The organism is Chryseobacterium sp. GTID13 (genome assembly GCF_056172655.1).
The window spans coordinates 402,589-517,931 of record NZ_JAOCMB010000006.1 but is presented as its reverse complement, the minus strand read 5'-3'; the positions used below and the strand labels follow the sequence as shown (position 1 = coordinate 517,931).

Genomic DNA, 115,343 nt, shown 5'->3' with positions numbered 1-115,343 from the left:
ATACTGTGAGTTTTTTGCTGTTGCTGCTGTTGACATATGTTTTGGTTTTTGACAAATTTAAGCATTATTAATGAGATGCATGAACAAAAACATAATAGGGTACGGGGAAGTATTTAAAGTGTATTTTAGGGGCGGATTGGCACGTTTTAGAAAATATTTCTTTTCCTCATGAGGTAGGATAGGTTTTCTATCTTTCAGGATAGCTTTTGAATAATACATAATAGTTATTGCAGCCAAAAAAAGACAGAACAGTATCCCGCAATCTGGGTACCATTCTGTCTGTTGTTATTTTCCTGATATAGAATTACAATCTTAAGATGAAGGCCATTCTCCTCTGTATGAAGAATTACCAAGATCAATTTGTTCTGCACTCACAACAAAAGTGATGTACATGCTGTTATCATCTACTGCGTCGAAATCTACTTCATGCTGGATTACATATCCGTTTTCCCATTTCAAAGTAGTCAGTGTTCCTTCTTCGTGAGACTTATTGAAGGTAACTTCTCCGGTTGTAGGCTTGTATTTTCCGTTAAGAAGACTTTCCAGAATGTCTGATTTTTCTGTAGCTTCCACTGTAATTTTGATGAGTGCATTGGAAGGATCTGATGCTACTCTTCCTGATACATCTGTAGAACGGGATACACTGTAGTTAAGCTTTAGTAACTTTTGTCCCTCACCGCCGTTGAATTTTAAAATTCCTCTTGAATTTCTTTCTGCCATGATTAGTAAATTTTAATTGTTAATATTTTGTGATTTGTTGTTTATATCACCAAAAATAGAAGTAATTAAATTATCAGGAAAAATTTTTTGGAAAAATTTTAAAAAGTGTAGTAATTCTTCGACTAACAATTGTTAGGCTAACTATTGATTGGTAATCAGTGGCTTATAAAATCTAGTATTAAGAAATGTTTAACTTCCGATGAGCAGGGAGATTCAACGTTTTTATAAAGCTTAGCCTGATTTGGAATAAAAAAACTGCCCCGGATGAGGCAGTTTAAAATGTATCTGTAAATAATCTTAGTGATTATCATATTTTCTGTCCATTACAAAATCCTCCATGAATTTTGTTGTATAGTTCCCTGACAGATAATCTTCATTATCCATCAGCTGTCTATGGAAAGGTATCGTTGTTTTTACACCTTCGATATAGAATTCTTCCAGTGCGCGTCTCATTTTAGCGATAGCTTCCTCACGGGTCTGAGCCGTAGTGATAAGCTTGGCGATCATAGAGTCATAATTGGAAGGAATTGTATATCCTGAATAAACGTGAGTGTCCACTCTGATCCCGTGTCCGCCAGGAATATTTAATCCTGTGATTTTTCCCGGAGACGGTCTGAAATCAGCATAAGGATCTTCAGCATTGATTCTGCACTCGATTGAGTGTAATTTCGGGTAATAGTTGATTCCGGAAATAGGAGTTCCTGCTGCAAGAAGAATCTGTTCTCTGATCAGGTCATAATCGATTACCTGCTCGGTAATAGGGTGCTCTACCTGGATTCTTGTATTCATTTCCATGAAATAGAAATTTCTGTGCTTGTCTACAAGGAATTCAATAGTTCCCACACCTTCGTATCCAATGAATTCAGCAGCTTTCACGGCAGCTTCACCCATTTTCTCACGAAGCTCGTCAGTCATGAAAGGAGAAGGGGTTTCTTCAGTCAGTTTCTGGTTTCTTCTCTGTACAGAGCAGTCTCTTTCAGAAAGGTGACATGCTTTTCCGTACTGGTCACCGGCTACCTGAATTTCAATGTGTCTTGGCTCTTCAATCAGCTTTTCCATATACATTCCTCCATTTCCGAAGGCTGCTACCGCTTCCTGAATGGCAGATTCCCAGTGATCTTTAAGGTCCTCGGCTTTCCATACGGCTCTCATCCCTTTTCCACCACCACCGGCAGTAGCTTTAATCATGACAGGATAGCCTGTTTCTTCAGCTACTTTTACAGCATGCTCGTAAGATTCGATCAGTCCGTCGGAACCTGGTACACATGGTACTCCTGCAGCCTTCATTGTCGCTTTGGCGTTGGCTTTATCACCCATTCTTTCGATCTGCTCAGGAGAAGCACCAATGAACTTGATGTTGTTTTTCTGACAGATTCTGGAGAAGTTGGCATTTTCAGATAAAAATCCGTAACCTGGATGGATAGCATCGGCATTGGTAATTTCTGCTGCTGCTATAATATTGGAGATTTTAAGATAGGAGTCTTTGCTCATTGCAGGCCCTATACAAACTGCCTCATCAGCAAATCTTACGTGGAGACTGTCTTTGTCTGCAGTAGAGTATACGGCAACAGTTTTGATCCCCATTTCTTTGCAGGTACGCAAAATACGCATTGCAATTTCGCCACGGTTGGCTATTAATATTTTTTTGAACATCTTCTTCAATTTGAAAATTAGATAATTTGAAAATTAGATAATGTTATTTTGAATGCAGAATTAAGTCTAACATCTAATGTCTAACATCTAACTTCTAAATTAAGATGGATCTACTAAGAATAAAGGCTGGTCGTATTCTACCGGTGTAGCATCGTCTACTAAAATCTTCACGATTTTTCCGCTGATTTCAGAATCGATCTGGTTGAATAACTTCATTGCTTCGATTACGCAAACTACTTTTCCTACGGAAATTTCGTCACCTACGTTTACGAATACATCTTTATCCGGAGATGGTTTTCTGTAGAAAGTACCGATCATTGGAGATTTGATAGCCACATATTTGCTGTCATCTGATGCTGCCTCCGCTTTTTCAGTGGAAACTGCTGCCGGAGATGCTACTGCAGCTGGAGCTGGAGCTGCTGCAGCCTGAGGAGCTGTGTGGTACACTGCTGGCTGTGCATAAACAGCATCGCTACCTGCTAATGGAGTTTTAATGGTGATTTCGAAATCTTTAGTTTTGTATTTTACTTCTGAAACTTCAGCTTTAGATACAAACTTAATAAGATTTTGTATGTCTTTAATGTCCATAAAATTGATATTTGATTTTGTCCCAAAGATACCAAAAAAACATAAAAAACAACAAAAAACCGCCTAATTTTATCAAAATTGGGCGGTTTTTGTATTAAAATGAGGCTTTTTCAGTGAAAAGCGACTCTTAGTTTTCTTCTGTAGTTGCTACTTCTTTTTCCAATACTACTTTACCTCTGTAGTAAAGTTTTCCTTCATGCCAGTGAGCTCTGTGGTAAAGGTGAAGTTCACCAGTTGTTGCATCTTTCGCTAATTGAGGAACTACTGCTTTATAATGAGTTCTTCTCTTATCTCTTCTTGTGGACGACTGTCTTCTCTTAGGATGTGCCATTTTGAATAACTTTTTTAATTGATGAGCGATGAGATTCATCATCTCATCATATTTAAATTATTTTATTTAATTATTGTCTTTTAATTTTCTCAACGCGTCCCATCGGGGATCACTGTCATGCTCTTCCTCTTCGGATTCTTCAATATCTTTCGGACTGAACCTGTTTAGAATTTCCAGATCTTCATCGCTTACATTCGGTGAAATTTTTTTCATCGGTATAGAAAGCTGTACATTTTCGTAAATCAGCTGAGCTACATTGAATGCATGGTCTGAAGCCGGTATCGTAATGACGTCTTCATTGCTGTCGTCATATTCTTCACCAAAATTCACCAAAATTTTGATCTCGTTTTCAATAGGATAGTCGAATTCATCATTTGTGATATCACAAACAAGGACTACTGTCCCATGTACCTTGATCTCAAATTCTAAAAATGTAGTATGCTTTTCAAGAAAAACATCTGCAGTTATATTAGGATTTGTAAATTCCTGTTCAGTGTCAAATAATTGAAAGAACGTTTTATCTATCTCAAATTTGAACACGTGCTTCCCGTTTTTGAGTCCGGAAAAGCTTACGTCATAGTTTCTTAACTTGTCCATAAAATGAGTGTGCAAAAATATGCAATTTTTTTATAATAACAAATAAAATCCATAACAAATTAATTTAAAATTTGTTTTAACCGATTATCCTTCATTTTCATCCGGCAGATCTTCATCCACTCCGTTGTCAACGGCCATCTTTCTTGGCTGCATACGGTTGGTCATCAGGTCGTTATATTCGCTTCTGTTTCTGAATATTTTAATAGCTGTGAAGATAGCCTCCGTAAAACTCTGCTCATCGGCAATGTTTTTTCCTGCAATATCATAAGCCACTCCATGGTCCGGAGAAGTTCTGATGAAAGGAAGTCCTGCCGTGTAATTCACTCCTTCTTCATAGGCCAGGGTTTTAAACGGTGCAAGCCCCTGATCATGGTACATAGCTAAAACAGCATCGAAGCTTTTATATTTATTAGGCTGGAAAAAACTGTCCGCAGGATAAGGTCCGAAAGCCAGTATTCCGTTGTCGGATAGCTCCTTTATTGCCGGTTCTATAATTTCTATTTCTTCTTTTCCGATTACGCCTCCGTCGCCTGCATGAGGATTTAGTCCCAATACGGCAATTTTCGGTTTCTGTACACAGAAGTCCTCAATTAAAGTTTGATTCAAAGCTCTGATCTGCTTCTTGATTTTCTCCTTGGAAATGTTTTCTGCTACGCTGGCAATCGGGATATGGTGGGTAGAAACAGCTACTTTAAGATCTTCCGTAACCAGGAACATAAGCCCTTTCTTACTGAATTTTTCTTCAAAATATCCTGTATGCCCGGCATGTTTAAAGCCCATTTTTACCATTTCATCCTTATTAATAGGTGCGGTAACAAGAACATCAATGTCACCCTTCATTAGAGCCTCGGTAGCAGCTTCCAGGGAATCAATCGCCATTTTGGTTGATTCCTCCGTAGGAACTCCCAGTTCTACGTTCACATTGTCTTTGGTAAGGTTTACCATATTCAGTTTTCCTGCCTGTGCCTGCGATGCTTCATTGATGTAGTTGAAGTTCAGATTAAGCTTGAAAATATTTTTCTGGAAGGTGAATAACTTTCCCGAGCCAAAAATCACCGGAGTGAAAAAATCCGTAATGGTTTTGTCACTCAGGGACTTCATGATGATCTCCGGACCGATGCCGTTAAAATCACCGATTGAAATTCCTACTCGTACTTTATGGTTTTTTGGGCTCATTTTGATTATCTTTGAAGATTATAATTTACAAATTTAGCAAAAAATAATATGTTCACAGGAATTATTGAAGCAGTTGGCGTTATTGAAAAGATTGAAGAAAAAGGAAGCAACATAGATTTTACATTAACATGCCCTTTTACGAATGAGCTGAAAATAGATCAAAGCCTTGCCCATAACGGATGCTGTCTTACGGTTGTTGAAATCAAGGGAGATCAGTATGTGGTAACGGCAATCAACGAAACTCTGGAAAAAACCAATCTTGGAAAATGGGAAGTAGGTACTGTGGTCAATCTTGAACGATGTATGAAGATGGACGGAAGACTGGACGGGCATATCGTGCAGGGACATGTCGATAAAACAGGTGAAGTGGCAGGCATTGAGAATAAGGACGGAAGCTATTTTATTACAATTAAATATGAAGACGCCGGAAGTTTCGTAACGGTTCCTCAAGGTTCCATTACAGTGAACGGGATAAGCCTTACCGTAGCAAAAAGCGAGGATACGCAGTTTTCTGTAGCTATTATTCCTTATACCTGGGAGTTTACCAATATGCAGCATCTTAAAATCGGAGATAAAGTTAATTTAGAATTTGACATTATTGGTAAGTATATTGCTAGGTTAATTAAAAAGTAGGATGCCAATAAGTAAATATAAAGGGTACAGTTTAAGAAACCGGGTGTTTTTCGGTTTTCTGCTCGTATGTTTTTTAAGTGTTGTCGCTACATCGCTGGTTCCCTATTTCGTTTTAAGGAATAATTCCCTGCAGCAAAGTAATATTGATATGCAGGAGAAAACTAATGCAGTGATGACTTATCTTAACTATGCGGTGAGCCGAACCCTCGTGGAGACCAAAGATCTTCCACAGGTATTGGGTAATAGTATTTTTGAGATAGCAGATATCAACAAGCATGATATTGTAATCTACGACCTGAAGGGAAATTACCTCCTCTCCAATAAGGATGAAAGTCTTATTGACCAGAAAACCATACCGGTCAATATTGTTAATAAAATTCTTGCCACTGATTCCAGGGTAGATATTAAAGGGTATGACAAATCCAAAGATGCGGAACGTACTTCCTCTTACCTTCTTTTGAAAAACAATGAGCTTGCACCTATAGGAATTGTATATATTCCTTTATATCATAATGAATCTGCCTATCTGGATGTTCTTCACCAGTACGTAAAATATATTCTCCTGGTAGATATTTTCCTCATTCTTTTCAGTATCTGGATTAGCTGGGTAACGTCTAACAGTTTAGCGAAAAATATCACCAAATTTTCTGATATGATTACCCGTATTACTTTATTTGAAAATGAAATGCGTCCTATCAGATATTACAAGAATGATGAGCTTAACGCGCTGGCAAGAGCGTACAACAGGATGATCCTCCAGATCCAGGACCAGAAGGAGAGGTTGCGTTTCAAAGCGTCTGAAGAAGCCTGGAGGGAAATGGCAAAGCAGGTAGCTCATGAGGTTAAAAACCCTCTGACTCCGATGAAGCTGACCATCCAGAACTTTGAAAGAAAATTTGATCCTGAAGATCCGAACATAAGGGAACGGGTAAAACTGATGAGCAAAACAATGGTAGACCAGATTGACCTGATTGCCACTGTTGCTTCTGCTTTCTCAGAATTTGCAAAGCTTCCTGAAAAAAATAACGAGGTCATCAATCTGAATACGGAAGTTGAAGATATTCTGCGTGTTTTCAACGATGACAGTATTTTTATGCATTCCAATAAGTCGAATATTATGATCAATATGGACAGGATTTACCTTTCCAGGATCATTACCAACCTTGTGACCAATGCAAAACAGGCACAGAGTGACGAACGTAAACTGATCATCAATGTAGATGTGGAACAGCATCAGAGAAGAGTAATGATTTCCGTGCAGGATAACGGGATCGGAATTCCTGAAAATATGTATGAGAGAATATTCGAGCCTAATTTTACCTCTAAAAACAGCGGAATGGGGCTTGGGCTTTCTATGGTACGGAAAATGATAGAAGATTACAAGGGAGAGATCACTGTAAGATCTGAAGTGGGAAAAGGATCTACATTTACTATCACGCTGCCTACCAATTTATAGTGAAGCCTTTTAGATTTAAACATTTTGAAATTCAGCAGTCAAAAGATGTTTTCCGTGTGGGAACTGACGGGGTACTGCTGGGTGTTCTGGCTGATGCTGAAAATGCTTCGGAAGTTTTGGAAATAGGAACCGGTACCGGCCTTATTTCATTAATGCTTGCCCAAAGAAACCCAAACGCCTTTTTCCTTGGACTCGACATCAATGAAGAAGCAGCTTTACTTACCAAAACAAACTTTGAACATTCTCCTTTTCATTCAAGGCTGAAAAATATTCATCAGGATCTTAAAACCTTTGAAACAGAAAAGAAATTTGATCTTATTGTTTCGAATCCGCCCTATTTTGAAGAATCTTCTTCTGATAAAGATAAATTGGCCCGCCAAACTGTTGAGCTGAATTTTAAGCAGCTTATCGAAGCCTCTGTAAACTTACTATCTGAACAAGGTATTCTATCGGTTATTATTCCTGCGGAAGCTGGAAACGGCTTTGTTGAAACGGCTTTGAAACACCGGTTATTTTTAAAACGAAAAATTAATATTAAAGGGATAGAAGGCTCAAAAACGAAAAGACTAGTTCTTGAGTTTTCCTTTACAGAAGGAATGGTTAATGAGTCTGATTTCGTGATAGAAAAAAGTCCGAGACAATACTCGGACCCCTATCTTGAACTCACTAAAGAGTTTCATGTCTTTAAAAATCAGCATTAAAAGATTCTGAATTTTTTAATCTTTTAATCCTTCAATCTTTTACTCAAATAATTCTGCAGTATCCAACACAGATACTTTTCCATCCTCACATCTGATTGCTTCGCCAGGGAAGTTCTGGATCATATGATAATCATGCGTTGCCATTACCACAGCAGCTCCGTTTTCAAGGGCTACCTGCTTCAGAAGGGTCATGATCTCGTTGGAAGTTTCAGGGTCAAGGTTTCCTGTAGGTTCATCGGCAAGGATAAGATCCGGGTGGTTCAGTAAAGCTCTTGCGATAGCGATACGCTGTTGCTCGCCTCCGGAAAGCTCATGCGGCATCTTGTGCTTTTTGCTTTTCATGTTTACGCTTCCTAAAACCTCATTAATACGGTCTTCCATTTTTACTTTATCGTTCCAGCCGGTTGCCTCAAGAACGAATCTTAGGTTTTTCTCAACCGTTCTGTCGGAAAGAAGCTGGAAGTCCTGGAATACAATGCCTAGTTTTCTTCTCAGGTTAGGAATATCGGAAGGTTTAAGCTTCGCCAGTTCAAAACCTACTACAGATCCGTGTCCTGATGCTAAAGGAATGTGTCCGTAAAGGGTTTTCAGAAGAGAACTTTTTCCGGAACCTGTTTTTCCGATAAGGTAGCAGAACCTGCCTTTTTTAATGTTAAGGTTAACATCAGAAAGTACAGTGAAGTTTTTTTGCGCAATTTTTGCGTGCTGTAAGCTTATAATATTATCTCCGGAGATATTTGTATGCGGCATAATTCAGTTTTATGTTGCTATTTCTAACCTGTTTTTTCAGAGCTTAAAAATAGAAAAAAGAAGCTTAAGAACCTTAAACTTTAGGAAATTTTAACAACAAAAAATGCCTGAAAAACTACTTTTCAAGCATGATTTGTATATGATAATCCGAGATATTATCTCTTAGCGCGGGATGCACTAACAGTTAAACTCTTTCTGCCTTTAGCTCTTCTTGCTGCCAAAACTCTTCTTCCATTTGGCGTAGACATTCTTTCTCTGAAACCGTGTTTGTTTCTTTTCTTTCTTTCTGATGGCTGGAATGTTCTTTTACTCATTACTATATATTTAAATCGTAATTAATCTATTAATTTTCAGGTTGCAAAGATATAGAAATTTTTAAAAGTTACAAACTTTACTTATCTTTTTTTAGAAATTATTTGAAATGTTTTTCATTCCTGTTTTTATAAGCTGTACCTGAAAACGAAATCCGGTGTAAATAAATAATATGTAGCTCATTTATTTAAAAGCTCTATCTTTGAAAACTCAAATTTAAAGAAAAATAAACACACGATGTTTACACCAGCAGAACTTTTAGATATCAATACATTACTTACGCCTGAAAACAAGATCGTTATCCTCACCCATTACAATCCGGACGGGGATGCTATAGGTTCCAGCCTGGGGCTGAAACATTATCTGGCTGCGAAAGGTATTCCTGCGGAAGTAATTGTACCCAACGATTTTCCGAAATTCCTGAAATGGATGCCGGAATCTAAAAAGGTGATCATCGGTGAATATAAAAGAAAATATGCTTTCGACCTGATCAGCGGAGCAGATGTGATCTTCTGTCTTGATTTTAATTCTCCTTCAAGAATAGGATTGTTGGGTGAATGGCTGACAAGATCAAAGGCTAAGAAAATTCTTATCGACCATCATCAGCAGCCTGAAAAATTCGATTTTGTTTATTCTGATACTGTAATTCCTGCCACTTCACAGATGATTTATCATTTCATAGAAGCGATGGAGGACGAAAAGCTGGTCAACCAGAATATTGCAGAATGTCTTTACACTGGGATTATGACGGATACAGGCGGCTTCCGTTTCCGTTCCACAAGCGCAACCACCCACAGGATTATTGCCCACTTAATTGAAAATGGTGCTGATCCTTCCGTGATCACTTCCAATACATGGGATACCAATACGGTTTCCCGTCTTCATCTTCTTGCTCTCGTGCTGGGAAGAATAGAAGTGGTGGATGATGGTAAGGTGGCTATTTTGTCTCTTACAAGAAACGAACTGAAAGAATTTGGTTTCCAGAAAGGGGATACGGAAGGCTTCGTGAACTACGGGCTAAGTATTGGCGGCGTAAAGATGGCAGCTTTCTTTATGGAGGATCTTTATGAAGATTTTATTAAAATTTCCTTCAGGAGCAAAGACGATGTGGATGTGAACCAGTTTTCCAGAAAATATTTTAACGGCGGCGGCCACATCAATGCAGCGGGAGGAAAATCTGATGAATCTCTGGCAGATACTATTGAAACATTTAAGAGAAAACTTGAGCAGGAAGAGCTGTAAGAAGGCGAAAAGGCAAAATTGTAAAAAGGCAAAATGTAATTTGTAGTTTCTGATACACTCAGACTCTAAAACACTTATACACTCAAACCTTTTGTGTAGCCTTTGCTCTCGAGTTCTTCGCACGTATACTCGTAAACCTCCTGGAACATGACATCCAGGTTCTTCTTGCTGAATAAGCTGAACTTCGTCATTTTAGGGGGTCTAAAAAAATATCACAGGATTTAACCTTTGAATAAACCGATTTCGCGATGGCCAAATGGAGAATCCGGTCGAATTCCTTCATAAGGCTCATTTTTTTTAATTCATCATAGCTTATAGAGTTGACGTGGGAAGCGATCAGAAAGTCACATTTATCAATAATAGGTTCTATAGGAAGGTTGTCTAAGACGCCTCCGTCGACATATATTTTTTCTCCCATTCTTACAGGCGGCAGAACGAAGGGAACGCTTGATGAAGCTAAAAGAGGGCTGAAAAGTTCTCCTTCCGAAAAGAAATCTACAATTCCGTGGGTCATTTCCGTAGCAGTTACATAAACAGGAATTTTTAAGATTCTGAAATCATTCTCAGGAAAATGATCATTGAACAGTTTTAAGATAAAATTGGAGCTGAAAATGCCATTCTTGGAAAGCTTAAGATAGGATCTTGAAAAGAAGGTAGTATACTTTACAATATCCATCATCTCATCCGGTGATTTTCCGAAAGAATAAAATGCTCCCACAATAGAGCCGGCGCTGGTCCCTGAAATAATATGCGGTTTCAGATTGTATTCTTCCAGTGCCTTCAGTACTGCGATATGGGCAATCCCACGCATGCCTCCACCGGAAAGGGTGAGGCCGATGACCGGCGGTTTCTTTTTTTGAACGAGAATAAACCCATTGAAATAATTATTCCTTACTAATATACAAGAATTTTTGATACACACTGATTCAGATCAGGAAGCCGGTCTGTTACAGGACTAATTTTTTGGGTAAATTGTGAAGAAGCTCAGTGTTGATGATTTCGGCACAGATGCTTGGTTTTTCCCAATGTCCGTTGTGTCCGCAGTCCAGGATATAAGATTTTATATTGGTTCTGTCCGGCAGATGCTTGATCATGGTGTCTGTTTTTACTGCATTATCGTGTTTTCCGGCCAGGATTAAAATTTTAGCTTCCAGGTTTTCCAAGACATGCTTTTTGTCTGTTCTTTCCACCATACCTTTTACACAGGCAAGTGCTCCCATGTTGTTGGTAGAAAGTGCTGTCTCCAGTGCAGTTTCAATTTTTCCTTCCAGAACATCTCTTTCATTAGGATTAAAAAGATTAGGAACCCCGGCACGGGCGTAGTGGGCGAAAGCATCTTTGATAATCCTGTAGCTTTTGATGCGTTGCTGCTTTTTCTCTTCATCATCAGGGAAATAGGTAGAGAAAAATAAAGTCAGGCTTTTAAGGGTTTCAGGATACTTATCTGCAAAGGCCAGTGAAGTGTATCCTCCCATGGAATGTCCCAAAAGATGCACTTTGCTTAGTTTCTCATGATCCAGAACTTTCTTCACTTCATCAGCCATCAGTTCCATAGTGTGGACTTCGGCCAGGATATCAGATTGTCCGTGACCGGGAAGGTCTATTTTCAGCAGTGAGAAATTGTCAGAAAGATGAGGTTCCATGTCGCTCCAGATAGAAATGTTTTCCATAAAACCATGAAGAAGCACTAAAGTCTCTTTTCCGTTTCCTTTTCTTTCAAAGTTCAGCATAATCTTAGTTGTTTCTTCAAATTTAAATAAAAAAGAGCATTGTAAAAATGCTCTTCGATTCTATTGGGTTAATTCGGTATAAATTTTCTTTTCCCATGGTTTTATATCTGTGATGCCGTATCTTTCTTTTTTAGAGATCGCGATATTGTCCAGAATGTCTACAAAATTTTTATAATTGGCGTCATCAGTAGGTTTTACAATGACGGTGAAATTTTCCGGTGCCGGTGCATTTTGATAAGCTTCAGAAATAATCTTGGAGATTTTTACCCCGCTGAAATCTGTTTCTTTCAGGTTTGCTGTATTCAGGTCCTTCTCATTGCTTTGGTGGTAAAATACCCTGTTATCTTTCCCGAGGATAAAGGTTACCTGATTTTTATCTCCAATATGAGGAATGTTTGTTGGATGTGGATTAGGATCCTTCGCCGGAAGTCCCAGATCCATTACATTGGGTTTTGTAAAATTGGTGGTAAACATAAAGAAGGTGATCAATAGAAATCCTAAATCTACCATTGGAGTCATATCCACCCGGATTAATTTTTTTCTTTGTTTGCTTCCTCCCTGTTTTTCTTGTGCGATTACTTCAGCCATAATTTCATATTTTTAAATGTTAAACGGTTTTGGTGAAAAAGTAAAGTATCGATACTTATTTGAAGGAGTGTATACAAAGTTTATACCTAAAATTAATAAATAACAATGAAATTTAAAATTTATAAAATTATTGGCATAAAATAGCTGTACAAGATTTTATATTCATAAGATTTTGTGAATTTTTAAGAATATTGCAATTTTTAGTTTTACAATATCAAAAAAGCCCTATCAAAATAATGATAAGGCTTTTTATTATGTTTAAATTAAAAATTTACTTCGTCGTTTTATAGTAATTAACTCCGCATTCTAAGAACTTTTTAAAATCCTCTTTCGGCATATATCCGGATACCGGTGTATTGATTACTTTTCCATCCGGAGTGATCAAAACGTAGTGCGGTTGGGAATTGTTGTTGAAATTCACCTGCTGGAATAAGCTCCATCGGTCACCAATTGTTTTTACCTTTTTCACCTGTCCGTCTCCAAGATCGATTTTGGTTTTCTGATCTTCAGGAAGTTCTTCCTTGTCATCTACGTACAGAGAAGCTAATACCACATCATTCTGTAAAATCGGAAGAATGTCCGGCTCACTCCATACGAATTCCTCCATTTTACGGCAGTTTTCACAACCATAACCCGTGAAATCGATCAAAATAGGCTTGCTTTCTTTTTTAGCAAGCTCAACGGCTTTAAAGAAATCGTGTTCAGGATGCATTCCCAGAATTCCGTCTTTTTCATCGTGAAGATAACTTACATTCAATGGAGGAAGGATTCCGCTTAATAACTGTAGTTTTGGACGGTCAGCAGGAATTAATCCCTGGATCAGGTAAATCACAAAACCTATTCCTAAGGCTCCCAATACCTTTCTGGTAACGGAAATTTTCGGTTTTTTGTCATCATGAGGGAATCTTATCAACCCGAATAAATAAAGTGCCAATCCTAATGCAATGATGATCCATATGGCAATGAAAAGCTCTCTTTTTAACAGGAATGTTTTAGAAACCAGATCGGCTTTAGATAAGAATTTCAAAGCTAAAGCTAATTCTACGAAACCAAGCACTACTTTCACGGTATTCATCCATCCTCCTGATTTTGGAAGACTCTGTAAAGCCTGCGGGAATAAAGCCAGCAAACCAAAAACAATAGCCCATGCCAGCCCGAATCCTGCCAGTGCAAAGGTAAGCAGCATAGGAACATTGGTAGATCCTGTTACTGCGCTTCCCAGTAAACTTCCCAGGATAGGTCCAGTACATGAGAAAGAGACAATGACAAGAGTTAAGGCCATGAAGAAAATACCGATAATTCCTCCTGCTTCTTCAGCTTTGGAAGATTTATTGGCAATAGAACTTGGTAACGTAATGTCATAATATCCGAAGAAACTTCCAGCGAAAAAGATGAATATGATAAAGAAGGCAATATTCAGCCATACGCTCGTGGAAATCTCATTGAAGATATTTCCGGCAATTCCATCGATCAAATGGAAAGGAAGACTTAATAGAACAAAGATCAGGAGAATGAAAAATCCATAGATCAATGCATCTCTTTTGCCTTTTGCCTTATTTTTATTTCCTTTGGTAAAGAAAGAAACCGTTAGCGGGATCATAGGGAAAACACATGGAGTCAGCAGTGCAATTAAGCCCCCTACGAATCCTAAAAATAAATAGGTCCAGTAGTTTTCGCCTACTTTTTCCACAGCAGTTCCGCAGTCGGTCAAAGGTTTCTGGAAATCAATGGTTGCTATTTTCAGCTGTTTCGGATCCAGTTTTGAAGTTTCTGCTACGGTTACTTCTCCTTTTACAGGATCTGCAACCACAGTTTCTACCGTTTTTACCGAATCTTTCGGAGCCTCAGTTTTTTCTTCTGTAGCTTCTTCAACGGCTCCTTTCGGGGTTACTTTTTGATTGAATTCTAAAGTGTTCGGAGCTAAACAAACCCTGTCATCACAGGTCTGGTAGGTAATTTCAGAGGTGACATCCGCAGGTTTTGCAGGATCTTTCAGTTTAAATTTCTGCTTGAAACCGGCTGAATTGGAGTAAAAAACAATCGTTCCCCCGAAAGCCTCTGAAAATTCTTCATGCTTTTTACCGACTTCAGTAAATTTCCCGATCAGCTCGATGTTTTTCCCCGAAACTTTATATTCCGTAGGAATTCCCGTATCTTCAGGAAGATCTTTGGAATAAATATGCCAGCCGCTTTCCATGGTAGCATTTAAAACAGCTTCATATTGGTTGTTCCCCAGATCGTTGATGGTGAACTTAAACTTTACAGGATTTTTGATCTGTGCATTAATTCCTGCCGCTAAGAACAGCAGAACCGCTAAAAACCAGTTTCTAAATTTCATTTTTTCTTTTCATTAAAAATTTTGAGAATACTTTTCGTTTTCTCATCCTTTGCATATCGTCTGTCCTGTCTGAGAGGTACAATTCCAAGCACGGAATTCATACTGTCACACAGGATCCAAATTTTTGGCCTCGCTAAAATAGATAATTTTTCGTCCCTAAAAAACTTAGAAACTTTCTTTCTGCCCGAAAAACCGTAAGGATAGAACTCGTCACCATCCTGGTGTTTTCTTAATCGCAGTGGGAACTGAAGTTTTGCGGCATCAAAATCCCATTCAAAACTGTTATTGATTCCTTCAATATTCTCAATTGTATTTTCAAGGCTGAGGCTCATGAGATTTCCCAGGGAATCAAAGCTTTCAATGAGGCGGATTTCATCTTTTGCTTCCTGCTCCTTGTTTTTATCTACGAGAATTAACTCATTCCGGTTGATGATGAGGTGATAATCTTTTGAAAAAAAGAGCTTCCGTTTTCTGCAGTGAAAATTTTAGGAATTTCTTCCTCCTGGTCAAATCCGTATTTCTTTAAAATCTCAAATTGTACGAAAGCGCTTTCCAGGCTCAGCTTTTCCTTTGATAAGATTTTGTACGCGGGGTTAAATAAAGTGATCTTATTTTCAATTTCCTCAATCTGTTTTTCTACAAAATCCCTGGTTTGGTTTAAATATGAGGAGCTTTTTTTGAAATTTTCCAGAAAATGTTCATTCGTTTCTAAAAGTTTGGGAACGATTTCGTTTCTGATCTTGTTTCTTAGATAGTCACTTTTTTTATTTGAAAGATCTTCCCGGAAATCAATCTTATTTTTTTCAGCATACTCATAAATTTCCTCTTTTGAAAAATTTAAAAGTGGGCGGATTGTATTATTCCTGCCTGCCGGAATTCCGCTCAGTCCGCTGATGCCGGAAGCTTTGGAAAGATTAATGATGAATGTTTCCAGCTGGTCGTTCAGGTGATGAGCGGTAACGAGAAATTCAAGGCTTTCCTGCTCCCGGACTTCCCTGAAGAAGCGGTAACGGATTTCCCTGGCCCAAAGCTGGATGGAATTGTCCGGTTTTTTATCTTTTTCCGAAACTTCATACAGATGAAACCGGACATGATTTTTCTCACAAAAATCCTGAACCGTTTTCTGGTCCAGATCCGAATCTTCGCCCCGGAGCTTATAATTGATATGGGCAACCTGGTAGATAAGCCCCAAACCCTGAAAAAAAGAGGCCAAGACCATAGAATCGGCACCGCCGCTTACAGCCAGAAGATAGCTGTGATTTTCCGGATTTCTGACAAGCTTTTCAAGCTGATTTTTAAAACTGAATTTTTCCAAGACTTATGTTGAAGATTTCTTTTATGCAAAGATAATCCATAAAATTCAATTCAATTTTGCTAACTTTGATTCGTCTAAAAATGATTACATATGAAGATTATTAAAATTTTAGGAATTTCTGCAATGGCGTTGGGGCTAACTTCTTGTGTCAGTAAAAAGCAGTATGATGCATTAAGCACAAACTATAAGCAGTGTATTGAAAATATCGGGGAAAGACAAAGAGAGATCCAGGATTTAAAATCTCAGAACTCTGCATTGACAGGGGAGAATAATCTTTTAAAAAGCCAGCATGACGCTTTGAAATCGTCTTTGGATGCATGTCTTTCCAATACAGGCAAAAGTTCGGCTAATATTGATAAACTGGTTGGGGAAATCAATGCTTCCAACTCTTACATCAAACAGCTGATTTCTAATAATGCTAAAAATGACAGTCTGAATCTGGCTTTATCCAACAAGCTTAAAAGATCTCTTGATAATGTAGCAGACGATGATGTACAGGTAAAAGTGCTGAAAGGAGTAGTAATGATCTCGCTTTCTGATAAAATGCTTTACAAAACAGGAGACTACAATGTACTGCCTGCTGCCCAGGAAGTGCTAGGGAAAGTGGCTAAAGTAATTAATGATTATGATAAATATTCAGTGCTTATCGAAGGTAACACAGATAATGCACCTTTAAATTCTCCGAACCTGCCAAGAGACAACTGGGATCTTTCTGCATTGAGAGGAACTTCCATTGCGAAAGTCCTTCAGACACAGTTTGGCGTGGATCCGGCAAGAATGACAGCGGGAGGACGTTCTGAATATAACCCTAAGGCAACGAATATGAGTGTTTCGGGAAGAGCGGAAAACAGAAGAACGGAAATCATCATTATGCCGAAGCTGGATGAATTCATGAAATTAATGGATATTGCTCCTAAGAAATAATTGAACATACATACAAAAAATAAATCCCGAAATCATTCGGGATTTATTTTTTTCATCAAATTAGCTCTTCTTTTTTCAATAATGAAATAATCCGATGAAAAAATGAATTGGATATTTCTGTTTTAGTTTTTTTAGACGAAGAATCCGCCTTGCCTTTCGGCCCTGCGGTCTTCTGATTCTCAGTGTTAATTAGTAGTTTTTCCCCTACATTCATTACTTTTTTCTTAGTGTTCTTACCCTTTGTTCTCTGCAAATGTATCATTAACTTCCGTACGAGAGTATCCGTATTTTTACGGTATTTTAAATGGGGTTTTTACGGAGAAAGCAATGAAAAGTAAAGCTGGTAATTATTTTTTCTTTATATTTAAGTACTTTTGGACAATATAAAAGAATTGCAGTATGAGCTTTTTTGAAGAAAAAATCCCGAAATGGACAGGTACCTGGAGACCCATGCGTCATCAGAGCCTGAAATTCTGAAAAAACTGAGAAGAGAGACGTATCAGAAAACCACACAGCCGCACATGATATCGGGCTATCAGCAGGGAAGACTTTTAACTATTATTTCCCAAATGATGCAGCCTAAAAATGTACTGGAAATAGGAACATTTACAGGATATGCCACACTTTGCCTGACAACAGGACTGGCTAAAGAGGGAAAAATTACGACGCTGGACGTGAATGAAGATCTTGCTTATCTGCCGAAAAAATATTTTGAGGAAAGTGAATATGCGAAACAGATTGATTTTAGGCTTCAGGATGCAAAACAGTTTTTAAGAGAAACGGATGAGGTTTTTGACCTTGTTTTTATAGATGCCGATAAAGAAAATTATGCGGAATATTTCAGACTGATCAAGCCCAGAACAAAACCGGGTTCTGTAGTACTGTTTGATAACGTTCTTTGGTACGGAAAAGTACTGGAGGAAAATCCGAAACAGAAATCTACACAGGTCATCAGGGAACTGAATGATTTGATCGCAAAAGACGATGATTTTGAAAATCTTATTTTACCTTTGCGTGACGGAGTAAACTTCCTTCGCAGGAAGTAATTAAAATATTCAAAGATTAAAGTATTAAAAGATTTTACGGAAGTAATTTTTTAATCTTTAAATTTTTAATCTTTAAATTTAGAATTTAATGAATAAAGGAATTTGTAATGTTACGGTAGCACCGGTTCGTGCAGATAGTTCTGACAGAGCGGAAATTGTTACGGAAATACTGTTTGGGGAAAGCGCAGATATTTTGGAAGTGAATAAAAACTGGACCAGAATAAAAATGCATTATGATGGCTATGAAGGATGGATGGATACCAAGCAATTGAAGCCCGTAACAGACGAGGAGCTGGCCAAAAGAAAAGTAACCATCGTGACTGAAGATTTCTCTTCGGTACTTACGAATGATGGAAAAACCCTTTTATCCATGGGATCTGAGGTGGAATTTCCGGCGGTGGCTTCAAGAAGGAGCCATGATCTTCGTGAGAGTATTGCTTTAGCAGCAAAAGAATTCCTTAATGTACCTTATTTATGGGGTGGTAAAAGCTTTTTTGCAGTAGACTGCTCAGGCTTTACCCAGCTTGTCTATAAAATTCATGATATAAAATTACCGAGAGATACCTATCAGCAGGCAGAAGTGGGTGTGCCTTTAACCTTTGTAGAGGAAAGCCAGCCCGGCGATCTTGCCTTTTTTGAAAATCCTGAAGGAAAAATTATTCATGTCGGAATCATGCTGGACAACCAAAAAATCATCCATGCTTCAGGAAAAGTGAGGATAGATACCCTTGATTCTACGGGAATTTTCAACAAAGAAATGAATAAGCATACCCATAAACTGAGAGTAATCAAAAACGTACTCTAGCTTTAAAAACCATCGGAATGGAGAATATTATTTTTACTCTTTTTGATATTTTTAATTTCGGATTAGTGGTTTTTTTCTGGTGGTTTACCCTGAAACATTATAAAAACCTCCCTAAAAGAATTCCTGTACATTTTGATTTTGATGGAAAAGCAGATAGTTTTGGAAACAAAGCGTTTTCCTTTTTCACCCCACTTCTGGGAACGTTTTTCTATTTCCTGTTTGCCTATACATTAAGGCATCCTGAAACAGCCAATTTTCCTGTAGAAATTACAAACCAGAATAAAGATGTCCAGTTCCTGATTATGGAAACATTTTTGAGGTGGCTGTTCGCGCTGATCATGCTTATTTTTATGAATGGACAGGATTATACGTTCAGATATGCTTTTGATGAAAATGTGAAACCAAAAGTTCCATTGTCCACGGCTATTTTATTAGTAATAGGAAGCTTAATTATTGCTTTAATTTTTGTAGGAATATTCAAATGATACAATCTAAACAGAATTCGGAACATTATACATGGGGAAACGGCTGTGACAGCTGGGTACTGAACGATTCCAAGAATCTCTCCGTAAAACTGGAAAAAATGCCGGCAGGAACTGCTGAAAAACTTCATTTCCATGAAAGGGCAGAGCAGGTCTTTTACATTTTAAAAGGAGAAGCTATGCTGCACATCAATAACGAAAAATTTCAAGTAAAGGCCGGGGAAAGCATTTCCATTCAGGCCGGATCAAAACATTTTATTTCCAATGAGTCTGAAGATGCAATAGAGTTCCTTGTTATTTCCAGCCCATCGACCCATAATGACCGTACTGAAATTGAAAAATAATTAAGATGTCCTTTCTATACAACATATTTGTCAGCCTCCTCATTTTCGGAATGAAAATTTTCTCTTTGTTTAATGATAAAACTAAAAAAGGAGTTGAAGGGAGAAAGCAGTCATTAAGCAAAGTAAAAGCTGCATTTTCACCCTCAGACAAAGTAATCTGGATGCATGCAGCCAGCCTTGGCGAATATGAGCAGGGGCTTCCCGTTTTGGAAAAGCTCAAAGAGAATTTTCCCGATCATAAAATTCTGATTACTTTCTTTTCCCCTTCAGGCTATGAAAATATTGTAAAAAGGAAACATATTGCAGATGTGGTTTGCTATCTTCCCTTTGATAAAAAAAGTACTATAAAAAAGTTCATTTCCCAATTTGATACAAAATTGTTTTTCACGGTTAAATATGACTACTGGTACCACCTTCTGGCGGAGCTTAAAGAGCATGGAGCTAAAATTTATGTGATTTCTGCCTTGTTTTATGAAAGTCAGGCCTTCTTTACATCTTATGGGAAATGGTTTGTAAAGCAGCTCAAAAAAGATGTAGACTGGTTTTTCCACCAGACTACCTTTTCTTTTGCATTAGCCAAAAGTATCGGACTGGTTAATTCTTCGGTAGCAGGAGATACAAGGTTCGACAGGGTAAAACAGCTCCGGGCAAGAGATAATCACGTTGAATTCATTGCGGATTTTATAGGAAAGCATCAATCTGTTGTATTCGGAAGTTCATGGCATGCAGAAGAAAAAATTGCTGCCACAGTTTCCAGGATGAATGCTGATCTGAAGCTGATCATCGCTCCTCATGATCTGAAAAGAGTGGATCATTTAAAGAATCTTTTCCCCGAAGCATTATTATACAGCGAAATACGGAATTCGGTGCTTCCGGTTCCCAAATATCAGGTTTTAATCATCGACAGCATTGGTTTATTGTCAAAACTATACTCTTATGCAGATGTAGCAGTAGTTGGCGGAGGTTTTCATGATGCGGGGCTGCATAATATCCTTGAGGCTGCTACTTTTGGAACTCCTGTGATTTTTGGGGATCATTATAAAAAGAATCCTGAGGCAGACGATCTTATTGCAGCCGGCGGAGGAAAATCTTTTTCAGAAGAATATGCAGCAGCAGATTTTGTGTTGTTTCTTCTTAACAATGAAGAGGAGTTACAGGAAATGTCCGGAAATGCAAGAAAGTTTATAAAAGAAAAGCCTGATGCTACAAATCTTATCCTGCAGAAGATTTTATCTTAAAAATCCCTGGTTTTTAATGTCTTTGATGATCTGTTCAATATTTTCCGGGATATTATCGGATTCAAGCCAGTTGATATCCAGGCCGTTATTGATGCAGAGTTTTTTCAGGTAATGATTTTCAGAAATTTTGTTGCGGGTTTCTCTCAGAAGCTCATCAATCTCCATCCAGTAATCTTCATCGAGCTTTCTTGTTAATACCAGTGCTTTGAAAATTTTATTAATGATATAAATGTATAATTTATAGACATTATCAAACCTTTGTCTGCTCAGATCACTGTTGGAATCCAGAATTCTGTTCACCAGCAAAAGATTCAGAGAAACTTCCCCAAACTTATCCGTTGTTATTTTAACATGTTCGGTAATATCTGCACTGATAGTCCGGATAGTACTCATGAAATATTTGGCATTCCCGATATATTTTGAAGCCAGGAGGATTTTTTCTACAACATTTTCTTCCATGGTATTTCTCTTGTCATCGGTTGTTTCCGGGTCTATCAGCTCAAAATACAGTTTTTTAGACAAAAGTTTATCCTTTTTCAGGAGCCTGAAAATAAGACGGTCTTTTTCTATGCTGGAAAAAGCACTCAATGCAGCTTTAAATTCTTTTGAGTATTCCACTAATTGAAAATCTTAGAATATTTCAGGAACCCGTTTATCGCCCAGTTGGCCGTATAATAAAAGGATTTTACAGTAGAAAAGCCCATAAAGTCTTTATATACCAGATACTGATCCTTGATGATGTTTTTTTCTTCCGCGAAACACTGTTTTCCCGCATCCTGTACTTTGCCAGCGTCTTGTTAATGGGCATTCCTTCAGGAATTACCTTTAAAAGGTTCAGCCACATGACGTGGTCTTCACGTTTGCTTTTTATAGGAAACAGGAATTTTCCGACTCTTTTGGTATCGTACATGGTAGAAACCGGAGCAAGCCTGCAGGTTTTCAGGAGGTTGGAAAAAGTAACAACCTTGTCAGCCAGGAAATCCTTTAAAACGGGCTGCAGCTGCTCATTACATCTCGAGTAATTACAGTAGACCAGTTCCGCGTTATTTTCCTGCATATAATCTGTCATGGTTTCCAGATATTCGGGATACCAGAAATCGTCGGAATCCAGAAAAGCAATATACCTTCCTGCAGCTCTTTCAAGACTGTTGTTCCTTGCATTTCCTGCACCTCCATTTTTCTCAAGAACGTGTAATTTTATTCTCGGATCATTATATTTCCGGATAATTTCGACCGTATTGTCCTTGGAGAGATCATCGGTGATCAGCCATTCCCAGTTTTCATAGGTTTGGTTTAAAACAGACTGTATCGTCTCTTCGATGAATTCTGCGGAATTATAACAGGGAGTGATGATGGAAACCAGGTCTTTCATTTATGCTTTTCTGCGGTAAAATTATAAAAATTTTTTCTCATACAGGTGCCACGATGCAATTCCTATCCCGATCACTACCAGCATGCAGACAAAACCCATGAAAAAAGGATTATAGCTGGCAAACAGTCCAAGCGTAGCAAATACCCTGATAGTAGGGAAATGGAATATGTAAATACCATAGGTGAAATCTCCGTACTTCCCGAAGTTGTTCAGGAATTTCAGGGAATAAGCAATATACAGCACAATTATACTGATCATCATAGGCGAAAACAGCTTGATATGAAGAATCAGATCTATCCAGACCGTAATAATCGCAATAATGAACAGTACGTTTTTATGTTGAATGAATTTGTCAAAATGAAAATAGATCAGCATTCCCCCAATGAAATAGCAAAGTGATCCGGGCAATTGTCTGGATATGGCTGGTCTGCCTGTCATTTCAAAATAATTGAGGAATATCAGGGAAAGGAAGTACAGTACAATTAAACTTACATTCCTGTATTTATTGTTTTTTCCGAATAATAAGAAGGTCAGCGGGACGGCAAAGTAAAAAGCCATTTCAATCTTAAGGGTCCAAAGAGCGCCGTTTACCGCCTCGTTGCCAAATACTCCCGGAAGGGAAGGGGCCATGAAATTCATAAAAATAGAATTCCAGAAGAAATATTTATAGACCTGTATATTACTGAAATAATCAGAAAAAGACAAGGTACTTACGAGGCTCAGAAGGGTAGTACAGAGAAATACAACCAGTAAATAGGCAGGAACAATTCTGTTGAATCTTTTTTTAGCATAGCTTTTAAGGCTGGAAGATCTCTCGTAGCTCCTTGCAATAAGGAATCCACTGACAATGAAAAACGAAAAAACGGCAACTTCTACGGGACTGTGGGTTAAAAATTCAAGCTGTTTAGAGTCACTTAAAGCTCCCAAATGTCCTACAAAGACAATGAAAGCAAGGAGAACACGGATGAAGTCAAAATTATTTTTCGTTATACTCTGCATTTCTGTTTCTTTCTGCAAAAATAGTTTTTTAATGGATAGAGGAGAAACTGAAATTCAATATTTGTTAAATAATGGCTGTTTTAAAGGTTAACCTTCCAAAATTTTCAGAAATATACTTTATTGAAATTATTTTTCACAAAAAATGGTGATATAAATCAAAAAAATTATAATTTTAGCCCTTGAAAATTTTATCTATGAAGAAATTAGCATTACTATTTGCAGGTTTATCATTATTTGTAGCTACAGGGTGTAATGATGATGATAAGGAAATGGAGTATCCTCTTGTAGGGGTTTGGCAGCCATTGAAAGAAGTGGTTACTACTGTAGAAACCGGTGAAGACCCTGTTTCAGACCTTATTACCTATACCGATTGCCAGAAAGAAGGCAGATGGAGATTCAATTCTGAAGCCACAGGAAAAGTAACCACGAATGGAGAGATCGGTACAACCCCGCAATGTACCATCTTATCTGATCAGAATTTTACCTATACATATGATAGAAGTGCGAAAACAATAGTGATCAAATTCCAGGGAATTGTAGAACCGTCCAACGGAAAAATAATTACCCTCGACGATACTACCCTGAACTTATCCCTGAGAGAAGAGACCCAGGATCCGACTGTATATAAAACAAGGACGTATACCATGAGAAGAATTCCTCAGTAAATATACTTTCCATACCTAAATACAGATCTCATCTCCGGATGAGATTTTTTATTGTAAGGGATTTCCGAATTAATTAAAATTAAAATTTCCATTTCTTTTAAAATCATTATTTTTGTGAAAATTAGAATGGGAGCTGAAAAAAATCTAACATCTAATATCTAACATCTAATATCTATAATAAAGTGTTTTACGATCATCAGCAGATAGAAAAAAGTGGCAGAAATACTGGGAGGACAATCAAACCTATAAAACCTCCAACAACACAGATAAACCTAAATTTTATGTTCTCGATATGTTTCCGTATCCATCCGGGGCAGGGCTTCACGTGGGGCACCCGCTGGGATATATTGCATCAGATATTTATGCGAGATATAAAAGGCATCAGGGATTTAATGTTCTTCACCCTGTAGGGTATGACAGCTTCGGACTTCCTGCTGAACAGTATGCGATCCAGACAGGTCAGCATCCTGCTATCACAACTGAGGAAAATATCAACAGATACGAACAGCAGCTGAAAAAGATCGGTTTTTCATTCGACTGGAGCAGAGAAGTGAGAACTTCAGACGCCTCTTATTATAAATGGACACAGTGGATCTTTATTGAGCTGTATCATTCATGGTATAATAAAAATACAGATAAGGCAGAACCTATCCAGACTTTAATCCAGCATTTTGAAGAAAAAGGGACGGAAGGTTTAAATGCGAATCAAAACGACGAATTGACGTTCACGGCAGAAGAATGGAAAAATGCTTCTGACCTTGATAAAGAAGATATCTTATTAAATTACCGTTTAGCTTACAGAGCCGAAACTACCGTAAACTGGTGCCCGGCTTTAGGAACCGTATTGGCCAATGATGAGGTGAAAGACGGGAAATCTGAAAGAGGAGGATTCCCTGTATTCCAAAAGAAAATGATGCAGTGGAGCATGAGAATTTCCGCATACTCAGAAAGATTATTGCAGGGATTAAATACCTTAGACTGGCCACAGCCGCTTAAAGATGCCCAGGAATACTGGATCGGGAAATCCCAGGGAGCGCAGGTGAAGTTTCAGGTAGAAGGTCATGATGAAACCATTGAAGTCTTTACAACAAGACCTGATACTATTTTCGGAGCAACATTTATGGTACTGGCCCCTGAAAATCCTTTAGTGGATGCTATTACTACAGCCGCTCAGAAAATTGAAGTAGATACTTATATAGAAGAAACTTCCAAAAAACGGAAAGAGACAGGATGTCTGATGTGAAGAACGTGAGCGGTGCCTTTACGGGAGCTTATGCCATCAATCCTTTCAGTGGCGAGAAAATGCCTGTTTATATTTCAGATTACGTATTGATGGGCTACGGAACAGGTGCTGTAATGGCTGTTCCTGCACATGACGAGCGCGATCACAGATTTGCAAAGAAATTCAACCTTACGATTAAAAAGGTAGTTGAGACCGATGAAGATGTTCAGGAAAAATCCTTCGACTCTAAAGATTCTGTTTGTGTCAATTCAGATTTCTTAAACGGGTTACATTATAATGATGCCAAATCAAAAATAATTTCTGAAATAGAAAACAAAGGAATTGGCCACGGAACTACAAACTACAGACAGCGTGACGCCATTTTCTCAAGACAGCGTTATTGGGGTGAGCCGGTTCCTGTATATTATAAGGAAGGAATGCCTTACACACTTCCGGTTTCCGCTTTACCGCTGGAACTTCCTGAAGTTGAAAAATATTTACCGACTGAAGACGGTGATCCGCCATTAGGAAATGCGAAAGTATTTGCCTGGGACGAAGCCAATCAAAAAGTGGTTTCCACAGATCTTATTGATGATCAAACCGTATTCCCGCTGGAATTATCCACCATGCCGGGTTGGGCAGGAAGCTCATGGTATTTCCTCAGATATATGGATCCGAATGATCAGGAGGTTTTTGTTAAAAAAGAATTGGCAGATTATTGGGGACAGGTAGATTTATACATTGGAGGAAGCGAGCACGCAACCGGCCACTTATTATATTCCCGTTTCTGGAACATGTTCTTAAAAGACAGAGGCTATATTAATCAGGATGAGCCTTTCCAGAAACTGATCAACCAGGGGATGATCTTAGGGATGAGTGCACTTGTGTACAGGGTTATTTTTAATTTTAGAATTGAATTAGAAATTAAGAATAAATTGGCAAATGTATCTTCAATTGCAGAGGTTACTCCTAGTATTACTCTATTTGTTTCAAAAAATTGTTTCAAAAAAGATTCATTAAAAGAACTTGGTATATATATACTTAATGAGGATGTAAGAAATGAAATTTTGGAAAACTTTAAAAAGAAATTTGATGAAATCGATGGGGAAGAAGTTGAGATCAGAAATTTTGAAGATTCATATCAGACTCAGCAAATTCACGTTGACGTATCCTTATTAAAAGGAACCTCTGATGAATTGGATACTGAAACCTTCAAAGCCTGGAGACCGGATTATGCCGATGCTGAATTTATTTTAGAAGACGGAAAATACATCACAGACCGTGAAGTAGAAAAAATGTCCAAGTCAAAATACAATGTTGTAAACCCTGATGACATCTGTGAAGAATACGGAGCAGACGGCTTAAGACTGTATGAAATGTTCCTGGGACCTTTGGAGCAGTCCAAGCCGTGGAATACACAAGGGTTAAGCGGAGTATACGGTTTCCTTAAAAAATTCTGGAACCTGTATTTCAACGGCGATACTTTTGAAGTTTCCGATGAGGAGCCTACAAAAGCAGAATACAAAGTTTTGCATACCTTAATAAAGAAGGTGGTTTACGATATTGAGAACTTCTCATTCAATACTTCCGTATCTTCATTTATGATCGCTGTGAACGAGCTGCAAAAAATAAAATGTAACAAACGCAATATTTTAGAGCCGTTAGCCGTTATCATCTCTCCGTATGCCCCGCACATTTGTGAAGAGCTTTGGAGCTTATTAGGAAATAAGGAATCTGTGGAATTTGAGAAATTCCCTGTATTAAATGAAGAATACCTTGTAGAAGATGAAATTGAATATCCGGTAAGTGTAAACGGTAAAATGAAGTTCAAAATTTCACTTTCTGCCCAGTTATCGCCTAAGGAAGTAGAAGATTTGGTGATTTCGGATGCCAGAATGCAACCTATTTTAGAAGGTAAAACTCCTAAAAAAATCATCGTAGTGCCTCACCGTATTGTGAATATCGTAATTTAAAAAAAGTTAACATTGGCAAATTAAAAAAAATGAGGGTCTTATTTTTTTAAATTTCTAACTGAAATGTTAAATTTGAGAAAAATAAATAAAATAATTAAAAATAATTATTATATCGAAATCGTATTAAAATTTCTTTATCAGAAAAATGCAAAATGTTTATTTAAGACTCTTGCATTTTAATTAATTTTGCCTTTAATTTACACCCTGTAAAATTTTAAAAACAATATAATTTAGTTAAATATGGAAATGAATGTTTCAAAAAATGATGAGCAAGTAGTTGCTAGAAAAGCAGGAGGTCTAAACCCGGCTGTTATTATTCCTATTTTATTCGTTATAGGAGTTTGTATTTATTTATTTGTTCTTGGGAACCCAGGAAACTTTAAAGACGCAGAAAAGCTAGGTAGCGGATCTGTAGCTTTCTCAAGTGTTGATGGAAAAGACATTCACCCAGAATCGTTTTTAGGTATTATCTACAAAGGAGGGGTTATCGTACCAATCTTGATTACTTTCATGATTACTGTAATCGTTTTCTCTTTTGAAAGATATTTCGTTCTTGGTAAAGCTGCTGGAAAAGGAAACCTAGACAACTTCGTAGTACAAGTAAGAAGCTTATTGAATCAAAACAAAATTGATGAAGCTTTAGAAGAGTGCGACAGACAACAAGGATCTGTAGGTAACGTAGTGAAAGAAGGTCTTACTACTTACAAAGCACTTTCTCACGATACTACTTTAAATAAAGAGCAAAAAATGGTAGCTCTTAACAAAGCGATCGAAGAAGCTACAACTCTTGAAATGCCAATGCTTGAAAAGAACATGATGATTCTTTCTACTTTAGGTACTGTAGCAACGCTAATCGCACTTTTAGGAACTGTAATCGGGATGATCAAAGCATTCTTCGCATTAGGTTCAGGTGGTGGTACTCCGGATGCTGCTGCACTTTCTACAGGTATCTCCGAAGCCTTGATCAACACGGCATTAGGTATTGGTACTTCAGCTATCGCGATTATCCTTTATAACTTCTTTACATCTAAAATTGACGGATTAACTTATAAGATCGACGAGATCGCTATGAGCATCCAGCAGTCTTTCGCTGAATTCAACTAAGAATTAGCAAGGAATTTGCATTCCAATTAAAAAGAAGTTTAATATTAAATAATTCAAAACAATGGCGAGAGTCAAACCAAAAAGACATGGTGTAGTGACGGATATGACGGCAATGTGCGACGTTGCCTTCCTACTACTTACATTCTTTATCTTGACCACTCAGTTTAAAAAACCTGACGTGGAGCAGATTAAACCGCCATCTTCAATATCAGAGAAGTTACTTCCTGATGCAAGTTTGATGACCATCAACGCTACTCCGGACGGAAAATTCTATTTCCAGCCGGTAGACAACGCATCAGAGAGATTACAGCTTTTAGACAAAATGGGGCAAAAGTATAACATGACTTTTACCAACCAGCAAAAAGCGTCATTTCAGAAAGTACAAGCGATTGGGGTTCCTATGAGCCAACTGAAAGGCTATCTCGATATGTCAGATGAGGAACAGAAAAGTTTCAAGAGTCCTACAGGGATTCCTATGGATAGTACAAATAAGCAGTTAGTAGACTGGGTACAGCAGAGTTTGAGCGTAAATCCTGATTACAAATTGGCAATCAAGGGAGACGTTACTACTCAGTATCCAAAAGTTAAAAGCCTATTTGAAGGTTTAAGAGATATTGATTTTCTTAAATTCTGGTTGATTACATCACAAGAAGGTAAACCATAATAATATCATTTAGAAATGGCAGAAGTACAAGTACAGGAAAAAGGCGGCAAGGGCGGCAAGGTCCGTTCCAAGAAGCAGAATACCAGAGTAGATATGACTCCGATGGTGGACTTGGGTTTTCTATTGATTACCTTCTTTATGTTCACAACCACATTCAGTAAGCCGAATGTAATGGATTTGGGTCTTCCGGCAAAACCGAAAGATGAAAAACAAAAACCACCTCCAACAGAAATTAAACTTTCTAACTCAATTTCTGTCTTATTAGGAAAAGACAACAGAGTTTTCTGGCACCAGCAGGATGCTACTTCCTTGAATGACCAGACTCTTATGGAAACTACTCTTGATAGAGAAGGAATTAGAAAAGTAATTCAGCAGGCAAAATCTAGAGCTGCAGATCAAACGAAATTTACCGTGATCATTAAGCCGACTGACGATGCTGTATATAAGAACTTTGTAGATATTCTTGATGAAATGGCCATTACAAAGAGCGAGCAGTACGGGGTAACCGATGTGAAGCCTTGGGAGAAAGCTATCTATAACAAGAAAGTTGGAAATAATGGAGCTGCGGCTGCACCAGCTACAAAGTAATTTAACCATAAAATTGTATATCTATGGCAGATGAAAATGTGTACAATCAGAATCTTACTTTAGATGAGATTGTATTTGAAAATAGAAACAAGGAATATGGTGCCTATGATCTGAGACATCAGTATCCAAGACTTCTGACAAAATCTTTTATTGTTGGAACGGCATTATTCCTGGTTGCGGCTTTGTCTCCTTTTATTTATCTTACCATTAAGAGACTTACTGAACCGCCTAAGCAGGAAGTAAAGGCAGACTTGGTAAACATTATTGAAGATGAGCCAATTATAGAGCAACCAAAAGAAGAAGAACCACCTCCACCACCTCCTCCAAAAGAAGAGGAAAAAATTGAGGTGATTCAGAACGTGGTTCCTGAGCCTGTAAAAGCTCCGAAGATTGAAACGCCACCGCCGCCAATTTCTAAGCAGTTAGAAACGACGACCGGTCTGAACAATCAGGAAGGGGTAAAAGCTCCGGCTTATACACCACCGCCACCGCCACCATCTACAGGTACTAAAGCAAGTACAGTAGAAGTGAAAACAAATAACCCTAATGAGATCTACAAAGATGTAGACCAGTCTGCAGAATATCCTGGAGGTATGGGAGCATTAAGAAAGTTCCTTGGGGAAAACTTTGATACTTCTTTGATGGAAGGAGGCGAAGGTACACTTAAAGCCAAGCTTAAGTTCGTTGTAGAAAAAGACGGAACTGTTTCAGCAGTTACTATTGAAGAGAAATCTCCAAATAACGACTTCAACAACGAAGCAATACGTGTAGTTAAGAAACTTAAAAAATGGACTCCTGCGAAAAGAAACGGGGAGAGCGTTAGATCTTACTATAGCGTACCTTTCACTATGAACTTTGAATAAGACTTATTTATTCAACTTATAAATAAAAAGAGAAGCATATGCTTCTCTTTTTTATTTTTTTGGTATTTTTGTTACATGATGTTCAATTGGTTATCCTTAGTTACAGGATTATTTTATATCGTATTGGGAGTTGTGGTTATCACCTACAAATTTTTCTTTACGGTTTTAGAGCCTGCTATTGCTTATGCAATGGGTGCAGTGCTTATTCTTTATGGAATTTTCAGAATCTATAGAGCAGTGTCAAGACTTAAAGATTCAGGAAATGAGAAATAGTTTAAAAATTGCGTTGCTTTCTATAATGAGCATCGCCGCTGTAAGCTGCAAAAAAGACGACAAATCTCCGTCCTATCATAAAGGAGATCTTACCATACTTACCGATGAATCTTTTAAAAGCGTTACCGAAGCTTTGGCAGACGGATATATGATTAATTATCCGGAAACCCATATTAAGATTGTAACGCAAAAAGAAGATCTGGCTTTCCTTGATCTGTTGAAGGATAAAGCAAGGATAACAGTAATGTCCAGGGATCTTAGCCCGGAAGAGAAAAAAGCATATGAAGAACAGGTAGATCTTAAGTTTCTTCCTGCAAAATTCGCTGCTGATGCGGTTGTATTTGTTGTTCCTAAAGATTCGCCGAAACAGAGTATTTCCATGGATGAAATCAATAAGGGATTACAATCCGATGCGAAGAACTTTATTTTCGACGGAACTAACTCAAGTAACCTGAACTTTGTTGCCCAGAAACTTAAAAAACAACCAAAAGAACTCAAATTTTCCATTATTCCCGGAAACCAGAAAATCATAGAAGAATTAGGAAAATATCCGGATAAAATTGGAGTGATAGGGTTGAACACTTTCAGCCGTCCTTATGATAAAACTTCTGAGAAGCTGAGAGATATGGTGAAAATTCTTCCTGTAGAAAATAACGGAAAACTATACACCGCTGATGCTGCCGGCCTTCGTGAAATGGAATACCCTTTTACCCGTGTTCTCTATTTTTTAACCAATGAAGGAAATTTTAATATTGCAAACGGATTTATCAGATATTCATGTACCCAGCTAGGGCAGATGATTGTACAAAAAGAAGGTTTACAGCCCTATAATATATACAAAAGGGAGGTACAAATGCGTTAAAAAATATTAAAATAATAGTACCCACTTTATAAAATATTATTTTGGTCTGAAAATTGTGGAGCATATAACTCAAAATATAAGAAAAATATAAAATGAAAGATATAATGATTATGAATGTAAAGAAAATTGCTTTTGGAGCTGCCGTAGTATTTTTTCCGGTTTAGCCACTGCACAAACACTGCAGGATGGTATTAACAGCATAGACAGTGATAAATTTGCCCAGGCTAAAACCAATTTCACAGAAATGGTTGCCAAAGCACCAACAGCAGAAAATTACTTCTATTTAGGAAACACATACCTGAAGCAGGGAGAACCTGATTATGCTAAAGCTGTTGAAAGCTTTAACAAAGGTTTAGCTGCTGACAGCAAAAGCTATCTTAACAAAATAGGTCTGGCTACTGTAAAATTAGGTAAAGGAGATAAAAGTGCAATTGCTGAAATTCAGAAAATTGTAGCAGATTCAAAAGAAAAAGATGCTGAAGTATTATTCAGAGCAGCAGAAGCTTTAACATTGTTCGAAAAGAACAGTGCACCTGATGCAGCTATCCAGTATCTGACAAAAGCTATTGAAAAAGCTGAGAAAAAAGGAGTTCCTGCTCATTACTACTACACACTTGGGGATGCTTACAGATTGAAAAGAGTTCCTGGTGATGCTATGTCTGCTTATGACAAGGCGCTTCCTTTAGCTAAAAATAAAGCATCTGTTTACACAAGAATGGCTACCTTATGGATGGCAGCACAACAGTGGCAGCAGGCTAAACAAAGTATTGACAAGGCAATTGCTGTAGATGCAACCTATGCACCTGCATACAAAGCATTAGCTTCTTACGATATCAGATACCAGCAGAATGCAAAAGCAACTCAAGACCTGATCAACTATACAAAATATGCTGATGAGGATCCATATACCCAGTTGGAAATTGCTAAATTGTATTTCACGAACGAGGATTATGCGAACTCTAAAACAGTTCTAGATAAGATCTTTGATAAAATTGATGATCCAATCAAATTTAAATTAAGAGCTTACCAGTCTTATGCAGACGGAAAATATGCTGAAGCAAAGCAAAATATGGATACTTTCGTATCTCAGGCTGAGAAAACAAGAATTCAGCCAGCTGACCAGGGTCTTCAGGGACTTATTGCAGCAGGTTTAGCTAAAACTGAAACTGATGCTGCTAAGAAATCAGCTTTAAATACAGAAGCACAGCAAAAAATTGCTATTGCCAAAGCTGCTAAAGATGAAACAATGAAGTGGGATATAGAGCTGGCTAACATCGCAGGAGGAGGTGCTTCTCAGGCTGAAGCAGAAAAAGGACCTACCACTCCTGAAATTGAAGCATTGAAGAAAAAAGTAGCTGCTAATAAAGAAGATTCAGATTCCCTGTTTAAACTGGCAACAGCTTACCAGGATGCTAAGAACTGGAATGGTGCAGTACTTACATGGCAGAAAATGAGTGCCCTTCTTCCGGATTGGGCTCCAGCTTACTACAGCCAGGGGTATTCTTACCAGCAGGCGGGAAATAATGATGCTGCAAAATTAGCTTATGAAAAATTCATCAGCACAGTAAAACCTGCAGATCAGGAAGCGAACAAGCAGACTTTAGCGTATGCATACTTTGCAGTAGCTTACATGAGCAAAGATTCCGACCCTGCAAAAGCTAAAGATTATGTAGCTAAATCATTACAGCTTGATCCTACTTACCAGGATGCTGTAAAATTAAATGCAGAAATCAACAAGTAATTTAAAGTTTAAATTATAGATATTAAAACTTCCCATTCTCAATGTTTGGGGAGTTTTTATTTTAAGTCTTATCTTTGAAAATATGAAACGCCGGGGTTAAAAATTCGAAAATATGAGAAAGATCATTGGGCGTTCCATCTGACAAATTAAAAAAATAAAGAGAACAGATGAAAACAGATATACTTGCTTTTGGAGCGCATCCCGATGATGTAGAGCTGGGATGTGGTGGTACTATCGCCAAAATGATTTCGGAAGGGAAAACATGCGTTATCGTAGATCTTACAAAAGGAGAACTCGGGACCAGAGGAACAGATGAAACCAGAAAAGTAGAAGCAGGAGAGTCTGCAAAGATCCTTGGAGTTTCTGCCAGGGAAAATCTTGGAATGAAAGACGGGTTTTTGGTTAATTCTGAAGAATACCAGATAGAGATCGTAAAAATGATTCGCAAATACCGGCCGGAAATCGTCTTAGCCAATGCAATTGATGATAGACATCCGGACCATGCAAAAGGAGCGAAATTAGTATCGGATGCGTGCTTTTTATCAGGTTTGAGAAAAATCGTAACGGTTTTGCAAGGCGAAAACCAGGAAGTATGGAGACCAAAGCAGATTTTCCACTATATCCAATGGAAAGATATCAAACCGGAATTTGTTATTGACATATCAGAACATCTGGATAAAAAGATTGCGGCCTGTATGGCTTTCAAAACACAATTTTATGACCCTACGTCCAACGAACCTGTTACTCCGATCGCAACAAAAGATTTTTGGAAAGTCTGACGTACCGTGCTCAGGATTTGGGAAGATTATCGGGAGTGACTTATGCTGAGGGATTTACGTCTGAGAAGTTGATTGCGATGAAAAATTTTGATGGAATTGTTTGGTAATTAAAAAATCTTTCCTATATTTGCACTCACAAAACGGTGATTGTAGCTCAGTTGGTTAGAGCGTCGGATTGTGGTTCCGAAGGTCGTGGGTTCGAGACCCATCATTCACCCAAAAAAGTACACTTTTAAAGTGTACTTTTTTTATTTCTATATACTATAAAAAATACCTATTCAAGAAAACACTTTTTGGTGTGTTAATTTCTGTTAATTGTTTGATAATCCAAGAGAAAAGTATATTTTTGCAGTGTCAACATACATGATCAGCATGATAACTGTTGTCATTAAAAACTAAAACCTAAATTTGAAAAACAATTAAACCATGAAAATACTTCCCTGAATTTATTCTGTTAATTCATCAATACTCATTTCCGGCAATTTAGATTAAAGCAATCCCTTGGGATTCTTTAAAAAAATAAATTGTGTATTCATTTTAATTATTTCAGCAATCCTATTGGAAACTATTGATACTGAAAACGACTGCAGATGCTCTGCCGTTAATGATCCTGTATGCCCAATTAACAAAATACTTTTAAAGTCAGAATTTGATTTTGAAAAGTTTCCATCTTATGGAGTTCAGAAACCATTCAAACGAAGCGGAACCGAAAAGCTAGACGAGTAGGGAAATATTACAAAACTTAAGCATGAAAAGAATTATTTTACTTAAAACCATGAAAAAACTCTACTTTTTACTTTTAATTTTCAGTTCGCTTTCTGCATTGGCACAAACGTATACTTATACAACTTACAATACTTCAAATTCAGAAATAGGAAGCAATTACATTGCAGATATTAAAACCGATGCCAATGGCTTGCTTTGGCTGGCAACTTCCAATGGAATTTCAACTTTTAACGGAACAACCTTCACCAATTATAATACTGCTAATTCCGGTATTGCATCCAACTTAATTCTAAAAATTCAGATTGATGGTTTGGGAAGAAAGTGGCTTGCATCACAGCTTAATGGAATTATTTTGTATAACGGAACCACCTGGACTAACTATACAACTTCCAATTCTGGGTTGCCCACTAATGCAATTAACGATATAGCCGTTGACGGGCAGAATAATCTTTGGATTGCAACAGATTCAGGACTTACAAAATTCAACGGTACTACATGGACTAATTATTCTGCTTTGAACAATCTGAATTCTGTGGCAACTGACAATAATAATGGCGTTTGGGTTACAAATGGAGGTTCATTGTATAAATTCAATGGAACTGATTTTGATTTTATAGCCCAGGGAACTGAAAGAATATTGAGAATTGCCAACAATACAGTATTTGTGAAGGGTTCTGATAGCTTAGTTACATTAACAACAAGCGGAACTAATCTCACATTCACCTATCAAAGCACCTCTTGTCTTGCAGGATACAATCTGAACGCTTTGGATGTTGATGTCAATAATAAGGTGTGGATTGGTTTTAATGGGGCTGGCCTGCAAAACTTTACGAACTGTACGACTTATACCAGAAACAATACAAATTTAGGTTTACCGGATGACTATTTCAGTGCAGTTAAGACACAATCTTCAGGAACTATCTGGCTGGGAACATTGCAGCTTGGTTTGACGAAAATGTCGCCGGGAGCTGTTCAAACGGGTTGTTTTCAAAAATAAACGCGGGTAGTCTGCACAGTGTAGCTATAAAAACAGACGGAACATTATGGACATGGGGGAATAATTATTCAGGACAATTAGGAAATGGAACAACCACTAATTCGTCAACCCCAAAACAAATAGGAACAGGTAATAACTGGAAAGAGATTGCCGGCGGGAGCAGCCACACCATTGCACAAAAAACAGATGGAACATTATGGGGCTGGGGTGCCAATTCAGGTCAATTGGGCAATGGTACAAATACAGAGCAGCACACACCGGTACAAGTAGGAACCGCTACTGATTGGAAAACTTTTGATACAGGAATGTACCATACGGTGGCTATAAAAAATAACGGAACACTATGGGCCTGGGGGCTTAATCCTTACGGACAGTTAGGTACAGGCAGTACTACGACCAGCTTAGTTCCCATTCAAATAGGAACTGCTACTAATTGGCTAGCCGTTCAATGCGGGCAGGATTTTACCATTGCATTGAAAACAGACGGAACATTGTGGGCCTGGGGAAGTAATACTTATGGAACTATTGGAGATGCTACCAATACCAACAGACTGGTGCCTACTCAAGTTGGAACCGCTAGTAACTGGCAAAGTCTTGGCGTAGGAGGGCTACATGTTGCTGCATTAAAAACAGACGGAACTCTGTGGACCTGGGGATATAATGCTAACGGACAATTGGGAGACGGGACAACTGCCAATAAGAATGTTCCAACGCAAATCGGAACAGCTACTAACTGGCAGACCATTGCCTCAGGAGGAAATCATACTACTGCTATAAAATCCAACGGGACGCTTTGGACCTGGGGAAGAAATCAGTATGGGCAGCTAGGAAACGGACTTACTACAAACAGTAACATTCCTTTGCAAATAGGCAGTCTTACAACGTGGAAAACTGTTGCCGGCGGAATATCACATACATTTGCCTTAAAAAGCGATGGAACCGTGAGTACATGGGGATTAAATCTTTATGGTCAATTAGGTGACGGTTCCACGGTTGATAAAAATGTTCCAACGGCTATTGCATGTCCTACTTTAGGTGTTGATGATTTTACAAAGTCGAACAACACGTTAAAGGCTTATCCGAATCCGGTTCATGACAAGCTTATTATTTCACTTGATAAAAAGATTTCTTTAGTATCGGTTTATAATGTATTAGGGCAAGAAGTGTTGAATAAGACAATAAATGCTAATGAAAGCACAATAGATTTTTCCGGCTTTGCATCAGGAGTTTATCTGGTTAAAGTAAATTCAAATGATGAAGTAAAGACATTGAAAGTTATTAAAAAATAAAATGGATAATTAGGTTAATCATCAGACTCATGTAGTCTGGTTTTTAACTATCACTCATCAAAAAAGTACACTTTTAAAGTGTACTTTTTTATTTTATCAATGAGCTTCAGTTAATTTTGGGCATAAAAAAAGCACCTTTTTCAGATGCTTGTGTTTTTAGAATATTCTTTTTTTAAACTTCGTCGTCAGAATCAATTGTGAATGATTTGCTTTTGAAGTCTTTGTCATGTTTTTCTGATATTACATCCTCACCCTTTTCATTAATGATGAAATCTGTGGATTCATTAAACATCTCCTGGAAACTTTTAAAATCTTCTTTGTAAAGATAAATTTTGTGTTTCTCGAATGTAGCTTCCCCATTCTCTCCGAAATTCTTTTTACTTTCAGTAATCGTAAGATAATAATCTCCTGCTTTCGTCTCGCGCACATCAAAGAAATAAGTTCTTCTTCCTGCTTTTAACACCTTCGTGAAAATTTCATTTTCATGGCGTTCCTTGTATTCACTCATTGTTAGATATTTTTTAATCTTGTTAAGAACAAATATAAAAGAATTCTTTTAATCACAAAATTTTTTTTATGATTTATTTAACAATTGAGAACGAAATGGCTAAGCGGTTACAGAATTGGTAATTTCGGTTAAGTTGATGATTTTGTCAGCTCTCTGAGCGCTAGACTCTCTGTGTGTGATAATTATGGACGTAGCGTTGCTGATTTTCCGGTCGATATTTTCAAGGATATTCTGTTCCGTTTCTGTGTCCAGGGCAGACAGGGAATCATCGAAAATAATGATATTGGGGTTCTTAATTAAAGCTCTGGCGATACAAATTCTTTGCTTTTGTCCCCCCGAAAGCATTACTCCACGTTCACCTACGAGTGTTTTATACTGGTCTTTAAATCCGATAATATTTTTATCTACGTCAGCAATCTTAGCATATTCCACCACTTTTTCATGGGAAGGATGGTCGATAGCAAAGCCGATATTATTTTCAATAGAATCGGAGAATAAGTAACTTTCCTGAGGAATATAACCGATGAAATTCCTGTAATTCGTCAGATTATGGTCCTTCAGGTTTTTACCGTCAATTAAAATTTCCCCTTCCGTAGGATCAATCAGTCTGCATAGAAGAAGGGCAATGGTAGATTTTCCGCTTCCTGTTTTACCCATGATCGCAAGAGATTCTCCGGCTTTAATTGTAAAACTCAGGTTATCCAGGGCTCTGATTCCTGTATTTGGGTAAACATAAGAAACATTCCTGAATTCAATATCTCCTTTAATAGGATAGTTCTCGAAATTCGTATTGATGACTTCTGATTTTTTCTCCAGGAATTCATTAATCCTCTGCATCGAAGCCTCAGCTCTCTGGTTTACGGAAGTTACCCATCCCACCATTGAAAACGGCCAGATCAGGATGTTGATATACATGAAGAAATCAGCAATTTTACCAACGCTTAATTGCCCGGCAATATATTTCTGACCGCCGATTAATATGACAGCCACATTCAGCAATCCGATTACAAATAAGATAATGGTAAAGAAATACGCTTCGGTTTTCGCCAGATCCAATGCTTTGTTTTGATAATCGGTAACTTTTATACCGTAATTTTTCTTAATGTAATTTTCTCTGGCAAAAAATTTCACCACCCGAATTCCGGAGAAACTGTCCTGTACAAAAGTAGAAATAGCAGACTGGCTTTTCTGCATAATCTTGGACTTCTGGTTGATAATTGAGCTTACCTTAAATATAATGTAAGATAAAATGGGAAGCGGCAAAAGAGTCCATAAAGTCATGGAAGCATCGGTTTTTACCATATAAATACTCGTAATCAGAAGAAGGATCACGAGATTCACCACATACATTACCCCCGGACCCAAGTACATTCTTACGGCCACAACATCTTCACTTAACCTGTTCATCAGGTCACCGATGGTAGTTTGTTTATAATCTGTAAGAGAAAGCTCCTGGTAGTGTCTGTAAATTTTATTTTTCAGTTCATATTCAATCCTTCTGGATGCCACAATGATCGTCTGGCGCATCATAAACGTAAAAAATCCTGTGAGAAGCGAGCAGCCGACAATGATAGCCACATACACCAAAACCTGTTTGTTAAAACCCAGGTTTCCGCTTTTTGTAAGCTCGTCTACAGACTTTCCTACAAACTGAACCTTATAAATGTTGAAGAAATTACTGGCAATGATAAATAATAACCCCCAAAACAATAATATTTTGTGCTTCCAAAAGTAAGGGTTTAAGGTTTTTAGCGCTTTCATAAAGTTTTACAAATTTACAAAAATGTATACATACTACGAATTTCATCAATTTTAATTTTTGTATCTTTGCACCCATAAAAAGCTCTTTGAATGTTAGGAAGACGACAAATCCGTGAAAAAGTAGTACAGACAGTGTATTCATACTATCAGAATCCTGTAAAGTTTGATGTTTTAGAGAAAAACATGTTCTCTGGAATAGAGAAAATCTATAATCTCTATATCTATCAGCTTAATTTTTTGGTGGCTCTGAAAGAATTGGCAGAGACCCAAATAGAAATCGGTAAGAACAAATATATCAAAACCGATGCTGATATCAACCCTAACCAAAAATTCATCAATAACCAGGTACTGATCAAGCTTGAGGAAAATCCTGAAAGATTATTTTTTACAGGCCAGCACAAGCAGCTGAAATGGGATCTGCATGATGACTTATTGGTGAAAACGTTCCAGAGGATTACTGCAGGAAAGCGTTACCAGGATTTTATGAAAGAAGACGGATACTCTTTTGAAGACGATCAGAAGTTTATCGGAAAACTTTTCCTGAGATATATTGCTGAAAATGATGATTTCCAGGATTATCTTAGTGATAAAGAACTTTCATGGTATGACGATATCCATATCGCCAACTCAATGGTACAGAAAACAATCGGTTTCCTGAAAGAAGATGAAGAAAGCAGAACTTTAATTAAAATGATTAAAGATGAAGAAGACAAAACTTTCGCTGCAAAACTTCTTAGAGACACCCTGAACAACTGGGAAGCTAATGAGAAAAAGCTGAGCGAAAGACTGGAAAACTGGGATCTGGAAAGAGTTTCCCTAATGGATAAAGTAATTCTGGCTACGGCTATTTCAGAGCTGGATAATTTTCCTTTTACCCCTTCAAGAGTTATTATCAATGAATATATTGAAATTGCGAAAGTATTTGCAACGGACCGTTCCAATATCTTCATTAACGGAATTTTGGATAAATATTGTAAAGATCAAAATAGAATTTAACATGAAAAAGACATTATCAATTATCGCTTTGTCTATCATAGGCCTGGGTCTGGTATCTTGTAAAAAGAAAACCAGCAAGCTGCTACAGGAACAGAAGTTGCTAATACTACAGATTCTACAGCAGGTGCAACCAATTTAGCTCCGACTAATTCTGCAACGGCACCGGTTTCTGCTGAAACAGCTGCTGCTACAGCTCCGGTTTCTAACCAGCCATTAACAACTGTGGCCCTGTCTGAAAATAACTTCGATTTTGGAAACATCAAAAAAGGAGATAAAGTAGAGCACGTTTACGAAATCACAAATACTGGAAAAAATCCTTTAGTGATCTCCGAAGTAAAGCCTGGATGCGGATGTACGGCTCCTGATTTTACAAAAGATCCTATCCTTCCGGGTAAAAAAGGAAAAATTACCTTGCATTTTGATTCTTCAAGCTTCGACGGAAACGTTCAGAAGTATGCAGATGTATTTGCCAACGTAGATAAAGCTCCTATTAAATTAACGTTCACAGCGAACATTCAACCGTAATACAATATGTTGACAATCTTTTTACAGGCACAGCCACAAGGATCTTCATCAATGATGCTGATCATGATGGGGGTGATGTTTGTCGGGTTTTATTTTCTGATGATAAGACCGCAGATGAGAAAACAGAAGCAGGAAAAAAACTTCCAGGAAACTTTAAAAGTCGGAACCAGAGTGGTGCTTACTTCAGGTCTTCACGGAAGAATTGCCCAGGTTCAGGATGACGGATTCGTGATCGAAACTTTATCCGGAAAACTGAAATTCGAAAAAGCGGCTGTTTCAAGAGAATTTACTGAAGCGCGTTTCGGAGATAAAGCAAAAGCGGCTGATAAAACAGCTGAGAAAAAAGAAATTGAAACTGAGAAAAAATAATTTCCTGGTTTGAAAATATTGAGCCGGCGCGGTGAACGAAGTTCACCGCGCCGGTCTTTTTATAAGCATAAATGCATTTTTTTATTTAACGCAAAGTTTAATTGTAGTACTACATATTCTAAGCTTGCAAAGAAAAAATCAATCAAAGATTGATTCTATTAAACGTGCGAATAAAACGCATGCTTAAACAGTGACGAAGTCACACCTCTTTGCTTCCTAAAATTACCACAATTAGAATTTAACCTTTGCGTGAAAAAGCTCAGCGACTTCACATTTTATGCACTTTAATTTTAAAAATCCCTCAACTCTCTTTAAAATTCATGTTTCATAAAACCAAATAAAATATCTTTGCGGGATGAATCAAAATACAGGCAAAACCGTTCTCATTTTAGGCGCCAATTCAGATGTAGCCAAACAATGTATCAAACAGTACCTTGAAAAAGGATTTTCTGTGATAGCGGCTTCAAGAGACACGGCTTCGCTTCAGAAATTTATCGGAGATCATCACCTTGATCCGTCAAAAATTACTATCCTTTATTTTGACGCTGTAGATTTTGATTCTCATCAGAAATTTTATGATCAACTTCCTGTAAAACCTCATATCGTAGTGTATGCAGCAGGTTTTTTGGTTGATAATGAAAAGGCTTTAAGAGATTTTAAAGGTACAAAGCAAATGATGCAGGTGAATTATATGGGGGCCGTTTCCATCCTTAATATCATTGCTATGGATACAAACAATAAAAACCTGGAAAGAATTATAGGATTGTCTTCTCTCTCGGGAGTAAGGGGACGAAAGAGTAATTTCGTGTATGGAAGTACGAAAGCGGCTTTTACAACCTATTTGGCCGGTTTAAGACAGGAACTTTCATCCAGAAAAATAACAGTCAATACTTTGGTAATTGGCTATATCAGAACCAAGATCAATGAGGGGCTCCAGCTTAATGAATCGCTGATTATGGAACCGGATTATGTGGCAGAACATATCGTCAACGCAGGCAACTCTTTTACCATTGTCCCGAATATCAAATGGAAGATGATTTATATGATTTTAAAAATACTGCCTGAAAGTTTGGTGGCAAAACTGCCTTAGATCATTCATTTTTAATGACCACTTTTGAAAGACCTAAGCTTTGCATTAAAACGTTATAATTGTTGAGAAAAAGGATATTATTTCCGTATTGTGAAAATCTTAATTGCTCTTTACTGTCTTCAATTAAAAAAGAATTTCCACTATTACCGTATTCTTTATCTATAAATTTCGATTTCATCAGATTGTTAAAGTAATTTATCAGGCTTAATTGTTGTGAATCAGATAGAACAAAATGATGAGTAGTATCTTTATTTTGGATAAGTGAACCTGAACTATCCATCTTATCACAACTGACTTTATATTTTATATAAGTTAATTCAATTTTGCGTTTTGTTTGATAAACTTTAATAATTTCATCATGGCCTCCCCATTCTCCACAATCTGCAAATCTTGATTTTATGAATATGGTATCTTCCTTATCGAAACTAAATATATTTTCAAATGAATATTCGGGTTGCCCTGAATTACCTTTCCCAAAATTTTCTTTTTTAGAACAGCTTATAAAAAATATTAATAGAAATATTAAAGATGTAAACTTCATTGACTTTTGATTATATTCAAAATATCAAAATTATTCAGTACTCTGTAACAATTCCAACGCCTTCATCATATCAATTCCTTTTCCCAAAACCGGCTTAAATAAATCCCCTTTTTCCTTAATTCTTTCCAAAGCATTATCAATGGTAAAATCAGTAGGTTTCAGGCCTGACTTCAGTTCCTCCCATTCCAGCGGCATTGAAACGGACGCGCCTTCTTTCGGTCTTAAACTGTAGGCACTTGCCAAGGTTTGTCCGGTTCTGTTTTGCAAATAATCGAGGTATATTTTCTTGTCATCTCTTTTCTGCAGGCTTCTTTCCAGAGTAGTAAGCTTTGGAAGTTTTTCATTGACCTGTTTCATCAGGATATGGGCAAAATCTTTCACCTGGTCAAAATCATATTTTCCACCCATCGGAATATAAACGTGAATTCCCGTACTTCCCGAAGTTTTACAATACCCTTTAATTTTCACTGACTGTAAAACCTCGTTTACCTGAAGTGCCGTTTCAATCACATGATCAAATGTATTCTTCTTTGAAGGATCGAGGTCCAGTACCAGATAATCAGGATGTTCGAGGTCGGGGAGGGCACTGTTCCAAGGGTTCATATCAATACAGCCCAGATTATTCAGATAGGCTAAAGTAGCCTTATCGTTACAGTAAACATAATCAATATATTTATCATTGGATTCAGAATACACTTTGGTCGTTTTGATCCAGTCCGGCATATTGTCCCCTGCATCTTTCTGATAGAAGCCCTGTTCTTCAATTCCATTGGGAAAACGGTTCAAAGACAGCGGACGGTTTTTGAGATAAGGTAAAATATAAGAAGCGACAGACTGGTAATATTCAATGACCTCACCTTTTGTAATTCCATCTTTAGGAAAATAAATTTTATTTTGATTGGTAAGCTTCACTGTATGTTTGTCCAGGGTCACTTCTTTCTCTTTTTCACTATTTTCTGTTTTTTTGTTGAAGTTTTGGTTTTCATTTCCTTAGGTTTTGGGTTAATTGGACTGATCGTGATTTCTTCCGGTTCCTTATCTTCCCGGATGGCAACAAATACGGGATGCCGGTAAATGCCGTCTTTGGTGATTTCTGAAAATTTAATTTCGCAGACCAGTTCAGGCTTTGTCCAGGTCACAGGCATATTGGTTTTAGGAATATTTTCGAAAGGTGAGGATTTAATGATCAGTTTTTGAAGCCTTTCATAAAGCTGCTGCAAAGATTCATTATTAAAACCTGTCCCTGTATGGCCGCAGTAGATCAACTCGCCATCAATATACTTCCCAAGGATCAATGCACCAAAAGCTTTCCGGGAACCTCTGGGCTCTGTAAATCCACAGATAATTGCCTCATCTGTTTCCGTAAATTTTATTTTAAGCCAGTCGGTTGTTCTGTGGTTTTCCACATATAAGCTGTCTGCTTTTTTAGCGATCATTCCTTCCAGCTTTATCTCTTTCATCTGGTTGAAAAAATCAATTCCTTTTTCAGGAATATGGTCGCAGTACTTGATGATATCTGTTTCTGTCAAAGCTTCCTTTAAAAGCTCTTTGCGCTGCAGAAGAGGCAAATCTTCCGTAGAATGGCCGTTCAGCCAGAGAAGATCAAAAACCTGGTAGGTTAACGCAAGATTGGGATTGTCACCGATCTGTTGTAGCAGCTGGAAATTGGGTTTACCATGCTCGTCGTAGGCAACTATTTCCCCGTCAAGGATCATTTTATGTTTCTGCTGTTCAAAATCTTCCGTAACTCTTTCAAACTTGGATAGAAATGAAATTCCGTTCCGCGAATAAAACAGGGGATTCTTATGGCTGAGATCGGCAATAGCCCTGTAGCCGTCCCATTTTATTTCAAAAATCCAGTCTTCATCATCAAATGCCTTTTCATAAGACTTGGCCAGCATAGGTTTGATAAACGAGGCTAGCTTTTTTTCATTCGTTAAAGAATTGAAACTCTGAAACTTTTTTTCTGAAGTTATGACTTCTTTTTTCCTTTGTTTTTAGGCTTTTTTTTCCTCTAAAAATTTCGTCACCAGAGATTTCGATGAAGTATTTTCCTCAGCATCATACGGACTTTCTGCAAATTCATCTTTATGCTTGATCAGCAGCCATGCATTATCTTCACTGTTTTTCATTTTAACAAGAGCAAATTCGCCTTTAAGTTTCTTGCCGTGTAAAATAAATTTTAATGATCCTGAATGAAGTTCTTTCAAAAGCTCTTTTTCAGCAGAAAGTTTGGTTTCTTCAAGAGGTTCGTAGGTACCGCTATCCCAGACTTCCACTTGCCCGGCACCATAATTGCCTTCCGGAATATTTCCTTCAAAATCTTTATAATCGTACGGGTGGTCTTCTACCATCATGGCAAGCCGTTTATCTTTGGGATCCAGTGAAGGACCTTTGGGAACAGCCCAGCTCTTAAGAACACCGTCCATTTCAAGACGGAAATCATAGTGAAGACGGGATGCCGCATGCCTCTGGATGACGAAAATAAGCTTATCCTTGCTTTTTTTCGTTTTGCCTTCCGGTTCTGTAGTTTCGTTAAACTTTCGTTTTTCGTTATAATCTTTTAGAGCCATTACGATGCAGATTTGGATTTGGAATTTTGTAAACTGGCTTTCAGCTGGGCCATAAGGTCAATTACTTTACCTTCTTTGGCTGGCTCGGCCTTTTTAGCTTTTATATTTTTACCTTTTGCTTTCTGTTTGATGATCTTCATCAGTTCGTCAGAATAAGTGTCTTTATACATAGCAGGATCAAACTCCTGGGAAAGCTGTTTGATAAGACTTACCGCCATTTTAAGTTCGGCAGGTTTGGGAGCTTTCTGGGCCGGGATTTTGAGATCTTTATAATCCCTGATTTCCTGTTCAAATCGCAGCCTGTTGAGGACAAGTATCTCGTCATTATAAGGCCTGATCATTCCGATAGCCTCACTGTCACGAAGGACGAAGGTTCCAATTCCGGCCATTCCGGTTTCCAGTAATGCATTTAATAAAAGCCTGTAGGCGTTTTCACCGTTTTTCTGGGGTTCCAGAAAGTAAGGATTTTCAAAGTATACACTGTCTACTTCAGATTCCTGAACAAACTGGTCAATGGAAAGTATTTTTGTTTTTTCAGGGCTCGCGGCCTCATAATCCTCTTCATCGAGAACAATGTATTTATCATCCATGAGATAACCTTTTACAATGTTTTCCCATTTCACTTCTTTCCCTGTGCTCTCGTTTACTCTTTTAAATTTAATGTTCGAATAATCAGATTTATCGAGCATGTCGAGGTCAAGTTTTGTAGTTTCTGTGGCGGAGTAGATCTTAACAGGAATATTGACTAAACCGAATCCAATGGCGCCGTTCCAAATTGCTTTCATTGTCTTACGTTTTGCGTAAGAAAGTACAATGATTGTGCCGAGTGAAAAATATTTACTAAATGTGGTATTTGTTTTGAATTTATAAACCTTATTAAATAGTATCAGTTATAATTGTTTGAAATTGATAGATTTCTTCAACTTTATTGTTTACTGTAACGAGAATTGAAGTAAAAGAATTGTAGTTTGTGAAATAAAAAAGGTGGAGAAAGTTTCTCCACCTTTTCAGTGCCAATGGATATAAATTTCCTCTATCTGATTATTCTTCGTATTTAAAATAAGAAGTCCTTCATCTTCTAGATTGAGCTGTCCGAGTAAGCTTCCGTTATTATTCCATACAGAAGATTTTCCGGCACATTCATAGCCACCTGATTCTCCGGTGAAATTTGCCATCAAAACATGCATATGATATTTTTTCGCGATATCGGAAAGTTTAATAAGATCATCGTCTATGCCACTTATAGAATTAAGAACACTGGCAGCATATACATTCGATCCGGCCTGATAAGCTTCCTGGGAATGATTTGGATCAGATAGATCATAGCATATCGCTAATGAAACCTTATTCTGTAATATGTTCAGCTGACAGAAGCTTTCACTTGGTGAAAAAATACCTGTCTCCGTTGGAAAAAGATGACGTTTTGAATAAATATTTCTTTCTTTTCCCGGCTGGAATATGATGGAGCTGATAAACAATTTGTCATCTGCTTTCGTAAGCATTCCAACAGTGATGGTAATGTTATTTTCATCTGCCATTTTCTGAAAAATGTCTAAAACAGGATCTTTATAATGAATTGAGAGCTGTTCCGCCAGTTCAGGTTCATAGCCGGTAACTGAAAGCTCAGGAAAGATCACCAGATCAACATTATGATCAGCTGCGGCTTTAACTAATGTTTTGTGATTTTCAATATTTTTATGGATATCTCCCTTTACAGGATTAATTTGAGCTGCTGCAATTTTCATTTTTTTTAATTAGAAGTGGTTATTTATCCATTTTAAATCCAAGCCAACGATTTTTTTACAAACTCTACGATCATGGGATTAGGCTCATTATCTGTAGAAGTAAGCGCCGGTTGAAATAATGTTCCTACAAAAAAAGGATGGGACTGTATTTCAAATGAACGATAATTCCCATCTTCAGAAAGTGAAGTTAAAGACAGTCCTCTGTCTTTTAAAATATCAACGTATTTTTCATTGATGCCATAACTGCAATTATACTTGCCTATGATAGTATCCTCATTAATTGTTCGATAAAGAAAACTGTTTTTATCAATAATTTTCAGATTCTCCTGTTCTCCTCTTAATGAACATGAAAGTTTTTTTATCAATGAATCTTTTGCATCCGGATTTGTTTCCTCATGATCTGCATTTTCAATATGGCATACATTTCTGGCAAATTCAATAATCATATGCTGAAATCCGCCACAATTACCAAAAGTGGGAATATCATTCTCACGGGTAAACTGTATGGCATTCAGTACATTTTCCATATCCCGGTATGGACTTCCCGGAGCGATCCACAATCCTAAATACCTATGTTTTTCAAAAACAGTTTTAGCATCGAAAATATCAGTAGCAATCCAATCAAACTGAATTTCCTGATTTAGTTTTTTCTGAACACTTCTTGTGCTGTCATTGAGTGCATGAAGTGTGAAATGATTGGGATTGAAGTCTCCCAGAATAGCAATTTTCGGTATCATAAGTGTGTATTAATAAAAAAGCGGAGATAAAAATCTCCGCTTTACGTTATGCTTTTAAATTCAATTGTATTTCCAGTTCATCCAGCTGGGCTTCAGCAATGGATGCCGGTGCATCGATCATCACGTCGCGGCCTGAGTTATTCTTAGGGAACGCAATGTAGTCTCTGATGACTTCGTTTCCGTCAAGAATAGCTACCAAACGGTCAAACCCGAAAGCTAATCCACCGTGAGGCGGAGCTCCGTATTTGAAAGCATTCATCAGGAATCCGAACTGGGCTTCTGCCTCTTCTTTGGTAAATCCTAAAAGATCAAACATTTTAGATTGAAGATCTTTGTCAAAAATTCTGATAGAACCTCCTCCGATCTCGTTTCCGTTAAGGACCATATCATAAGCATTGGCTCTTGCTTTGCCCGGATCTGTTTCCAGTAAATGGATATCTTCCGGCTTAGGAGAAGTGAAAGGGTGGTGCATAGCGTGATAACGTCCGCTTTCTTCATCAAATTCCAGTAATGGAAAGTCGATTACCCAAAGCGGGGCAAATACATTTCCTTTTCTTAATCCCAAACGGTTTCCAAGTTCCATTCTCAGGGCAGAAAGCTGTGCTCTTACCTTATTTTCGTTTCCGGACAGGATCAGCATTAAGTCTCCTTCTTTAGCTCCGAATTTTTCAATTATTTTAGAAAGATCTTCTTCATTGTAGAATTTATTGACAGAAGAGGTTTTCACGCCGTCATTCTGGAATTTAGCCCATACCATCCCGGAAGCTCCGATCTGTGGACGTTTTACCCAGTCTACGAGTTCGTCGATCTGCTTTCTTGTGTAATCTGCACAACCTTCTACATTAATTCCGACTACCAATTCAGCGTCATCAAATATTTTGAAATCTTTTCCTTTTACCAGTTCATTAAGTTCCACGAATTCCATTCCGAAACGGATGTCCGGTTTGTCGTTTCCGTATTTTCTCATCGCATCTGCGAAGGTCATTCTCGGGAAGTCTCCGAATTCCTGTCCTGTAACGTCTTTAATCAGCGTTTTTGTCATTCCTTCAAAGACATTCATGATGTCTTCCTGCTCTACAAAAGCCATTTCACAGTCGATTTGGGTAAATTCCGGCTGTCTGTCCGCTCTCAGATCTTCATCACGGAAACATTTTACGATCTGGAAGTATTTATCCATTCCGCCTACCATCAGAAGCTGTTTAAACGTCTGTGGCGACTGCGGAAGGGCATAAAACTGTCCCGGGTTCATTCTGCTTGGAACCACGAAGTCTCTTGCCCCTTCCGGAGTAGATTTAATTAAAACCGGAGTTTCCACTTCAATAAATCCTTCGTCCGAAAGATAGTTTCTTACCTTCTGAGCCATTTTGTGACGGAAGATCAGCTTTTCTTTTACCGGATTTCTTCTGATATCCAGGTAACGGTATTTCATTCTTAATTCTTCTCCTCCGTCTGTTTCATCTTCAATAGTGAAAGGCGGGAGCAGGGATTCATTAAGAACGGTTAATTTTTCAACTAAAATTTCAATTTCTCCTGTCGGAATATTGGGGTTTTTGCTTACCCTTTCAATTACTTTTCCGGTAATCTGGATCACGAATTCGCGGCCCAGTTTTTTAGCTTCTTCCATCAGTTGGGCAGAAGAACGGTCCTGATCAAAAACAAGTTGGGTAATTCCGTAACGATCCCGAAGATCTATCCAAATCATAAATCCTTTGTCACGGATAGTCTGTACCCATCCGGAAAGTGTAACTTCTTCATTAAGATTTTTCAGAGATAATTCTCCGTTCGTGTGTGATCGAAACATAATTATTTGTTTAAGGTTCAATGTTTAAGATATAGGGCTGAGCTTTTGATCATAAAGTTTTTCAGCCGTAAATTCAGGATGCAAAGATAGGATTTTTGAAGGTTTCAGAAACAAAAAAACTTCCTTTCGGAAGTCTTGTATATTATTTGAGGGCTTTTTAATTAATTATTAGTAGCTCCTTGCTGTAACAACAATTGTACAGTTTGCTCTTTTTTCCCCAATTTAGCTAATGCAAGAGGAGTTTTTCCGTTACATTCCTTGTTAACATCTGCCTGGTTGTCCAAAAGAAATTTAACAATATTATTTCTGCCGTAAAGTGAGCTGAAGCCTAATGCGCTGAAAGTCTCATCCTTAAGTGGAAAGCATTTGTTGTAATCTGCTTTTGAAAAATTCTTTTTAAATGAAGCAACATTATCAGATTGAATAGCTTGCATCTGAGTTTTGCTTAGAGTTTGAGTCTGAGCAGAAAGCATGTTGGCAGATGCCGAGATGACAAGTAGAAAAGCAGTAGAGATTATTTTTTTCATAAGATTCATTTTAAGAATATACAAATCTAAATTATTTTTTTGATATGAGTAACTAATTTTTTATAAGAATTGAATTTGTATTTTTGGAAATCAGATAATTATTGATTAGAAAATGACAAAATATATAGAATTCTTGAAAAAAGCTTTTAGCGGTGAAGAAGTAGACTATACAAAAATAACGATCAGAAGCGCTGTTCTTTTGCTGGCTGTTCCTATGATGCTGGAAATGGCTATGGAATCGGTATTTGCCTTAGTTGACCTGTATTTTGTGGGACATTTGAAGGAAAGCGGATATGCTATCCAGAGTGTTGGCTTAGCGGAATCTGTGCTTTCGGTAATGTATTCTATTGCAATAGGGATGAGTATGGCTGCCACGGCTCTGGTAGCGAGGAGAATCGGGGAGAAGAACCCGGAACAGGCTTCCAGAAGCGCCGCACAGGTATTACTGGTTTCATTTGCTGTAACTTTTATTCTTAGTTTGTTCGGAGTCATTTATGCTGAGGAAATTCTGATTCTGATGGGTTCAAAGCCTGAAGCTGCAGCTTATGGGAAAGATTTCACAAGAATAATGATGGGCAGCAGTGTGATTATTATGCTTCTGTTTTTGATCAACGGAATCTTCAGGGGAGCCGGAAATGCGGCTATTGCTATGAAATCGCTTTGGATCGCCAACATTGTCAATATTATTATGTGTCCGGTACTTATCAAAGGCTTTGGTCCTGTTCCTGCGATGGGACTTACAGGAGCGGCTTTAGCGACTACGATAGGAAGGAGTATCGGGGTAATTTACCAGCTGTATCATCTTTTGGTTGCTGATACCCAGATCCGTATTTCACTTTCTTATTTCAGCCCTGATTTTAAGCAGATCAAATCTATTGTGAAAATTGCAACTCCGGGAATCTTCCAGTTTGTTATTGCTTCATGCAGCTGGATCTTTCTTGCCCAGCTGGTGGCAACAACGGGCGGAGAGAACGCTTCTGCCGGATACCAGACAGCTTTAAGGCTGATGATGTTCTTTATGCTTCCTGCCTGGGGCTTAAGTAATGCAGCCTCTACATTAGTAGGGCAGAATATGGGCGCTAATGAAATGCTGAGAGCGGAACAGTCGGTCATGAAAACAGTAAAGTATAACGTGATTTTCATGCTGGCTGTGAGTTTAATATTTTTCTTACTCGGAGATTTCCTTGTCGGATTTTTTACTCAGGAAACGGAAATTAAAAGTTTTGCCAAAAACGCATTGCACATTATGAGTGTGGGATTCATTTTCTATGGAATTGGAATGGTATTAATCAACGCCTTTAACGGAGCTGGCGATACCTGGACGCCAACATGGGTGAATTTCTTTGGGTTCTGGCTGTTTCAGATCCCGTTGGCCTATTTTCTTTCCAAGCATTTTGGAATGGGCCCGAAAGGGGTATTTATCTCGATTCCTGCCGCAGAAACGTTAATTACCATCGTTGCTTTTATTTTGTTTAAAAAAGGGAAATGGAAGACGGTGAAAGTGTAAAGGATGGAAGCAGGGAGAGGGAAGTTTGAAGTTGCTGGAAGAGTGTATGATTACCTGTAGTTGGTTACAGTTTGACTTTATGTGGCTTGGATAAGCTCCTTCTCCGGCTCTGAATTAATCACTTTTATAAAAATTTTAACAGCCTTAATTTTTTGCTGTATACCATATTTCATAATTTAGTATTCAACCAATAAATATTTATCACTATGGGAAAAGGAGACAAAAAATCAAGAAGAGGAAAGATCAATTCAGGAAGCTATGGTAAAAGAAGACCTAGAAAAGCTTCCAAGTCGGTTGGTTCTTCTGAAACTAAAGCAAAAAGCTAAAAATAAAAAGGCTGAAGATGAATCTTCAGCCTTTTTCAATATACAAAATTAAATTATTTTCCTCCTAAAATATTACCAAGGATACTTCCTAATCCGCCTCCTTGCTGCTGCTGGCCACCGCCACCTCCAAGTACGCTTCCTAAGATATCGTTAAGCGGATTACCTCCGGACTGAGACTGGCCACCTCCTAAAACACTTCCTAAAATGTCATTCAAAGGGTTAGACTGCTGTGCCTGAGCCTGGTTGGATGCACTTCCAAGGATTCCTCCCAAAAGATCTCCTAAACCTCCGGCCCCTACATTATTCTGCTGTTTCTCTTTACCGATGTAGCCCATGATTACCGGGGCAAGCATAGCAAGCACTGGTCCTATTTTATCAATAGAGATTCCTGTATTCTGAGAAAGCTGATTTTCAACAGTGCTTTTCTGGCTTCCGAAAACATGATCAAGGATAGATCCGCCTTCTGCCTGTCTGGCTTCAGCCTGTGAAGCATCATCAAGAATACTTCCATCGTGGTCTTTATCTAATGCGTTATTTAAAGCTTCTGCCTCTTTAGCATCCTGAGATTTGTTTCTAAGGTAAGAAATAACCAAAGGAGCAGCTACAGCCAAAAGTGCTATGATCTGGTTTTTGCTGATTCCGAATTTGTTTTCTGCCTGTTCAGCAACCTGATTGCTGGTGTTACCTGTAAGTAGGTCGATTAAACTCATGTTTGTGTTTATTTTAAATATTAAGTAAATCAAAGATATCAAAAAATGTGATTCACAGAATTTTTGTATTCACAATTATTGTTAAAGTTTTTTGATCTCTTCCTCTGTATATCCTTTGCTTTTCAGGAGTTCTATATAATCCTTGGCACCATTGATCATCCAGTGCATCGGGTCAGGAGATTTTTTCTTTTCGATAATGAATTTCAAAATACCGACATTATTATTCATCCATGGAAGCATGTAATAATCAAGGCCGCCTTTATACTCTTTAGCTTCATGAAATTTTCTTCCCGGTTCCGTTAAAAATGGAGCCTTGTAGGCAGCAAAATAACCTAGAGGAATAAGAAGGCACAACCATGAGAATTTTTTCAACGAGGCAAATTTCGGTAATGCAAGCCCATACCCGATAGAAAGGGCAAAGATCATATTGAAGGGAATGAAAAACACATAATTATCTGAAACAGCATAAAAGGTAGAGAATCCATACACACATACCGCAGCTGTAAAGAATACAAAAAACATCTTTTTGTGCGATTTGTATAGCTGTATCATTCCGATGATCCCGAAAATGACAAAAATATTAAAGTTGTAAACCAGATAGGCGACTGACTGTACAAAATCTATCAAGTACTGTTTAGGGGTTTTCTTGAATGTATCCTGTATCCAGTGTCCACCTTGTGCAGTATAGGGAGAGTTTAACGGTAATCCCTGAGAAAGATTTAAAATATTAATAGCCAGGAAAAGAAACAGGAATATAAAGAGTGAAGAATAAACATATTTTTTCTCTTCTTTAAAATAATATAGGAAAACAAACAAAGCCGGAATCATTAGCACATTCTGTATATGCAGCCACAGGCTTATTCCTAAAAATAATCCGCTTAGTACAATGTAAACCTTCTTGTTTTCCGTAAAGCTCTTTACCATTGAAAAAAAGAATAAACTTACCCATAAAGCATTGTAGGTATATACTTCGACAATTTCAGCATTTCTCCAAAAAGAAAAGCTAAACCCGAAAACAAATGCTGCTGTGATGGAAACCCATTCCTTTTTTGTAATGCTTTTTACCGTAAGATAGATCACTGATACCGTAGCGGCAGCGGAACCTACAATTAAAAGCCTGCTTGCAGCAATGGCATCAAGTCCGGTAATATCTTTAATCAGGATACCCGTATTTACATACAGAAAATGGGTAATGGCCGTAGCAACTGTCGCATATTTGCCTAGCTCAACTGTGTGTACAAAGCCTACACAGTCCGCAAACGGGATCCTTGTAAAACTTCCGGCATAATAAATCGCTAAAAAAATAAAAAAATTAAGACTGCGTAGAAATTTTTAAACATACTTTAATTCTTAACAATAGGAACATTAGAGCAGGCTTCCCCGAACATTAATGATTTTACCATTGGCTTGAGTTGTTCAACAAGTTCTATATATGCATTTTCAGGGATTTCTTTATCCGAACATCCTTTTACAAGCACTCTTTTGCCTCTCATATCTTCAAAATCGTAAGTCTGAATAGCATTATGCATAAGAATTACTTCCAGGTCTTCACGGTTCCCGAAAACAATCTTTTTAGCTACATCTGTAAGCTTTGCAGTCAGTACAAAATAAGCCCACAGCGGAACAATAGTATCCACAGAATTGTAAATATATATATAAGTGTCTTTATACTCTTCCGTATCTATTGCCTCTACCTTTTCCCTGAAATCTTTCTCCTTCAGGATCATTTCCTGAAACAGAAAATCTTTAAGGTCAATTCCCTTTCTTACTCCCTTGGGAACCAGAGTGGACAGGTCGAAATTCACAAGGCCGCTTTCGGCAACTTTATTTCGGATTTCAAATTCTTCTGACATTTTTTATCATTATCTTTGGACAAATTTACAAATTAAGATCAAGTAAAGCTTAATTTGTTCTCTATCCTTACTATAGAAATGAAGTATTATATTATTGCAGGAGAAGCTTCCGGTGATCTGCATGGGAGTAACTTAATGAAAGCCCTTATGAAGAAAGACCCGCAGGCAGAAATAAGATTCTGGGGCGGCGACCTTATGAAAGCACAGGGGGAACGCTGGTAAAACATTACCGTGATCTCGCTTTCATGGGATTTTTGGAAGTGGCTATGAATTTAAGAACCATTCTGAACAATATTAAATTCTGCAAAGAAGACATCCGGAATCATAAGCCTGACATTCTCATCCTGATCGATTATCCCGGATTCAACCTGAGAATTGCGAGGTTTGCCAAAGAGCTCGGAATCAAGGTCGTTTATTACATTTCTCCGCAGTTGTGGGCCTGGAAAGAAGGAAGGGTAGAGATTATCAAAAAATATGTGGATGAGATGATGGTCATTCTTCCTTTTGAAGAAGATTTTTATAAAAAACATGGGGTACATTCCCATTTTGTAGGCCATCCGCTTCTTGATGCCATAGGTAGTCTGAACGATATCAGCATTGAAGAATTTAAAGAGGAAAACAATCTTAATGAAAAAGAGATTATCGCACTTCTTCCCGGTTCCAGAAAGCAGGAAGTAGAGAAAATGCTTGAAATTATGCTTTCCGTGAGGCCTTATTTTAAGAATTACCAGTTTGTGATTGCCGGGGCACCGAGCCTTCCGAAAGAATTTTATCAGAAATACGTGGATGATAATGTTCATTTTGTCTCCAACAGGACCTATGACCTTCTGAGATGTTCCAAAGCAGCTTTGGTAACTTCAGGAACGGCAACTCTGGAAACTGCTCTGCTTAATGTTCCGGAAGTTGTATGCTATCGTGGTAGCAAAATTTCTTACGCCATTGCAAAAAGACTTGTTAAAAACATCAAATATATTTCTCTTGTGAATCTGATTATGGACAGGGAAGTAGTGAAAGAACTCATCCAGACCGATCTGAACACCAAAAACCTTGTTGAAGAGCTTAATAAAATGGTAGAAGGTGAAAAAAGAGATCAGGTTTTGGCAGATTACAATCTTTTAAGAGAAAAGCTGGGCGGGAAAGGAGCCAGTGAAAAAGCTGCCGAAGTAATTTTGAGTATTTAATATTTCGCATAAATTTCCTGAAAGCCGGTTTTTATTGAATGATTTTCTGATTTAAATTTAACGACCATGAATTTTAAAAGCTTACTGATATGCATTTTGTTGATGAGCACTTCAATAAAAAGCTTGGCTCAGAATAATAAATTGAATGAAAAAGTTCAGATCTTCTATTACGGCTGGTATGCAAATCCGGCAGTAGATGGAAAATATGAGCATTGGAATCATGATATTTTGCCTCACTGGAATAATCCCAAATGGAACAACCTGGGAAATCATAAAGGAGGTGATGATATTGGTGCTAATTTTTATCCTGCTTTGGGAAATTACAGTTCCAACGATCCGGTGATTATTAAGAAGCATATGAAAATGATCAAGGAATCCGGAGTTGGGGTAGTAGTTTTAAGCTGGCTGGGAAAAGATTCATTTGTTGATAAAAGCATCACAAAATACCTGGATATTGCCGATCAGTTTGGCTTAAAGGTGGCTTTTCACATCGAACCATTCTACAAAAATATTGTTGAACTCAGGGAGCAGCTTGCTTATCTGGTCAAAACTTACTCCCATCATCATGCTTTTTACAAAAAAGATGGCAAACCCTTGTACTATGTGTACGACAGTTACAAGATCCCTTCTTCGGAATGGTCAAAACTGCTTTCCAAAAATGGAGAAAATACGGTAAGGAATACAGATCTGGATGGGCTTTATATTGGGTTATGGGTTGAAAAAGAACACTCTGAATTCTTTGCGACGTCCGGATTTGACGGGTTTTATACCTATTTTGCCAGTGAAGGCTTTGTGTTCGGAAGCACAACATCAAACTGGAGCTATCTTTCCCAGTTTGCAAAAGAACATCATCTTATCTTCATACCTTGTGTAGGCCCGGGATACTCCGATACCAGAATAAGACCCTGGAATGAAGCTAATTTCAAAAGCCGTGAAAACGGAAAATACTATGAAAGAATGTTTCATGCAGCTGCAAAAGTAAATCCGGACTTCATCGGCATTACTTCTTTTAATGAATGGCATGAAGGAACGCAAATAGAACCTGCAATCCCTAAAAAGTCAGGAGATTTCAAATATGAAGATTACGGAAAAGATTCTTGGTTTTATATAAAGGAAACCAAACGTTTGATCCGTCAGTTTTCCGAAAATAAATAACCCATAAATAGATAAAGCTGTCTTTGAAGACGGCTTTTATTTTTTTATTAAAACCGGATTTTATAGTAAATAATCAGGCCTTGTATTATTCATTGTAATGGGACATAATATCTGAATCCTGCAAAATCAGTGTTATTGAATCATAAGTAAATTAATTACTTTTTAACGATAAAATTACACAAAGATGAACAAGCAGCCTCTCCTTATTCTTTCCGTCTGTTTTATTCTGGGAATTCTTTTTCAGGATAATTTTCCGATAGGTAAAACTATAATCTATGCCATTGCAGGGGGCTGCTTCTTGATCTTCCTCTTGTATTTTGTGACATCATATACTCTTCACAAAATCAAATCGATATTGCTGGGGCTTATGTTTTTCGGAGCTGGAATAATTCTCCATTTTTTTAATACTCTCTCATCTGCTCCAGGAACTTTGCCACAAAACAGTCCTGTATTTTTTAAGGTTTCAAAAAAACTGAATTCTACGGAGAAAAATAAAAAATATGAGGGATCTGTTCAATCGGAAAAAGAAAATTTCAAAGCTGTTATTTACATTCCCAAAACAGCCAAAGAGCTGAATTTTAATCATTATTACAAAGCGGATGCTTATATATCGAAACCAAAGCCTCCCCAATATGACTTTCAGTTTGATTACGCAAAGTATCTGAAAAGAAAGAATATTGAATATCAGTGTTATATATCCGGAGATATAATATCAGCAGCGAGAACGGAGTTGACTATCAATGAACAGATTCAGCAACATCGGTTGAACCTATTACAAAAAATTGACAAAGCTGAAATGTCATACAAAACCCGTGAATTTCTGAAAGGAATTATCCTGGCGGACAGAACCGAAATGGATGCAGGTACCGTGCAGGATTTTAACAGATCCGGAATGGTACATTTGCTGGCTATTTCCGGGACACATATTGTGGTGATCTTTGGGATGTTTTATCTTTTACTGACGAGGTTCAGCCCTTTAAGGTTCAGGAAATATGCGATGATCACCAGTATTGTTTTCATCTGGGTTTTTGCTGCGTTTATAGGATTCGGAAGCTCGGTGCTGCGTTCCTGTATTATGCTTTCTGTGTATTTTATCTATGTGCTGCTTCAGAGAAAGCCGGACCTGCTTCATTCCCTCTCCCTGTCTGCAATGATTATTTTGGTCTGCGATACCCAGCAGCTCTTTGATGTAGGTTTTCAGCTTAGCTTTCTTGCAGTATTGGGTATTTTTTTGCTGAACCAGCCACTTTTGAAATATTTCCCGCGGCAGGACGGTTACTTTAAAAAGCTCATTTTCAATACTATTACCATTTCAATTTCCGCACAGCTGGCTACGCTGCCGCTGGTGCTGTATTATTTTCACCAGTTCTCCCTGGTTTCTGTTCCTGCCAATATTTTGATTGTCCCGTTTTCAGAAATTCTGATTGTATTTTCCTTCCTGATGACGGTTCTCATAGGATTAAAGATAGATTTTACCTGGATTGATTTCGTATATGACAGTTCAATCCAGGTTTTGCTAAACCTGATTCACTGGTTTGCAGAAAGAGATGTATTGTTTTTTTCAAACATAGCGATGAATCTTGTTGAGGTTTTATCCTTGTCCGTGATCGTTTATATGCTGAGGCAGTTATTTTTAAATGTCAATTTCAAAAGTTTAGTCAGAGTGGTTGCTGCCGTTCTTGTCTTTTCTGTGCTCAGAACCGGATTTAATATCTTTGAAAATCAGAAAGAAGAGATATTGCTTCATGATTTTAATAAAACGAAAGTACTATCTGTAAAAAACGGGAACCGAGCTTGTTTTTGGGCGTCAGAAAATTCGGATAAAGAGAAAATTTCCAGATTTATAGCTGCTCCTTACTGTTCTTCCAGACGCATAGAAGATGTAAAAATAAAGATCTTTCCCCAGGCAGCAGAAAAGGTGGTTTACAATGGTAAAATTTATGATTTGAAATAATAATCCGGATATTTCATTTTTCCCTTTAAATAATGTGATAGATTCTTATTTAGAAAGATTACAAACTGGCTAATTGTGAGATTTCTCACTTTTCGATATTGTTAAACTTTCTTAATTTTGTGGAAATTCAAATTTAAACTTATATGGCAGGTTTAACGAGTTCTACGATAGGTAGAAAATATGCGATGGCATTATCAGCTCTATTTTTGCTGATCTTTCTTATACTGCATTTAACGACAAACTTATTATCTGTATTGCCGAACCGTAATATCTTTAATACGGCTTCTAATTTTATGGGTTATAATCCGCTTGTTCAGTTCCTGATGCAGCCTATTCTTGGTTTTGCAGTTATTTTCCATTTTATCATGGGATTCGTACTGGAGATTAAGAACAATAAAGCACGTCCGATAAAGTATGCATCCAACAACCCTTCTGTGAACTCTTCATGGATGTCCAGAAATATGATCATTTCCGGAGCTGTTGTTTTAGCTTTCTTGGTACTTCACTTTTATGATTTCTGGCTTCATGAAATCAATTATAAGTATGTGGAAGTGCTTGCTCCTGATTCAGAGCGTTTCTGGCCGGAGCTTCACGAGAAGTTTGCCGATATCTGGAGAGTGGTACTGTATGTAATCGCTTTCGTTTTATTGGGACTGCACCTTGCTCACGGTTTCCAGTCTTCGTTCCAGTCTATTGGGGCAAGACATCCGAAATATACTCCGGTAATTAAAGCTTTTGGAAAATGGTATTCAATCCTTATTCCTGCAGGTTTCATTTTTATCGCAATTTTTCACTTTGTAACTCAATAATATCAATATACCAATATGAGTAAATTAGATTCAAAAATTCCGGCTGGTCCGTTAAAGGATAAATGGAAGCATCATAAAGACCATATGAACCTTGTTGCACCAAACAACAGAGACAAGATTGATATTATTGTTGTAGGGACAGGTTTGGCAGGAGGTTCTGCTGCAGCTACTCTGGCTGAGCAAGGATATAACGTAAAAGCATTCTGTTATCAGGATTCTCCAAGAAGAGCACACTCAATTGCTGCACAGGGAGGTATCAATGCTGCTAAAAACTATCAGGGTGACGGTGACTCTACTTACAGATTGTTCTATGACACTATCAAAGGAGGTGACTACAGAGCAAGGGAGGCAAACGTTTACAGATTAGCGGAAGTTTCAGCAAATATTATCGACCAGTGTGTTTCTCAGGAGTTCCTTTCGGTAGAGATTACGGCGGTCAGTTAGATAACCGTTCATTTGGTGGGGTTCAGGTAAAAAGAACTTTCTATGCAAAAGGACAGACAGGACAGCAGTTGTTATTAGGAGCTTATTCTGCAATGAGCCGTCAGATCGGTAAAGGTAGAATCAAGATGTACAACCGTCACGAGATGCTTGATCTTGTCATTGTTGACGGAAAAGCAAGAGGGATTATCGCAAGAAACCTTGTAACAGGTGAAATTGAAAGACATTCTGCCCACGCAGTTGTAATTGCTTCAGGAGGATACGGAAACGTGTATTTCCTTTCTACCAATGCAATGGGATCCAACGTTTCTGCAGCATGGAAGATTCATAAGAAAGGAGCGTACTTCGCCAACCCTTGCTATGTACAGATTCACCCGACTTGTATTCCTGTTCACGGAACTCAGCAGTCTAAACTGACTCTGATGTCTGAATCATTAAGAAACTCCGGAAGAATCTGGGTTCCTAAAAAGATTGAAGATTCAGTAGCGATCAGAGAAGGTAAATTAAGACCGGAAAATATTAAAGAAGAAGATAGAGATTATTATCTGGAAAGAAGATATCCTGCATTCGGAAACTTAGTGCCTAGAGACGTTGCGTCCAGAGCTGCTAAAGAAAGATGTGATGCCGGTTTCGGAATCGAAAATAATGATACAAAAGAAGGTGTTTACCTTGATTTCTCTACAGAGATCATGAAAAAAGGTAGAGAAGCCGCTATCGAAAAGCATATTCACAATCCTACAGATCAGCAGATTTATGACTTAGGTAAAAGTTGGGTTGAGGAGAAATACGGTAACCTATTCGTAATGTACGAAAAAATTACTGCCGATGATCCTTACAAAACTCCAATGAAGATTTATCCTGCAGTACACTACACCATGGGTGGTGTTTGGGTAGACTATAACCTTCAGTCTACAATTCCCGGATGTTTCGTAATCGGTGAGGCTAACTTCTCTGACCACGGAGCCAACAGATTGGGAGCTTCTGCTTTGATGCAAGGTTTGGCAGACGGATACTTCGTTCTTCCTTACACGATTGCAGATTACCTTTCTGCAGACATCAGAACCGGAACTATTCCTACAGGAACAGCACCATTTGATGAAGCTGAAAAAGGAATTAAAGATAAAATAGATTTCTTCTTAAATAATAAAGGAACTCATTCAGTTGACCATTTCCACAAAAAACTAGGACACATTATGTGGAATAAAGTAGGAATGGGAAGAACTCCTGAAGGATTAAGAGAAGCGATCAGAGAAATCGAAGAAGTAAGAAACGATTTCTGGAAAAATGTAAAAGTACCTGGTGACAAAGACGGAATGAACACTGAGCTTGAAAAAGCATTCAGAGTGGCAGATTTCCTTGAGCTGGGGCAGTTAATGGCTATCGATGCACTGCATAGAAACGAATCTTGTGGTGGGCACTTCCGTGAAGACCATTCCACTCCGGATGGAGAAGCGGAAAGAGACGACGTAAACTACAAATACGTTGGAGCTTGGGAATATCAGGGAGCAGATATCAACAATGAAATTCTGCACAAAGAAGACCTGATATATGAAAACATCGAGGTTAAAACTAGAAGTTATAAATAATCTCCAACCTATAAATATAACATTATGAGTGCAAAAAAAGGCCTTCATCTTACACTGAAAATTTGGAGACAGAAAAATAGCAAAACTAAAGGTCAGTTTGAGACCTACAAAATATCAGATGTTTCTACAGACTCTTCATTTTTAGAGATGTTAGATATTCTGAACGAAAATTTAATTAACGAAGGAAAAGAACCTATCGCTTTCGACCACGACTGTCGTGAAGGAATCTGCGGGATGTGTTCTCTTTACATCAACGGTAGAGCTCACGGGCCGGATACAGGAATTACTACATGCCAGCTTCACATGAGAATGTTCAAAGATGGAGAGACTATCGTTATTGAACCTTGGAGAAGTGCAGCTTTTCCTGTTATCAAAGATTTAATGGTAGACAGAAGCGCATTCGACAGAGTAATGGCTGCCGGAGGTTTCATTTCTGTAAACACTTCTGGTAATACACTGGATGCCAACGCAATTCCGGTTCCTAAAGAAGATGCAGACAAAGCAATGGATGCTGCAGCTTGTATCGGGTGCGGAGCTTGTGTAGCTACATGTAAAAACGGTTCGGCAATGCTGTTCGTGGGAGCAAAAGTTTCTCAGTATGCATTACTTCCACAAGGTAGAGTAGAAGCTAAGAGAAGAGTTCTTAACATGGTGAAAGCTATGGACGAAGAAGGATTCGGAAACTGTTCAAATACAGGAGCATGTGAAGTGGAATGTCCGAAAGGAATTTCTCTTGAAAACATTGCCAGAATGAACAGAGAATATATGGCTGCTATGGTAGATCAGGGATAAAATCTTAATTCAGATACATTAAAAATCGCCTTCATTTTGGAGGCGATTTTTTTATACATACCATAGGGCTGTTAAAATTTGTTAAGTTGTTGCTTAAATAAGACATTCCTTGTTTAATAAGTCTATATTTGGTGAGCACATAGGCATATGAAAACGGACGTGGCTTTTCCGAATCTATTTTTCACAGTGGAATTTTAAAGAATGGAAAAAGCCTTGGAAATCCCTTGTTGAGGGTATTTCATAAAATTTTCAAAAAAAATAAATAGTGTTAATCAACAAGCCGCAAAAAACGTATTTTTGCGTAATATTAAAATTGAAATGAAAAAATATCTTTTATTGTTTATCATCACAGCTTTTGTGATGTCTTGTTCAAAAAAAGTTGAAGTTAAAGGAAAAATTACCGGAAGTTCACCACTCGAAAGAATTGAATTCGTTGAAGCTTCTGGCGTGGCAACCCTTCCGCTTGTTAATATTGGTTTAGATAAAAGTGGAAACTTTACAGGAAGCTTTGAAGCTCCTAAAGACGGGATGTATGTCATTAACTATGCAGGAAGACAAAACCTTATTTATGTTGAAGGCGGACAGAAACTGAATATCTCAGGAAATGCAATGACTTTCCCTAACGAATTCGTAGTAACAGGAGACGCTAAGAAAAATAATGATTTCCTTCAGGCCAGCCAGAAATTCCTGGGTGAGTACGGAAGTAAAATCAATATTCAGCAGCTGATGTCCGGCGATGAGAAAACATTCCTGAAAGGAGCTCAGAAGATCGAAGCCGATATCAATAAAAATGTAGATGAGCTTGCTCAGAAAAATAATCCAAGCAAAGGAATCCTGGAGTGGAAAAAGAATGATGTAAAAGTAACGATCCTTAACCTTCTGGCGAACTATGAGATGTCACAGCGTCAGATGTCAGGGAACCCTTCATTTAAAGTTTCCCAGGCTTTCAAGGATTATGAAACCAAGCTGGAAGGAGATAAAGATGTAATGGTAAAAACGATTCCGTTATACAGACAATATCTTCTTGTGAAAATGAGTCCTGACTTTCAGAAGTATGCCGAGGCAAAAGCTAAAGGAAAAACAGATGTTACTACTTCCGAAATTTTTGCACAGTTCCTGAAAGACAGAAAAGAAGTTTCACAGACTGCCAAAGACTATTTGTTGGCATTTGTAGTGGCTCAGGATATTCATCCGGGTGCTCCTGCAAAGAATATAGATAAAGTTAAGAAAATCATCGATACGGATATTACAGATGCAGGCATCAAGGCAGACCTTGTTAAAATGCAGTTAGCCGTGAACGGTCTTAAAGTAGGAGAACCTGCTCCTGAAGCAGCATTAATAAAAGCAGACGGTAAATCTTACCAGCTTTCAGAGAACAAAGGAAAACCATACATGCTGTTCTTCTATGCATCATGGAATCCTTACATCAGTGAAGCTACAGTTCCTGTACTGAAAGAAGTGGTGAATTTCTATAAATCTAAAATGAACTTTGTTTTTGTAAACGTAGACGATACAAAAGACCAGTTCGTAAAAACTAACAGTGCATTGCTGAAAGGAATTCCTGGAACCAATGTGTACGGAGAAAAAGGTCTTGATTCAGATATTGCTAAAAAATACGGAGTTTACGGATTTAAACTGCCTTGCTTTGTAATCGTTGACAAAGACGGTAAAATTGCCAGCAGATCTTTTGTAAATCTTGGCGAACAGGAAGTAGTGACCATATTGGATAAGCTTACAGGTCTTTCTGCACCGAAAGTACAGCCTAATGTTCAGATGATGCCGGGAATGCCGGCTGACCCTTCTGCACAGCCTGCCAATCCTCAGCCAGCTCCAACAAAATAATAAACTTTAACATAGATGGAAACCTTATCTTCGGATAAGGTTTTTTTATTGTATTTTTGCGGAATCAAACCGGGAGAATTCTTTCGGTTGTATTAGAAAAAATAAAAATAGAGTTTACGGTGAAACCCGACGGTGTCATCTGAACGTTAAAAGAAATTGAGTTTAGGGATGAGAAAGAAGAAAGATATAATTCTTGAAAATATTAAGCTGTTTGGGGCAGGGGCAAAAGGTGTTGCCATAGGAAAAACCGCAGAAGGAAAAACCGTCTTGATTTCCGGGGCAGTTCCCGGTGATGTGGTAAATGCCAGAGTAAAAAAATCCAAATCCAAATACTATGAAGCCGAAACGGTAGAAATTTTGGAGAAGTCTCCATTCAGAGTAGATCCTAAATGTATTCACTTTGGAACGTGCGGAGGATGCAAGTGGCAGAATATGAGCTACGAAAAACAGCTTGATTTTAAACAGGAAGAAGTATACAATAACATTAAAAGAATCGGAGGAATTGATGATTTCGAAACCCTTCCGATTTTAGGGGCTGAAGAACAGTATTTCTACAGAAATAAAATGGAGTTCTCCTTTTCCAATGCGAGATGGCTGACCCAATATGAAATAAGTTCCGAGGAAAATTTTGGCAGTAAGGATGCTCTGGGCTTCCATATTCCCGGAATGTGGAGCAAGATCCTGGATCTTAAAGAGTGTTTCCTGCAGGAAGATCCGTCCAACGCGATCCGTCTGGCTGTTAAAAAGTTTGGAGTAGACAACGGACTGGACTTCTTTGACGTAAGAAATCAGGAAGGATTTTTGAGAACCCTGATGATGAGACAGAACTCCAAAGGCGAATGGATGGTATTGTTCCAGCTTTACAGGGAAGAAAAAGAAAACAGGGAAAAACTCTTCCAGTTCTTGCTTGAGCAGTTTCCACAGATCAAAACACTTGTGTATGCCATCAATCCTAAGCAGAATGATTCCATATACGATCTTGATATCAATGTGTACTTTGGTGAAGGCTACCTGATGGAGGAAATGGACGGGCTGAAATTTAAAATAGGTCCTAAATCATTCTTCCAGACCAATTATAAGCAGGCGCTGGAGCTTTACAGAAAAACATTGGAATTTGCAGATTTAAAAGGTGATGAAGTCGTTTATGACCTTTATACGGGAACAGGAACAATTGCCCAGTACGTAGCAAGGAATGCGAAGCAGGTAATCGGGATAGAATCTGTACAGGAAGCCATTGATGCTGCTATTGAGCATGCTGAATTAAACGGTCTTACCAATACAACATTCTATTGTGGAGATATGAAAAATGTCTTTAATGATGAATTCATGGAAAATCATCCGAAAGCAGATGTTTTGATTACCGATCCGCCAAGAGACGGAATGCATCAGAAAGTGGTAGAGCAGATACTGAAACTTGCCCCTGAAAAAGTAGTATATGTAAGTTGTAATTCAGCAACACAGGCAAGAGATCTGGCTTTAATGAAAGAACATTATACTCTGGTAAAAATCCTACCGGTAGATATGTTCCCGCAGACCCACCACGTCGAAAACATCGCCTTGCTTGTTAAAAAATAAAATTATTTAAATTTGACTTTCAAATCTTAATATGAAGTATTTTAAATTTCTCATCATGATCTGCTTTGTAGGAATGCTTTTTTCCTGCGGCGGAGATGACGATATCTGCGAAAGTGGAGAGGGAACGCCAAGAATGAAAGTGGCATTCAAGGATGCAGTGTCTGGAAAGGCCAAAACTTTAGATTCGTTGTATGTCGCTGTAGATTACGGTTCCGGTAAAGTGCAGCTTGGAAAAACCGAGAAAACAGATTCCAGGCTTATCCCTTTAAGAGTTGACGATTCACCTTATACGGATGTTTATTTCAGAATTGCAGATAAAGGATCAGAATCTCACGTACGGATTAATTATACAACAAAGGCTACCTATGTTTCTCCCGGATGCGGAATCAAGAAAACGTATGAGAATTTAAACTCACAATTAATACAACCCAATCCTGTACAGAAAATCGAAGCAGGACAAAACCAAATAGAGAATGAAGACAAGACTAATCTTTTCCTTATTTTTTAGCATCATATCTATAGCCGGGTTCGCCCAGGAAAAAAGGAAACCGGCGAAGCTAAAAAAGTGCAGGAAAAATACAAGCCGAACTTTATGGTAGGTTTTGATATCCTGAATGCAGGAGTTTCTTTTTTCAGACAGGATCCTTTATCAGGGTTTTATTTCCTCCAAGGTGAAAGGAAACATTCATGCGGTTGCAGAAGCCGGTTTTGAGAAAAATGTATATCAGAAGAATGGCTATGACGCAAAGGCAAGCGGTCCTTTTGTAAAGCTGGGTGCATTCTACATGCTGGCAAAAGACCTCGAAAATGAATTCAACGGTTTTTATGCCGGTGGTAAGATAGGAGGGGCATTTTACAATCAGGAATATATGGCAGTTCCGGTTCGTGGCTTTGGTGGCAGTGCTTCATCTGTGGCATTTCCCTCTTCATCACAGACCTCCGCCTGGGTAGAAGGAACTTTGGGGGGAGAGTGCAGCTCTTTGAATCCAATTTTTATATTGATGTCAATCTCCAGCCAAGATATTTAGTGTATACGTCCAAACAGGATGATATTACCCCAATGATTGTTCCCGGATTTGGAAGAAGCTCATCCAAATTCAACATGGGATTTGCCTGGAATATCGCTTATAAGTTTTAAAGCAGATAATCTTATGCAGAATAATTTTTATTAACTGTATAAAATAAGCTGTAACTATAACTAATCCTCAGATTTTTCTGAGGATTTATTTTTTATAATAATGCTTTAAACAGGGGATATGGTGCTGATTGTTTATTATTGTTTGCATTTAAATGATTTTATCTTAACAGAAATGTTATATTTGTAAAATTAATCTAATATTTAAATGATTATGAAGAAAATTTTTACTTCAGTATTTTCTCTCTGTATGTTTGCTGCTGCTACTGCGCAGTGGACTCCGTCTTCGGGACGATCGGGAGAAGTCATACAGCGGTCAGATGTTAAAGAATATTATGCTCTCGATATTTCCTCATTAAGATCACAGCTTGCCGGCGCTCAGGAGATGGGACAGAATGCAAAGCCTATTGCTATTTCGCTTCCTACTTTAGACGGTAAAATTGAAAGATTCAATGTTTACAGCTTTCCTGTTATTGCTAAAGACCTTGCCGATCAGTATCAGTTGGGATCCTATGTAGGTGTGGGAATTGATGATCCTTCCAAGTATTTAAGATTTTCACTGGCTCCCAATGATTTTCAGTCCATGATTATTAAAGATGGAGTATATCAGTTCATTGAACCTCAGAATGCTTCCAAAACCATATATGGTGTGCATGGAAAAACAAAACCTTCGGGCCCACAAGGTTTCCTGTGCTCTATGGATGAAGATGTCCTTTCTAAGCAGGAGATTGCCAAACTTTACAATACCAATAAATCCTTTGCTAATAATAGTACGGATTTTTCTAAATCTTCAGATAAAAAGTACAGAACTCTAAGGCTTGCTCTTTCCGTTACCGGGGAATACACTGCTTACTTCGGAGGTACCCAGGCAGGGGCACTTACCGCTATGAATGCTACACTTTCAAGGGTAAACGGAGTTTTCGAAAAAGATATGGGGATACACCTTAACATGGTCAATTATCCTACACTGGTCTACATGGATGCTGCTACAGATCCATATTCCCCTGCTTCCCAGATGGGTAATTGGAACGTTCAGCTTCAGCAGACCCTTACCAGTGTTGTAGGGAATGAAAATTATGACATAGGACACCTTTTCGGAAGAAGCGGTGGGGGAGGAAACGCAGGATGTATAGGATGTATCTGTGTAAACCCTGCAACACCAACGGCCAAAGCCAAAGGTTCAGGATATACTTCACCGGCCAATGCCATTCCGCAGGGAGATACATTTGATATCGACTATGTAGCACACGAAATGGGGCACCAGCTTGGAGCCAACCATACCTTCTCTCATAATCTTGAAGGTGCAGGAGTGAATATGGAGCCGGGATCAGGATCCACTATTATGGGATATGCCGGTATTACGAGTGCAAACGTTCAGATGAACTCGGATCCTTATTTCCATGTTGTAAGCATCCTTCAGGTTCAGAATAACCTTGTTGCTAAAACCTGTGATGTTGAAACTCCGGTTACCAATAACCCTCCAGTAATTGCTGCATTAAATGATTACGCTATTCCAAAAGGGACAGCATTTGCCCTTACGGGAAATGCTATTGATCCGGAAGGAAATCCTATGACCTTTACGTGGGAGCAGTTTGATAATGCCGGCGTTCCGGTTACTTCTGTTAATGGCAACACAGGCGTAGGTCCATTGTTTAGATCTATACTTCCATCTACTTCGCCTACAAGATATTTTCCTAAACTGAATACGGTTCTGGCAGGAAATCTTTCTTCCACAGCAGACTGGGAAACCGTATCCAACAGAGCAAGGTCTTCAAGCTTTGTATTTACAGCAAGAGATAACAGCCCGATTGTAAATGAACAGCAAACCAATTCAGCGCTTCAGAATATTAATGTAGGAAATGAAGGACCTTTTAAAGTAACTTCAACTACTGTTTATAATAATACTGCAGGTGCAGTTACTTGGGATGTTGTGAATACCAACAGCGGTATATACAATGCTCCCAATGTAAAAATAGACTATACGGCAGATAACGGACTGACATGGGTAGTACTTTCGCCATCCACACCGAATGACGGGGCAGAAGCATTTACATTTTCTTCCCTTCCTGCCGGAACGAATATAAAGATCAGGGTAAGTGCCGTAGGTAATGTTTTCTATGCAATAGGAAATGCTACAGTGGCTGCTTCCACAGCAACTTGTTCTTCCGCAACCGCTACAGGAGTTGCTGCTTCAGGATTAACAATTTCTTCAGGAAATATTACCTGGACACCGGTTCAGGGAGCTACTTATACTCTGAGATACAGAAAAACAGGAACTACAAACTGGACTACGGTAAATGTTCCAACCAACTCTTATTATATTTCAGGACTTGACGATACTACTCAGTACGAAGTACAGGTTGCCAATATCTGCGGAAGCACTGTAGGGACTTATTCTGCGAGTACCAACTTCAGTACATTGCCTTATGCATACTGTACCAATGTTACAGGAAGCTCCGATGATGAATATATTTCAAACGTATCTGTAACTCCGGTTGGAATGTCAGCGGTTTCCAATACCAGTGCAGCTTCCACCTATACAGATTATACATCAGATCTTTCAAAATTAATTACCCTTAGACAGGGAAGTTCAGGTAATGCAATCAGTGTTACGAAGGCATGGACTGCCAGCCAGTATAATGAAGGAGTAACTGCCTGGATAGATTTCAACAGGGATGGTAACTTTACAGATTCTGAAATCATTTTCACCAGCCCGTCCAACATGGTAACTCCTGTTTCAGGAACCTTCTCTGTACCGGCTAATGCATACACAGACAAAAAAGTGATCATGAGAGTGGTAATGGCTTACGAAGATCAGCCTGCGAACGGATGTAACGGTTTTGCTTATGGTGAAATTGAAGATTACCCTGTTCAGATTCAGCTTGCATTGGGTACAAGTGATGTCAGCAATCCAAATAACGATATCCAGATTTATCCTAATCCGGTAGTTGATATTCTGAATGTGACCAAAGTATCAGATAAAGCAGTCTATAAAATTTACAATACTGCCGGTCAGCTGGTAGGAAACGGAAATATTAATGACGGAAAGATCAATGTTTCCTCTCTTGTAAAAGGTGGATATGTGATCACCATAGATGAAAAAGATAAAGATCAGTTCAGGTCCAAATTCATCAAAAAATAATCCTAATTAAAACAAGATAAAGTCCTCAGGCCCTCCTGAGGATTTTGTATTTTTATACACAGAATGTATTATTATTGTGAAATTTTTACAAAAAAATATTTGAATGAATATATTAATAGTGAAAAAATTATTAGATTTGTGTAATTATTAAAATATTAGCGTATGAATTAAAAAACTACTTTTTTCAATACAGATAATCTGTAAAATAGATGCTCTAAACGTACTTGAGCATTATCAAATAAGAAATACTATACCTTATTACTATTGTTATTATAACTAAATTTTTAAAATATGAGTGGATTTTTACTCTGTAAAATGAGCCGGCCCTTTAGGGTGCTCATAACATTGCTTTGTATGGTCTTCGGGCTGTTTTCACAGGCACAAACAGTTACCATTGGTACAGGTACAAGTACTCAAAGATATCCTTTGAGTGTGTACTATGGGTATCAAAGAGATGCATCACTTTATACTGCAGCTGAAATTAATTTGCCTGCTGGAGGAAGTGTACTGTCAGTAGCGTGGAATGCCACAACAGCTACAAGTGCTGCTACTCCGGTAAAGGTTTATTTAAAAACTGTTCCGGCTGCAACCAACACCATTACATCACAAGACTGGCCTACAACTAAGGCCGGCGCTAGTTTAGTGTATACCGGAACGATCAATAATATAACGACAGGATGGAACACACTCACCCTGCAAACGCCTTATTATTACAACGGGACAGAAAACCTGATGGTACTGGTAGAAACAGACTATGGAGGTACCGGAACCGGAAGTACTTCAGGAAGTGGTTTTACATACTCTAGTGCTACTTCACGACATATGTATATTGAAGTTGATAGTACACCTCCTACTAACAATACAGGAACGGTTAACTCCAACAGACCTAATGTTCAATTCACCTTTGGAGCGGCTCCTTCGTGTATACCTCCTTCAGGACTAACTTTAGGAACTGTAACAACAACAAGTGCAGCAATCAGCTGGACAGCCCCTTCTTCCGTACCGGCAGGAGGATATGATGTTTACTACAGCACATCCGCTACAGCTCCTACATCTGCAACTACGCCTTCACAAACCATTACAACAGGGACAAGTACAACACTTTCTCCGTTGACAGCCAATACGGCTTATTATGTATGGGTAAGATCAAGATGCAGCGGAACAGATCAGAGTACATGGATCGGTCCTTTGAATATATTTACAGGATATTGTACACCTACAGGAGGTTCAAGCTCAACTTCATATTACCTGAAAACGGTTAATACGACAGGAGGGATCACGAATATAAACTATACGGCTAATTCCTATACTGCTTATGTTAACAGTGCTTCTCCGGTTATTACCGCGCTGCCTAGTAACACGGTAACAATGAACCTGAATACCGGAACAAGTACTTACTATTATTATGTTTGGGTTGACTGGAATAATAATATGAGCTTTAATGACCCGGGTGAAACAATTCTGGCAACTCCCAACTATGTTACAAACGGAACGGCATCAATTGTCATTCCTGCGTCACAGGCACCGGGTAATTACAGGGTAAGAACGGCAACATCGTTCATCGGAACAGTAAATTCGTGCGGATCGGCACCTTATGGTAACTATGTAGACTTTACATTAACAGTTATGGCATTACAGCCATGTACTACCGCACCTCCAAGTAATATTACGGTTTCCAACGTTACCCCAACTACAGCTCTTGTAAGCTGGCTGCCTTCTACAGGGGCTACTTATGTATTAAGATATAAAGCTGTAAGTGCTGCAACATGGACTTCAGTAAATATTACGACTCCTCTTGCGAGCAATTATACAATAAACAACCTTACAGAACAGACCCAATATGAAGTGCAGATTGCTACCATCTGTGGTGGAACCCAGGGACCATTCTCTCCAAGTACCACCTTTACAACACCTGCTATTTCTTATTGTACTTCTGGTTCTACAAGCAGCACTATTGATGGTTATATCAGTAAAGTTGTTGTAACTCCGAATGCTGCAATCCCAATGACCAGCGTTTCAGATTTCAGTAATTATACAGACTACACTACAGATCCTGCAAGACTTGTTACCCTGGTAAGAGGTTTAGGAGCGAATACTATTACTGTCGAAAAAACCTGGCCGGGAACTCAATGGTCTTTCGGAACAGGGGTATGGATTGACTTTAACAGAAATGGGGTTTTTGAAGCATCCGAACAGGTATTGAACTCTCCAAGTAATACAACTACTCCTGTAACTGCTACTTTCACTGTACCGAACGTTGCCGGAGGAGTTTACACAGGAAACCTTACCACCCGTATGCGTGTAGCGTTGAGGGAAAGTGCTACGGCTGCTCCTTGCGGAACTTTCACATGGGGTGAAGTAGAAGACTATGCTGTGAAACTTATTGACCAGCCTGCCTGTACTACAGCGCCACCTACAAACATTACGGTAACCAACCTTACTGCTTCTACAGCGACGGTTTATTGGATGGCTGCAGCAAATGCTACTTACACCATTAGATGGAAGCTGGCCAGTGCAGCAACTTTCACAATTCCACCTGTGACTTTGGCACCGGGAGTAAACAATTATACAATTCCTGGACTTGCTGAGCAAACTAAATATGATGTACAGGTTTCTACTACATGTGGAACTTCTACAGGACCATATTCTACAACAGTACAGTTTACAACACCACCACTTACTTATTGTCCGATGACAGGTACAGGAACTAACGACCACATTTCAAATGTAACTGTTACTTCTTCCAACCCTGGAGTGCCGGTGATGAGCAATACCACTGTACAGAATAACTATACAAGCTATACAACGCCTCAGACATTAATCACTCTTGATGCAGGTTCTGCCAATAATAAGATCTCTGTAGCAAAAGGATGGACAGGTGCGACAAGTAATGATGCAGTGTCAGTCTGGATTGATTATAACAGAAATGGTGTTTTTGAAACATCAGAACAGATTATCAATTCTCCGGCAAACACAACAACTCCTATAACTGCAACCTTCTCCGTTCCAGGAGCTGCTTATACAGGTCCGCTTACTACTACAATGAGAGTTGTTCTTAAGCGTACAAGTGCTCCGGTATTGTGTCAGAATGCGGTAAACGGTGAAGTTGAGGACTATGCGGTAAGAATCAGACCTTGTAGCAATGCAACACCAAACCAGCCTACGATCACAGCTACCCATAACACAGCTACCCTTACATTAACAGGTTCGGCAACTAACGTGACTTATCTTGTAAGATACAGAGTTCAGGCAACTCCTCCGGGAGCGTGGACAGAAGTATATGCTTCGGCATTATTAAACAACCTTCCACTTGTATTGACCGGTTTAACTCCGGCTACCATCTACGAAGTTCAGGTAGCTACAGTTTGTGGAGATGTTGCTGGTGCATTTACTGCGATCAAGACATTTGTAACAAGATGTGATCCTACACCTCCAAATGTTACGGTAAGTAATATTACTACAAATTCCGCACTGATTACTTGGGCACCGCTTTCGGCAAGCTCAACATACACACTGGAATGGAGAAAAGTAGGGGCAGCTACATGGACACAGGTTCCTAATATTGCACCTCCTACCAATACCTATTTATTAACAAATTTGGATCCATATACAAAATATGAAGTAAGAGTGGCTAATAAATGTGTTGGAGAAACTACTCTTAATCCATATTCTAACCCGAAAGTATTTACTACGGAAAGAACATGTGAACTTCCTCCTCCGGGATTAACGATACTTCAGATCAATCCTACATGGGCTGAAGTTACATGGGAAGGTTTCCCTGGAGCTACATATATCCTTAGATACAGAAAAGTAGGTATTCCAAGCTGGACGAATGTTCCATTAACAACGAATACGTACACTATAACAGGATTATTGGAAGAAACGAAATATGAAATGCAGGTGGTGAATGTTTGTAATGGTACACCGGGGACTTATACACCTCCGTACTATTTCACAACACCTACAGTAGTTTATTGCCAGATGGCTTCTCAAAATGCTGTTAATGAGCATATCTCCAAAGTTACGGTAGTTCCAAGCGGAAGACCTAAGATGGAGAATGAGTCAGGACCTTCCAGCTATACAAACTATACAGGAGTACCTGATACATTTATTGAAATGGTTCAGGGATCTACAGGAAACCAGATTACGATTGAGAAAAAATGGAACGGAACCAACCATGATGAAGGTATCGCGGTATGGATCGATTTCAACAGAAACGGATATTTTGATCTTGATGAAAGAGTATTCACATCACCTCCAAATACTACAAGTCCTGTTACAGGAACATTCAATGTACCTGTGGACGCTTACGTAAGCATGACGAGCCACAAGTATGTAGTAATGAGAGTAGCAATGATGAGAGATGGAATTCCTGTAAACTGTACGAATTTTGCCAACGGGGAAGTAGAAGATTACTCTGTAAGAATCTCTAAACCGGGAGTGCCAAATTCTCTTAATCAGACTGATATCATGATTTACCCTAACCCGGTAAGTACAGTATTGCATGTGAAAAATATTAGCAAGAAAGCTAAATATAAGATCTATAATTCTGCAGGACAGGTTATTGGTGACGGTATTCTGCTTAACAATCAGGTGAATGTCAGCAAATTGATCAGCGGTATTTACGTAATAGATATCGAAGACAATGGAGTAACAGTTCAGAAGAAATTTATTAAAGAATAATATTAAATTTCAAATATAAGGAAGCCCTCAGTGATGAGGGCTTTTTTTATGTCTGGGTTTGCTGTTGTTGATTTAGTGTATTGTCTTGAAATTTAAGTATGCAGTAAAAAAGACACTACAAAACATCTGTTTACCAAAGCGGATAAAGAATCAATGATATAAATAAAAACCTCGTTAGAATTTCTCTAACGAGGTTTATTTTATTCAATATCGAAAATGACCTGTTCGGTTTGTTCCTTAAGATCTTCGAGGTTGGTATTGTTATAGATAATACAGTCAGCCAGTTTTATCTTGTCCTTTTCGGGCATTTGCTTTTCCATGACGGCTTCTACTTCACGGTAGGTCTTTCCGTCCCTGTCCATTACCCTTTTCGCTCTGATGTTATCCTCGGCTGTCACCAGGAGTGACTTATAACACTGTCTGTTTAGTTTTAATTCAAACAAAAGGGCTGTTTCTTTAAATACTAAATATTTAGTCTGTTTTTTCAGCCATTCTTCAAAATCGATCCGTACGGCAGGATGAATGATTTCATTTAATGCCTGTAGCTGCTCCTTACTATTGAAAACCTTTTCCGCTACAAATTTCCGGTCATAAAGACCATTGGAATCATAAGCTTCATCACCCAGTAATTCTTTAATCTTTATCTTTAAATCTTCACTTTCGTTGACAATTGCTTTAGCCCTGTCATCGGAATAATAAACCGGAAATCCGAACTCCTCAATAAACCGGGCTACCGTAGTTTTTCCCGAGCCTATACCGCCGGTAAGTCCAATAACCTTGGGTGCTGGTTCCGGCTCTGCTTTCTGTGTTTCTGAATGTAACTCTTCCATAATCAAAAATTAATATCCAAAAACATCATTAAAACTGTGAATTTCATCCAATCTCACCCCTTTTCAGTCATTTTAAGACTTGCCAGTTCGTTATGGGCATCGTGTTCAAAAAATAGCAGGTATTCATTATCTACACACTGTTTCAGGAACTTTGCTTTCTCCTCCATCGTGAGAAGAGGTCTTGTATCATACCCCATTACATAAACCGGGTTGATGTGTCCTGCAGTAGGAATAAGATCCGCTGCAAAAACAATAGTCTTTTCCTGGTATTGGATTACCGGAAGCATTTGTTTTTCAGTGTGTCCGTCTACAAAGATCACATCCATTTTCAGATCAGGGGCAAAACCATAATTTCCTGTAGTAGGAAGTGGTAAAAAGTTGAGCTGCCCACTTTCCTGCATCGGAAGGATATTCTCTTTCAGAAAGCTGGCTTTTTCTCTGGCATTAGGTTCTGTAGCCCACTGCCAGTGATTTTCATTCGTCCAGAACTGTGCATTTTTAAAAGCAGGTCTGTATCCCGTCCTGTCATCATTCCATTCAATAGCGCCTCCACAATGGTCGAAATGAAGGTGGGTAAGGAAAACATCTGTAATGTCCTCTCTCACGAAACCGAACTTCTTTAAATTTTTATCAAGACTGTCATCTCCCCAAAGCGAATAATGTCCGAAGAATTTATCATCTTGTTTATTGCCGAGACCACAGTCCACAAGGATCAGTTTCTTGCCGTCTTCTATAAGCAGGGAACGTGTTCCCAGTTCAATCAGGTTTTTTCGTCTGCAGGATTGGTTTTTTCCCACAGACTCTTTGGGACGACTCCAAACATGGCTCCGCCGTCCAGTTTAAATTTTCCACATTGTATTGGATATAACTTCATATATATATTTTGATTATTATTTCTTTATTAATTTCATTTTCTCAGCAATTTTTCTTCCATTTTCATCCGAATGTTCAAGTTCTGAGATAATATTCTGGTAGTCATGATCTTTTCTGTTCTGGGAAAGCTTCTGCTTGATAAATATTTCTGTTGGAATTATTTTCAGCCCGAAAGCTCCTTTCATTTCCTTTTCTACAAACTCCCTTCCCATATCTTTTACCATAACAGGACACTTCTGGAATTGTTCATACTTGGAAGTTAACTTCTCCAGATGCTGGTAAAGTTCATTGTGATTCATAAGCTGGACCTTTCCGTAAATCTGAACTGCTTCATAGTTCCATGTTGAAACATTTACATGATCGTACCAGCTGCTTGAAATATAAGTGTGGGCTCCCAGAAAGTCGCACAGCACTTCATCACCATCCTTCAGGGTTTTTGCCTGAAGATTTGCTCTTGAAATATGGGTTTCAACATATCTGTTTTCAGGATCATCCTCATTAAGCATCATCATGGAGTGAGTCGCTCTTATTTTTTCATTGGAAGAAATAAGTAAGGCAAAAGCATTCTCTCTGATGATTTCTCTCATCAGATCATAATCTTCACTTCTGTATAGTTTTGGAACAAACATAGATTCTTAAAATAACTCTCCCGGGTTTTTCGGACGGGATATTTTTAAATGCTGATAAGCTTTGTCGGTCACTTCTCTTCCCCTTGGCGTTCTGATGATAAATCCTTCCTGAATCAGGAACGGTTCGTAAACCTCTTCCAGTGTTTCAGGATTCTCAGCAATTGAAGTGGCAAGAGCAGAAATTCCGACAGGTTTTCCTTTAAAATTTTCAATCATGACACGCATGATCTTATTATCCATTTCATCCAGTCCAAATTCATCCACATTAAGGGAATCCAAAGCATATTTTGTAATGTTGATCTCAATTTCTCCGTTTCCTTTGATCTCAGCAAAATCACGAACTCTTCTTAACAAAGCATTGGCAATTCTCGGAGTTCCACGGCTTCTTCTGGCGATTTCTATCGCGGCGTCCTCATAAATTTTACTTCCAAGAACCCTTGAACTCCTCTGGATAATCATCGATAAAAGTTCAACCGAATAATACTCAAGTCTGCTTTGAATACCGAACCTGGCCAGCATCGGCTTCGTCAGCATTCCGCTTCTTGTAGTGGCACCTACCAGGGTAAAAGGATTCAGGCCGATCTGTACACTTCTGGCATTCGGACCGGTTTCCAGCATGATATCTATCTTATAATCCTCCATGGCAGAATACAGATATTCTTCCACGACAGGTGATAAACGGTGGATCTCATCAATAAAAAGAACATCATTTTCTTCCAGATTCGTAAGTAAGCCGGCTAAGCTTCCCGGTTTATCCAGAACAGGACCGGAAGTAATCTTACAGTTTACCCCAAGCTCATTGGCGATAATGTTGGCTAAAGTGGTTTTACCCAGACCCGGCGGACCATGCAGAAGAATATGATCAAGAGCACCACCACGTCTTTTGGCAGCGCTGACAAAAACTTCAAGGTTTTCCAAAGTTTTTCTCTGCCCTGCAAAGTCTTTAAAACTCTGGGGCCGGATCTGCTCCTCCTGCATAAGCTCTTCATGCGAGTAGTTTTCCTTATCTGGATGTAAAAAATCTGGCATTAATTCATTTCATTTACCTCAAAGATAGCAAATTTAGACTAAGGGTAAAACTTGGAATGATAAAATTCAGAGATTGCAAAAATAAGGGCTGCAAAGTAAAGGTACAGGCTAAGGCAAAGGTAATGGTGGAGGTTTAAACTATTTTTTGGTTAGCAGATTAGGATATTTTTAAGTATTTTTGAGAGGAAAAATTAATTATTAACAAGCTTTAGCTTTAATCTTAGATAAATGAAATTGATAGGCCCTTTCAAGCAGATCGTAACGTTGGCGAACCTTCCGTTAAGAGGAAAAATATCCGATGACCAGATTGACATCATATTCGATGGTGGAATTTTAATAGATCATCATGGCCTGATTAATAAAGTTGGAGACTTTAAGACATTGAAGAATGAAAATCCGGATGCTGAAACTGTGACTGTAGAAGGAGAGCAGGTCGTCCTTCCCGGATTTGTAGATTCCCATACCCATATCTGTTTTGGAGGAAACAGGGCTAATGATTTTGCAATGCGGAATGCAGGGAAAACCTATCTTGAAATTGCAGAAAGCGGAGGAGGAATCTGGAGTTCAGTGCAGCATACGAGAAATGCTTCGGAAGAAGAGTTGTTAAGGACTTTATTGGAGAGAATCCAATTCCTGATTTCTTTGGGGATTACAACCATTGAAATAAAAAGCGGTTACGGACTGGATGTGGAAAACGAGCTTAAAATGCTTAGAATAATCAAGAAAGTACAGGCTCAGACACCGGCTAAGCTTGTCCCTACATGCCTTTCTGCCCACCTGAAGCCAAGAGATTTTGAAGGAAGCAATCAGGAATACCTGGAATATATTCTTACCGAAATTTTACCTAAAGTAAAAGAAGAAAACCTGGCTGAACGTGTAGATATATTTATTGAGAAATCTGCATTCCAGCCGGAAGAAAGTAAAGAGTTCCTTCTTAAAACTAAAGATTTAGGTTTTGATATTACCGTTCATGCGGATCAGTTTACACCGGGAAGTTCAAGAATTGCAGTAGAAGTGGGCGCAAAATCTGCAGACCATCTGGAAGCAACTATTGATGAAGATATTGAGTTTCTCGCAAAATCAGATACAGTAGCCACCGCTCTTCCGGGTGCGAGCCTAGGACTTGGCGAGAAATTTACTCCGGCCAGAAAACTACTCGATGCCGGAGCTATTGTAGCCATTGCCAGTGACTGGAATCCCGGGTCTGCACCGATGGGAAATTTAATTACACAGGCGTCTATTCTGGCTACTTTTGAAAAACTGACTACCGCTGAGGTACTAGCCGGAATGACCTTCCGTGCTGCTTACGCCTTAAATCTTGAAAATATAGGAAAACTGGAACCCGGAAAAAAGGCAGATTTTGTAACCTTTAAAACTGATAATTTTCAGAATGTTCTTTACAATCAGGGAAGTCTGAGTGCAGAGAACGTATATATTGATGGAAACCAGGTTCGTTAAATGATGCTCTGATAAAACCTTAAGAAAAGCATGGAGGAAAAGGATACATACAAAGCCTTTTGGGACTGGTTTTTAACAAGAGAAAAAATATTTTTTGAAGTCGTTAAAAGCAGGGTAAATATAGAACAACAGTTTTTTGATGTCCTTGCCCCTGAACTCGCGAAAATAAATAGTGGTTACTATTTCCTGTCCGGGATGTGTGATGAAAATACGGCAGAACTTATCGTTACGGTAGAAGGGGATATCAGGAAAATAGCCTTTGCAGAGGAACTTATTGCTGCCGCTCCGGAGATGGATCACTGGAAATTTACTGCTCTTAAGCCTGAAACAGATGTAGAAAGCGTAAGAGTCAGGTTGAACGGTTTGGAATTCACGAAAGATAATATCTGTTTTTACTCCAATGAAATAGAAGGCTACCCGGATGAAATTGACCTTGTATTTGTTTACGATGATTTCACTGAGGAAAATAAAAATTCCGTCACAACGGGAGTCTGCATTTTCCTGGATAATTTCCTGGGAGAGCTGAATTTTGCCACTCAGATTGATACCTTCAGAATCATCGGTAAAAATGAAGCAAAGAAAGAGCTGGTGCCCATAAAAAAATTGAAAGAATTTCTCCTTTGGCGCGAAAGAGAATTCACAGAAAAATATAAAGATGTTGAGATTTCAGCAGCTGATGATCAGTTTTCTCTTTTTGAAGGAACCCTGGACAACGGAATGCCGCTTATGGGAGTAGTTAATGTGTTCCTGTTAAAGTACAGTGCAAAAGCATCATATCCATGGATTTCGCTCCTGAAAATTCATTACGAAGCAGACGATGAAGGGCTTCCGCGGGAGAAAGATTACAATGCAATGAATCTTATTGAAGATAAGGCTGTAGAGCTTCTTAGCCCGGAAGATGGTCATTTGTACATCGGAAGGGAAACAGCAGACAGTTCAAAGAGCATTTATTTTGCAAGCAAGGATTTCAGGCAGGTTTCCAGAGTTATGGACCGGCTTATCAAAGAAAATAAAGACTATAAGATTTCACTCGAAATTTATAAAGATAAATACTGGCAGAGTTTTGAACGCTATAATGTAAATTAAAAAACCGGATTTATGATTTGGCAAGGCAGATTAGACGGAGAAGAGCTCCTTTTCCACAGAATATTTCAAAGAGTTAAAGAAGAACGTAATTACGACCTTATTAAGGCTGATGATTTTGTGCTGCATGGTTTTGCTGTAGACGAAGGGGTAAGGCGGAATAAAGGTCGCCAGGGAGCTAAGGATGCTCCTGATGTGATTCGGAAAAATATGTCTAATTTCCCGGTGATCCGCCCGGATTTTTCCCTTCTGGATTTCGGAAATATTACCTGTGAAGACGGTGATCTGGAAAGTACCCAGAGCAGCCTTGCAAAAAATGTTTCAAAAGTCTTGTTGAAAGGAGGGAAATCAATTGTTTTAGGCGGAGGCCATGAAGTGACCTATGCCCATTATTTAGGGGTAAGAACTGCTTTTCCCGAGCAAAAAATAGGAATCATCAATATAGATGCCCATTTTGATAACAGGCAGCCTGAACAAGGAGTGGGGGCCAGCTCAGGAACAGGTTTCTGGCAGATTGCACAGGAAGGACAGATCAATTCGCTGCATATCGGAATCCAGAGAAACTCCAACACCCTGAAATTATTCGATACCGCACATCAGTACGGGATGAAATATATCCTGGCAGACGAACTGTTTTTTGAAAACCTGCCTTCGATTTATCAGCGGATTGATGAGTTGGTGGAAAATGTAGACTTTCTCTATCTTACCATTTGTATGGATGTTTTCAATGCTTCTATTGCCCCGGGAGTTTCAGCTTCAGCCTATAACGGGATTTTTGCAGATACCCCTTTTATGCACTTTTACAGGCATATTTTGAAAAGTAAAAAGCTGGCAGCTTTTGATGTTGCAGAAGTCAATCCTTCCCTTGATATTCAGGACAGAACAGCAAGGCTCGCCGCATGTCTTGTGAATGAATGGTTTATGATTTAAGAAGAAATTATATTATTTCAATAGAGAAAAATCATTGCTTTAATTAGCCTTAAGGAATAAAATTTGTTACTTTCACCGTGCTTTTAGAGTAGAAGCATTCATAAATTCATTTTGTGAATTTAAAACAGAAATTATATTATGGAACAGTTAATTGAAAATAAGCTTATTCAAGCAGATAAGACATTTTCAGAGTGGAGAAAAGTGCCGTTTGAAGAAAGACAGAAGCTGATTGCAAAAGCGGCAGAAATTTTAAAGAACAATTCGGAAAAGTTTGGCAGGATCATTACTACGGAAATGAATAAACCTATTTCGGAGTCGATTGCTGAGGTAGAGAAATGTGCTTTAATGATGAATTATTATGCAGATGCTGAAAATATTTTAAAACCTGAAAAGGTTGAATCTGAATTTTCTTATTCTGAAGTTCATTACGTTCCTAAAGGAGTGATTTTAGGCGTTATGCCATGGAATTTTCCTTTCTGGCAGGTATTGAGATTTGCTGTTCCCGCGATTTTGGCTGGAAATACAGTAGTGTTGAAACATGCTTCCATTTGTTTCGGAAGTGGAAATGCCATTGAAAATGTTCTTTTGGAAGCTGGTTTTCCCGAAGGTGTTTTCCAGAATCTGGAAGTTGGGCATACAGTGGTAAAGGAAATCCTTGAGCATGACGCTGTAAAAGGCGTGAGTCTTACCGGTAGTGGAAAAGCCGGTGGGGAAGTGGCTTCAATCGCAGGTTTAAATATCAAGAAATCTTTATTGGAATTAGGAGGGAGTGATGCTTTCATTATTTTCGATGATGCGGATCTGGATGAAGCAGCAAAAGCAGGAGTGAAATCCAGGCTTCAGAATTGCGGACAAACCTGTACTGCAGCCAAAAGATTTATTATCGATGAAAAAATTGAAGATGAATTTTTACCGAAATTCATTGAAGAATATAAGACCTATGAAATTGGAGATCCTTTAAACAAGGAAACCAAATTAGCAGGAATGGCAAGACCTGATCTTGCTGATGAGCTGGAAGCTCAGTTCAACAGGGCGCTGGAAAATGGTGCTGAGATCATCATTCCTCTGGAAAGAATTTCTGAGAATGAATTTAAGCCCGGTTTAATCCGCGTTCAGGAAGGAAATCCTATCTTAAAAGAAGAACTTTTCGGACCTCTTGGAATGATCATGACTGCTAAAAGTGATGAAGAAGCTTTACAAATGGCTAATGATATTCCTTTCGGACTTTCCAATTCCGTTTGGACGAAAAAAACAGATCGTCAGTTATTCTTTATCGAAAACCTGGAATCGGGAACGGTAAATATCAACAGAATGACGAGTTCTGATCCACGTTTCCCATTCGGTGGAAGCAAGGCTTCAGGATATGGAACGGAACTGTCTTTATTGGCTTTAAAAGAGTTTGTGACAGCAAGAACAATCGTAGGAAATTAATTGTACAATGTAAAAAGTACAATCTATTCATAAAATACAGTCCCTAAAAAATAAAAAGCTCCCGGAAAAATCTATTTCCGGGAGTTTTTGTATGGTTGGCAAAAAGTAATTTTGCTTATTGCTTATTGCTTATTGCTTATTGCTTATTGTTAAACCGTCGTCAGTCTCAGCGTATTCGTTTTCCCTCCTTCATAAGACGGAGTCGCATTAATGTTGATGACAAAATCACCGCTTTCGATATACCCGTGGTTGTGAGTCAGCATATTTACCTGGATAATAGTTTCGTCGGTAGATTTTTTCATGTCATAATAGTAGGCATGAACTCCCCAAAGAAGGTTCAGCATCGTGATCACTCTTCTGTTTCCACTGTATACGATGATATGGGAATTCGGTCTGTGAGCAGCAAGCTGGAACGCAGTATATCCTGAATGAGTTAAAGTAACGATTGCAGAAACATTAGTGGTTTTGGCAATTCTTACGGCTGCAAGGCATACCCTGTTCGTAATGAATCTTTCATCGATGCAGTTATAATCTTTTTCGATAGGCTCATTTTTATGCTGATAGAAATGAGTCTTTTCGATATTCTGTACGATTTTAGCCATGTTTTCAACCACCTGAACCGGATATCTTCCCACGGAAGTTTCTCCGGAAAGCATTACGGCATCCGCACCGTCCAGTACAGAGTTGGCAACGTCATTTACTTCTGCTCTGGTTGGCGTAAGGCTGTTGATCATTGTTTCCATCATCTGGGTGGCAATAATAACCGGCTTGGAATAGAACCTTGCTTTTTCTACCAGGTTTTTCTGGATCGCAGGAACTTCCTCCATCGGAACTTCCACACCAAGGTCACCACGGGCAACCATCAATCCGTCACATTCTAATAGAATTTCGTCGATATTTTTAACACCTTCAGGTTTTTCGATCTTGGCAATGATCGGAGTTTTGAATTTACCGTTCGGATGGCTTTCAATCAGTTTTTTCAGGTCAATGATATCCTGTGCATGGCGTACGAAAGAAAGCGCGATCCAGTCTACCTCCATATCAAGCATGAAATTGGCATCCTGAATATCTTTTTCCGTAAGGGCAGGAAGTGATACATTGGTATTAGGAAGGTTTACCCCTTTTTTAGAGCTTAGAGGCCCCCTTGAATAGTTTTTGCTTTTACAGTATCCACTTCATTGGTTTCGGTAACTTCCAATACAAGTTTACCGTCATCGATAAGGATTCTTTCTCCAACTTTTACGTCCTGAGGAAACTGCTGGTACGTCATGTAAACCTTGGTAGAATCTCCTTCTATTTTCTCATTGGTGAATGTAAGGATATCACCCGGATTCAGGTAAGAACCTTCCTTTACGACACCTACTCTCAGTTTCGGGCCCTGAAGGTCTCCAAGGATACCTACAGAAAAACCGTATTCCTGATTAAGCTCTCTGATAATTTGTATATTACTTCGAACTAATTCGTAATCTGCATGTGAAAAATTTATTCTGAAAATATCAACACCTGCTTTCATGAGTCCTAACATTACCTCCTTCGACGATGAAGCCGGCCCTAGTGTTGCAATAATTTTTGTCTTCTTTAAATACTTATTCATAATACTGGATAATTTGATAAAGTTCTTCTTCAGAACCTAATGTATAGTCTTGTATCGGAAACACAAGATTTTCAGGGAGCAAAATTACGGAAAAATCAGGAATTTGTTCCGAAGTATGAAGAATATATTCTACATCTACCTGATTATTTAATAAAAATTTAATGTTTTCTTCTTCTGTGAAGAGCTCAGTCTGCAGTTTTTTTTGCTTACTTTCCGAAGACCGGTTTGAAATGAATGTAAAACATGTCTTTGTAAACCTGTCATAAGCCTCAAATCTCGGAAAAAAATAATCATAATAAGCCCCATGAATAATCATATCTTTCTTTCTTGAAAAGGTAAGGCCGTTGATTTGATTTATTTTGTAGAAAAACTCATGAGCAGGTATATCTTTTGCTAATCTTACCAATCCTATGGTAATATCTTCAAATTCTATATCATCAAGATCATAAAGTTTTTGAATTTCCAAGTATGTTTTCTTTTTTGTTTAAAATATAAAATGCTCTTTGTGCTGCTTTTTCTTCTGCTTTCTTCTTGGAAGTTTCCGTCGCATTGGCGATCTTTTCTTCTCCCAGCCAGACATGGCACCTGAATACGACTGCTTTATTGGGCTGAACCTCTTCACAGGTCTCGTATTTTATATTTACTTTTTCTTCTGGCTCCATTCGAGCAGAAGACCTTTGTAGCTTACAATTTTATTCTCAAGCTTGTTAATTTCTGTAGGCGTCAGTAATCTTTCCAGAATAATCCTTTTACAGGCATCATAATGGAAGTCCAGATAAACGGCACCAATAAGTGCCTCAAATAAATTTCCGGAAATATTTTCACCCAATGCCGCAGATCCCTGCTTCTGCAAAAGATCGATAAGCCTCAGGTCTTCACCCAATTTATTAAGATTCTTCCTATTAACAATTTTAGATTTCATCTGGGTCAGATATCCTTCATTAGCCTGAGGATAGGTCTGGAACAGATGACAGGAAATAATTGTACCCAAAACAGAATCTCCCAAAAATTCAAGTCTTTCGTAATTGCTGTCTTGATTTTTAGAAGAACTTTTTAAAGAGAAAGCTTCACGGTAAAGAGCAATATTCTGAATCTCCGCACCTAACATTTTTTTCAGTTCGGTACTGAGGAAATAGTCTCTCTCCGTTAATTTTCTTTTTCTTTGTCTGAGAAGGAATTTAGAAAAGTATTTCTGTAACTCCATTCATTGAATTTAGATTTTCTTAAATAGAACGCAGGCATTGTGCCCGCCAAATCCAAAAGTATTGCTCATGGCTACTTTTACATCTTTCTTAACAGCGGTGTTGAATGTGAAATTCAGTCTGCTGTCAATATTTTCATCATCAGTAAAATGGTTGATGGTAGGCGGAACCACACCATGAATAATAGTTCCCAATGCAGCGATAGCTTCAATAACTCCGGCAGCTCCCAGAAGGTGACCGGTCATTGATTTTGTAGAATTAATCTGAATATCATAAGCATGCTCGCCCAATAACTTTGAAATTGCGTTGGATTCTGCAATATCTCCTAATGGAGTAGACGTACCATGCATGTTGATATGGTCTACTTCATCAGCAGTTAGGCCTGCATCTTCCAGACAGTTTTTCATTACCAGATAAGCTCCTAATCCTTCAGGATGCGGGGCAGTCATGTGATGTGCGTCTGCACTCATACCACCACCTTGCAATTCTGCATAAATTGTTGCACCACGTTTTACGGCGTGCTCATATTCTTCAAGGATGATGCATCCTGCTCCTTCACCCAGTACAAAGCCATCTCTGTCTTTGTCAAATGGTCTTGAAGCTGTTTTAGGATCATCATTTCTTGTAGAAAGTGCCATCATCGCATTGAATCCACCGACACCACTTGCTGTTACGGCTGCTTCAGAGCCTCCGCATACAATAACGTCTGCTTTTCCAAGCTGGATGATCATCTTGGAGTCAATCAAAGCATTGGCTGAAGATGCACAGGCAGATACCGTAGTATAATTCGGCCCGTGAAAGCCATACTCAATTGAAATGTGTCCAGGAGTGATATCCGCGATCATTTTAGGAATAAAGAATGGGTTGAATCTTGGAATTTCCGTGTTGGCCCATCCTAAAACCTCAGTTTCGAAAGTTTCCAGACCTCCGATTCCTGAACCCCAGATTACTCCGACTCTGTTTTTATCAACATTGTCTTCAATAATTCTGGAATGTGCTACCGCTTCTCTTGCGGCTACCAGCCCAAGCTGGGTATTCCGGTCCATTTTTTTTGCTTCTTTCTTATCGAAATGCTGCAACGGATCGAAATTTTTCACCTCACAAGCGAATTTAGTTTTAAAGTTTGTGGCATCAAAAAGAGTAATCGGAGCAGCACCGCTCTCACCTTTAACAAGATTTTCCCAGTATTCTTTTGCATTATTTCCAATCGGTGTTATTGCGCCAAAACCGGTTACAACTACTCTTTTTAATTCCATAAATTTTTAAAATTTTCTTTTTTGTTGAAGAATATTATTTATTTACTACTTCTTCGATGTAAGCGATAGCGTGTCCTACAGTAGTAATTTTTTCAGCCTGATCATCAGGGATTTGAATGTTGAATTCTTTTTCAAATTCCATGATTAACTCAACTGTATCCAATGAGTCAGCTCCTAAATCGTTAGTGAAGCTAGCTTCAGGAGTTACTTCTGTTTCTTCAACGTCAAGCTTATCAGCGATGATAGCTTTTACTCTTGATGCAATGTCTGACATAGTAAATTATTTTTTTAATTGTTAGATGGTGCAAATATATAAAATTCTTTACGATAAAACATTTTTTTAGTCTTTTTTGTGGGTAGACTATACTTATTTTATAGCATGGAGTTTTAGTGTTTTCGTTTTCAGGTGTTTATGTTTGGGGTGTAAATCATTCAAAAAGATCATTCCGAAAAAGTCATTTATGCCTGACATATATATGATGAAAGATTGATTTAGATATTTAATCAATAATCTATAGAAACAAATTTATAAATGCCTGAGCCTTCTAACAAAGTTTAATTGAGCCATACAACAAAACAATTCCTGTGAAATTGTGGGAACTTTGTCACATTAAAACAAACAATATGAGACGCATAGATAAAGCCTACATTAATGGAGAGTTTGCTGAATTACACGGCACAGAAGTATTCAATCTTATTAGTCCTGTTAATCATGAGAAAATTGGAGAAGTGGTTCTGGGTGACGAAAGTGACACCATAAAGGCTATTGTTGCTGCCAAGACTGCTTTTAAAACATTTTCTAAAACGAGTATACAGCAGCGCATTGAAATCCTTGAAAAATTAAAGAAATCTGTAAAAAATAAAGAAAAGGAACTTATTGAAACCATGATCCTGGAATATGGCGGAACCCGAGAGTTCTGTACAATGAGTTTTCAGAATATGGTTGGCTCTTTTGAGCATATGATAGAAACATTGCATCATTTCGAATTTGAAAGAAAAGCAGGAAATACCCATGTTCAGATGGTTCCTGTAGGGGTTGTGGGCATTATTACACCATGGAATTCCAGTAACAGTTTTATTTGCAATAAATTTGCGACAGCGGTTGCTGCAGGCTGTACGGTAGTAGTAAAACCAAGCGAAATGAGTGCGCTTCAGACACAACTTATTATAGAGTGCTTCCATGAGGCAGGACTTGCGGATGGGATCTTCAATGTGGTAAACGGGCTTGGAAGCGTAGTAGGAAGTGAAATTGTAAATCATCCGGATATTGCTAAGATATCTTTCACAGGATCTACCCAAACGGGAAAGATGATTGCGAAAGGTGCCGTGGACAGTATGAAAAGAGTGACATTGGAACTTGGTGGAAAATCACCAAATATTATTCTTGATGATGCTGATTTTACACAAGCCATTCGCCAGGCTGTTTTTGGTGCTTATATGAACAGCGGACAAGCCTGTATTGCCCCAACACGTTTGTTGGTGCCTCAATCGAGACTGGCAGAGACTAATCAGTTGGCAAAAGAGGCCGCTCTTCAGGTTGTTGTAGGTGATCCTGTCAATGAAAATACGAATGTGGGTCCTATGGTTTCTGAAAAACAATATGAGCGGGTGCAGCATTATATTCAGTTAGGATTGGATGAGGGTGCAGAATTATTAGTGGGTGGAAAGGGAAAGCCTGAAGGATTTGAAGATGGTAATTTTGTTAAGGCCACTATTTTTACCAATGTCCGAAACAATATGCGGATTGCACAGGAAGAGATTTTCGGGCCCGTACTGTCCATTATTTCTTATCAAGATGAAGAAGATGCCATTGCTATTGCCAATGACACTCAATATGGATTGGCTGCTTATATAACTTCTTCGGATGAGCATAGGGCTTTGAAAGTAGCTTCCAGAATTGAAGCGGGAAGAGTTTGTATTAATGGGTTCAAACACGATCCGCTGGCGCCGTTTGGTGGATTCAAGCAATCCGGTATTGGAAGGGAGTTTGGAACATATGGTTTGGAAGAATATTTGGAGCCAAAATCAATTTTGATTTAAGAAAGCATAAAAAATATTATATTGAACAGTCAAGTTAAAAGCTTTTAGCTTGACTTTAACTTTAATCAAAATGTCCGAAAGTATAAATTACATCAATTACTCTTGTTATTTTACAGTGTTTCGTGAAGGTGAGCAGTTTTCTTCCTACAATTCATTATGTATGGTGATTTCAGGAGAAATGGAACTTAATGACGGAACTCACCGGCAATTGTTTCGCAGCGGTGATATTTATCTTGTGAGGAAAAATCAGTTATTGAAATTTCTGAAAAATCCTGGTCAAGAATCTGAGTTTAAATCTTTATCCATAAGATTTGATGATAAAATGCTGGAACAATTGAGTGAAAAAGAGCATTTTATTCTTCAGGATAGAGTGAAAGCACCTGCCTTTATTGAATTAACTACAGTTCAGCACCTGAAGTATTTCATGGAATCTTTGCTGCAATATCAGGATCTGCTGGAAAATAGATCGCCTGAACTGGCCTTGTTAAAACAAAAAGAGGCTTTAATTCTTCTATTTAAGCACGATCTATCATTGAAAAATATTCTCTATGATATTTCCGATCCTTACAAAATTGATCTTGAAAAATTTATGCTCAGGAATTATCATTTTAATGTAAAGCTGGACCGTTTTGCTTATCTCACGGGGAGAAGCCTGGCCACTTTTAAGCGTGATTTTGAGAGAATATTCGGAACGGCTCCCAGAAAATGGCTGCTTGAAAAAAGACTTCAGGAAGCCCGCTATCTTTTAGAAAAAGGAAATAAAGCTTCTGATATTTATCTTGACCTTGGCTTTGAAGACCTGTCTCATTTTTCATTTGCCTTTAAAAAATATTATGGTTTGCCGCCAAGCCGGTTATAAAAAAATAAACCGTCACGATTTATGGGACGGTTTATTTAAGTGGAGTTGGAGGGATTCGAACCCTCGTCCAAACAAGCAATACATAAGCTTTCTACATGCTTATTCTACCATTGGTTTTCGACTGAAAGCAGAGAGCAGACGGGCATCTTCTGATTTTCGGGAACAATTTTGGGAACAATTTTGAAATTACGAAATGGCATCAGTAAGTTTTTTTATTCGCGGAAAAGTAGTAGACAAAGAGTGTACAATTTGGGTAAGATTTAGAGATAAGGGCATTGATATAAAATCTCCAGTACCTTATCTGAAATGTAAACCGAAAGATTGGAAAGATGGTAAGTGTAAACTTACCTCAAAGAAAGTAACAGAGAATGATTCCGATACAATTAATATCCGTTTAATTAAATTGGAAACAGAGATTATCTTTAAGTATAATGCGGAGAGTCCAGATATTGACCTGAAGAATTGGCTAGAATATGTAATTCTGCCAACTAAATCAAAGCCAGATAAAAAGGAATACTCTGACAACTTACTTTTGTTCATAGACGATTACATTTCACTAAAGGAAAGGAATGTTGCTAAATCAACTATAAAGAAGGCAAATGTTGTAAAACAACTTTTGAATAGATATGTCGAAGATAGGAAGATAAGAAAGAAAAACTTTAAAAATCTGCGATTTAAAGATTTGGATAACAGTTTTAAAGCCGATTTTGAGGAATATTGTCAAAAGGAAAACTATAAAATATCAACTACTTATCGGAATCTTAAATTCATTAAAATGATTTGTAAAGTAGCTGAGTCTTTTGATATTGAAGTTCATAAACATACTGTAATGTGGAAATTTGATATTGAGAAGGCTACAAAAGCGATACCTAAATCTATATATTTGACGTTTGATGAACTTCAAAGAATCGAAGAAAAAGAAATGCCCTTTGATTATCTGGATAATGCAAAAGACTGGTTATTGGTAGCCTGTTACACTGCACAAAGGGTTAGCGATTATTTGAAATTTACTTCATCAATGATTGTAGAGGATAGCGAAGGACAGAAATACTTAGAATTTACTCAGCAAAAAACAAACGTAAGAATGAAAATTCCATTGTTGAAGAAAGTTCAGGATATTTTATTTAAGAGGGGAGGAGAATTTCCCCGAAAAATTTCCGATGTAAATCTAAATCTTTATATCAAACAAGTTTGTGAAATTTCTGGTATCAATGAAATAGTATATAATGGAAAGGTTATGGTAGTTGAAAGAGAAGACAAAAGTAAGATAACACGAAAGGTTTTTGGTTATTATCCTAAGTATGAGCTTGTAACCTCTCATATTGGTAGGAAGAGTTTTGCTTCAAATTTTTATGAAAAAGTACCTACTGCTTATTTGTTGAACTTTACAGGGCATACAACAGAAAAACAGCTATTGACATACATTAATAAGACTGATGTTGAAAAGGCTAAATCTACAGCCCAAATTTTTAACAAATTAGGTTTTTAGATTTTGTTTGTCTTAATTTTTGATAAAATTTCGATAGCTTATAAATATATTATATCACTTTTTTATGATTAAAATTTATAGTTAAGAGTAGATGCTATTTTATATTAATTTTAGTAATTATTACAAGGTCTTGATTAATTAAATGCAATGTTTAATTTTGTAAAATACTAATAATCAATACTTTGTATTACAATAATAGTTACACCAAAACCGTAAATAGAATTTAATCCTTAAGTTGTATAAACTTTTTTGAAGGATTATGTTTATATAGTTTTTGAAGGTTGCGGGAAGTCCTCCGAACTAAAATAAAAGGTACAGTTTCTTTTTCAAAGGAGAAATTATATTTAATCAAAATATAGCTTTTAATATCAATTAACAAACATACAAGACTCAATCTAATGATTGGGTCTTATTTTTTACGGCTAAACATCAATAGGAAATCTCTTAAGGGGTTTCCTTTTTTATACCTGTACGTCAGGTGATTGAACAGATAACAATAAAAAATATAAATTATGAATAGTAAAAACAACAATAGTAATAACACATTACTGGTCCAAATGACAAAAGATGAACTAATGCAGGATTTTGAGCAGGTAGTTCGTAAAGTAGTGAATCAAATGCAGGTTGAACAACAAGCATCAAAGAATGAGAAACTGACTTATACCCGTGACGAAACGGCTGAGCTTTTAAATGTAAGCCTAACAACACTTCATAACTGGAATAAAAAAGGATTTTAAAACCAACAACAAAAATTGGTTTACTATTCTAAAAGTGATATTCAAGCTCGTCTAAATCCTTAAATTCCTCATTTTTACAGTATAGTAATTCAAATCCGTTGTTAATCTATTTAAGCTACTTAACTTGTCTTAAGAGCTTATTATAGGTAATGATTCTGGATAAAAACATCTTTTAACTATTATACTGCACAATCTGTATTTACTTGCCGTAATAGCCTTGTAAACACCTTAAAAATCAACTAAAACAATTCTCATAACAATCCCAAATACATTGCAAAAAAAGCCGTGTACAGCCATTGTTATGCCTCTTTTTAAAACAACATTATTATGATTAACAAAATAGATTATTGCACTAACCGTACTATTACAGACTCATTCCAAAATATCGGAGAAGTTGTTGAATTTATCAAATCCCCACCAACAGAACATCTGAAGCTGATACAGCATGCCCGAACTTTAGAACGGGGCTCTGATGAGTACAAAGCAATCAAGATAAGCAAACTTCCTGCAATATCCATTAACTTTAACTTTTTAGATGGATATATAATAGGGAAAAATGTAGCAGAATCTACCGGATACCTTTATATTGATGTGGATGGTAGGACTGAGCAGGATTTAGAAATCAATACAGCCTATGTATGTGCCTATTGGAGAAGTTTATCCAATACTGGACTGACTTTAATAGTAAAAGTTGATGGACTAACACCTGATAACTTTAAGAATGCCACTCAGGAGATTGCTAACCTTTTGGATATACCTTTTGACAGTAAGGCGGTGTCTATTGACAGACTTACAGTATTATCATATGACCCGAATGCATACTATAATGATAATGTAAAGGTTTTCCCTGTTACGGAAATGATACCTACGCAGTCTGTGGAACCTATGCAGGATAGTTCAGCAGAAAAAAGTACCCAATATAATACTATTAAAAAGACTACTATAATAGGGTATGATTATACTGGGTACAAATTGAGATTTAACAATTTAGATGAGTTACTGCAACACTATAATATTGTTTTTGATGAAAATGGTTTATATGATTTTGGTAGGGATAACAAACTTGAATATTCGTTGATATATGTACCATTCAGAAAAATTATTGAAGGTGAAAGAGAAAATATACTAAAAAGTATAGCTTATCAGTTAATTGCTTTGAATAAAGAAGCAGATAAGGATTTGGTACTAAAATATCTGTACGCAATTAATTACAGCAAAATGAGTCCGCCTCTTGAAAACAGTGAAATTGAAACAACAGTAGCAAAGATTTATCAAAATCTAAATGATGTTGAACCCATCCCGAATGCTGAAAGGAGGTTTATTTATGATAATTCTAAGAACCTAACGCCCACGGACAAGAGAAGATTAAATATAAAGCAGATTCATCAGGACAGAACAAATAAAACTCGGTCAGAGCTTTTGGAAGTAATGAGAAATTGGGATTATGATTTATATGGGAAAATGACGATAAAGAGGCTGGCAAAAGTAGCAGTCAAAGACCCAAAGACTGTTCAGAAATATTATACTAAATTAAAAACAGAGATTGTACAAGACCTTAACGAAGAACATGTACAAATAGCAATAACTAAAAAAGATTATTTCAAAAGTTTATTGAAATAAATCCTATATTAAAAGATTTGGACAGTTTAATGAGGCGTGATTTGTTATAATTTATCCATATGAAATACAAAATTCTGTTATGGTTTCATAGATGTTATTCATATAATTGAAATATTTCTTATATTTATGACTAACTATGACTAACTCAAAGTATTGTGCATTTGATTTCAATAATAATTAATTGCACTTACAATATGAAATTATTTACATGAGCGCTGAAAAATTTACTTCGAAATTTGCTGTTAATTATGGAGCAAATGTTATTCCGATTAAGCGAATTGAAATTTTCTCTCCTGAGGAGTGGGAGGAATTTACATCTGAATGGCTTGAATTAAAAAAGAGGGTATATTGTGAAATAGAAAGATTAGGTGGTGCAAATGATAAAGGAAGAGATGTTGTTGCCTATATTACAGATAAGAATAATCCTAAACATTCTTGGGATTGTTATCAATGTAAGCATTATGATAAGCCTCTTTATCCTACAGATGTTTATGTAGAAATTGCTAAAATAGTATATTATACTTCTGTTGGGGAATATCCAATTCCTGAAAATTATTATTTTGTTGCTCCGAAAGGATGCGGGACTAGCTTATCGAAGTTTTTGCAGAATCCAAATGAATTAAAGAAAAATCTAATTGCAAATTGGGATAATCATTGTAAAGATAAAGTTTCAAAAAATGTTTCAATAGAGCTAAAAGATAATTTTCTACAATACCTAAATTCATTTGACTTCTCAATATTTCAGAAAATAAATATTAAGAATGTAATAGAGGAACATAAATTACATCCTAATCATATCATCCGTTTTGGTGGTGGTTTACCTGAACGCCCAAAATTTGATAAAGCAAGTATTCCAACCGTAGTTAACAAATATGAGATTGTTTACACTAAACAACTTCTCTTATCTTATGGTTCAGAGGCAAATAAAAAGTTTATTACAGCTGGTGATATTAATAGTATTGAACAATATTCAAATCATTTTAACAGAAGCAGAATTAACTTTCACTATGCAGAACAACTGAGAAACTTTTATAGGGATAGTTTACCTACAAACACATTTGAAGATTTTCAAGAAGAAATTTATGATGGTATTATAGATATTGTTGAAGATTATCATGATAATGCTTTTCAAAAAATAAAAGAAGTTGAAAAACAAGCATCAAACCTTCAAATTACATCAAATCCAATAACAGCAGTAAGTATTATAAATGATAGAAAAGGTATATGCCATCAACTTGTCAATAATAATAAAATTAAATGGATAGATGAATAATACAACACCTTTTAATAATCCAATTGAAATTGGATTACGTTCATTATGTATTTTAAATGAGATTTATCCTATTCAATTAGATGTTCAAAGTCTTATATATATTGATTATATAATTATACACTCTGGAGATTTTGATGCTTCCATGAAAAGTTTACATGTACCAGTGCCTCATAGAAAAAGCGAAATTTATGTTAGAAGAAAATTTATCCAAGATAGTCTAAACTTTTTTATAAAAAAATCATTGATTGAAATTAGCTATTCTACTAGTGGAGTTAAGTATGTTGCATCTGAAAATTCATCACCTTTTATTGAGAATCTATCAGAAAATTACACAGGTGATTTACTAATAAGAGTGCATTGGTTTATGAAAAAGTATAATTGTTTTGAAGGGAGTGAATTAAAAAAACTGTTTGAAGATAAGGTAGATTTCATACATTCAGAATTTAACTTAGGTATATTAAAATGAAAAAAGGATTTATTTTTACTGAACTTCGTTTATGCGGTGAGAATGTTCAGGATGCTATAATAAAATTTACGAAAGGGCTAAATGTTATTTCGGGACCTTCTAATACTGGTAAGACTTTAATATTCGAATGTTTAGATTATATGTTAGGCTCATCTGATAAACCTAAAAGCCCAGAAAAAATTAGACCATATTCAAAAATATATTTAGAATTAAAATCTGAGGAAGAATATTATACGCTTGAAAGTGGCTTTACATCAACTTTTTTCAATCTTTATAAATGTAAAATAAGTGAAATACACAAATTTCCGTATCCTGAAGTTTTAAAAAAGAAACATGATTCAAAATCATCTGATAATATTTCAAAGTTCTTATTAAAATTGAATAATATTTCAGATAAAAAAATCAGGAAAAATAAAAAAGGAAATGCTAATAGCTTGTCTTATCGTAACTTAATAAAATTTTCTTTAATTGATGAGGTAAGAATAATTACCAAAAACTCTCCAATTTACACACATTATATGCATATGACAGAAGAGTCTAATGTATTTAAATATATAATAACAGGAAAAGATGATAGTAGTGTTTCAGTAAAATTAAGTTCTGATGAGATTGCTAGAAGAAAAGGTAAAATAGAAATCCTAAAAAATATAATTGTTGAATCAGATTATTTAAACTTAGAAGGATATGAGCTTGGAGAAATCAATGAACAATTATCGAAAATTGAAAAGTCTTTAAAAGAAAATCAACAAAAGTTTGATAATATTAGAAAATCATATCTTGATATTGAAGATAAGTATAAAACCAAAAGTGTTGAATTAATAGAAACACAAGGTGCATTTCAGGAAATTCTTGAATTATTTAAGAGGTCAAGTATTTTGGAAAAACAATATTTTAGTGATATTGACAGGTTGAAATCAACGATAGAAGCCAGCTCTTTTTTATCCAGCTCAACTAATCATTCATGCCCTGTGTGTCATAGTGAAATTGATGAAGAAATTGATGAACTATCATTAAATGAAATTGAAATAGCCTGTAAAAATGAAATTAATAAAATTCATTCCTTATTAAATGAACTTAGCTCTTCGAGAGCTATCATAATAAGCGAAAAGAATAAACTTCAAAATTCAAAGGATTTGTTAAATGAGGAAACGAACTCATTAAAACAAGAATTGAATGTTGGTATAGGAACAGAATTAAATGAAATTATTGAAGTTATATCAAAACTTAGTAATAAAAAAGTCAATTATTAGGCATTAAGAATAACTTGGAAAAAGCAGTTGGTTATGAAAATACAATTTCAACTTTAGAAGAGTCTTTACCCAATGATATTACAAAAGATAATATAGACACAATAACAACAAGCAATATTACTCCGTTATGCAAAAAAATGACTGAAATATTAAAAGGAATTAAAATCAGGAAGGATGTTTCTTTTAATATTAAAGCTCTCGAATTTGAACTTGCTGGTGAACTAAGAAATGAATTTGGAAAGGGCTACAGAGCAATATACTATGCTGTTTTCATTACAGCTCTACAAGAATTATTGCTAAGTAAAGAGTATGCTATCGGAGTTCCTGTTTTGGATTCACCTTTAGTTACTTATAGAAAACCAGATAGCGAAGGAGAGGGAATTGATGAAGATTTAGCAATGAATTTTTACCGATATATTGCTAAAAGTAATATTGAACAATTTATAATAATTGAAAATGAAGAACCTCCATCAGATATAAAAGATATAATAAATCATATTAGGTTTTCTGGAGTAAAAGGAAGAGGAAGGTTTGGTTTCATTCCTTAAAATATTACATTTAAAAGTATGAGAATAAAGAAAATAATCAGAAAATTATAAATTTATGGATGAATTAATCGAACAAATAAATGATTTTAAAAAAGTTTTAAAGTCGGGAATAGATTTAAATGTATTTCTAAAACTAATATCACACTCAACTGATGGAGAAGTAGTTAGAATGATGGGTCAATATGCCAATGTTTTGCCTTTAGAAGATTGGGTGTTATTGTATAAAAAAGCGGGAATAGAAATTAATGAAGAGCAACTTTCAGTTTTTTTCGAATATGTAAATAAATATTTTCGCAAGTATTTTGAAAAAGTCCAGGGGAATAAGTATGCTGTTAAAAGAGGGGTGGATTTCAGACAAAATGAAGATTTTAAATTTGAAAAAATTGTATATTACTCTCATTAATCTAATCAATACAATCTAAAAAAATATGAGAGAAAATTATAAATACATTATTTTTTTAAAACTAAAAGATTGACTTTGTTAGATGGTAATAAAGTCAATCTTTTACTATATATGAAATGAATAGAAGTAAAGTTTTTTCTCCTAACTGTTATACATATAAAATGGTTTTAAAAAATCCATAATTATTATCTATTAAAATTCTTCTATCAAGATAACAGTTAAACATTTCACATGAAGTTTCTGGAAGTAAGGTACAACTAAAGCATGCAGAAAGGTTAAGGTTTGCAACACCTTGCCCATGTGTGTGATAGCAAATTGGGTCGGTTGCACAATCAGTTGCACGAATCATTGCCGATTCTATCAATTTACCAATCCTATCATCATCACATATTGAAGTAATTCCACCATAACTTCCTTCCGAACCTGCTATTGTATAAATTAGAACCCCATTCATTTCTAAATCATTGTCTAAATACAAACGTTCCTGAATTGATGTTGAAGCATAACCACATAGATATTCTAATTCTTTTATTATCAAATGTGAAAATGTGTGGATTAGAATATATTTAGGATTAATTACCAAGTCTTCATCAAAATTTGAATCTAAATAACTGTGATTACCAATAATAATATCTATTCTCTCTTGTATTTTTGGATTACTTGAAATCCACCTATCTAAAAGATTATTATCGAACTCAAAAAATATTCCCTCTCCAAAACTTTCAATAGCAGGTAAATATTTTGTATTAACTCCATAACTGGATGTAAATTTTTTAGTTATACTTTCGGTTGTTATTTTTTCTGTGTCTTCATCTTCTAAAAATGAATTGGTAGAAATGGGTTCTTGTCTTGTGTATGAAGTTTGAACAGAAGTTATTTTTATTTTGTCCATTTTATAAATGGATTTAATTAAATCATTTTGAAAAAAGCATTACTAATTTTGTTGAATATTAATTTATCTTCAACTCTTTCGCAACAATTCTCAATTATAAATTTATACTCATCATGACGATATTGATTTTCTGTTTTTGCAATTTCAGCATCTCTTTCACTAAAATTATTGTCAATTAATTTTTGTACAATGTTAGCATCAATATCAATATTTTTATATCGTCTTAGATTTTTAGAAATTTGATTTGCATTACTACCATCTTCAAACTCTTCTTTGATTAAATTGATTGTAAACTCATTCAATTCATCATTAGCAGGAATATAGATACTTGATAAAATATTAGGATAATAGACACTATTACTTGAACGAATAACAGGTTTAAACAAAATATCAGTTTCTTTTGTATTGGGTAATAAGTCTTGTATTTTCACTCTTAAATTAAACAGACCTGATAAAGTAGCGAAGCTTATTTGTTCCCCATTTTTTCGCCTTGCCATTATCCAAATTCCTTTCAAGTCATCTAATTTATCAGAAGTCTTATATTCAAATATTACATCGTCAGGAACTTGAATATTTGAAAGTGTGATAATTTCTTCTTCAGTGCTTGCATTTTCAACTTCCTTTTTCTTCCCTTTTTTCTTTACGTCTAAAAACAAAGCCCATTTATCCCAAGGAATATCCGCGATTTCTCCATTTGGTGCCGTTAGAATAAATCGTACTTGCTCCAAATCAAAAAATCTACGTTTCTTATCTCTATTGTTTACATAACAACAATAACATTTTGGTGGATAGAAATAACTTCGTTCCATATTAGTAGTTTTGTGCTGACTTTCTACATTGTTATCCCAATTGCGTTTCCAGTTATCAATTCTGTCAAAACGATGACAATTATTACAATAAAACCATTCGGGGAAATATTTAGCAGATAAAAAAGCAAACTTATTTTCAGGGTCATATCCTTTTCTTAATTCATTTACAGGAATTTTAACCAAATTTTCTAATTGTTGAAAATATTTACTCAAACGGTTTTTAAACCTTTTATCATTTATAAAATTATGCTCCTCAAACTCATTTTCTACACGCTGGTAAAAAGGCCACTTATCAAAACTTTCGATTAATATTGAGCCATCTCTTGTTTCTATAATAGAACCAACGCCACCGTAAGAGCTTATAGCTTTTCTTGTTTGTATTTGTTCAAATTGCCCCATTATTTGTTAATTATTTTTACAATACTATTCGTATCTATTTCTCTCATTGACATCATTAAGCTCCAATCATCTAAATCAGACATTTTCTTAATCAAGATTTTATAAGTCAAATCGCCTTCTTTTGAAGTCCACTTATCAACTAAATCTTTTAATTTGTCCAAAGCGTATTGTAATTGTTTTTCATTCTTAATTCTTTCAGAAATAAATGTTTTTAATTCTTCATAATTTCCAACAAAATCTTTTGCTCTTTTGTCTGGATATAAACCTTGCTTATGTCTAACAAAACAAACTAATAAACTAGCTAAAACTTTATCTAAAGCTATTTCTGTAAAAGGTGTTACACTCAAAGGTTCTACAAATTTGTAATAAGCATTATTAAAAGGTACATAGTTTTCAAAATATGATTTGTCTCTTGAGCGATTGGCATCTAATAAATTGATTACTATTCCTTTGTCTTTTCTTCCTACACGACTTGATGCTTGGATATATTCTGCAACATTTTTAGGTTGCCCATTCATCAACATTACATTCAATCTTTCTATGTCTATTCCAACAGAAAACATATTAGAAGCTAATACTAAGTCAACCGTATTTTGTACAAAACCCCAACCTTCTTTTGATACTAACTGAAAGGGTTCTTCCAATTCAGTAAGCAATTTCTTAATAGAATTACTCTCAACTCTACTTGTCAATTCTTTTGTTCTTCCTGATAATCCAAAATAATTGAACCCATAAAGTTGTTTATTTAGGTGATAACGATTATGTAGTAATTTTAAAAAATCTGAAATTTCGGCAGGTACCTTATTGTATATCTTACCAACATCACGCAAACTGTTGTAAAATGAAACTATCGTCCAAAAATTATCTTCTTTAATAATTGCCTCTTCTCGTGATAATTGTTTTTTTCTCTAAAATATTTGAACAATTCAATACGAGCTAATAATAAATTCCCTAATATTCGTATCTGTGAGTTGAGGGCAGTTTTTCCTGTTGGCATAAATCCAATATGTTTTCTTTTGCTTTCATTGGAAACATAAGAAAAGAAATTATCATCAAAGGTTACCCCCATAGGTGGAAATATATTCAAAGACCTGTTTCCATAAAGCATAGCTACTTGTTGTTCTGTGTTCCTTGTTGTTGCAGTTGAAGTAATGATTTTAGGTTTTCTGTTTCCTTTGGTTGAAAGCATTTCTACAATAGATTCATACAAACCTGTAATAGAACCTAATGGACCACTCAATAAGTGTAACTCGTCTTGAATAATTAAGTCAGGGGAAGTTTATTTTCTTCTTGGGAATTAAATAATTTGTGTCCTTCTTCTCTATGAGAAAGCATTGCGAATTTATCAACGGTTGCAAAAAGTAATGTTGGTGGATTTTGATAAATTTTATCATCTACAAAATAGATTGGCAGTTCGTCACTAAATGCACAATCAGGATTTAAACAGTTTGTTGAAAATGATTTATCTGTTGCAGAATAGCCTAAATCGTATTTTTCATTTTGATTTTTTGTTACCAAATTACAACCACACCAAGAGCAACTTGTAATTGGGAAAGTATTTAATTTATGATAATTACCTTCCTTTTTAATGTTTAACTTAACAATTTCATCATTTACATTTTTCCAAATTTTTTGAGCATCTTTATATGAATTTGGAGTAGTGGAAGCTCCGACCCACATTCCGATTGATACTTTTTCGTTTCCAAAAAAATATTCATTCTCTGATTGAAAGTTTCTTCGTAAAAAGTCCAATGACAAAATAAGCTTTGTTGCTCTTTCAAACTGTTGAGCAGTAAGCAACCTCAATGTATAACGCATTATTACAGAAACTCCATTAGCATTTTCACCATATAAAATTCTTCTACTTATAATTGTAAATGCAGTAATTGCTAAATACGCTTCTGTTTTTCCACCACCTGTTGGAAACCAAAGTAAATCGACAATATTATTTCTATCGTCAGAATCTTCATCAATTATTGATTTAAGATTCAAAAGGAAAAATGCTAGTTGAAATGGTCTGTAATTAGGACTGAATGAATGATTTTTGAAAAAATATAAATCATTGTAATTGAATTTTTTATTGATTTCGTTTAATTCAATTCCTTTTTTTCCAAACAAGTCTTTATTAGAAATAAGCATTTGAATATACATTGCTGTATTTGCTATTTTAAAAGATTTAAAGGCAACATCATTAGAATCAAGAAAATTTATATTCTCAATTAATCTTTTATAAGTAGCATTTTGTTTTTCTAAAATAGTATTTAAAGACTTTTTATAATTGTTTTCTGCAATTGTGGTTTCCTGCTCGTTTGTTATCCAATCTTTATATTCTTTTGCAAATAGTTTTAATTTTTTAATAATTGTTGATTTATCTAAATCCGTCCAAATTGAAAGATTTTTTAATGCTGTTATTTCTTTCAATTCTTGTGGAAAGGTCTCTTTGAATGCGTTACTATAATTTTTAATATCAACATCAGGTAAAAACGTTGTTTTTAATTCAGTTGGCTTCTTATCATTATTCCAAGTAACAGCACAACCATGACCAATTCCAAAAGAATATTCTTCTCTATATTGAAAGTTTATTAAGTTAAGCTCTTCATCAAACGGATTTATTTCTGCAAGTTGTTTGTACGGTAAAAACTCCTTACCAGATATAAGTATTTCCCCTTGAAATATTGCGCTTCTATTTAATTGTTCATTACTATAAGAAAATTTATTTTTCGGGTGATTTAATCTATTTGCCAACAAAATTTTTATGAATTTACCATAATCTGTTTCATAAACTTTTTTATAATAGCACGTAATAATTGACCTATTGTCTTGATTTTCATCTATTGGATATGCCTTTGATTCATCAACATCGATTTCTTGTAAATCAAGTGTTACTGTAAAAGGTTCTCTTTTTATGCGTTTCCAAAGACGACCTAATAATAATTCCGCTTTTTTGTATGGAATGCTGTCGAGTAATTCTGCTTGCCTTTCATCTTCTTTGAATCTTTGCCTAAAATTTCGAATATCTAAATCTCCTTTTTCAAAAACTTCTTTATTTAAGGACATTCGTCCTTTTTCATATTTGAAGTAGCTGCTAATGTAATTATATTGATGTTCAACAAACCAACGATAATCTTTTTCCTCAATTTCTATTACTGCATTTACTGAGTCAATCTGATTATACTTTGCAAAATTAAAAGTCACATCAATACTTTTCATTTGTTTTGGAACGCAAAACGTCAGTCCAAAATTGGTTGGAAAATATTGGTTTGCTTCCGAATATTCCTTTTCAGGTTCTACATTATTGATTTTAATAATTTCATCATCATTTGTCTCATCAGTCTCAGCTGATGAAGTAAGATTTTCTTCTAAATCGTCATCTTCAACTTCAGCATTGGTATCAATTGTTTCTTTTTCTCCAATTGATGTTGCTATATCTCTTTCGGGAAATAAAATACCTGAATAATATCTACTTAAAGGGTAATCAGAAATTATTTCATTTTCAGCATCAGAAACAAAAATATCGGAACCTGGACCAATCAGATTATTTTGAATGGTGTCCCTGAATATTAATCTTGGCTCTTCGGTGTACTTATTCATTTAATAAGGTTTTTCTAATTATAGTTTTTTCTTGAATTGTTTTGGTCAGTTTCTCCAAAATTTCTTTAGGCAATTTATTTAAGGAATCACTAATTTCTGTTTTATTACAAGCAACATAATCTAACAAATCATTTCCTAAAATTTTTCCTACTTGCTGTCTTATGGAATGGTCTTTTTTTGAATAAGCTTCGAATTTTTCAAAATTATTAACTATCAAATCATTTTTATAACCATTTTTTACACAAAATTCTCGAATTGCCTCTAATGTTTTCATTCTTGGAAATCTTGTTGTTGTGTTTTCAGAAAAATAAAATTTAAACGTAATGTAATTTATTTTATAAGTGTCAAAAATTAACCGATAAAGTTTTTCAATTCCACCATAATCTAATGATAGCTTTTTCAATGTCTGCTTCCAACTTTCAGAATATTCATCAAAAGAGTCCAATAAGTTTTCTGTATCGAAAATTTTCAAAATGCGCTTAAACTCATTTGCACTATTGTTTTGATAAAATCTAATAGTAGCATTATCATATACCTCGCCAATTGTGGTTTTTATCTGTTCTCCGTTTTCAATTAGAAAAACTCCTTTCGATGAATCAAATTTTTCTATTGTTCCGTCATCAAATAAAATCTCATAAACTGCCTTTTCTTTTGGTAAATCAATGGTTTCGTAAGGACTATTTTTGAAATTCTCATTATATATATCAAAAGTAAAAATCTCTTCTAAATCTCTCTTTTTAGCGCTTGTTATATGTGAAAAATTTGTTTTTATAAATTTAAATCTATCAATGTGTGTCAATTTTATGTTTTCTTGACTTTGATAAATTTGTTCTATATTATCAAATGAAATTTCATCTAAGTTTTCGTAACAAAGAATTTCATAATTTCCTTTTGTGCCTTTAACTTTTGTAAACAGCTCCAAATTATTTAGATATGGAATTATTACCAATTTGTTTTGTGAGTTTTTTCATCACTCAACCATTTGTCAAAGTAAAGTTTTGAATTGTCGATTCGTTTGTCGCTTATTAAGCAAATATTGTTTATTCTTTCATTTATTATTTGATTATTTACCGCATCATAATTCTTCTTTTCTACAACTAAATAAATGAATTTTCCTTGATTAGATTTCGCTTTTTCCTTTATGTAGTTCCATTTTATATTTTCATTTTCCAGAGACGCTGAAATTTTAGAAAATTTATCAAAAACCCTATTTGTATAATTTTTAATAGTATCGGGATTATAAATATCCTTTCCGAAAAAAAGATTATTCACTTCTTCAGCAAATGTTTCACTTTGGAAATAGTAATTTAATCTGTCTAAGTATTCTTGGAAAATTCCTTTTGATAAATTGGTGTTAACCAAAATCATTCTTAAAAAGAAATTAGAGTATTTCAACATAAAAGCGAGATTTACTTGACTTTCTTCTTTTATGTTTTCAATTTCTGACTTTAAATCTACAAACAAAGAATATAGTTTATCATTGTTTAATACTACTTTTGTTAAATTGCTTAACACTTCATTATTGGCAATTTTGATTTCATCATTAGACCAACACCATTCCAAAAACTGATTTTCGGTATTTGGTTTTTCTGAACCAATAAGAATAATGTTTTTGTATTTATCTCTATATTTTTCGTGAAGAATAAAGTCAAAATTATCTCGATATTTAGAATCTCCAATAATAATTATCTCATCAAAACTTTGATTATTATTCAATAAAAATTCTTTTGCAGAGTTAAAGTCATTACAACATTCAACTAAATAACTGAAAAAGGGTAAATCATTACTTATTTTTCCATTTTTGTTTGTATATCGAATTGGTAGAAATTTACTTTCATTGAAAAATTGTTTTTCTGCAATCACTAATGTCCTATTTTTAAAATCAGTTATAAACGGAAAATCAACATTGAAATTAGAAGACAAAAATTCACGATAAGAATCTACATTTTTTACTGAATTTTTTGTATTTACTAAATTGGGATTTAGTTTAGTAAAGAATTGCTTATTGAGTGAAAAATCACTAATCCCAAATTCATTTTTTTAGGAAATTTGAAATTTATTTTTATTTGTTCTGTAAAAATACTTCTAACAATAAAAACTCTATTTTCTTGGTTGTATTTTCCATAAATTAAATCTCCTTTATTTAAAGTCGGTATTACGTTATCGTGACTAAAATAGTTTTGATAAAGTTTAACTAAAACTATTGAATGAAAAATTGAAGCAAAAAAGTTTGGTCTATATTCACTTTCTGGAATACTAATGAAAAAATCTTTTTTATTTTCATCTAAAATATATTGATTAATCAGATGAAAATTAATCAAATCAAAAGTGCAAAACTTTGCAAAATGATTCTTTTGCATGTCAAATTGTTTTGAGATGCTACTCGAAACATCTAAATGAACTTGCTCTAAATAATTTTGAATTCGGTATATCATCTACGAGTAATAATTTCATTATAGTCTATTTCTCACTATATATGGATGTTAAGGTTCTAATTTAAGCATTTTTTATTTCTTAATTATGTGGAAAACCGTAATTCATTTTATTCCTTTTAATTAATCTTTTATATAACGAAACCTGTTTATGTAAACAGGTTTTGAGTAATGATTTTTTTATTTCCTTTTCACTATGATTCTTATGATTGTTGCTGAATGTTAATAGAATTAAAATAAATGGTATATTATTGTATTTGGAATCATTTATCATTCTTAAACTACAATATCACTTTGAGTTATCAAAAGGATTATTTCCCTCACGCATAAAAACTGTTCCCATCTTTTGATACTTAATAGGCTTTCCTTTTACACAAGCCGTATAGATTCCACTACCTAGACCGTTTTGCGCTCTGATAATGATTATTTCTTTTTCTTCAACTCCATTATCAATGGCTACGAACTTTTTTAGGCGTTTATTCTTGATTGGCTCTTTGAAATCAGCAGGAAGCTCACATTCTTTTGCTATTTGTGATTCTTTAGGTTTTTCTTCCTGTGCAAAAAATAATACTGGTGCTGATGCTAATAAAAGCGTAAAAAATAATTTTTTCATGATAATTGATTTTAGTTATAATTGTTGTTTCTTTTCTGTTCGTTTTCCCAGATTTCATATTCAGTCTGCAATCTCTTTGCTTCTTCCCATTCTTCGGGGGTAATACTTTTTAGTTCTTTAATAGCTTGTTCCTGGTCTTCTTTAGTCATAGTTTTTGGAGTTTGGCTATTAGTAGTATTTCGGATTTTAGAGATTCTTTCTTTTTCCTGACTTGCTTCTGCGTAGCTGTCAAATCTCATTATGTATCTTTCAAGAATGTTCTTGTCAAACAAATAGGCATTGCATTTAGCCTGTGTATCATCTAAAATTATGTATTCATCATCCGTGCTAATAATGTAAGGTGTATTAAATATTCCTGTTACTATTACAGATTCTTTCCCGAAGTATCTATCTTTTACCTTGAAGACTACAAACGAATGTTTTACGGCTGTTTTGGGTGTATTTTGAGGTATTGTTGTATTTGTGTTGTTTGAGCTGATTTTTGTCGTGTCTATGGGTCTTATACAGCTTCCTATTGGCTCTTGTTTGGTCTTATCACAACTGATACCTAAAGTTGGTAATATCAGAATCATAACCTTTAATCTGTACCTTTTGAAAAACAACGTGATTAACGTATAGACTAACCAAAAAAGCAAAAGATATTTGTAATCATTGAATACAGATTTTGCAAATAACAAGCCTTTGTTAGAGTAGCTTTTAAAGTCTGAACCCTCAATCAGAAGTTCACTACACATCATGCCGTTTGTGGGTAGGTTTATTCTTGTTCCAAAAGGTGTAGTCTGATACAATGTAGCTACACGTGTTGTAGTTGGGTCGTATGTTCCACTCAAAATAATCTTTCCGTTACTATCTGTACTAGGGATATTCAAATTGGGGATATATGAGAATATACTAAAATGCTCTACTGCAAAAACAGTCAAAAAAGCTAATACAAAACCTATCAATATTGATTTAGGTATATTACGGTCAATCTGAATAGTTGTTTTTTCTTTCATGACAGATTAATTAGCTGTAACATTTCTAATTATTGTATTTACAGAATCATATAGCCACTGTATAACACGGCTAGTTTCATTTGCTGATGCATAATTAATTCTTGTTCTATTTATCTCATTAATGCAACTTTTCTGAAAAGTATCAGAGATAAGCCTTCTTTGTTCATTGGTTACATCTAGACTATTGATTTGATTAGATATACTATTTATTGTATTTTGAACTTGCTGAACATTATTGTTATATCTATTTTGTAAAATAGTTGTGGCATTTCCCAAACTTGAAATATTCAATTCTTGTGGGTTACGGTATTGTGTAGGTTTGCGAGCTGTATTTGAAACTGCTGAACCATCAACATTATACATTTCCCATTGTTTAGTGAAGCTGTTATACTTTTCATAGCTAATCATGCTACCGCTTGGCTCGTAGTATTCATATCTATCATAGTATGAATTGTATTTTCTGGTAATAGATTGAGAAAAACAAAGGGTTCCGAGTAAAAGGCATGCGGAAATGGTAATTTTTTTCATAAGTGATTTATTGTATCACTTAGCCCCTAAAGTGAAGGTTAATAATGAAGAAAGCGTGGGACTAAGCCTTATTGGTCTCAGGCATCGCCAAACGCCCCACCCCAAATAAGTTCAGCCCACGCCATAGCGTAGGCATTAACCTATTATTTTCTGAGGTGTTACTTTAAAATTGGCGATTTTGAGACACTCAAATAATAGCTAACGCTTTATATTTTCGATAAAATTCTAAGCACAAATATATAAAAAAATGAATTCTTAATTCTGAAGATAGTTATAGCTCTTTTAAGCCATTGAATATTTCTTTAATTATTACATCTTCGTTTAAGTTATCTGTGAAATAATCATCAGTTTTCATGTCACTTGTAATTTCTATTTCATGATTGATGTAGTTGTTGAATTGAGCTGATAGTATCTCAATTTCGTTTATGTGATTTTCTAAACCTAAATTATATTTTGCATTAACTGTTTCTAACGTAGCTTTGTAATAAATAGTTTCTTCATCCTTGATATTTTCTTCCAGTATTAATCTACGTGCTAATTCAAAAAAACGAGGTGAATTAATATATTTTTGATATTTTTCTGGAAAAATAGAAAAAAGCTTTCAAATAATTCTAAATGATAAATTGAATAACTATAAATGAGAAAGGAATCTAAAATTAGATATTTATCAATCTTAAATTTTGACAATTCAAGTGTTCCTAATAGGTCTAAATAGTCTGAATGATAACTGTAGCCTGTAAAAATTAATCGTTGATTAAAATTATTATAAATAAATTCTTTTATTTTTCTATTATATATAGAATAATGAGTATTTAGATAGTTAATAAATCCATATATGTAATCATTATTTTTAGTAAATTGTAAACCATTAACTTCAATTTTGTAAATTCTACAAGTTTTGTGGTTATCTTCTAGCTCTATTAATTTATCTGCTAGACTATCTATTAATTCTTGCTTTAATCTTATCTTACCAAATAATTCTTGTCCAGAAAATATTGTTTGAAATTGGTCCACAAAAATAAAAGAGCTTATTAAATCATCTATTATTTTATTCTTATCCTTTAAATAATTTACCAAAAAATCATAGATAGAAGGATTTTGATACTCAATAACAATGTTCCCTTTTTTGTCTAGAATTGTTTTTATAAAAGTATTTTCTAATTCTCTTATTGATTTGGAAAAAGTCAACGAATCAAAATTAATTCCTAATTTAGAATTTTTCAATAGAAAACTTTCTACAGCTATTTCTAAATCTGTCAATAATACTGGATTTCCAAGTGTTGATAGAACTAAAAGTGTATATTGGGAAAACTTATCTAAAGAGTTTTCAAAACTGTACTGCCAGACACTTTGAGGATTGTCGAAATACCCTTTAATAGTGTTAAAAAAAGTACTGGCTTACAATTATTCCAAATCTTTTGCTTAATAAAAGTTTCGATTATTCTAGGATTATAATTGGTGTGATTAATTAGTTTCTTATAATTATCAAATTCAAGTAAATTGTTTAGATATTCTTCAGGTATTTGTCCATGAAATAAATGGTTATATAAAATTTTCGCTTTAATTATTTTTGTATATGTTGATAAATCAATTATACATTTTGCAATCTCTATATCATGTATTTTAAATGCCTCATAAACTTCTTTAGCTTGATTTAATATATATTCTCTTGTAGCTAATATTAATATTTTATCAGAAGAATCTTTAATTTTGTTAATGAATTTTACTATTTTATCATCATTCTTTTGGAGACTTTTTGCCTCAAAAAATTTTTGCCAAGGAAATCGTCAAATAAAAACACTTGTTTTTTATCCTCTTTAAAGTAAGTATAACCATCATCAATCTTATCACTTAAATAAATAAATTCATCATATCCATTTGAAAGAAGATATTGTGTTAAAATTCTGGATAATGTTGTTTTTCCAATCCCAGGTATTCCCGAAATTATAATATAACGATATTTATCTAAAATTTTTAATGCTTCATGAAAACTTTCGTTTTGAACAAATAATTTTGTTTGGTTTTTAATTTCTTGTAGTTCAAATTGTGACTGGTTATAGATTTTGTTATGGACTACTTTTTCTAGTATTGTGGTGCTAGCAATCCATAACTTATAATATTTTTCTTCAATTTTTTTATTTTGGGCTAGAATATTTAATAAATCATCTTTTCCATATATATATTCTGTTGATTTTATATATGGTTCAAAAAGTTTTTTAATTTCCTCTTTATTATAGGGAGATAGTCCAATACTAGTTGTAATTATATAAGATGAGGGATTCAGTTTTTTAACTTTTGGAACTTCTTTTTTAGATTGTTTTTTAAAGATGTTATGTCCTTATATCTTTTAGATTGAATAATAACATTTTTATTTTCAGGAGTTGAAAATCTTAAATCTATACCGCCGTCCCTTCCTGTTTTAAATGATTCTATAAATATATTTAGTTTGACTTGTAATATATCTCTGCAGAATTCTTCAAATTCACTTGGAGAAAAGATGTTTAAATCGTATTGTGTCATTTTAAGATTAAAAATAATATTAAGATACAACTTTAAAGTTACTAGTGAATATGCTTTTGTTGTTATTTGGACTTTTAATTATTTCTTATTAATATTAGTCGTTTTTTTATATAATATTTATAGTCTTATTTACCCAAATCTATATATAAAATCTTCTGTAGTCAAATCTGAAAATTTTTATAAAGATTTGGAGTGTGTACCTACTATATCCTTTTCCCACCCCTTGCCAGAAATTTTTTTGATATACCCCTTCCAAAAGCTTTTTATTTTTTAGATAACAGTTCTTGTTTTTCTGCGCTTCGAGTGGTTAAAAAGTTTTTAACAGACGTTAATATTTTAGTTAAAAAGTGTTGTAAACTCTTATGTTTATGGGCTTTTATTGTATATTTATACTGCTTTTGTAAGCTACTTTCTATTAAAAGAATATCTCAATATATACATAAAAAAAATGCCTAGAAGTATTGGCGTACTGCTAGGCGAATCAATAAATTTTAAATCGTACTTAAAACTTATCAACATGACAAATTTACAAAATTGTCTTGATACTGCTAGTATCTATTGTGGCACGTATGCCAAGTATAACAACGGAAGCCTTTATGGTAAATGGTTAAATCTCTCTGATTATTCCGATTATGACGAACTACTTACTGCAATGTATGAACTTCATTCTGATGAAGCCGACCCTGAGTTTATGTTTCAGGATTATGAATGTCCGATTCTGGAAAAGCTGGGATTATTGAGCGAGTGCCATATATCAAAAGATATATATGATGTTCTTGAACAAATCAATGATTCGGGGCACAATGTAAAGATTTACGAAGCGTGTTTGGATTGTTTAGGTAAAATGGAGTTTCAAAGCCTTTATGAGTATGTAAACAATTTTTATTACGGCGAGTTTGGAAGTGATGAAGATTTTGTACAATGGCTTTATGAAGATGATGCGTTTAATATTCCTAGTTGGGTTGTTATTGATTGGGAAGCTACGGCAAGGAGTATAATGTATGATTATTTTGAAAGTAACGGACATTATTTCAAGGCTTAAAATAACTATTTTATATATTTGTATTTATAATTAAATTGTATTCCGTTAATCAGGAGACTATGTAAAAATGTTTGGGAACAATTTCGGACACAAATAAAAAAAAGAGAAAATGTAATTATTTATAATTCAATAATTTACAAATTCTCTTTAGTTTAAAAAGTGGAGTTGGAGGGATTCGAACCCTCGTCCAAACAAGCAATACATAAGCTTTCTACATGCTTATTCTACCATTGATTTTCGACTGGAGGCAGAGGGCAGACACCCAACTTCCAGCTTATCTTCTGAAATTTTCGAGTTTCAGCCAAAGCATCTGAAACCTTATTTCTGCATTCCTATATCCCAGAATCAAACGCCGCAGAACAGAGCATTTGTGAGATATCTTGCTTCCTTACTATCTTCAGGAAAACGCTTGATCTACTATACTTCGATATTAAGCTGCAAGAGCGAACTCTTCGTTGCCAGTTAAAATTTTGTAGCAAGGGATTAAAGAGATCGCGCTACGGTTCTCTGCATGCTTACTTATCCATTGATCTTGCTGTCGAAACCAGTCAACCCCATGAATAAAGTAGATGCAAAGATAATACTTTTTGTTTACATTTTATTAATATGAGGTATTTTAATAAAGGAAATGGATGTTTTTGAAGCTGTCGGGATCTAAAAATTTGGTTATTGTGGATAAAATATTATCCTGCGTTAATGACCTTGAATACTGGATTTTTATTAAAAATCCTGATAGGGGAATGATTGTTTGTGGCAATATATTTTGTGATATAAGAAAAATTGCCTAGTTTTGCAATCCAAAATGAGATGTAAAATATGTTAATAATTCCAGTAAAAGATGGTGAATCCATCGACAGAGCTTTAAAAAAATATAAAAGAAAATTTGATAAAACGGGTACAGTTCGTCAATTAAGAGCTAGACAACAGTTTATTAAGCCTTCTGTAACTTTAAGACAAGCTAGACTAAAGGCCGCTTACAAACAAAGAGGTCTTAGCAAGGAAGAGCAGGCTTAAGATTTTTCTTAACCACATACTAAATTCACTTCTTAAATACGTATATTTGAGAGGTGAATTTTTGTTTTTATACCTTAAGTAATGTTAGAAAAATATTTGCAATATTTACAACTCGAAAAGAGGTATTCACCTCATACCATTACAAGCTACAGGAAAGATCTTGAAGACTTTTCCCATTTCTACCTTAAAACAGAAGGCTCCGAAGATATTTCCAAAGCAGACAAAAAAATAATCAGGAATTTTATTGTCGAATTGAGCGAAAACCATATTTCTAAAAGAAGCATCAACAGGAAACTTTCCTCACTCCGGAGTTTTTATTTATTTCTTTTAAAAATAGGCGAAATTAAAGTTTCTCCCACCGAAAGCATACCCTCACTTAAGTTTTATGCTGAAAAACAGATTCCTATCTCACAGGAAGAAATGCAGACGCTGAGTGATCGTGTTCTGGCAGATCAGCCTGATCCCCTTGAAAAATGTATTATTGAAGTCCTTTATCAGACCGGAATGCGTAAAGCTGAGCTTTGTGGCCTGATGTTTGAGGATGTTAACCTGAGCGGAAACGAACTGAAGGTAATAGGGAAAGGAAATAAAGAGCGTTTTATTCCTCTTTCCCAGGACCTGTCGGATCTGCTAAGAAGTTACCTGAAAATAAGGAAACCTGATAGCCAACATCAATCATATTTTTTTGTCAATCAAAAGGGGAAAAAACTCAATGAAAAATTTGTTTATGTGGTAGTTAATAAGTACCTTAGTCTTGTAACAACGAAAGAAAAAAGAAGTCCTCACATCCTTCGGCATAGCTTTGCTACACACGTTCTGGATAATGGGGCGGAGATCTCCAAAGTAAAAAAAATATTAGGGCATTCCAGTCTTGCCAGTACTCAAGTCTATACGAATGCCAATATTGAACAATTGAAAAAAGTGTTTAATCAGGCTCACCCTCGAGCATCTAAAAAGAAGAATTATGAAGATCACAGTTCAATCAATTGGTTTAACTCCACACGAACCATTGGAATCACACATTGACAAAAAAGTAAGCAAACTGGAAACCTTTTATGATAAAATTCATGAATGTAAGGTGTTCTTAAAAGTTGAAAATAACTCGGACAAAAGTAACAAAACCGCTGAACTGATTTTAGCCGTTCCAGGAGACGATATTGTAGTGAAAAAGACATGTGAAAGTTTTGAAGAAAGTTTGGACCTGTGTGTTGATACTGCTAAAAAGCTATTAATCAAGAAAAAAGAAATGGCGTAGTAAAAAAGTTAAAAAAAATTATAGAAAAGTTTGAGAATTCAAAAAATCCGTTCTATATTTGCACTCGCAAAAAGGGAACAGCGATCTTTTGAATTCTTTTTTTATATTTGCCTCCATAGCTCAGTTGGCCAGAGCACGTGATTTGTAATCTCGGGGTCGTGGGTTCGAATCCCTCTGGAGGCTCTTTTTAATATAAACATGAGGGGAGATTCCAGAGTGGCTAAATGGGACTGACTGTAACTCAGTTGCTTCGGCTTCGTAGGTTCGAATCCTGCTCTCCCCACATTTTATATTAGATAAAAACTTGTGTATCTAAAGGATTTTTCCTAAGTTTGCACAGCGTTACCAATAATTTTGGAAACAAAATTGCGGAAGTAGCTCAGTTGGTAGAGCGTCAGCCTTCCAAGCTGAATGTCGCGGGTTCGACCCCGTCTTCCGCTCAGAATTGATCACTCTTTTAGAGGGTGATTTTTTTCACTGCTGAAAAAGCGTAGAGTAGATTTTCTCTAAAGCATTCAGACTAAATTTTAAAATTGCCTCCATAGCTCAGTTGGCCAGAGCACGTGATTTGTAATCTCGGGGTCGTGGGTTCGAATCCCTCTGGAGGCTCAATTTTAATATAAACATGAGGGGAGATTCCAGAGTGGCTAAATGGGACTGACTGTAACTCAGTTGCTTCGGCTTCGTAGGTTCGAATCCTGCTCTCCCCACATTTTATATTAAGAAAAAGTCTTGCAGATTTAAAAGGATTTTCCTAAGTTTGCACAGCGTTACCAATAATTTTGGAAACAAAATTGCGGAAGTAGCTCAGTTGGTAGAGCGTCAGCCTTCCAAGCTGAATGTCGCGGGTTCGACCCCCGTCTTCCGCTCAAAGAAAATCATGCTAATCAGTGTGATTTTTTTGCTTCAATGCCGACTTAGCTCAGCGGTAGAGTGCTTCCTTGGTAAGGAAGAGGTCACGGGTTCAAGTCCCGTAGTTGGCTCACCAATTTCCCGAATTTCTTTCGGGGTTTTTTTGCCCTGAACTCAAATAGCATATCCTTTCAGATATCATCTTCAACTAAGAAATATCAGCAGTAAGATCATACGCTCGCTTCGTCAAATCAATCAAAGATTGATTATTTCTTTGCTCTCTCCATATAGATGATCAAAATTAAAACTTTGCGTTAAAAAAATACTTTGACTTATGGTAAGGCATTTTCTGTTTTCACATAAAGAAAAACCGGCTTAAAATTTAATTAAAACTGGTCATCCACTTTTAATGGATGAGGCAGAAACATAAAAATTTTGTTAAATTCGTATA

103 protein-coding genes, 8 tRNA genes, 1 other RNA gene and 11 pseudogenes (1 of these 123 running past the window's edge) are annotated in these 115,343 nt (G+C 36.4%); 67 read left to right on the top strand and 56 right to left on the bottom strand.

From position 1 onward, the window contains the following. The 7 genes from rocD to pdxA form a co-directional block, all read right to left on the bottom strand. A protein-coding gene (gene rocD / locus N4G44_RS18680; protein ID WP_474928877.1) for an ornithine--oxo-acid transaminase crosses the window boundary here: on the bottom strand, positions 1-36 show its start. Its footprint begins 1,212 nt before the window's first position; the window shows 36 of its 1,248 coding nt (coding positions 1-36); the start codon lies at positions 34-36; its stop codon lies off the left edge, out of view. Positions 37-312: 276 nt separating this feature from the next. Then, positions 313-720, bottom strand: a complete 408-nt coding sequence (gene tssD, locus N4G44_RS18675) for a type VI secretion system tube protein TssD (protein WP_048502793.1) — start codon at positions 718-720, stop codon at positions 313-315. 297 nt (positions 721-1,017) lie between these two features. Continuing rightward, positions 1,018-2,373, bottom strand: a complete 1,356-nt coding sequence (gene accC / locus N4G44_RS18670) for an acetyl-CoA carboxylase biotin carboxylase subunit (protein WP_040997603.1) — start codon at positions 2,371-2,373, stop codon at positions 1,018-1,020. A gap of 99 nt (positions 2,374-2,472) precedes the next feature. Continuing rightward, the gene (accB, locus tag N4G44_RS18665; protein ID WP_474928873.1) at positions 2,473-2,961 is read right to left on the bottom strand and encodes an acetyl-CoA carboxylase biotin carboxyl carrier protein; all 489 of its coding nucleotides are present in this window, start codon (positions 2,959-2,961) and stop codon (positions 2,473-2,475) included. A 127-nt stretch (positions 2,962-3,088) separates the two neighbouring features. Next, positions 3,089-3,292: a 50S ribosomal protein L32 gene (gene rpmF, locus N4G44_RS18660; RefSeq protein ID WP_007843326.1), complete on the bottom strand. Its 204-nt coding sequence runs from the start codon at positions 3,290-3,292 to the stop codon at positions 3,089-3,091. Between the two features lie 66 nt (positions 3,293-3,358). Beyond that, positions 3,359-3,889, bottom strand: coding sequence for a YceD family protein (locus tag N4G44_RS18655; protein WP_474928868.1), 531 nt, complete (start codon positions 3,887-3,889; stop codon positions 3,359-3,361). A gap of 84 nt (positions 3,890-3,973) precedes the next feature. After that, positions 3,974-5,065: a 4-hydroxythreonine-4-phosphate dehydrogenase PdxA gene (pdxA, locus tag N4G44_RS18650; protein WP_474928866.1), complete on the bottom strand. Its 1,092-nt coding sequence runs from the start codon at positions 5,063-5,065 to the stop codon at positions 3,974-3,976. Between the two features lie 48 nt (positions 5,066-5,113). Here pdxA and N4G44_RS18645 point away from each other — a divergent pair, with 48 nt between their 5' ends. Genes N4G44_RS18645 through N4G44_RS18635 form a run of 3 tightly spaced genes read left to right on the top strand, consistent with a single transcriptional unit; the run spans position 5,114 to position 7,855 of the window. Beyond that, positions 5,114-5,698: a riboflavin synthase gene (locus tag N4G44_RS18645; RefSeq protein ID WP_260542142.1), complete on the top strand. Its 585-nt coding sequence runs from the start codon at positions 5,114-5,116 to the stop codon at positions 5,696-5,698. Position 5,699: 1 nt separating this feature from the next. Beyond that, the gene (locus tag N4G44_RS18640; protein ID WP_474928863.1) at positions 5,700-7,154 is read left to right on the top strand and encodes an ATP-binding protein; all 1,455 of its coding nucleotides are present in this window, start codon (positions 5,700-5,702) and stop codon (positions 7,152-7,154) included. Further along, positions 7,154-7,855 carry a tRNA1(Val) (adenine(37)-N6)-methyltransferase gene (locus tag N4G44_RS18635; RefSeq protein WP_474928861.1) on the top strand — a complete coding sequence of 234 codons (702 nt, stop codon included), beginning with the start codon at positions 7,154-7,156 and terminating at the stop codon, positions 7,853-7,855. The genes N4G44_RS18640 and N4G44_RS18635 overlap by 1 nt, the downstream gene beginning before the upstream one ends. 39 nt (positions 7,856-7,894) lie before the next feature. On the opposite strand, the gene N4G44_RS18630 is transcribed toward N4G44_RS18635, so the two are convergent. Beyond that, the gene (locus N4G44_RS18630) at positions 7,895-8,605 is read right to left on the bottom strand and encodes a cell division ATP-binding protein FtsE (protein ID WP_474928858.1); all 711 of its coding nucleotides are present in this window, start codon (positions 8,603-8,605) and stop codon (positions 7,895-7,897) included. A gap of 155 nt (positions 8,606-8,760) precedes the next feature. Next, positions 8,761-8,919 carry a 50S ribosomal protein L34 gene (gene rpmH, locus N4G44_RS18625; RefSeq protein ID WP_040997588.1) on the bottom strand — a complete coding sequence of 53 codons (159 nt, stop codon included), beginning with the start codon at positions 8,917-8,919 and terminating at the stop codon, positions 8,761-8,763. A 235-nt stretch (positions 8,920-9,154) separates the two neighbouring features. Here rpmH and N4G44_RS18620 point away from each other — a divergent pair, with 235 nt between their 5' ends. After that, positions 9,155-10,159 (top strand): DHH family phosphoesterase, encoded by a 1,005-nt coding sequence (locus tag N4G44_RS18620; RefSeq protein WP_474928856.1) that lies wholly within the window; start codon positions 9,155-9,157, stop codon positions 10,157-10,159. 187 nt (positions 10,160-10,346) lie between these two features. On the opposite strand, the gene N4G44_RS18615 is transcribed toward N4G44_RS18620, so the two are convergent. The 6 genes from N4G44_RS18615 to tilS (N4G44_RS18590) all read right to left on the bottom strand — a co-directional run bounded on the left by N4G44_RS18615 (position 10,347) and on the right by tilS (N4G44_RS18590) (position 16,130). Continuing rightward, positions 10,347-11,081 carry a patatin-like phospholipase family protein gene (locus tag N4G44_RS18615; RefSeq protein ID WP_474928854.1) on the bottom strand — a complete coding sequence of 245 codons (735 nt, stop codon included), beginning with the start codon at positions 11,079-11,081 and terminating at the stop codon, positions 10,347-10,349. A gap of 25 nt (positions 11,082-11,106) precedes the next feature. Next, a complete protein-coding gene (locus N4G44_RS18610; protein WP_474928851.1) occupies positions 11,107-11,889 on the bottom strand; it encodes an alpha/beta fold hydrolase in 783 nt (260 codons plus the stop codon). Positions 11,890-11,949: 60 nt separating this feature from the next. Beyond that, on the bottom strand, positions 11,950-12,477 hold the full coding sequence (locus tag N4G44_RS18605; protein ID WP_474928850.1) for a biopolymer transporter ExbD: 528 nt from the start codon (positions 12,475-12,477) through the stop codon (positions 11,950-11,952). Positions 12,478-12,748: 271 nt separating this feature from the next. Then, on the bottom strand, positions 12,749-14,815 hold the full coding sequence (locus tag N4G44_RS18600; RefSeq protein ID WP_474928848.1) for a protein-disulfide reductase DsbD family protein: 2,067 nt from the start codon (positions 14,813-14,815) through the stop codon (positions 12,749-12,751). Beyond that, the gene (tilS, locus tag N4G44_RS18595) at positions 14,812-15,147 is read right to left on the bottom strand and encodes a tRNA lysidine(34) synthetase TilS (RefSeq protein WP_474928846.1); all 336 of its coding nucleotides are present in this window, start codon (positions 15,145-15,147) and stop codon (positions 14,812-14,814) included. The genes N4G44_RS18600 and tilS (N4G44_RS18595) overlap by 4 nt, the downstream gene beginning before the upstream one ends. Positions 15,148-15,227: 80 nt before the next feature. Beyond that, positions 15,228-16,130 (bottom strand): tRNA lysidine(34) synthetase TilS, encoded by a 903-nt coding sequence (gene tilS / locus N4G44_RS18590; RefSeq protein ID WP_474928844.1) that lies wholly within the window; start codon positions 16,128-16,130, stop codon positions 15,228-15,230. A gap of 90 nt (positions 16,131-16,220) precedes the next feature. On the opposite strand from tilS (N4G44_RS18590), the gene N4G44_RS18585 reads away from it, so the two are divergent. The 6 genes and pseudogenes from N4G44_RS18585 (at position 16,221) to N4G44_RS18560 (ending at position 20,969) form a co-directional block, all read left to right on the top strand. Then, positions 16,221-17,054: an OmpA family protein gene (locus N4G44_RS18585; RefSeq protein ID WP_040997574.1), complete on the top strand. Its 834-nt coding sequence runs from the start codon at positions 16,221-16,223 to the stop codon at positions 17,052-17,054. A gap of 399 nt (positions 17,055-17,453) precedes the next feature. Next, a pseudogene (locus tag N4G44_RS18580) lies at positions 17,454-18,100 on the top strand (O-methyltransferase). Positions 18,101-18,188: 88 nt separating this feature from the next. Further along, positions 18,189-18,905 carry a C40 family peptidase gene (locus N4G44_RS18575; RefSeq protein WP_474928841.1) on the top strand — a complete coding sequence of 239 codons (717 nt, stop codon included), beginning with the start codon at positions 18,189-18,191 and terminating at the stop codon, positions 18,903-18,905. Positions 18,906-18,922: 17 nt separating this feature from the next. Next, on the top strand, positions 18,923-19,390 hold the full coding sequence (locus tag N4G44_RS18570) for a DUF1648 domain-containing protein (protein ID WP_474928839.1): 468 nt from the start codon (positions 18,923-18,925) through the stop codon (positions 19,388-19,390). Beyond that, positions 19,387-19,731 carry a cupin domain-containing protein gene (locus N4G44_RS18565; RefSeq protein WP_474928836.1) on the top strand — a complete coding sequence of 115 codons (345 nt, stop codon included), beginning with the start codon at positions 19,387-19,389 and terminating at the stop codon, positions 19,729-19,731. Before N4G44_RS18570 ends, N4G44_RS18565 begins: the two co-directional genes overlap by 4 nt. A 5-nt stretch (positions 19,732-19,736) precedes the next feature. Then, positions 19,737-20,969, top strand: coding sequence for a 3-deoxy-D-manno-octulosonic acid transferase (locus N4G44_RS18560; RefSeq protein ID WP_474928834.1), 1,233 nt, complete (start codon positions 19,737-19,739; stop codon positions 20,967-20,969). Here N4G44_RS18560 and N4G44_RS18555 read toward each other — a convergent pair. From N4G44_RS18555 to N4G44_RS18545, 3 genes are all read right to left on the bottom strand, one after another. Further along, entirely contained in the window at positions 20,961-21,587 is a 627-nt protein-coding gene (locus N4G44_RS18555) for a deoxyuridine 5'-triphosphate nucleotidohydrolase (RefSeq protein ID WP_474928832.1), read from the bottom strand. The genes N4G44_RS18560 and N4G44_RS18555 overlap by 9 nt on opposite strands. A 67-nt stretch (positions 21,588-21,654) precedes the next feature. Further along, complete coding sequence (locus tag N4G44_RS18550) at positions 21,655-22,341, bottom strand: glycosyltransferase family 2 protein (protein WP_474928827.1); 687 nt, start codon at positions 22,339-22,341, stop codon at positions 21,655-21,657. A 21-nt stretch (positions 22,342-22,362) separates the two neighbouring features. After that, positions 22,363-23,358 (bottom strand): acyltransferase family protein, encoded by a 996-nt coding sequence (locus N4G44_RS18545; RefSeq protein WP_474928824.1) that lies wholly within the window; start codon positions 23,356-23,358, stop codon positions 22,363-22,365. A gap of 176 nt (positions 23,359-23,534) precedes the next feature. Here N4G44_RS18545 and N4G44_RS18540 point away from each other — a divergent pair, with 176 nt between their 5' ends. The 14 genes and pseudogenes from N4G44_RS18540 to N4G44_RS18475 all read left to right on the top strand — a co-directional run bounded on the left by N4G44_RS18540 (position 23,535) and on the right by N4G44_RS18475 (position 37,086). Further along, entirely contained in the window at positions 23,535-24,005 is a 471-nt protein-coding gene (locus N4G44_RS18540; RefSeq protein WP_040997555.1) for a lipocalin-like domain-containing protein, read from the top strand. A 182-nt stretch (positions 24,006-24,187) separates the two neighbouring features. Beyond that, positions 24,188-27,200: pseudogene (locus N4G44_RS18535) on the top strand (leucine--tRNA ligase). A gap of 240 nt (positions 27,201-27,440) precedes the next feature. Further along, positions 27,441-28,304, top strand: coding sequence for a MotA/TolQ/ExbB proton channel family protein (locus tag N4G44_RS18530; RefSeq protein WP_040997551.1), 864 nt, complete (start codon positions 27,441-27,443; stop codon positions 28,302-28,304). A 61-nt stretch (positions 28,305-28,365) separates the two neighbouring features. Further along, the gene (locus N4G44_RS18525) at positions 28,366-28,968 is read left to right on the top strand and encodes an ExbD/TolR family protein (RefSeq protein ID WP_040997549.1); all 603 of its coding nucleotides are present in this window, start codon (positions 28,366-28,368) and stop codon (positions 28,966-28,968) included. Between the two features lie 15 nt (positions 28,969-28,983). Further along, positions 28,984-29,556: an ExbD/TolR family protein gene (locus tag N4G44_RS18520; RefSeq protein WP_040997546.1), complete on the top strand. Its 573-nt coding sequence runs from the start codon at positions 28,984-28,986 to the stop codon at positions 29,554-29,556. A 23-nt stretch (positions 29,557-29,579) separates the two neighbouring features. Continuing rightward, a complete protein-coding gene (locus tag N4G44_RS18515; RefSeq protein WP_474928819.1) occupies positions 29,580-30,419 on the top strand; it encodes an energy transducer TonB in 840 nt (279 codons plus the stop codon). A 75-nt stretch (positions 30,420-30,494) separates the two neighbouring features. After that, a complete protein-coding gene (locus tag N4G44_RS18510; RefSeq protein WP_474928817.1) occupies positions 30,495-30,692 on the top strand; it encodes a DUF308 domain-containing protein in 198 nt (65 codons plus the stop codon). Beyond that, positions 30,682-31,554, top strand: a complete 873-nt coding sequence (locus tag N4G44_RS18505; protein ID WP_474928815.1) for a PstS family phosphate ABC transporter substrate-binding protein — start codon at positions 30,682-30,684, stop codon at positions 31,552-31,554. Before N4G44_RS18510 ends, N4G44_RS18505 begins: the two co-directional genes overlap by 11 nt. A gap of 92 nt (positions 31,555-31,646) precedes the next feature. After that, positions 31,647-33,295: pseudogene (locus tag N4G44_RS18500) on the top strand (tetratricopeptide repeat protein). Between the two features lie 167 nt (positions 33,296-33,462). Then, positions 33,463-34,181 (top strand): annotated as a pseudogene (gene bshB1 / locus N4G44_RS18495) (bacillithiol biosynthesis deacetylase BshB1). A 35-nt stretch (positions 34,182-34,216) separates the two neighbouring features. Then, a tRNA-His gene (locus N4G44_RS18490) sits at positions 34,217-34,292 on the top strand. A gap of 340 nt (positions 34,293-34,632) precedes the next feature. Beyond that, positions 34,633-34,800: a hypothetical protein gene (locus N4G44_RS18485; protein WP_474928813.1), complete on the top strand. Its 168-nt coding sequence runs from the start codon at positions 34,633-34,635 to the stop codon at positions 34,798-34,800. 49 nt (positions 34,801-34,849) lie between these two features. Beyond that, positions 34,850-35,797: a ligand-binding sensor domain-containing protein gene (locus N4G44_RS18480; protein WP_474928811.1), complete on the top strand. Its 948-nt coding sequence runs from the start codon at positions 34,850-34,852 to the stop codon at positions 35,795-35,797. Further along, positions 35,782-37,086 (top strand): T9SS type A sorting domain-containing protein, encoded by a 1,305-nt coding sequence (locus N4G44_RS18475; RefSeq protein WP_474928809.1) that lies wholly within the window; start codon positions 35,782-35,784, stop codon positions 37,084-37,086. Before N4G44_RS18480 ends, N4G44_RS18475 begins: the two co-directional genes overlap by 16 nt. A gap of 172 nt (positions 37,087-37,258) precedes the next feature. Here N4G44_RS18475 and N4G44_RS18470 read toward each other — a convergent pair whose 3' ends face one another. After that, complete coding sequence (locus N4G44_RS18470; protein ID WP_034701927.1) at positions 37,259-37,594, bottom strand: DUF3276 family protein; 336 nt, start codon at positions 37,592-37,594, stop codon at positions 37,259-37,261. 99 nt (positions 37,595-37,693) lie between these two features. After that, positions 37,694-39,355 carry an ABC transporter ATP-binding protein gene (locus N4G44_RS18465; protein WP_474928807.1) on the bottom strand — a complete coding sequence of 554 codons (1,662 nt, stop codon included), beginning with the start codon at positions 39,353-39,355 and terminating at the stop codon, positions 37,694-37,696. Positions 39,356-39,445: 90 nt separating this feature from the next. Between N4G44_RS18465 and nusB the strand changes: the two genes are divergently transcribed. The 4 genes from nusB to N4G44_RS18445 all read left to right on the top strand — a co-directional run bounded on the left by nusB (position 39,446) and on the right by N4G44_RS18445 (position 42,335). After that, positions 39,446-40,351, top strand: a complete 906-nt coding sequence (gene nusB, locus N4G44_RS18460) for a transcription antitermination factor NusB (protein WP_474928805.1) — start codon at positions 39,446-39,448, stop codon at positions 40,349-40,351. 222 nt (positions 40,352-40,573) lie between these two features. Continuing rightward, positions 40,574-40,876 carry a DUF1573 domain-containing protein gene (locus N4G44_RS18455; RefSeq protein ID WP_474928803.1) on the top strand — a complete coding sequence of 101 codons (303 nt, stop codon included), beginning with the start codon at positions 40,574-40,576 and terminating at the stop codon, positions 40,874-40,876. Between the two features lie 6 nt (positions 40,877-40,882). Then, positions 40,883-41,245 carry a preprotein translocase subunit YajC gene (yajC, locus tag N4G44_RS18450; RefSeq protein ID WP_040997530.1) on the top strand — a complete coding sequence of 121 codons (363 nt, stop codon included), beginning with the start codon at positions 40,883-40,885 and terminating at the stop codon, positions 41,243-41,245. A gap of 355 nt (positions 41,246-41,600) precedes the next feature. Further along, positions 41,601-42,335, top strand: a complete 735-nt coding sequence (locus N4G44_RS18445) for an SDR family NAD(P)-dependent oxidoreductase (protein WP_474928800.1) — start codon at positions 41,601-41,603, stop codon at positions 42,333-42,335. Between the two features lies 1 nt (position 42,336). Here N4G44_RS18445 and N4G44_RS18440 read toward each other — a convergent pair whose 3' ends face one another. From N4G44_RS18440 to N4G44_RS18400, 9 genes are all read right to left on the bottom strand, one after another. Next, positions 42,337-42,876 carry a hypothetical protein gene (locus N4G44_RS18440; RefSeq protein ID WP_474928798.1) on the bottom strand — a complete coding sequence of 180 codons (540 nt, stop codon included), beginning with the start codon at positions 42,874-42,876 and terminating at the stop codon, positions 42,337-42,339. Between the two features lie 30 nt (positions 42,877-42,906). Further along, a complete protein-coding gene (gene ligD / locus N4G44_RS18435) occupies positions 42,907-43,809 on the bottom strand; it encodes a non-homologous end-joining DNA ligase (protein WP_474928796.1) in 903 nt (300 codons plus the stop codon). Continuing rightward, entirely contained in the window at positions 43,806-44,777 is a 972-nt protein-coding gene (gene ligD / locus N4G44_RS18430; RefSeq protein WP_474928794.1) for a non-homologous end-joining DNA ligase, read from the bottom strand. Before ligD (N4G44_RS18430) ends, ligD (N4G44_RS18435) begins: the two co-directional genes overlap by 4 nt. A 96-nt stretch (positions 44,778-44,873) precedes the next feature. Next, positions 44,874-45,449, bottom strand: a complete 576-nt coding sequence (locus tag N4G44_RS18425) for a DNA polymerase ligase N-terminal domain-containing protein (protein ID WP_474928792.1) — start codon at positions 45,447-45,449, stop codon at positions 44,874-44,876. After that, positions 45,449-46,234, bottom strand: coding sequence for a non-homologous end joining protein Ku (ku, locus tag N4G44_RS18420; protein WP_474928789.1), 786 nt, complete (start codon positions 46,232-46,234; stop codon positions 45,449-45,451). The genes N4G44_RS18425 and ku overlap by 1 nt, the downstream gene beginning before the upstream one ends. 222 nt (positions 46,235-46,456) lie before the next feature. Then, complete coding sequence (locus N4G44_RS18415) at positions 46,457-47,194, bottom strand: carbon-nitrogen hydrolase family protein (RefSeq protein ID WP_474928786.1); 738 nt, start codon at positions 47,192-47,194, stop codon at positions 46,457-46,459. A gap of 32 nt (positions 47,195-47,226) precedes the next feature. Continuing rightward, entirely contained in the window at positions 47,227-47,931 is a 705-nt protein-coding gene (locus tag N4G44_RS18410) for a glutamine amidotransferase-related protein (protein WP_474928783.1), read from the bottom strand. 46 nt (positions 47,932-47,977) lie between these two features. Then, positions 47,978-49,732 (bottom strand): aspartate--tRNA ligase, encoded by a 1,755-nt coding sequence (aspS, locus tag N4G44_RS18405; protein ID WP_474928781.1) that lies wholly within the window; start codon positions 49,730-49,732, stop codon positions 47,978-47,980. Between the two features lie 161 nt (positions 49,733-49,893). Beyond that, a complete protein-coding gene (locus N4G44_RS18400) occupies positions 49,894-50,259 on the bottom strand; it encodes an ankyrin repeat domain-containing protein (protein ID WP_474928779.1) in 366 nt (121 codons plus the stop codon). A 112-nt stretch (positions 50,260-50,371) separates the two neighbouring features. On the opposite strand from N4G44_RS18400, the gene N4G44_RS18395 reads away from it, so the two are divergent. Then, the gene (locus N4G44_RS18395) at positions 50,372-51,766 is read left to right on the top strand and encodes an MATE family efflux transporter (protein WP_474928777.1); all 1,395 of its coding nucleotides are present in this window, start codon (positions 50,372-50,374) and stop codon (positions 51,764-51,766) included. A 206-nt stretch (positions 51,767-51,972) separates the two neighbouring features. After that, the gene (locus tag N4G44_RS18390) at positions 51,973-52,092 is read left to right on the top strand and encodes a 30S ribosomal protein THX (RefSeq protein ID WP_260542208.1); all 120 of its coding nucleotides are present in this window, start codon (positions 51,973-51,975) and stop codon (positions 52,090-52,092) included. A gap of 53 nt (positions 52,093-52,145) precedes the next feature. Here the strand turns inward: N4G44_RS18390 and N4G44_RS18385 are convergent, their stop codons facing one another. The 3 genes from N4G44_RS18385 to N4G44_RS18375 form a co-directional block, all read right to left on the bottom strand. Continuing rightward, positions 52,146-52,802, bottom strand: a complete 657-nt coding sequence (locus tag N4G44_RS18385; protein WP_474928774.1) for a DUF937 domain-containing protein — start codon at positions 52,800-52,802, stop codon at positions 52,146-52,148. 81 nt (positions 52,803-52,883) lie between these two features. Next, positions 52,884-53,912: a protein O-mannosyl-transferase family gene (locus N4G44_RS18380; RefSeq protein WP_474929045.1), complete on the bottom strand. Its 1,029-nt coding sequence runs from the start codon at positions 53,910-53,912 to the stop codon at positions 52,884-52,886. Positions 53,913-54,145: 233 nt separating this feature from the next. Then, positions 54,146-54,655 carry a DUF2480 family protein gene (locus N4G44_RS18375; protein ID WP_474928771.1) on the bottom strand — a complete coding sequence of 170 codons (510 nt, stop codon included), beginning with the start codon at positions 54,653-54,655 and terminating at the stop codon, positions 54,146-54,148. 78 nt (positions 54,656-54,733) lie between these two features. On the opposite strand from N4G44_RS18375, the pseudogene lpxB reads away from it, so the two are divergent. The 12 genes and pseudogenes from lpxB to N4G44_RS18315 all read left to right on the top strand — a co-directional run bounded on the left by lpxB (position 54,734) and on the right by N4G44_RS18315 (position 74,950). Then, a pseudogene (lpxB, locus tag N4G44_RS18370) lies at positions 54,734-55,836 on the top strand (lipid-A-disaccharide synthase). 66 nt (positions 55,837-55,902) lie between these two features. Next, complete coding sequence (locus tag N4G44_RS18365; RefSeq protein WP_474928766.1) at positions 55,903-56,991, top strand: glycoside hydrolase family 99 protein; 1,089 nt, start codon at positions 55,903-55,905, stop codon at positions 56,989-56,991. 184 nt (positions 56,992-57,175) lie between these two features. Beyond that, positions 57,176-58,945, top strand: coding sequence for a ComEC/Rec2 family competence protein (locus tag N4G44_RS18360; RefSeq protein WP_474928764.1), 1,770 nt, complete (start codon positions 57,176-57,178; stop codon positions 58,943-58,945). Between the two features lie 143 nt (positions 58,946-59,088). Continuing rightward, positions 59,089-59,754: a succinate dehydrogenase cytochrome b subunit gene (locus N4G44_RS18355; protein WP_474928763.1), complete on the top strand. Its 666-nt coding sequence runs from the start codon at positions 59,089-59,091 to the stop codon at positions 59,752-59,754. Between the two features lie 15 nt (positions 59,755-59,769). Next, positions 59,770-61,781, top strand: a pseudogene (locus tag N4G44_RS18350) (fumarate reductase/succinate dehydrogenase flavoprotein subunit). Between the two features lie 24 nt (positions 61,782-61,805). After that, positions 61,806-62,573, top strand: a complete 768-nt coding sequence (locus N4G44_RS18345) for a succinate dehydrogenase/fumarate reductase iron-sulfur subunit (protein WP_048502735.1) — start codon at positions 61,806-61,808, stop codon at positions 62,571-62,573. A 318-nt stretch (positions 62,574-62,891) separates the two neighbouring features. Then, complete coding sequence (locus N4G44_RS18340) at positions 62,892-64,415, top strand: TlpA family protein disulfide reductase (RefSeq protein ID WP_474928761.1); 1,524 nt, start codon at positions 62,892-62,894, stop codon at positions 64,413-64,415. Positions 64,416-64,583: 168 nt separating this feature from the next. Further along, on the top strand, positions 64,584-65,990 hold the full coding sequence (gene rlmD / locus N4G44_RS18335) for a 23S rRNA (uracil(1939)-C(5))-methyltransferase RlmD (protein WP_474928759.1): 1,407 nt from the start codon (positions 64,584-64,586) through the stop codon (positions 65,988-65,990). A gap of 31 nt (positions 65,991-66,021) precedes the next feature. Continuing rightward, positions 66,022-66,498, top strand: a complete 477-nt coding sequence (locus tag N4G44_RS18330) for a DUF6452 family protein (protein WP_474928757.1) — start codon at positions 66,022-66,024, stop codon at positions 66,496-66,498. A 106-nt stretch (positions 66,499-66,604) separates the two neighbouring features. Continuing rightward, a pseudogene (locus N4G44_RS18325) lies at positions 66,605-67,128 on the top strand (DUF6048 family protein). Between the two features lie 211 nt (positions 67,129-67,339). Then, the gene (locus tag N4G44_RS18320; protein WP_474928755.1) at positions 67,340-70,267 is read left to right on the top strand and encodes a reprolysin-like metallopeptidase; all 2,928 of its coding nucleotides are present in this window, start codon (positions 67,340-67,342) and stop codon (positions 70,265-70,267) included. A gap of 354 nt (positions 70,268-70,621) precedes the next feature. Then, positions 70,622-74,950 (top strand): GEVED domain-containing protein, encoded by a 4,329-nt coding sequence (locus tag N4G44_RS18315; RefSeq protein WP_474928752.1) that lies wholly within the window; start codon positions 70,622-70,624, stop codon positions 74,948-74,950. Between the two features lie 200 nt (positions 74,951-75,150). On the opposite strand, the gene coaE is transcribed toward N4G44_RS18315, so the two are convergent. From coaE to ruvB, 4 genes and pseudogenes are all read right to left on the bottom strand, one after another. Then, entirely contained in the window at positions 75,151-75,780 is a 630-nt protein-coding gene (gene coaE, locus N4G44_RS18310; RefSeq protein WP_474928750.1) for a dephospho-CoA kinase, read from the bottom strand. 9 nt (positions 75,781-75,789) lie between these two features. Then, positions 75,790-76,654, bottom strand: a pseudogene (locus N4G44_RS18305) (MBL fold metallo-hydrolase). A gap of 16 nt (positions 76,655-76,670) precedes the next feature. Then, complete coding sequence (locus N4G44_RS18300; RefSeq protein WP_474928748.1) at positions 76,671-77,282, bottom strand: FMN-binding negative transcriptional regulator; 612 nt, start codon at positions 77,280-77,282, stop codon at positions 76,671-76,673. Positions 77,283-77,288: 6 nt separating this feature from the next. Then, positions 77,289-78,311, bottom strand: a complete 1,023-nt coding sequence (gene ruvB / locus N4G44_RS18295; protein WP_474928746.1) for a Holliday junction branch migration DNA helicase RuvB — start codon at positions 78,309-78,311, stop codon at positions 77,289-77,291. Positions 78,312-78,539: 228 nt separating this feature from the next. On the opposite strand from ruvB, the gene hutI reads away from it, so the two are divergent. The 4 genes from hutI (at position 78,540) to N4G44_RS18275 (ending at position 83,213) form a co-directional block, all read left to right on the top strand. Further along, complete coding sequence (hutI, locus tag N4G44_RS18290; RefSeq protein WP_474928743.1) at positions 78,540-79,769, top strand: imidazolonepropionase; 1,230 nt, start codon at positions 78,540-78,542, stop codon at positions 79,767-79,769. Positions 79,770-79,799: 30 nt separating this feature from the next. Then, a complete protein-coding gene (locus N4G44_RS18285) occupies positions 79,800-80,855 on the top strand; it encodes a DUF695 domain-containing protein (protein WP_474928740.1) in 1,056 nt (351 codons plus the stop codon). A 12-nt stretch (positions 80,856-80,867) separates the two neighbouring features. Then, positions 80,868-81,782 (top strand): formimidoylglutamase, encoded by a 915-nt coding sequence (hutG, locus tag N4G44_RS18280; protein WP_474928737.1) that lies wholly within the window; start codon positions 80,868-80,870, stop codon positions 81,780-81,782. Between the two features lie 138 nt (positions 81,783-81,920). Then, positions 81,921-83,213, top strand: coding sequence for an aldehyde dehydrogenase family protein (locus tag N4G44_RS18275; protein WP_474928735.1), 1,293 nt, complete (start codon positions 81,921-81,923; stop codon positions 83,211-83,213). 149 nt (positions 83,214-83,362) lie between these two features. On the opposite strand, the pseudogene pyk reads toward N4G44_RS18275, so the two are convergent. The 5 genes and pseudogenes from pyk to N4G44_RS18250 form a co-directional block, all read right to left on the bottom strand. Next, positions 83,363-84,807: pseudogene (gene pyk, locus N4G44_RS18270) on the bottom strand (pyruvate kinase). After that, the gene (locus tag N4G44_RS18265; RefSeq protein ID WP_474928733.1) at positions 84,800-85,273 is read right to left on the bottom strand and encodes an IPExxxVDY family protein; all 474 of its coding nucleotides are present in this window, start codon (positions 85,271-85,273) and stop codon (positions 84,800-84,802) included. Before N4G44_RS18265 ends, pyk begins: the two are co-directional and overlap by 8 nt. Next, positions 85,251-86,011, bottom strand: a pseudogene (rnc, locus tag N4G44_RS18260) (ribonuclease III). The gene N4G44_RS18265 and the pseudogene rnc overlap by 23 nt, the downstream one beginning before the upstream one ends. 9 nt (positions 86,012-86,020) lie before the next feature. Continuing rightward, positions 86,021-87,265, bottom strand: a complete 1,245-nt coding sequence (gene fabF / locus N4G44_RS18255) for a beta-ketoacyl-ACP synthase II (RefSeq protein WP_474928731.1) — start codon at positions 87,263-87,265, stop codon at positions 86,021-86,023. A 34-nt stretch (positions 87,266-87,299) separates the two neighbouring features. After that, complete coding sequence (locus N4G44_RS18250; protein WP_002976354.1) at positions 87,300-87,539, bottom strand: acyl carrier protein; 240 nt, start codon at positions 87,537-87,539, stop codon at positions 87,300-87,302. A gap of 350 nt (positions 87,540-87,889) precedes the next feature. Between N4G44_RS18250 and N4G44_RS18245 the strand changes: the two genes are divergently transcribed. From N4G44_RS18245 to N4G44_RS18200, 10 genes are all read left to right on the top strand, one after another. Then, positions 87,890-89,305 (top strand): aldehyde dehydrogenase family protein, encoded by a 1,416-nt coding sequence (locus N4G44_RS18245; RefSeq protein WP_474928720.1) that lies wholly within the window; start codon positions 87,890-87,892, stop codon positions 89,303-89,305. 70 nt (positions 89,306-89,375) lie between these two features. Next, the gene (locus N4G44_RS18240) at positions 89,376-90,164 is read left to right on the top strand and encodes a helix-turn-helix domain-containing protein (protein ID WP_474928716.1); all 789 of its coding nucleotides are present in this window, start codon (positions 89,376-89,378) and stop codon (positions 90,162-90,164) included. A 193-nt stretch (positions 90,165-90,357) separates the two neighbouring features. After that, positions 90,358-91,653, top strand: coding sequence for a phage integrase SAM-like domain-containing protein (locus tag N4G44_RS18235; protein WP_474928713.1), 1,296 nt, complete (start codon positions 90,358-90,360; stop codon positions 91,651-91,653). Positions 91,654-92,165: 512 nt separating this feature from the next. After that, positions 92,166-92,390, top strand: a complete 225-nt coding sequence (locus tag N4G44_RS18230) for a MerR family transcriptional regulator (protein ID WP_474928710.1) — start codon at positions 92,166-92,168, stop codon at positions 92,388-92,390. Positions 92,391-92,717: 327 nt separating this feature from the next. Then, positions 92,718-94,010: a BT4734/BF3469 family protein gene (locus N4G44_RS18225; RefSeq protein ID WP_474928707.1), complete on the top strand. Its 1,293-nt coding sequence runs from the start codon at positions 92,718-92,720 to the stop codon at positions 94,008-94,010. 208 nt (positions 94,011-94,218) lie between these two features. After that, positions 94,219-95,283: an ABC-three component system protein gene (locus tag N4G44_RS18220; RefSeq protein WP_474928703.1), complete on the top strand. Its 1,065-nt coding sequence runs from the start codon at positions 94,219-94,221 to the stop codon at positions 95,281-95,283. Then, positions 95,276-95,749 carry an ABC-three component system middle component 2 gene (locus tag N4G44_RS18215; RefSeq protein WP_474928700.1) on the top strand — a complete coding sequence of 158 codons (474 nt, stop codon included), beginning with the start codon at positions 95,276-95,278 and terminating at the stop codon, positions 95,747-95,749. The genes N4G44_RS18220 and N4G44_RS18215 overlap by 8 nt, the downstream gene beginning before the upstream one ends. Beyond that, positions 95,746-96,999 carry an AAA family ATPase gene (locus N4G44_RS18210; RefSeq protein WP_474928698.1) on the top strand — a complete coding sequence of 418 codons (1,254 nt, stop codon included), beginning with the start codon at positions 95,746-95,748 and terminating at the stop codon, positions 96,997-96,999. Before N4G44_RS18215 ends, N4G44_RS18210 begins: the two co-directional genes overlap by 4 nt. 14 nt (positions 97,000-97,013) lie before the next feature. After that, the gene (locus N4G44_RS18205) at positions 97,014-97,547 is read left to right on the top strand and encodes a hypothetical protein (protein WP_474928695.1); all 534 of its coding nucleotides are present in this window, start codon (positions 97,014-97,016) and stop codon (positions 97,545-97,547) included. A 55-nt stretch (positions 97,548-97,602) separates the two neighbouring features. Further along, positions 97,603-97,950 (top strand): hypothetical protein, encoded by a 348-nt coding sequence (locus N4G44_RS18200; protein ID WP_474928693.1) that lies wholly within the window; start codon positions 97,603-97,605, stop codon positions 97,948-97,950. Positions 97,951-98,098: 148 nt separating this feature from the next. Here the strand turns inward: N4G44_RS18200 and N4G44_RS18195 are convergent, their stop codons facing one another. The 14 genes and pseudogenes from N4G44_RS18195 to N4G44_RS18130 all read right to left on the bottom strand — a co-directional run bounded on the left by N4G44_RS18195 (position 98,099) and on the right by N4G44_RS18130 (position 110,729). Then, on the bottom strand, positions 98,099-98,842 hold the full coding sequence (locus tag N4G44_RS18195) for a Zn-binding domain-containing protein (protein ID WP_474928691.1): 744 nt from the start codon (positions 98,840-98,842) through the stop codon (positions 98,099-98,101). Positions 98,843-98,859: 17 nt separating this feature from the next. Continuing rightward, positions 98,860-100,050: a hypothetical protein gene (locus tag N4G44_RS18190; RefSeq protein WP_474928688.1), complete on the bottom strand. Its 1,191-nt coding sequence runs from the start codon at positions 100,048-100,050 to the stop codon at positions 98,860-98,862. Continuing rightward, positions 100,050-100,880: a helicase-related protein gene (locus tag N4G44_RS18185; RefSeq protein WP_474928686.1), complete on the bottom strand. Its 831-nt coding sequence runs from the start codon at positions 100,878-100,880 to the stop codon at positions 100,050-100,052. The genes N4G44_RS18190 and N4G44_RS18185 overlap by 1 nt, the downstream gene beginning before the upstream one ends. Before the next feature lie 17 nt (positions 100,881-100,897). Continuing rightward, positions 100,898-101,290, bottom strand: a complete 393-nt coding sequence (locus tag N4G44_RS18180; RefSeq protein ID WP_474928683.1) for a hypothetical protein — start codon at positions 101,288-101,290, stop codon at positions 100,898-100,900. 23 nt (positions 101,291-101,313) lie between these two features. Next, positions 101,314-103,641 carry a hypothetical protein gene (locus N4G44_RS18175; protein WP_474928680.1) on the bottom strand — a complete coding sequence of 776 codons (2,328 nt, stop codon included), beginning with the start codon at positions 103,639-103,641 and terminating at the stop codon, positions 101,314-101,316. Next, positions 103,634-104,563, bottom strand: coding sequence for a hypothetical protein (locus N4G44_RS18170; RefSeq protein WP_474928678.1), 930 nt, complete (start codon positions 104,561-104,563; stop codon positions 103,634-103,636). The genes N4G44_RS18175 and N4G44_RS18170 overlap by 8 nt, the downstream gene beginning before the upstream one ends. Before the next feature lie 20 nt (positions 104,564-104,583). Beyond that, positions 104,584-105,504: a hypothetical protein gene (locus N4G44_RS18165; protein WP_474928677.1), complete on the bottom strand. Its 921-nt coding sequence runs from the start codon at positions 105,502-105,504 to the stop codon at positions 104,584-104,586. Positions 105,505-105,623: 119 nt separating this feature from the next. Beyond that, positions 105,624-106,001, bottom strand: coding sequence for a hypothetical protein (locus N4G44_RS18160; RefSeq protein ID WP_474928675.1), 378 nt, complete (start codon positions 105,999-106,001; stop codon positions 105,624-105,626). Between the two features lie 361 nt (positions 106,002-106,362). Further along, positions 106,363-106,686: a hypothetical protein gene (locus N4G44_RS18155; protein WP_474928673.1), complete on the bottom strand. Its 324-nt coding sequence runs from the start codon at positions 106,684-106,686 to the stop codon at positions 106,363-106,365. An 11-nt stretch (positions 106,687-106,697) separates the two neighbouring features. Further along, on the bottom strand, positions 106,698-107,681 hold the full coding sequence (locus tag N4G44_RS18150) for a hypothetical protein (RefSeq protein WP_474928672.1): 984 nt from the start codon (positions 107,679-107,681) through the stop codon (positions 106,698-106,700). 6 nt (positions 107,682-107,687) lie between these two features. Then, complete coding sequence (locus N4G44_RS18145) at positions 107,688-108,209, bottom strand: hypothetical protein (RefSeq protein ID WP_474928671.1); 522 nt, start codon at positions 108,207-108,209, stop codon at positions 107,688-107,690. Positions 108,210-108,743: 534 nt separating this feature from the next. Further along, positions 108,744-109,469 carry a hypothetical protein gene (locus tag N4G44_RS18140; RefSeq protein WP_474928669.1) on the bottom strand — a complete coding sequence of 242 codons (726 nt, stop codon included), beginning with the start codon at positions 109,467-109,469 and terminating at the stop codon, positions 108,744-108,746. A gap of 56 nt (positions 109,470-109,525) precedes the next feature. Next, positions 109,526-110,238 (bottom strand): annotated as a pseudogene (locus N4G44_RS18135) (nSTAND3 domain-containing NTPase). Between the two features lie 251 nt (positions 110,239-110,489). Continuing rightward, positions 110,490-110,729, bottom strand: a complete 240-nt coding sequence (locus N4G44_RS18130) for a restriction endonuclease (protein WP_474928667.1) — start codon at positions 110,727-110,729, stop codon at positions 110,490-110,492. Between the two features lie 517 nt (positions 110,730-111,246). Here N4G44_RS18130 and N4G44_RS18125 point away from each other — a divergent pair. Beyond that, the gene (locus N4G44_RS18125) at positions 111,247-111,771 is read left to right on the top strand and encodes an antirestriction protein ArdA (protein WP_474928665.1); all 525 of its coding nucleotides are present in this window, start codon (positions 111,247-111,249) and stop codon (positions 111,769-111,771) included. 157 nt (positions 111,772-111,928) lie between these two features. Here N4G44_RS18125 and ssrA read toward each other — a convergent pair. Next, positions 111,929-112,327, bottom strand: a transfer-messenger RNA (tmRNA) gene (ssrA, locus tag N4G44_RS18120). A 260-nt stretch (positions 112,328-112,587) separates the two neighbouring features. Between ssrA and rpsU the strand changes: the two genes are divergently transcribed. From rpsU to N4G44_RS18070, 10 genes are all read left to right on the top strand, one after another. Next, a complete protein-coding gene (gene rpsU, locus N4G44_RS18115) occupies positions 112,588-112,785 on the top strand; it encodes a 30S ribosomal protein S21 (protein ID WP_034679125.1) in 198 nt (65 codons plus the stop codon). A gap of 81 nt (positions 112,786-112,866) precedes the next feature. Continuing rightward, positions 112,867-113,811 carry a tyrosine-type recombinase/integrase gene (locus N4G44_RS18110; protein ID WP_474928659.1) on the top strand — a complete coding sequence of 315 codons (945 nt, stop codon included), beginning with the start codon at positions 112,867-112,869 and terminating at the stop codon, positions 113,809-113,811. After that, complete coding sequence (locus N4G44_RS18105) at positions 113,750-114,040, top strand: HPF/RaiA family ribosome-associated protein (RefSeq protein WP_474928658.1); 291 nt, start codon at positions 113,750-113,752, stop codon at positions 114,038-114,040. Before N4G44_RS18110 ends, N4G44_RS18105 begins: the two co-directional genes overlap by 62 nt. Before the next feature lie 109 nt (positions 114,041-114,149). Beyond that, positions 114,150-114,223 (top strand) — tRNA-Thr (locus tag N4G44_RS18100). A 19-nt stretch (positions 114,224-114,242) separates the two neighbouring features. Then, a tRNA-Tyr gene (locus tag N4G44_RS18095) sits at positions 114,243-114,323 on the top strand. A gap of 85 nt (positions 114,324-114,408) precedes the next feature. Then, a tRNA-Gly gene (locus N4G44_RS18090) sits at positions 114,409-114,480 on the top strand. Between the two features lie 95 nt (positions 114,481-114,575). Further along, a tRNA-Thr gene (locus tag N4G44_RS18085) sits at positions 114,576-114,649 on the top strand. A gap of 20 nt (positions 114,650-114,669) precedes the next feature. Then, positions 114,670-114,750: transfer RNA gene (locus tag N4G44_RS18080), tRNA-Tyr, on the top strand. An 86-nt stretch (positions 114,751-114,836) separates the two neighbouring features. After that, positions 114,837-114,909, top strand: a tRNA-Gly gene (locus N4G44_RS18075). Positions 114,910-114,951: 42 nt separating this feature from the next. Beyond that, positions 114,952-115,023, top strand: a tRNA-Thr gene (locus N4G44_RS18070). Positions 115,024-115,343 lie beyond the last annotated feature (320 nt).

What these genes read in the sequence shown, in the direction of transcription:
- tssD (WP_048502793.1), bottom strand. Translation starts at nt 720, where the DNA reads ATGGCAGAAAGAAATTCAAGAGGAATTTTAAAATTCAACGGCGGTGAG.
- accC (WP_040997603.1), bottom strand. Translation starts at nt 2,373, where the DNA reads ATGTTCAAAAAAATATTAATAGCCAACCGTGGCGAAATTGCAATGCGT.
- accB (WP_474928873.1), bottom strand. Translation starts at nt 2,961, where the DNA reads ATGGACATTAAAGACATACAAAATCTTATTAAGTTTGTATCTAAAGCT.
- rpmF (WP_007843326.1), bottom strand. Translation starts at nt 3,292, where the DNA reads ATGGCACATCCTAAGAGAAGACAGTCGTCCACAAGAAGAGATAAGAGA.
- N4G44_RS18655 (WP_474928868.1), bottom strand. Translation starts at nt 3,889, where the DNA reads ATGGACAAGTTAAGAAACTATGACGTAAGCTTTTCCGGACTCAAAAAC.
- pdxA (WP_474928866.1), bottom strand. Translation starts at nt 5,065, where the DNA reads ATGAGCCCAAAAAACCATAAAGTACGAGTAGGAATTTCAATCGGTGAT.
- N4G44_RS18645 (WP_260542142.1), top strand. Translation starts at nt 5,114, where the DNA reads ATGTTCACAGGAATTATTGAAGCAGTTGGCGTTATTGAAAAGATTGAA.
- N4G44_RS18640 (WP_474928863.1), top strand. Translation starts at nt 5,700, where the DNA reads ATGCCAATAAGTAAATATAAAGGGTACAGTTTAAGAAACCGGGTGTTT.
- N4G44_RS18630 (WP_474928858.1), bottom strand. Translation starts at nt 8,605, where the DNA reads ATGCCGCATACAAATATCTCCGGAGATAATATTATAAGCTTACAGCAC.
- rpmH (WP_040997588.1), bottom strand. Translation starts at nt 8,919, where the DNA reads ATGAGTAAAAGAACATTCCAGCCATCAGAAAGAAAGAAAAGAAACAAA.
- N4G44_RS18620 (WP_474928856.1), top strand. Translation starts at nt 9,155, where the DNA reads ATGTTTACACCAGCAGAACTTTTAGATATCAATACATTACTTACGCCT.
- N4G44_RS18610 (WP_474928851.1), bottom strand. Translation starts at nt 11,889, where the DNA reads ATGCTGAACTTTGAAAGAAAAGGAAACGGAAAAGAGACTTTAGTGCTT.
- N4G44_RS18605 (WP_474928850.1), bottom strand. Translation starts at nt 12,477, where the DNA reads ATGGCTGAAGTAATCGCACAAGAAAAACAGGGAGGAAGCAAACAAAGA.
- N4G44_RS18600 (WP_474928848.1), bottom strand. Translation starts at nt 14,815, where the DNA reads ATGAAATTTAGAAACTGGTTTTTAGCGGTTCTGCTGTTCTTAGCGGCA.
- tilS (WP_474928846.1), bottom strand. Translation starts at nt 15,147, where the DNA reads ATGAGCCTCAGCCTTGAAAATACAATTGAGAATATTGAAGGAATCAAT.
- N4G44_RS18585 (WP_040997574.1), top strand. Translation starts at nt 16,221, where the DNA reads ATGAAGATTATTAAAATTTTAGGAATTTCTGCAATGGCGTTGGGGCTA.
- N4G44_RS18575 (WP_474928841.1), top strand. Translation starts at nt 18,189, where the DNA reads ATGAATAAAGGAATTTGTAATGTTACGGTAGCACCGGTTCGTGCAGAT.
- N4G44_RS18570 (WP_474928839.1), top strand. Translation starts at nt 18,923, where the DNA reads ATGGAGAATATTATTTTTACTCTTTTTGATATTTTTAATTTCGGATTA.
- N4G44_RS18565 (WP_474928836.1), top strand. Translation starts at nt 19,387, where the DNA reads ATGATACAATCTAAACAGAATTCGGAACATTATACATGGGGAAACGGC.
- N4G44_RS18560 (WP_474928834.1), top strand. Translation starts at nt 19,737, where the DNA reads ATGTCCTTTCTATACAACATATTTGTCAGCCTCCTCATTTTCGGAATG.
- N4G44_RS18550 (WP_474928827.1), bottom strand. Translation starts at nt 22,341, where the DNA reads ATGAAAGACCTGGTTTCCATCATCACTCCCTGTTATAATTCCGCAGAA.
- N4G44_RS18540 (WP_040997555.1), top strand. Translation starts at nt 23,535, where the DNA reads ATGAAGAAATTAGCATTACTATTTGCAGGTTTATCATTATTTGTAGCT.
- N4G44_RS18530 (WP_040997551.1), top strand. Translation starts at nt 27,441, where the DNA reads ATGGAAATGAATGTTTCAAAAAATGATGAGCAAGTAGTTGCTAGAAAA.
- N4G44_RS18525 (WP_040997549.1), top strand. Translation starts at nt 28,366, where the DNA reads ATGGCGAGAGTCAAACCAAAAAGACATGGTGTAGTGACGGATATGACG.
- N4G44_RS18520 (WP_040997546.1), top strand. Translation starts at nt 28,984, where the DNA reads ATGGCAGAAGTACAAGTACAGGAAAAAGGCGGCAAGGGCGGCAAGGTC.
- N4G44_RS18515 (WP_474928819.1), top strand. Translation starts at nt 29,580, where the DNA reads ATGGCAGATGAAAATGTGTACAATCAGAATCTTACTTTAGATGAGATT.
- N4G44_RS18510 (WP_474928817.1), top strand. Translation starts at nt 30,495, where the DNA reads ATGATGTTCAATTGGTTATCCTTAGTTACAGGATTATTTTATATCGTA.
- N4G44_RS18505 (WP_474928815.1), top strand. Translation starts at nt 30,682, where the DNA reads ATGAGAAATAGTTTAAAAATTGCGTTGCTTTCTATAATGAGCATCGCC.
- N4G44_RS18480 (WP_474928811.1), top strand. Translation starts at nt 34,850, where the DNA reads ATGAAAAAACTCTACTTTTTACTTTTAATTTTCAGTTCGCTTTCTGCA.
- N4G44_RS18470 (WP_034701927.1), bottom strand. Translation starts at nt 37,594, where the DNA reads ATGAGTGAATACAAGGAACGCCATGAAAATGAAATTTTCACGAAGGTG.
- N4G44_RS18465 (WP_474928807.1), bottom strand. Translation starts at nt 39,355, where the DNA reads ATGAAAGCGCTAAAAACCTTAAACCCTTACTTTTGGAAGCACAAAATA.
- nusB (WP_474928805.1), top strand. Translation starts at nt 39,446, where the DNA reads ATGTTAGGAAGACGACAAATCCGTGAAAAAGTAGTACAGACAGTGTAT.
- yajC (WP_040997530.1), top strand. Translation starts at nt 40,883, where the DNA reads ATGTTGACAATCTTTTTACAGGCACAGCCACAAGGATCTTCATCAATG.
- N4G44_RS18445 (WP_474928800.1), top strand. Translation starts at nt 41,601, where the DNA reads ATGAATCAAAATACAGGCAAAACCGTTCTCATTTTAGGCGCCAATTCA.
- N4G44_RS18440 (WP_474928798.1), bottom strand. Translation starts at nt 42,876, where the DNA reads ATGAAGTTTACATCTTTAATATTTCTATTAATATTTTTTATAAGCTGT.
- ligD (WP_474928794.1), bottom strand. Translation starts at nt 44,777, where the DNA reads ATGCTGGCCAAGTCTTATGAAAAGGCATTTGATGATGAAGACTGGATT.
- N4G44_RS18425 (WP_474928792.1), bottom strand. Translation starts at nt 45,449, where the DNA reads ATGGCTCTAAAAGATTATAACGAAAAACGAAAGTTTAACGAAACTACA.
- ku (WP_474928789.1), bottom strand. Translation starts at nt 46,234, where the DNA reads ATGAAAGCAATTTGGAACGGCGCCATTGGATTCGGTTTAGTCAATATT.
- N4G44_RS18415 (WP_474928786.1), bottom strand. Translation starts at nt 47,194, where the DNA reads ATGAAAATTGCAGCAGCTCAAATTAATCCTGTAAAGGGAGATATCCAT.
- N4G44_RS18410 (WP_474928783.1), bottom strand. Translation starts at nt 47,931, where the DNA reads ATGATACCGAAAATTGCTATTCTGGGAGACTTCAATCCCAATCATTTC.
- aspS (WP_474928781.1), bottom strand. Translation starts at nt 49,732, where the DNA reads ATGTTTCGATCACACACGAACGGAGAATTATCTCTGAAAAATCTTAAT.
- N4G44_RS18400 (WP_474928779.1), bottom strand. Translation starts at nt 50,259, where the DNA reads ATGAAAAAAATAATCTCTACTGCTTTTCTACTTGTCATCTCGGCATCT.
- N4G44_RS18395 (WP_474928777.1), top strand. Translation starts at nt 50,372, where the DNA reads ATGACAAAATATATAGAATTCTTGAAAAAAGCTTTTAGCGGTGAAGAA.
- N4G44_RS18390 (WP_260542208.1), top strand. Translation starts at nt 51,973, where the DNA reads ATGGGAAAAGGAGACAAAAAATCAAGAAGAGGAAAGATCAATTCAGGA.
- N4G44_RS18385 (WP_474928774.1), bottom strand. Translation starts at nt 52,802, where the DNA reads ATGAGTTTAATCGACCTACTTACAGGTAACACCAGCAATCAGGTTGCT.
- N4G44_RS18375 (WP_474928771.1), bottom strand. Translation starts at nt 54,655, where the DNA reads ATGTCAGAAGAATTTGAAATCCGAAATAAAGTTGCCGAAAGCGGCCTT.
- N4G44_RS18365 (WP_474928766.1), top strand. Translation starts at nt 55,903, where the DNA reads ATGAATTTTAAAAGCTTACTGATATGCATTTTGTTGATGAGCACTTCA.
- N4G44_RS18360 (WP_474928764.1), top strand. Translation starts at nt 57,176, where the DNA reads ATGAACAAGCAGCCTCTCCTTATTCTTTCCGTCTGTTTTATTCTGGGA.
- N4G44_RS18355 (WP_474928763.1), top strand. Translation starts at nt 59,089, where the DNA reads ATGGCAGGTTTAACGAGTTCTACGATAGGTAGAAAATATGCGATGGCA.
- N4G44_RS18345 (WP_048502735.1), top strand. Translation starts at nt 61,806, where the DNA reads ATGAGTGCAAAAAAAGGCCTTCATCTTACACTGAAAATTTGGAGACAG.
- N4G44_RS18340 (WP_474928761.1), top strand. Translation starts at nt 62,892, where the DNA reads ATGAAAAAATATCTTTTATTGTTTATCATCACAGCTTTTGTGATGTCT.
- rlmD (WP_474928759.1), top strand. Translation starts at nt 64,584, where the DNA reads ATGAGAAAGAAGAAAGATATAATTCTTGAAAATATTAAGCTGTTTGGG.
- N4G44_RS18330 (WP_474928757.1), top strand. Translation starts at nt 66,022, where the DNA reads ATGAAGTATTTTAAATTTCTCATCATGATCTGCTTTGTAGGAATGCTT.
- N4G44_RS18320 (WP_474928755.1), top strand. Translation starts at nt 67,340, where the DNA reads ATGAAGAAAATTTTTACTTCAGTATTTTCTCTCTGTATGTTTGCTGCT.
- N4G44_RS18315 (WP_474928752.1), top strand. Translation starts at nt 70,622, where the DNA reads ATGGTCTTCGGGCTGTTTTCACAGGCACAAACAGTTACCATTGGTACA.
- coaE (WP_474928750.1), bottom strand. Translation starts at nt 75,780, where the DNA reads ATGGAAGAGTTACATTCAGAAACACAGAAAGCAGAGCCGGAACCAGCA.
- N4G44_RS18300 (WP_474928748.1), bottom strand. Translation starts at nt 77,282, where the DNA reads ATGTTTGTTCCAAAACTATACAGAAGTGAAGATTATGATCTGATGAGA.
- ruvB (WP_474928746.1), bottom strand. Translation starts at nt 78,311, where the DNA reads ATGCCAGATTTTTTACATCCAGATAAGGAAAACTACTCGCATGAAGAG.
- hutI (WP_474928743.1), top strand. Translation starts at nt 78,540, where the DNA reads ATGAAATTGATAGGCCCTTTCAAGCAGATCGTAACGTTGGCGAACCTT.
- N4G44_RS18285 (WP_474928740.1), top strand. Translation starts at nt 79,800, where the DNA reads ATGGAGGAAAAGGATACATACAAAGCCTTTTGGGACTGGTTTTTAACA.
- hutG (WP_474928737.1), top strand. Translation starts at nt 80,868, where the DNA reads ATGATTTGGCAAGGCAGATTAGACGGAGAAGAGCTCCTTTTCCACAGA.
- N4G44_RS18275 (WP_474928735.1), top strand. Translation starts at nt 81,921, where the DNA reads ATGGAACAGTTAATTGAAAATAAGCTTATTCAAGCAGATAAGACATTT.
- fabF (WP_474928731.1), bottom strand. Translation starts at nt 87,265, where the DNA reads ATGGAATTAAAAAGAGTAGTTGTAACCGGTTTTGGCGCAATAACACCG.
- N4G44_RS18250 (WP_002976354.1), bottom strand. Translation starts at nt 87,539, where the DNA reads ATGTCAGACATTGCATCAAGAGTAAAAGCTATCATCGCTGATAAGCTT.
- N4G44_RS18245 (WP_474928720.1), top strand. Translation starts at nt 87,890, where the DNA reads ATGAGACGCATAGATAAAGCCTACATTAATGGAGAGTTTGCTGAATTA.
- N4G44_RS18240 (WP_474928716.1), top strand. Translation starts at nt 89,376, where the DNA reads ATGTCCGAAAGTATAAATTACATCAATTACTCTTGTTATTTTACAGTG.
- N4G44_RS18235 (WP_474928713.1), top strand. Translation starts at nt 90,358, where the DNA reads ATGGCATCAGTAAGTTTTTTTATTCGCGGAAAAGTAGTAGACAAAGAG.
- N4G44_RS18230 (WP_474928710.1), top strand. Translation starts at nt 92,166, where the DNA reads ATGAATAGTAAAAACAACAATAGTAATAACACATTACTGGTCCAAATG.
- N4G44_RS18225 (WP_474928707.1), top strand. Translation starts at nt 92,718, where the DNA reads ATGATTAACAAAATAGATTATTGCACTAACCGTACTATTACAGACTCA.
- N4G44_RS18220 (WP_474928703.1), top strand. Translation starts at nt 94,219, where the DNA reads ATGAGCGCTGAAAAATTTACTTCGAAATTTGCTGTTAATTATGGAGCA.
- N4G44_RS18215 (WP_474928700.1), top strand. Translation starts at nt 95,276, where the DNA reads ATGAATAATACAACACCTTTTAATAATCCAATTGAAATTGGATTACGT.
- N4G44_RS18210 (WP_474928698.1), top strand. Translation starts at nt 95,746, where the DNA reads ATGAAAAAAGGATTTATTTTTACTGAACTTCGTTTATGCGGTGAGAAT.
- N4G44_RS18200 (WP_474928693.1), top strand. Translation starts at nt 97,603, where the DNA reads ATGGATGAATTAATCGAACAAATAAATGATTTTAAAAAAGTTTTAAAG.
- N4G44_RS18195 (WP_474928691.1), bottom strand. Translation starts at nt 98,842, where the DNA reads ATGGACAAAATAAAAATAACTTCTGTTCAAACTTCATACACAAGACAA.
- N4G44_RS18190 (WP_474928688.1), bottom strand. Translation starts at nt 100,050, where the DNA reads ATGGGGCAATTTGAACAAATACAAACAAGAAAAGCTATAAGCTCTTAC.
- N4G44_RS18175 (WP_474928680.1), bottom strand. Translation starts at nt 103,641, where the DNA reads ATGAATAAGTACACCGAAGAGCCAAGATTAATATTCAGGGACACCATT.
- N4G44_RS18160 (WP_474928675.1), bottom strand. Translation starts at nt 106,001, where the DNA reads ATGCAAAAGAATCATTTTGCAAAGTTTTGCACTTTTGATTTGATTAAT.
- N4G44_RS18155 (WP_474928673.1), bottom strand. Translation starts at nt 106,686, where the DNA reads ATGAAAAAATTATTTTTTACGCTTTTATTAGCATCAGCACCAGTATTA.
- N4G44_RS18150 (WP_474928672.1), bottom strand. Translation starts at nt 107,681, where the DNA reads ATGAAAGAAAAAACAACTATTCAGATTGACCGTAATATACCTAAATCA.
- N4G44_RS18145 (WP_474928671.1), bottom strand. Translation starts at nt 108,209, where the DNA reads ATGAAAAAAATTACCATTTCCGCATGCCTTTTACTCGGAACCCTTTGT.
- N4G44_RS18130 (WP_474928667.1), bottom strand. Translation starts at nt 110,729, where the DNA reads ATGACACAATACGATTTAAACATCTTTTCTCCAAGTGAATTTGAAGAA.
- N4G44_RS18125 (WP_474928665.1), top strand. Translation starts at nt 111,247, where the DNA reads ATGACAAATTTACAAAATTGTCTTGATACTGCTAGTATCTATTGTGGC.
- rpsU (WP_034679125.1), top strand. Translation starts at nt 112,588, where the DNA reads ATGTTAATAATTCCAGTAAAAGATGGTGAATCCATCGACAGAGCTTTA.
- N4G44_RS18110 (WP_474928659.1), top strand. Translation starts at nt 112,867, where the DNA reads ATGTTAGAAAAATATTTGCAATATTTACAACTCGAAAAGAGGTATTCA.
- N4G44_RS18105 (WP_474928658.1), top strand. Translation starts at nt 113,750, where the DNA reads ATGAAGATCACAGTTCAATCAATTGGTTTAACTCCACACGAACCATTG.